This window comes from Polyangium mundeleinium (assembly GCF_028369105.1).
GTDB classification, from domain to species: Bacteria; Myxococcota_A; Polyangia; order Polyangiales; family Polyangiaceae; genus Polyangium; species Polyangium mundeleinium.
In genome coordinates this window covers 12,851,542-12,966,884 of the sequence record NZ_JAQNDO010000001.1, presented here as the reverse complement: position 1 = coordinate 12,966,884, position 115,343 = coordinate 12,851,542, and the positions used below count along the sequence as shown (strand labels likewise).

Here is a 115,343-nt window from a genome sequence, read left to right as displayed (position 1 = left end):
CGAGCGCGCCGGAGAGCACCGCCTTGGCTATGCTCCCGCGGAGGCCTCCCTCGAGGCGCTTCGTGTCCCGGCTTTTCCTATGCAGCATTCGCGAATGTTTCCGGCTTCGCGCCCGACAGGCGGGCACGACGCTCGCATGCGACGCGCGGACGGTCAAGCCACGCGCGGTCGGGGTCGCACGGAGGAAGCGACGGTTCCAACCATGAGCAGCAGCACGCCCATTCGGATCACGGCAGACGTCGAGGTGCTCGACAACGCCACGCTCGTCTCGCTCGCCGGTCCTGCGAGTGAACACTTGAAGTCCGTGGCGAGGACCCTCGGCATCGACGCGAGCCTGCGGGGCAACATCATTCGCCTCGCCGGCGACGCTGACGCAGTCGCGCTCGCCGAGCGATTCCTCGCCGAGGCGGCCCAGCTCCTGCGCGGCGGCGCCGTGCTCGACGCGCAAGATTATGTGCGCGCCGTGCAAGCCCTCCACGACGACCCCGCGCTCACGCTGCGCGAGCTCTTCGAAGACGTCGTGCTCGTGACTGCGCGGCGCAGGCCCGTCACCGCCAAGACGATCGCGCAAAAGCGATACATTCAGGCGATCCGTACGCACGACATGACGTTCGGCATAGGACCGGCCGGTACGGGCAAGACGTACCTCGCCATGGCCATGGCGGTACACGCGCTCCTCGAACGGCGGGTGAAACGCATCATCCTCACGCGGCCCGCCGTCGAAGCGGGCGAGCGGCTCGGGTTTCTGCCGGGCGACCTCGCCGAGAAAGTAAACCCGTACCTCCGTCCGCTCTATGATGCTTTGCACGACATGATGGATGCCGACAAAGCCTCCGGACTCGTCTCGCGCGGGCAGATCGAGGTCGCGCCGCTCGCGTTCATGCGTGGCCGCACGCTGAACGATTCCTTCGTCATCCTCGACGAAGCGCAGAACGCGACGAGTGATCAGATGCGCATGTTCCTGACCCGCCTCGGCTACTCGTCACGCGCGGTCGTCACGGGCGACGTCACGCAGGTCGATCTGCCGCACGGCGCCCGCAGCGGCCTCGCCGAAGCGCGGGAGCTGCTCGCGGGGATCGACGGCATCGCGATATGTCACTTCACCGAGGTCGACGTGGTCCGCCATCCGCTCGTGCAACGCATCATCGTCGCCTACGAGAAACGTGATCAGGAGGTCGCGGCCCGGCGCGCAGAAAAAGAACGCGAGCGGGATCGACGCGACGGACCGGCCGCGGCGCAATCGACCCCGGCGAACCCCGATGCCGCGGACGAACCTCGCGAAAAAGGGGCGGCCTCGTGAGCCTTTTCCTCGACGGGGCAAACGACGCTGCCCGGAGCTCGACGCGATACGGCCGCGACGCGCTGACCACGATGAACCTCATCGAAGCGCGCCTCATGTCGGACGCGCGCCTCTCCGATCGCACCGTCGTCCGGCCGCATCCTTTGCTCGTCACGGTGCGGAGCGACAGGCTCTTCGCGGTGCTCGCGCCCGGCTCGCTCTGGGACCGCGGCCGCGAAGTGCTCCGCCCCTTCGCGCACAAGCTCGCTTCGGGCGAGGCCATGCTCGTCCTCGTCGGCAGCCCCGCCATCAGCGACGTCGCGGGCGCTTTGAACCGCGGCCTCGGCGCGCTCGTCAGCCCCGATCCGAGCGCCGACGAACTCTACGTCGCCATCCACAACGTCTGCGAGCTACTCGAGTCGAAGGCCCGCGCCGAGGCGCGCGGCAAATGGCTGAACCGCTATCGTTACGAGCTCGGCGAGCTCATCGAGATTGCCAAGGCCATCACCACCGAGCGCGAGCTCGACAAACTGCTCTCGCTCATCCTGGAGAAGAGCCGCTTCATCACGGGCGCCGACGCCGGCAGCATCTACGTCGTCGAAGGCGACGACCCGGATCCGCTGCGCCGCACCCTGCGCTTCAAGCTCTCGCAAAACGACTCCGTCCCCTTCGACGCGCGCGAGTTCACGCTGCCCGTGAGCCCCCGATCGATGTCGGGGTACGTCGCGCTCCACAAACGCCCGATCAACATCGCGGACGTCTACGACCTGCCCGCGGTATCGCCGTACGGCTTCGATCGATCGTTCGACGCGAAGATCGGCTATCGCACGAAGTCGATGTTGTGCATGCCGCTGCTCTCGCGCAAAGGCGAGGTCATCGGCGTCATCCAGCTCATCAACAAGAAGCGGGCGGCCGACCGCAAGCTGCTTTCCGAGGAGGACGTCGAAGACCAGGTCGTCCCCTTCGACGCGCGCAGCGAAGAGCTCGTCGGCACGCTCGGATCGCAGGCCGGCATCGCGCTGGAAAACGCGGTCCTTTATACCGAGATCCACCACATGCTCGAAGGTTTCGTGCGCGCCAGCGTCGAGGCCATCGAGCAGCGAGATCCCACGACGAGTGGTCACTCGCGCCGCGTCGCGCTCCTCACGGTGGGGCTCGCGCGCGCGCTCGAGCGCGACAAGGCCGGCCCCTATCGCGGCGTCACGTGGACGAAGGACGATCTGCGCGAGCTCGAGTACGCCTCGCTGCTGCACGATTTCGGCAAGATCGGCGTCCGCGAGCAGGTCCTCGTGAAGGCGAAGAAGCTCTATCCCCACGAGCTCGCCATCATCCGCCATCGCATCGAGATCGCATCGCGCTCGTACGAGGTGGAGATCCTCGAACGCAAGCTCCGGCTCGTGCAACGCGGCGCGCGCGCCGACGAGCTCGCCGCGCTCGATCAGGAGTTATCGGCGCGCAAGGCCGAGCTCGAGGCCGCGTATACGGCCATCGTCGCCGCGAACGAGCCCTCGGTCCTCAAAGGCGGCGATTTCGCGCGCATCGAGGCCATCGCGCGCGAGACGTTCACCGACTTCTCGGGCGACGTCGTGCCGCTCCTGCGCGCCGAAGAAGTCGCGTGTTTGTCGGTGGCGCGTGGGTCCCTCACGCCCGCGGAGATCGAAGAAATCCGCAACCACGTGGTCCACACCTACCAGTTCCTTTCACAGATCCCCTGGGGCAAACAGTTCCGCCGCGTCGCCGTCATCGCCGGCTCGCATCACGAGCGCCTCAACGGCACGGGGTATCCACACCGGCTGCGCGCCGAGGAAATCCCGCTGCAATCCAAGATGATGAGCGTCAGCGACATCTTCGACGCGCTCACCGCGAGCGACCGGCCCTACAAGAAGGCCGTGCCCGTCGACCGCGCGCTCGACATCCTCGGCTTCGAGGTCAAAGACCAGCACGTCGACGCCGACCTCGTGCGCGTCTTCATCGAAGCGAAGGTGTGGACCGTGCTCGAACAGCCCGGCGCGCCGCACTCGGCCCTCGCGGCGTCTTCGCGATAACGCGCGCCGCTAGTCCTTCTTCTTCAGCTCGATTTCGGCCTCGCGCACGACCGACGCATCCCCGCTCGCCACGCGGATGCGCCCGACGATCTTGTCATCTTTGCGCTTGCCCTGGACGATGCCGAACATCGCTTCTTTCGCAACCGCGTCGTCCGGGAAGAACGTCGCGCGCACCTCGTCGCCTTCGACTTTGCCGCTCAGCGCCGCGGCGCCGAGCGCGCCCGAGGTTTTTCCTTTCAGCTCCCCGTCCGGGCCGATGGTGATGGAGAGCGTCCCCGGACCCATCGCCATCTTGCCGTCGTCCTTCGTGCGGACTTTGTCCTTCACTTTGGGCGGCATCTCCACCTCGCCCTTCTTTGCGTCGTAGCGGCCTTCCCACGTCCCCACGAGCCCAGGCGGCTCGGCGGGCGCAGCGGCCGAAGCGCTCGGGCTCGGCGCGGCGGCGCTCGGCGCGACGTCAGCGGTTTTTCCGGACGGAACGGCCGGCGCGGCGGCGATGGATGGGGCGGGCGGCGCTCCCCCCTCGTTCCCGCTTTTTTCACAAGCGACGAGGGAAAGGCAGGCGATCAAGGAGAGGGCCGTGGAAACGCAGTGTCGCATCGGGGATTCGGCGCCCGCGGAGTGGCGCGGGCGCCGAGGTGCTTCGCGCGTCTCCTGCCGCGTGTCAATCTCCGCGGCGCGACGAGAGGATGCGCAGGAGGGCGATGAAGATGTTCAGGAAGTCCAAATAGAGCTGGATCGCGGCGCCCACCGCGTCGTCTTCCCCGGCCTGGAGCAAGCGCGACGTATCGTAGAGGACGTATGCGCCGAAGAGCAGCACGGACACGCTCGCGATGGCGAGGCCGAAGGCCGCGCTACCCAGGAAGATGTTCAGCAGGCCCGCGCCGATGACCACAAAGAGGCCCATCGTGAGCGCGCCGCCGAGGAACGAAAAATCCTTCTTCGTGGTGAGCGCGTACGCCGTGAGTCCACCGAAACCACCCACGGAGAGCAAGAACGCGTCGCGAATAGGCGACGAGGAGAGCGTCTTGCCGATCCCCGCGGCGAGCGTCGCGTAGAAGAGCGACGGCGCGAGGACCACGCCGACCACGGTCGCCATACCAAAAAGCGCGACCACGTTGATGCCCTTCACGTGGCGCACCATCGAAGCGCCGAAGACGGCGCCAAGCATGACGAGCATGCCGATGATGTAGTGCTGCCCGAAGAACGCGACGAGCGGCGGAACGGCCACGCGCGAACCGCCGACGCTGACGAACGCCTGCGAAGCGGAAAGACCTCCGCGGAGGGCCAAAAGCGCGCCGATGGCGGAAAACACGACGCTCGCCGTGAAGAGGCCGTAGACGCGTTTCAGGAAAGCTACGCGGCTCGCGCCACGGGTGAGGCCCTGCGCGCCCCACGGTTGCTCCCTGTAGTCCCACGAGTTCATGCTGTTCACTCCCTGGATGATGTGCGGGTGAAGGACCGGCCTCGGCGAAACGTAGTCATCCGCCGCGATGTCGCAATGTTTCGTCCCGATGGCTGCTTCCCGCGAAGGCCGTCCGCCGCCATTTCCAGCGAGGGGATCGACGTCACGGGTAGATCCGCGTACGTTGCGGACATGGATTTCTTGAAGTCGAACGGGACCAGGTTTGCATTTCTCTTCTTTGTCGGCGCGGCCACCACCGCGCTGTCGGCCGTCGGCTGCGGCGACGACGGCAAGGGCGGCAGCGGAGGCACGGGCGGCACCGGCGGTGACGGGGGCGCGGGCGCGGCCGGCGGAATGGGCGGTATGGGCGGCATGGGCGGCGACGGCGGCATGGGCGGCGCGGGCGGCAACGGCGGCGGCATGCAGGTATGCGCGCCCGGCACGGCTGAGCCCTTGCCCAAGCTAAAGCTCACCGAGCTCGTGACGGGCCTCGACCGCCCCACCTACGTGACGGGCGCGCCGGGCGATACCAGCCGCCTCTTCTTGCTGGAGAAGCCGGGCCGCATCCGCATCGTGAACGGCGGCAATCTCGTGCAGGAGCCCTTCCTCGACATCAGCGCGATCGTCGAGGGGCAGGCCAATGAGCGCGGCTTGCTCGGCCTCGCGTTCCATCCGGACTACGCCCAGAATGGCCGATTCTTCGTCTACTACACGCAGAAGGCGAACCCGAACGGCGCGATCGCCATCGCCGAGTACGCGCGCGGCGCCTCGCCCGACGTGGCGGTCCAGGGTTCGGGCAAGGTGATTCTCACCATCCCGCACCCGGGCTACAGCAACCACAACGGCGGCATGCTCGCGTTCGGGCCCGACGGTTACCTCTACGTGGGCACGGGCGACGGCGGTGGCGGCGGCGATCCGGACGACAACGGGCAGGACATCAACGCCAAGCTCGGCAAGATCCTCCGCATCGATGTCGATAAGTACCCGACGGCGCCGCCGGGAAACCTCCCGGACGGCGACAAAGACATCTGGGACTGGGGCATGCGCAACCCCTGGCGCTTCAGCTTCGATCGATGCACCGGCGATCTCTACATCGCCGACGTCGGCCAGAACGTGGTCGAAGAAATCAACGTCGAGCCGGTGGGTGAAGGCAACAAGAACTATGGCTGGAACACCATGGAAGGCACGTACTGCTACGACCCGGCAGCCAACTGCGACAAGACGGGCCTCACCTTGCCGGTCACGGAGTACCTCCATGCAAGCCCCTTCGGCGACTGCTCGGTGACGGGCGGATACGTCTACCGCGGGGCGAAGATGCCGGGGCTCGTCGGGACGTACCTCTACGCCGACTATTGCTCGAAGCGCTTCTACACGCTCGCGTGGTCGAAGGGCAACGTCATCGCCGAAGGGGAGATCACGGCCGATCTCGAAAGCACGGCGCTGAGCGCGGGCATCACTTCGTTCGGCGAGGACACTGCCGGCGAGCTCTACGTCATCGTGGACAACAGCCAGGGCGGGACACCCGGCAAGCTGTACCGCATCGATCCGGAGTGACATCGACGCGCCCTCCCTCGGGGGGCGCTCCCGCGTCGATACGCGCGCCTCTTCATCTCTCTACATCTCGTCGACATCTCCTCTTCATCTCGATCGTCGCACCATCGCGACTTCGGCGGAGCCGGGCTCCTCGAAAAGAGGACAACGTTGCTCGCGCGCCGGCTTGCTTCGTGAGGGCCGTCGCCGCACGGCCGGAAGGCTGCCTCGGCGCGCCTCCTCTCCTTATATTATAGAGCCGAGAACGAGCCGCGGCGGAGGCCCGAAGTCCCGGGCGCCTGCTCCTCGTCGGTTTCGTGGCGCAACCTGCCGCGGCTTTGCAGCGAACCTCTTGGCATCACAGGCGCCAGGCGCGCCGCTATCGCCGCTCGGGCCTCGGGCGTGGGCACGCGCGCGAGCCGGACCCAAATCGTCACGGACGCGTCGCAAGGCATGCCTCGTCGAACGACGAAGGGATCGAGGTCGACCTCGTGGCTATCCCGGTGCCACCGCCGGGCATGGGCTGCGTAGTGCAGGTGCAGCAATGAGGGGACGTCGGGGCCGGTCTTTAGGGAGAGCCCCTCCCCCAATCCGGGAAGACACGGCAGCACGCACGGCAAAGCCCGGGTCGCAAAGCCAGGATCGACTGGCAGCCCGCGCGCCAAACGAGAGGGCCTGACTGGACAATGCAAGCATCGCGCGGGATTTCGAGCGGTCGGTCGGTCCGGTAAACGTCCGGCGCTACCGGGCGGCGGTGGAGGCAAAACCTGGGAAGCTCGCGCGCGCCGAACCAAAAAATGAACGAAAGGACCTTCCTGCCACTTTATTCGCTTGACCCGCACGTCTCTAAAGGCATAGTCGTAACCATCCGCCGAGCGGGATTCGGCGAGGGAGAAGACATGGCAACCGACGCTTTCGAGCAGCAGATTGTGGAACTTGTGCGGAAGATGCCCGACTCGGCGATTCTCGCACTGGTCAAGGATAAACTCGGCCAGGCTGTTGCCTCCGCTCCGGCGGCGGCTCCGCTCGTGGCTGCGGCTGCGACCCGGGGTCGCGGTCGTCCGGCGCGCGTGCCGCAGGCGCTCGCGGTTGTGCCGGAAGCCCCCGCTCCCGCGAAGCGTGGCCGCGCGGCGGCTCCGGCGGCGCCCGCGAAGCGCAAGCCCGGCCGTCCGAAGAAGACGGCGGCCCTCTCCGCGGAGCGGCAAGAGGTCCTCAATTCGGTGGAGCGCATCGTGAAGGCGTCGAACGGCGTGAGCGCGAGCGACGTGGCCCGCCAGGCCGGCATTCCGCAGACGCGGGCGGCGGCGGCGCTCAAGGAGCTGAAGCTCGCGAAGCGCATCTTCCAGGGTGGTGATCGTCGTTTCGCCCGTTATGCGGCCGACCTCAAGACGGCGGAGCAGGCGAGCCTGAACGCGCGCAAGACGGCGAGCGGCCCCTCGACGGCCGGCGCCCCCGCGAAGAAGGCGGCCCCTGCGGCGAAGGTCACGCGTAAGCGTGGCGCGGCGTCCCCCGCGGCGGCCCCCGCGGCGAAGTGAGTCGCGACTGATCAACAACCTGCCAGCAGGGCGCGAAGCAACTTTATCGACGTCCTGCTAGCAACGTGGCGGCCCGACGCGGAGGCGGTGGAGATTGACTCCCCGCCGTCGATTCGGGCCGCGCGGTCGTTTCGAAGGGTCGATCGGTCGTCCGGACGAAGTCAAAACGACGTCGCCGACATCACGCGCTCTCCGGCTCTGCTCGACCGGAGCGGCTGCCCACGATCGATCGTTATGGCGAACCCGCGGTGACGCCCGAATGACGCGTCGCCCCCCGGAGGCCGCGACGTCCAAAACGTTTTTCGCGCTGGATCGCGCCGCCCGTTCGATTGGTGGTCGGCGGCCAAACCCAGCGCGGCGGGCAAACGTGTGTCGGGCAAAACGCGATCGCTCGCGCAGATGGTATGTCCTTCCGGACCGAGCCCGCTTCCATGCCGCCGCTTGCTCGGACGAACCCGGCCAGCGAGCCCGTGGGATGCGCGCCATGCCGCACTGCGCGGACACGCGCTCGTCGTTATGCACGTCGCCAAAAACGACGCGGGCGTCACGCTTTCGACGCCTTTTTACAGACCCATAACGGTCGAACCTTTCAATTTTGAACGATACACGCCTGCGCGCGTTTCATCTTCAAACGGCGTCGCGTGAGGGACGAGGGGATGCAGGCGCGGGAATCGTGCGACGAACGTTTTTACGGCGGGTTCCACGTCGCGCCGTCGTCGTCGGATACGAGCACGTAGAAGCCGCGCCTCGAAGTACCCGTTACATCGGCGGATACGATGAGCAACGTGCGCTTCCCGAACGAAACGAGCGCGCCGAAGTCGACACGCCCGCGCGCGCCGGTCCCTTCGCCGATGATGCGCGCGCGCTCGTAAAACTTCCCGCCGTCCGTCGACTGCGCGTAGTAGAGGCCCCAGCGCTCACCGGCCTGCGCGCTCATCACAGCGGCCGCGCCCGTCGACGTCGGCACCGCGACGATCTCCCGCTCGTGTTTCTCGATCCACGGCTTAAATACGGGGCGCGGTGGGGTCGTGCACTTGCCTTCCAGATCACACAACAAGAGCGTTATGCTCTGCTTGTCGGCATCCGGCGCCTCGACGACGAACTTCGTGTCGCTACACCCGATAGCCGCGCCGGCGAGCGCCTCGACCGGACGCGGGACCAGCGTGAGCCGATCGGGCGTCACCACGAGGTAGTAGTTCTTGTTCGGATTCTGCTTCGTCGGCGGTTGCGTGATCGCCTGGTACGACATCGAACCGACGTCGCACGCCGAGGACGCGGAGAGCTCGCTCACGAGCGTCGTCGTCGTTTTCACCGCAGCCACGTACTCGGGCTCCCCGATGGGCTCTCCGGGCGCTGGCCACTTGCGTGAGAGCAGCTCCCGTCCCTTCACGGAGAAGAGCCGCGGAGGCCTTCCGACGGGCCCCGTGGCGAAGGTCTCGAGCTTGGGCAACACGACCTCGGCCGGCGCGTCGGTGCCGGGCGGCGTGACATACCGCGCGACGAACTTCTTGGCGGTGGGCTCGACGACGATCGACGCCGTCTCCTTGTCGAGCAGCGCGAGCCGCGGCTTGGGGAGCGGCTGCTTCGGGTCGGGCTTTCGCGCGAGCGGCGGCTGGTCGACCATCGTCGCCGTGCCGAACGAGGGCGCGTCGAGCCCCGCGAAGAAGAACTGGAAGGGCGGCGGCGGGGGCGCCTTCTTGCCGAAGGCCGGGGGCGCCTCCGCGGTCGTCTCCTTCGGGCCGAGGGCGAGCGCGAACATGCCGTCGGTCCCGAAGGCGTAACTCGACCAGGTCTCGCGGTCCGTGCGGAAGGCCTTCCACGTCTTGCCCGCGTCCACGGTCATGAGCGCGATCGCCACGCTGCCAGGGACGCCGCCGGCCAGGATGGCCCGCTTGTCGTCGAGCACGAGCACGTGATCGAAATTCATCGACGGCGGCGCGAGGCTGGCGTCGAGGCCCTTGGCGGTGCCGAGGCCGGTGGAGAGCTGATCGAGCGAGGCAGCCCCACGCGGAGGCGCCGGCGGCGCGATCGGGGCCTCTTCTTTTTTCTTGGAGCAGCTCGGGAGGAGCGACAGCGCGAGCGTGAGCGCGTAGGCCGTCGGGGACCAGGGGCCCATCGTCGTTCGAAACATCTCACTCGACTCGATCGGGATCCATGCAGCAGCGGAAGCCCGTGGAGTAATCGTGGTAGCGGAAGTCGTGCGCGGTGGTCTGGTACGAGCAGCCCTCGCCGTTCAACGACGTGTCCATGTAAAAGCCGCCGCGGAACGTGCCGTCGCGATCCTCGATCCACTCGTGCAGGTTGCCGACCATGTCGAAGACGCCGTACTCGTTCGTGCACTCGGCGCGCATGCCGGTCTCGAAGAGCGAGTCCGGGAGCTGGTTGATGAGCGGCTGGTTCATCCCCTCGGTCCAGCGACGTTCGTCGGGGATGCCAAGGCGCAAGGCCACCTCGACGACAGGGTGCACGCCGCGGATGTCGTCGTTGCAGACGCGGCTCTTGCGCTCGTCGCCGTAGGGGAAGCGGGTGCGGTTCGGGCCGCGGCAGGCACGCTCCCACTCGTCGGCCGCGCAGAGCCGCTTGCCCGAGGCCTGGCAGGCGCGCAGCGCTTGCTCGCCGCTGATGTAGCCTTGCGGGATCACGCCCGGCCGGGACACCGCGCGCACCACCGCTTCATGCCCGTCCACGGGGTAGAACGGCGACCACGCGCGCACCTCGCCGCTCGGGCGACGCTCGACGAGCGAAGCCTCCCAGCGATCGACGCAGACGCGGCCGTCGACGAGCGCCATCTCCATCGGGCAGCGCGCGGTGTTCGCGAGGATGTCGCTGTCGACGTCCTCGGCGAAGGAGCGCCACGCGGCCGCGGCGAGGCGCGTCTCGACCGTGACGACACGCGCCTCGGTGGAACGGACCGCGATGGGCCGCTCGGCAGGCGCGACGGGCGCGGGCGGGTGGGCGGAGACCAACGACGCGACGCGGGAGTTCGCGCTCGGCTCCTTCACGGCGTGGAGCTGCGAGAGCCCGCCCGGGGCAGCACACCCCACGGCCGCGGAGGCGAGGACGGCCATCACGACGAGGCTGGAAAGGTGCCGTGCGGCGCGAGGCGCGCGGAGGCTGGATCGCAAGGGCTGCCCGGAAGGGCTGGGCGATCCCCAGTCTGCGTCGTCCGCCTTTACTGCCACGCGCTTCGAAGATGCCTGCGGACGCGGCGGGACGCAATGGAGAAAATGCCAACGCCCGCGGGCGGGATCGTCTTCCCGCGCTTTCGGCGCTTGACAACGGGCTGGAAGCTTTTTGGAAAGTCGGTCTTTGGAGGTCCAATGGTTGGACCACGGACGGGTTTGTCCGCGAGGGCGCGCTCGGGAGGAGGCGCCCTCGCGGCGACGGGCTCAGGAGATCACTCGTGGATGCCGGTGCCGAGATCGGCCGCGTTCCATCGGAAGTTGTCGAGCAGGACGAGCGAGTCGAGGATGGTGTCGGTCACGTCGAAGATCATGAGCTCGAGCGTGATCTTCTCGCCGGGCACGACGGAGGCGCTGTTGAAGAGCCAATCCGTCCCGCCGCCCACGTTGCTGATCTGCAGGCCGGTGCCCGCGAGCTCGCCCGCGCCCGAGGGGCACGTGTTGCAGCCCTTGGCGACGCACACCTGGAAGAGGCCGTTGTTGACGCTGACGGGGTTGTTTCCCCCGTCCTTCGCGATGTTCTTGTCGAGCGGCAAGCCCATGGCGCCCGACTGGAGCAGCGCGATGAAGAAGTCGTTGTACGACGAGCACTGCCAGCTCTGGTACTCCGAGGAGAAGAACCGGAACTGGTACTCGAACGACTTCGCGTTCGTGGGCACGCGGATGTCGAGCCTCACGTTGACCGAGTCGTTCGCGCCCGAGCCCGCCGCGCAACTGCCGCTGCAGCCCTGCGACGACGGCAGCTTGCCGGCGTTCGCCAGGAGGAACGCGGCCGGCGGGCTGCCGCTGATGCCGTGGCTCGTGCTCGTGCCCGCGTATCCCGCGTCGTCCTGGTCCCGCATGACGCCGCTGGAGAGGCCGGCCATCGTGAGGCCCTTCCGCGGCGTCACGACCGTGCCGTACCCCGTCAGGATGGCGCTCGACTTGTCCGACAAGACCAGCTGCTGCGCCGCGGTCGGCGTGGAGCCATCGGCGAAGACGAGCTTCGTGCCGAGCACGCCCCACTTCTTGAACTGCCCCGCCGGCGGGTTCTCCGGCACGAACTGGCAGAGCTCCATGGCCTTCGCCACGTCCTCGGCCGTGACCGCAGCGAACTTCGCCGTCGAGCTGCAGGGCGGCGCCTCGGTGTCGGGCGTCGTCGGGTCGCAGTCGTTGTCCACGCCATCGCCGGCGAACTCGAAGGCGCCGGGGTTGACGGCCCTCGGGTTCGGGCAGCCGGGGCTCAGGAAGTCGCAGCAGTCGCCGCCGCCGCACGAGCTGTAGCCGTCGCCGTCGTAGTCACCGGTGGAGTCGTCGGCCTCGCCGTTGCAGTCGTCGTCGATGAGGTTCGCGCAGATCTCGTACTTCGGGAGCACCTGGCCGACGCAAGAGCCCCAGCCCGTGCCGTCTTCCTTGCACGTCTGCGTGCCGGCCTTGCACGGCCCGACGCCGAGCGTGCCCTGCAAGCCCTGGTAGCACGACTGCGTCTGGCCAGGCACGCAAGCGCACGGGCCGTCCTGCAGCACGTTCCACTCGCAGCCGTCGTTCGGGTCCTGGTTGCAGTCGGAGAAGCCGGGCTTGCATGCGCTGAGCCCGCAGATGCCGTTGTCGCAGACCGCGACGCCGTTCGGCGGGCCGCCCATGGTCGGTGGGGTCGTCGAGGCATCGATGGTCCACGCGAGCGAGCAGGCGTTGTTGCAGAAGCCGCAGTTGGCCTCGTCCGTCGCGAAGTCGTAGCAGCTCGAACCGCAGCAGCTAAAGCCGGCCTGGCAAGGCTGGGTCGCGGAGCAGCCGGGGATGCAGGTCTTCGAGATGCAGATCGAGCCCGGGAAGCAGTCGGTGTCGACGATGCAGCCCTCGCTGCACAGGTTCTTCATCGGGTCGCAGACCTGCGAGCCGAGGCAATCCCCTTTGTGCGTGCAGCCGACCTGGCACTTCATCGACGTCGGGTTGCAGCGCTGCCCGAGGCCGCAGTCATCGACCAAGGGGTCGCCGCTCGGAATGCACTCGACGCACGTGCCCGTGGCCGGGTCGCAGATCGTGCCGTTGGGATCGTTCGCGCAATCGCCGTCGACCACGCAACCCGTGGGCCCAGCGCCCGTCCCGCCGTCGCCGCCCATCCCGCCGTCGCCGCCCGTACCGCCCATGCCACCGGTGCCGGCTGCACCACCCGTGCCGCCGCTTCCGCCGTCGCTCACGTTCGACGCGCCCGCCGAACCGCCTGCTCCTCCGCCAACCTTCGCGCTGCAACCAGCCGCAGCCGCGTATGCGACGAGCGCAGGGACAAGCAGGGTCGATAGCGAAAGGCGCATGTCGTTCCGCCTCGTACGCTTCATCATTTCGAATACCTCACCGTAAAACCACGAACGGGCCGAGCCCGCACCATCCGAAGCACGAGGCCACGCGCCGCATCCCCCGCAGATCGCGGCGCGTAGCAGATCACTTGTGGACGCCGAACCCGGTGGGCTCGAGGCCCCACCGGAAGTAGTCGAGGAGCACCGTCGAATCGACGTTCGAGTCGCCGGCGTCGGCGATGATGAACTCGATCTCCATGATCTCGCCGGGCAGGACGGGTGCCTCGTTCACGAGCCACACCGTGCCGCCGCCATCCTTGTAATCGCTGTTCCAGCCGCCCATGCCCGTGCCGATGAGCTCGAGCGTGCCCGACGAGCACGCATCCGGCGGCGCGATGGGCGAAGGGAAGCAGACGTCGTAGAACGCGTTGTTGACCGTGATCGTCTTGCCGGTCGAATCCTTCGCGATGTTGCGATCGGCGGGGGGCGGATCCTGGCCCGGACCGGGCGTCCAGTTGCTCTTCAGGAGCGCGAGGAAGAAGTCGTTGAACTGGCCGCAGCTATATTCGGGGTACTCCGCGGTGTAGCTCTTCAGCCGATACGAGAACGACTTCGCGTTCGTCGGCACGCGGATGCGCATCTTGAAGTTGACCGAGTCGAACGCCTTCGTGCAGTCCTCGCCCATGCACGCCGGGCACTCCGCGGGCGAGGGGACCTTGCCGCCGTTCGCCGCGAGGTAGGCGGCCGGGATCGGGCAGACGGTGTTCGCCTTGTAGTTACCCTTCTGGACGTCGGCGTTCGGCCCGTTTTGCGGATGGATGAAGCCCGGGTCGCCCTCGTCGCGCGCCGTGCCCGTCGAGAGCGCGGCCATCGACGCGCCCCTCTTCGGCAGCACGTTGGGGCCGTAGTTCGCGAGTACGCCGACCTGCACGTCCTTCGGCACGACCGCGTTCGTCCCGTCGGCGAGCAGGAGGTGGCTCGAGATCACGCCCCACTTCCTCTGCGGGAGCGGCGGATTCTCCGTCGTGAACTGGCAGAGATCCATCGCCTTCACGAGCTCGAGCGTGCTCGTCGGCGTTTGCAGCGGCGGATCCGTGCAGTCGGCCGCAGCGACGTCGTCCTTCGTCGAAGGATCGCAGTCGTCATCGAAGCCGTTGCCGGGGTACTCGAACGCGCCGGGGTTCACGCTCGCCGGCTTGTCGCACTTGACGTCAGAGTCGCAGCAATCGCCGTTGCCGACCGTCCAGCCATCGCCGTCCTTGTCCTCGGCCATCGGATCGCCGCCCTGGCCGCCGGCACCACCAGCACCACCGGCACCGCCGACGCCACCCACGCCGCCAGCGCCGCCAGCGCCGCCGATCCCACCGGCACCGCCGACGCCACCTTCGCCGCCGGTTCCCCCGACGCCGCCGACGCCGCCGGTTCCCCCAACGCCACCGACGCCACCGGTGCCGCCCGTGCCGCCGCCTGTGCCGCCGATCCCGCCGGTGCCGCCGCCTGTGCCGCCGATCCCGCCGGTCGCACCTGCGCCGCCCGTGCCGCCGGTCGCGCCGGTACCACCCGCGCCACCCGGTGTGTCGTCCGCGCATGACGCGAGGCCGAGGGCGCCCGCGAGCAGGAGCAGCGAGCTGGAAAAGAGAAGGGTACGAGCCATCAGCAAAACCTCCGGGAGCAACGCGCCGGCGCGGCGCCGCCCGAAACCAGCGGTGGTGCGGCCACGTGGAGCACCCGCCGCTCATGTCGGATCCGGAACACGCGCCTGCCGGGAGTGCCGCTCCGAATCAAGCGGGCCGAAGCGACTTCCGGAGTATCGTCTCAGATTTCCGCGTGCGGCTCAACTCGGACGAGGTCCAACGCGAGCTGCAGCCGCCCAAACGAACGGCTGCCATCGTGGGAGAACTCGCGATCCGGGGGAATGACGCAGGGACGGAGGGGGGCGAGGCGCGAGCGCCGAAGGGGCGGCGCGCCCGGGACGATGGTCCGCGCCGGGCGCGCGATGCGGGCGGATCAGTAGCTCGTGACGAGCGCGAAGCAGCCGTCGTACGCCTTGTTGCAGTCGGGCTCGGCGCTGTCCGTGATGCAGTTCGCGAGCTCCTGGAGCGCCGCGCTATTGAAGGGGTTCGTTTCGAGCTGGCAGCCCTGGGTGTCGAAGATCTCGCCGTTGATGCAGAGATCCGTGGCGATCGTCTGGCAGGCGAGGGCCGCGTCGGCCGACGGACAGGCTGCGGAGTACATCTTCCCGACGCAGTCGGCGACCTGCTGGTCGTCGCAGGCGTTCGCGGGCTCGACGCCGATGCCCGAGAGGCAGTCTTCGAGGACGCCCGCCGCGCCCCGCGTGTAGATCTCGAAGCCACGCTTGCAGGTGCCGTAGCCGGGGGGGTCGTACGAGATGGGGTTGCCGTTCGCGTCGACGCCCTGGCAGGACGCCGCGGGGCCTTTCGGCTTGGGCGTGATGTTCATGGCGTCGCAGGCTGCGACGTCGCTGGTGGCGTCGTCCGGGCCGACGCAGGAGCCGCCGCTGCCGCCGTCGCCGCCGCTGCCGCCGCCGCCGCCCACGCCCGCGCCGGCCTCGCCGCCCTGGCCGCCGACGCCGCCGCTGCCGCCGTTGCCGCCGACCCCCGCGCCGCCGTCGCCGCCGCTGCCGCCGGTGGGGGTGTTGTCCGAGACGATGACGCAGCCGCTGGTGAAGGCCGCGACCGCGAGGGAAGTAAGAACAAAGGCAAACGTAGCGCGAGACTGCATGTTCCGAGTCCTCCGAAGGTGGGAGGCGCCGAGGGCCCGGGGACCCTCCGGCGCGGACGATTTCAAGAAGTGAGAGCGTAGTACGAGCGGCCCGACGGATCCTTCAAAACCGACCCGTGCTCCGTACGTCCGTTCAGCGATCGCGGCAGATCCGTTCAGCCGGATCCCTCACGGACGGTGGAGCGCGCAGATTTTCTGCGGATCTGGCTTGCAAGCGTCGTGGGGCTTTGCTAGACACCGCGCTCCGTTTTCCTGGGGGCGATCGCCTATGGCGTTCGTCTCTCCCGAAGCCGTAACGGCGCTTCGGTCGCAGCTCGCCTCCTCGGCCGCCGTGGGACACCCCCCGGTGACGCGAAGAGGGTCTCTCGTCGCAAGACGTCGGGCTGATGATCCGGAACGTACGACGGCAGGGCTCGGTCCGACAGGCGCAAGCTCGTCGACCGGGTTGGCCAACGACCGGGCGCCCTGGGCCGAACCGGCCCCCTGTCTGCGAGGTTTCTCGGATGCTAAGCAAGGCCAGTGCGATGTTTTCGCGGATTTCTCCGCGAAAGGCGCGCATGATTGCGGACCTGGTCCGCGGACGCGATGCAGCGGATGCGATCCAGCTGCTCCAGTTCCGGAGAAGTCGGGCGCGCCGGTGATCAAGAAGGTCATCGAGAGCGCGGTGGCGAACGCCCGCCAGGGTGGCGCCGACGTCGACGCTTTGTTCATCAGCAAGGCCACGGTCGACAAGGGCCCGAACAAGTTCAATCGCCGCTGGCGCCCCCGTGCGATGGGGCGCGCGACGAAAGTCGTGAAGGGCGTCTCTCACATCGTGATCGAGCTCAGCGAGCGCAAGTAAAGGAACACGGCTTCCATGGGACAGAAGACCCATCCGTACGGCTTCCGCGTCGGCGTCATCAAGACGTGGAGTAGCAAATGGTACGAGGACGGTAACGCGTACCAGAAGTGGCTCCACGAGGACATCCGCATCAAGCGGGCGATCAAGCAGTACCTCTACAACGCGAACATCGCGAGCGTGGAGATCGAGCGCGCCGCGAACCGGGCCAAGGTCATCGTCTACACGGCGCGTCCGGGGATGGTGATCGGCAAGGGCGGCAAGGGCATCGAGACGCTGAAGGGCGGCAACGTCGGCACCGCGACCAAGGGTGAGACGGTGTTCCCGGGCGTCGCCTCCTTCACGGACAACGAGGTCTTCATCGACGTCCAGGAGGTCCGGAAGGCGGAGACGAATGCGCAGCTCGTCGCGGAGAACATCGCGACGCAGCTCGAGCGCCGCATCGCGTTCCGCCGCGCCATGAAGAAGGCCGTGGCGACGGCGATGAAGTTCGGCGCGAAGGGCATCCGCGTTCGGTGCGCGGGCCGGCTCGGCGGCAGCGAGATGAGCCGTGTCGAGACGTACCGCGAGGGTCGGGTTCCGCTCCACACGCTGCGCGCCGACATCGAGTTCGGCCTCGCCGAGGCGAGGACGAAGGTCGGCATCATCGGCGTGAAGGTGTGGATCTTCAAGGGTGAAGTTCTCCAGCGCAAATCGCGCCGGATTCAGTAGGACAGACCGATGCTGTCTCCCAAGCGAACGAAGTTCCGCAAGATGCAGAAGGGCCGCATTCGCGGGGTTGCGACCACGGGAAGCGACGTGTCCTTCGGTGATTTCGGTCTGCAGGCGCTCGAGCCCGCGCGCATCACGTCTCGCCAGATCGAGGCTGCGCGTATGGCGATTCAGCGGCACTGCAAACGCGCGGGCAAGCTCTGGATCCGCATCTTCCCGGACCGACCGGTGACGAAGAAGCCGCTCGAGGTCCGCATGGGTGGCGGAAAGGGTGCGCCGGAGGAGTGGGCCGCGGCGGTGCGGCCGGGCCGCGTCATGTACGAGATCTCGGGCGTGCCCGAGGAGATGGCGCGTGAGGCGTTTCGCCTCGCCGGGCACAAGCTCCCGATGGCGTGCAAGTTCATCGCTCGCGGGATCGTGTGAGGTATTCGAGATGAAGGCGAAGGATCTGCGCGAACGCACGACGGAGCACCTGCAGGAGCTCGAGAAGAATCTCGGCCGTGAGGTGTTCGACGCCAAGTTCAAGAACTTCACGAACCGGCTGAACGACACGTCGGCGATCCGCAAGGCGCGCCGCGATTTCGCCCGGGTCAAGACGATCCTCCAGCAGCGTGCCAGCGAGTCGGCAGCGGCGGAAGGGAACAAGTAGAGCCATGGCAACGAACGAGGCGAACGCGACCGCCGCCGGGCAGGCTCAAGCCGAGACGACCGCGAAGCCGCACGGCTTCCGCCGCAAGCTCGTCGGGCGCGTGAAGAGCAACAAGTGCGACAAGACCGTCGTGGTCGAGGTTGTGCGCAACTCGCCGGATCCGGTCTACAAGAAGTACGTCCGGGCTCGCGAGCGCTACAAGGCGCACGACGAGAAGAACGAGTACAAGGTCGGTGACCGCGTGGAGATCCAGGAGCACCGCCCGATCTCGCGCGAGAAGCGCTGGATCGTGACGAAGCTCATTTCCCGCCCGGTGGAGGAGTAGGCCATGATCCAGGTCACGACGCATCTCGAGGTGGCTGACAACTCCGGCGCTCGTGTCGTCAAGTGCATCAAGGTTCTCGGTGGCTCGCGTCGCAAGTACGCGGGGCTCGGCGATGTGATCGTCGTGTCCATCAAAGAAGCCATGCCGGGCACCAAGGTGAAGAAGGGCGATACGGCGCGGGCGGTCGTGGTGCGCACGGCGCGTGAGTATCAGCGTTCGGACGGCAGCTACATCAAGTTCGACACCAACAGCGCGGTGCTCATCAACAAGGAGAAGGAGCCGATCGGGACCCGTATCTTCGGGCCGGTGGCTCGCGAGCTCCGCGCAAAGAAGTTCATGAAGATCATCTCGCTCGCGCCGGAGGTGCTCTGATGCGACGGCTCCGAGTCGGTGACCTCGTGCAGGTCATCAGCGGCAAGGACAAGGGCAAGCAGGGTCGCGTGACGAAGGTCCTCGCGGACGACGACAAGGTCGTCGTCGAGGGGATCAACGTGGTGACGCGTCACCAGCGCCCGACGCCGCGCAACCAGCAAGGCGGCAAGATCACGAAGGAGGCGCCGCTTTATGCCTCCAAAGTGATGCCGGTGGATCCGACGACGGGCAAGCCCACGCGGGTGAAGTCTACGGTCGTCGATGGCAAGAAGCAGCGCACCGCGAAGAGCGGCGCCGTGATCGCGGCAGGCTGAGCCATGGCGGACAAGAAGGAAGAAAAGGGCAAGGGCAAGGGCGAAAAGCCCAAGGACGCCAACTTCTCACGGAGCTTGGGATCCCGTTCAGGCATTGAGGAACGTTCGATGGCCCGTGCAAAAGAATTCGCCAAGCTGAACCGGCCGCCCAAGTTCGCCGTGCGGCACCGGAACCGTTGCAAGGTGTGCGGCCGTTCGCGGGCTTACTACCGCGATTTCGAGCTCTGCCGCATCTGTCTTCGTACGTTCGCGCTCCGAGGCGAGCTGCCGGGCGTGATCAAGGCGAGCTGGTGATGCCATGATGACCGATCCTGTCGCCGACATGCTGACCCGGATCCGGAACGCCGCCCTCGCGCGGCACGATCGGACCGAGGTTCCTGCAAGCAAAATGAAGCAGGCCGTTGCCGAGATCCTCAAGTCCGAGGGGTACATCGCGGACGTGCGGCCGAGCGATGGCAACCCTGCGAAGCTCACGATCGTGCTGAAGTACGGGCGTGATCGCTCGAGCGCGCTCGACGGAATCCGTCGGGTAAGCCGTCCGGGGCGACGCGTGTACGTCAAGCACGACCGCATCCCCCGCGTGCTCTCCGGGCTCGGGATCTCGATCCTGAGCACCTCGCACGGCCTGATGAGCGACCGCGACGCCCGCAAAAACAAGCTCGGAGGCGAGCTCATCTGCGAGGTGTGGTGATGCAGACGGCTACGACGCAAAATGGCGAGGCCTCCAAGACCTCGCGCGTCGGCAAGCGACCGGTGGACGTCCCCAAGGGCGTCACCGTGTCGATGCAGGGGCGCAAGGTCGAGATCAAGGGCGCCAAGGGCCAGCTCGCTCGCGAGCTGCCTTCGACGGTCGACGTGAAGGTCGAGGGCGCGAAGCTGCACGTAACCTCGACGGCCCCCGGGCGTGATGGCTCGCGGCTGCAGGGGCTCGTGCGGGCGCTGCTCGCCAGCATGGTGAAGGGCGCGGCCGACGGCTACGAGCGTGTGCTCGAGCTGAAGGGCACCGGTTACCGTGTCGACCTGAAGGGCACGACGCTCACGTTCGCGCTCGGGTATTCGCACCCGGTCGTGTTCAACGTGCCGAAGGGCCTCACGGCGACGATCCCGGCGGATTCGAAGGGCACGGTCCTCGTTCTGACGGGCGCCGACAAGGAGCTCATCGGGCAGACGGCTGCGACGATCCGCGGCTTCCGCCCGCCGGAGCCCTACGGTGGCAAAGGCGTTCGTTATCGTGGCGAGCGCGTTCGCGAGAAGGCCGGCAAGGCTGGCGGTAAGGGCGGCAAGAAGTAACCGAGCGGGGCGACCTCGTGTCGCCCCTACAGGTACGGGGTTACGACCATGGCTATGAAGATCGTCGGACGGGAGCGCCGCAAGCTCCGTATTCGCAAGAAGGTGAACGGCTCGCCCGCTCGCCCGCGCCTCACCGTCTTCCGCAGCGCGAAGCACATCTACGCGCAGGTGATCGACGACACGACGGGTCAGACCGTCGCGCACGCGTCGACGCTGTCGAAGGACCTGAAGGGCACGCTCGACAACGACAACAAGGTCGACGCGGCCAAGAAGGTCGGGGCGCTCATCGCCAAGATCTGCAAGTCGAAGAAGATCGACCGTGTCGTGTTCGATCGGAACGGCTACCTCTATCACGGGCGCGTGAGCGCCCTCGCTCAAGCCGCGCGGGAGGCGGGGCTCGAGTTCTAGCCCCGAAGGCGCCGGGCCCGCGAGGGCCTCGGGCAAAACGTCTCGGGCGATAGCGAAGACTTCACGGACGACGAAGAAGGCACGGTATGGCGTTCGATCAGGTCGACGAAGAAAAGCTCAAGGAGCGGGTGATCCACATCAACCGCGTCGCCAAGGTCGTGAAGGGCGGGCGGCGCTTCAGCTTCTCGGCGCTCGTTGTTGTGGGCGACGAGTCGGGACATGTGGGCGTCGGCCTGGGCAAGGCCAACGAGGTTCCGGAGGCGATCCGGAAGGGCAACGACCAGGCCCGCAAGAACATCTTCCGCATCCCGCTCGACGGGGCGACGATCCCGCACGACGCGTTCGGGCATGTCGGCGCGGGCAAGGTGCTGTTGAAGCCGGCGAGCCCTGGAACGGGCGTCATCGCGGGCGGCGCGGTGCGCGCGGTCGTCGAGTCCGCGGGCATCCACGACGTTCTCTCGAAGTCGCTCGGCACGAGCAACCCGCACAACGTCGTTCACGCGACGGTGGCGGCGCTCAAGGCGCTGAAGAGCGTGGAGCAGGTCGCGGGCCGGCGCTCGATGCAGGCGGACGACGTGGGTTGGCAGCGCAAGGGTGGCAGCGCGACGGGCGGCGCGACGAACCGTCGTCGCGCGAGCCAGATGCCCCCGGCACGCAACCCGCGTGAGGGGGGTGAAGGAGGTACGCCGTGAAGAGCCATCTCCGCGTGCGGCAGACGGGCAGCTTGACGAACCAAACGGAGCACACGCGCAAGGTTTTGCGGGGCCTCGGCCTCCGCAAGCCGGGCAATGAGGTGCTCGTGGAAAACACGCCCTCGTTCCGTGGCATGGTCAAGAAGGTGCTCCACCTCGTTTCGGTCGAGGAAGTCGACGGCAACGGCGCGCAGGCGTCGAAGTAAGAAGGCGTAGCAGCATGGACATCCTCTCGAAGCTTCAGGCCCCGGAAGGCGCCAACAAGAAGGAGACCCGCGTCGGCCGCGGCGTGGGCTCCGGCCTCGGCAAGACCGCTGGCCGTGGCCAGAAGGGCCAGAAAGCCCGGTCGACGGGCAACATCGGCAAGAAGCACTTCCAGGGCGGCCAGACCCCGATTCAGCGTCGCCTCCCGAAGCGTGGCTTCCGGAACCCGCTCGCGGCGATCGTCGCGAACGTGAACGTCGGCGACCTCGAGATCTTCGAGGCCGGCGCGGACGTGAACCAGGAAGCGCTGGAGGGCAAGCGCCTACTCCAGGGTCGTTACGACCTCATCAAGGTGCTCGGCGACGGCGAGCTCACGAAGAAGCTCACCGTGACGGCGCACCGGTTCTCGAAGAGCGCCATTGCCAAGATCGAGGCGGCGGGCGGCAAGGCGATCGTGCTTGCGCCCGGCAAGGCTTCGGCGCAAGCCTAACGTCCTTTCGGCTCGAGCCCCCCCAAGGCAGCACACCGACGTACCATGGCCACACTCGCGGGAATTGCGAACTTCCACAAGGTCCCGGAGCTCCGGCGCAGGGTGATCTTCACCCTCGTGATGCTGGCCGTGTACCGCATCGGGGTCTTCGTCACGGTCCCCGGCGTCGACCGCGCCGCCATGTCGAAGTACATGGCGAAGCAGTCAGGCGGGCTGCTGAATTTCTTCAACATGTTCTCCGGTGGCGCGCTGGAGAACTTCTCCCTCTTTGCGCTCGGGATCATGCCGTACATCTCGGCATCGATCATCATCCAGTTGATGGGCATGGTCTACAAGCCCATCGACGAGCTGCGCAAAGAGGGAGAGCAGGGGCGCCGCAAGATCGACCAGTACACGCGCTACGGCACGGTCGCGCTGTCGCTCTTCCAGGCGTACGGCAGCGCCAAGCTCGTCGAGGGCTGGTCGGCCTCGGACTCGGGCGCGGGCATCGTCACGCACCCGGGTCTCGGCTTTCAGCTCATGACGATGATCACGCTGACCACGGGAACGGCGTTCCTCATGTGGATCGGCGAGCAGATCACGGAGCGCGGGATCGGCAACGGCATCTCGCTTCTGATCTTCGCGGGCATCGTGACGGGCGTGCCGGGCTGGGTGGGGAGTTATCTCGCGACGAACGCGGGCAACATCCAGCCGCTCACGATCTCGGCGGTGGGTGCGTTCGTCGTGGCGGCGATCGCGGTGATCGCGTTCTTCGAGAACGGGCGCCGGCAGATCCCGATCGTGTACTCGCGTCGGCAGGTGGGGCGGCGCGTGTACGGCGCGCAGAACGCGCACCTGCCGCTCAAGGTGAACACGGCGGGCACGATCCCGCCGATCTTCGCCTCCTCGCTGCTCATGTTCCCCGCGACGCTGGCGAACATGAACGTGCCGGGCGCGGACAAGCTTCAATCGATCATCAGCGGCGGCGGCTGGGTGTTCAACACCGGCTACGCGCTCTTGATCGTGTTCTTCTGCTACTTCTACACGAGCGTCACGTTTCAACCGGTCGACGTGGCGGAGAACCTCAAGAAGCAGCAGGCGAACATCCCCGGGATCCGCCCTGGCAAGCAGACGGCGGACTACATCCAAGGCGTGATGAACCGCATCACGTTTGGCGGGGCGATGTACGTCGCTGCTGTGTGTGTCTTGCCGTCGGTGGTCGGTGACCTCCTACGCGTGCAGATCACGTTTGGCGGGACGTCCTTGATGATTGTTGTGGGTGTTGCGCTGGATACGGTCAACCAGATCGAGGCGCAGCTCATCACGCGCAGCTACGAAGGGCTCACCGGCCCTGGGGCGAGCCGCATTCGTGCGCGGCGCCTCCCCGAGGGATGAGAAGGGGGATCTTCGGATGATCGCGATCTTGGTTGGTCCGCCCGGTTCGGGCAAAGGCACGCAGGCGAAGGTGCTCTGCGGCAAGTTTGGGATCCCGCAGATCTCGACGGGGGACATGCTTCGCGCGGCCAAGGCGGCCGGCACGCTCGATCCTCGTTACCGCGCGATCATGGACGCCGGTGGCCTCGTTCCGGATGAGGCGATGATCGAGCTCATCGACAAGCGCATCGACGACGCGGACTGCAAGAAGGGTTTCTTGCTGGACGGTTTTCCACGGACGGTGCCCCAGGCCGAGGCGCTCGAGCGTCTGCTTGCGGGTCGGAGCCTCACGATCGATGCTGTTTTGCAGCTGGATGTGGCGCGATCTCTCCTGGAGGAGCGCTTGATCCACCGTCGGACCGACAAAAGGTCTGGACAGATCTACCATCTCGTTTATAATCCGCCGCCCCCGGATGCCGAGCTAGAGCATCGGGCGGACGATCGGCAGGAGGCCGTCGGAAAGCGTCTCGATGCGTACGAGGCGATGACGGCGGCGCTCTTGCCCTACTACGAAGCAAAAGGTCTCCTCCGGCGTGTCGACGGTGTCGGCAAACCTGAGGAGGTCACGGCAAGGGTGCTCGGGGCCCTTGGCCGAGCGCAGTCGGAAGAGTCATGAGGCGATCGAACCAAAGCTCGAAACCCGCGAAAGAACCGAAGGGCGACAAGCTCGAGTTCGATGGTGTCGTTCAGGAGGCTCTTCCGAACGCGATGTTTCGAGTGAAGGCCGACAATGGTCTCGGGGTGCTCGCGACCATCAGCGGCCGGATGCGTCAGTACTACATCAAGATTTTGCCCGGCGATCGCGTTACGGTTGAGGTTTCGCCCTATGACCCGACGCGTGGCCGGATCACGTATCGTCACAAGTAGACCAAGAAGCCCAAGTAGCGGAGCGAGGACAGGGAACGGAGCCGCGACATGAAGGTGCGACCGAGCGTCAAGAAAATCTGCGACAAGTGCAAGGTGGTGCGCCGTCGCGGCGTCGTGCGCGTGATCTGCGAGAACCCTCGCCACAAGCAGCGTCAGGGCTGAGCTGGAGCAACCATGGCACGTATTGCTGGCGTCGATCTCCCGCGTCGTAAGCATCTCGCGTATGCGCTTCCGTACCTCTATGGTATCGGCCGTGCGCTCGCGAAGCAGATCTGCGCGAAAGCCAAGATCCCCGAGAACAAGAGGGTGGAGGAGCTGAGCGACGCAGAGGTCAGGACGATCCGCGAGATCCTCGACGCCGAGTACAAGGTGGAGGGCGATCTCCGTCGTGAGGTTCAGCTCAACATCAAGCGGCTGATGGATCTCGGCTGCTACCGCGGTCTTCGGCATCGCCGCGGTCTGCCGGTGAACGGCCAGCGCACGCACACGAATGCGCGTACCCGCAAGGGTCCGCGTAAGGGCATGCTGCAGCGCCGCCCGGCGACGAAGGCGTGACGGGACGTTAGGAAGAGGACGCTATGGCGAGTCCGAAGACAGCGGCCACCAAGGCCAAGCAGAAGAAGAAGGTCAAGAAGAACATCGCGGCTGGGATTGCGCACATCCAGTCGACGTTCAACAACACGGTCGTGACGATCACGGACATCAACGGCAATGCCGTTGCGTGGTCGTCGGCCGGTGCGCGCGGGTTCAAGGGGTCGCGCAAGTCGACGCCCTTCGCTGCGCAGCTCGCTGCCGAAGAGGCGGCGCGGCGGGCGCAGGAGCACGGAATGCGGTCGGTGGCCGTATTCGTGAAGGGCCCTGGCGCCGGGCGCGAGAGCGCGCTCCGGGCGCTTCAGACGGCCGGCTTCAAGGTGACGTTGATCCGCGACGTCACGCCCATTCCGCACAATGGTTGCCGGCCGCCCAAGCGGCGCCGGGTCTGAGGCAGCGCGCGCGGGAGTCCGCTCGAGGTTACGAACATGGCTCGCTACGTTGGTCCTGTCTGCAAGCTCTGCCGCCGCGAAGGCATGAAGCTCTACCTCAAGGGAGAGCGCTGCTACTCGGAGAAGTGTGCCTACACGCGGCGCCCCTACCCGCCCGGCCAGCATGGTCAGGGTCGTATCAAGCTCAGCGAGTACGCCGTCCGGCTCCGCGAGAAGCAAAAGGTGCGTCGCATCTATGGCGTTCTCGAGAGCCAGTTCCACGGTTACTTCCAGGAGGCGAGCCGCCGCAAGGGCCGCACGGGTGAAGAGATGCTGGCGCTCCTTGAGCGTCGCCTCGACAACGTCGTGCACCGGCTCGGCTACGCTGCTTCGCGCTCCGAGGCGCGCCAGCTCGTGCGCCACGGTCACGTGAAGGTGAACGGCAAGCGCCTCGACATCCCGAGCTTCGTGGTTCGGGTGGGCGATCGCGTGGACCTCACCGAAGGCGCGAAGAAGTTCAAGTTCGTGGCGGCCGCTGTGGCCGGCGCGGACAAGCGCCCGATCGCCTCGTGGCTCGATGCCGACCGTGGGTCGTTCTCGGGCGCGGTCAAGTCGACCCCGGTGCGCGAGGACCTCAACGAGCCGGAGATCCGCGAGCAGCTCGTCGTCGAGTACTACTCGCGCTGATTTCCGTTCGCAGGTCGGTGGTTTTGCGGTGAACGTTTCGGAAAGCTGATCGGGGGCGTGCGATGGAGCGCGGCCCCGATCGCTTTTTGATTGCAGGAAAAAAGCGCCAACCGGCGCGACGCGGGCAGGAGACGGCTTCCGCGCACCGAGTGCGGTGACGGCAGCGAGATCTCCGCGCGAACCCCTCGAAGAAAGAGGACGCTGATGACGATGCAAACCAGCGGAAGCATGACGATGATCGCGCGAAACTGGCGCGATTTGATCCGGCCGAAGGGCATCTCGATCGACACCGAGTCGTCGAACAACTTCTACGCGAAGTTCACCTGCGAGCCTCTCGAGCGCGGCTTCGGGATCACGATCGGCAACTCGCTCCGCCGCGTGCTCCTCTCGTCGCTGCAGGGCGCGGCGATCACCGCCGTCCGCATCGAGGGGGCGCTGCACGAGTTCACCACGGTGCCCGACGTCGTCGAGGACGTCAGCGACATCATCCTCAACCTCAAGGAGGTCGTCTTCAAGGCGGCCGCCGCGCGCACCTACACGGTCCGCGTCGACAAAGAGGGCCCGGGGCCGGTGTACGCGCGCGACATCCAGCTCGTCGACGGGCTCAGCGTCCTGAACCCCGACCACCTCATCGCGGTGCTCGACAAGAAGGGCCCGCTCGCGATGGAGCTGACGGTGAACGTCGGCCGCGGCTACGTGCCCGCGGAGCGGAACAAGACGCCGACGATGGCGATCGGGACGATCCCCATCGACGCGCTGTTCTCGCCCATCCGCAAGGTCAACTACACGATCCAGAACGCGCGCGTCGGTCAGGTGACCGATTACGACAAGCTGACGCTCGAGGTCTGGACGAACGGTTCGGTGCTGCCCCAGGACGCGGTCGCGTTCGCTGCGAAGATCCTGAAGGAGCAGCTCTCGATCTGGGTCAACTTCGAGGAGTCGGAGGAGACGAGCTACCAGACGGTGCCGGGCGACGAGGAGCCGCTGAACGAGAACCTCTTCCGCTCGGTCGAGGAGCTCGAGCTCAGCGTGCGCAGCGCCAACTGCCTCCAGAACGCGAACATCACCCTGATCGGCGAGCTCGTGCAGCGGACCGAGCAGGACATGCTCAAGACCAAGAACTTCGGTCGGAAGTCCCTGAAGGAGATCAAAGAGATCCTCGCGAACATGGGGCTTTCGCTCGGTATGAAGATCGACAACTGGCCGCAGCTGCTCGAGCGCTGGAAGGCGCAGCAGGCGCAAGCCTAGAGGGTGCGATATGCGTCATAAGAAGGCGGGGAGGCAGTTTGGTCGGGACACGTCGAGCCGGCGCGCGATGCTGCGCAACTTGACGGCGAACCTGATCACCCACGAGCGCATCGAGACGACGGACGCGAAGGCCAAGGAGCTCCGTCGCGTCGCGGAGCGGCTCATCAGCAAGGCCATGCGCCTCGGCAAGGTCGCCTATACCGCGCAGAGCGAGCTGTCGGCGGCCGACAAGGCACGCCGGCTTCACGCCGAGCGCCTCGTCGCGGCCTACGTACCGCGCTTTGGCGTGAAGGCTGACGGCACCAAGGTCGACGTCGTCGAGAAGGTGATGCTCGACCTCTCGAAGCGCTTCGAGGGCCGGCCCGGTGGTTACACGCGCATCATCAAGCTCGGCAATCGCCGCGGCGACAATGCGCCGATGGTCTACATCGAGTTCATCGATGCGGTGCCGGTGACCGACAAGCAGGCTCCCGAGGAGCCGGCTGCGGCGGTGACCGCCGAGCCTACGTCGGCCGCGTCGGCTTCGTCCGAGTCCGCCTCGACGGCGAGCTCTGGCGAGACCGCGTCGAACGAGTAAAGCGCTCCCACGAAAGACCCGTGGACGACGGATCGGGGAACCGATCGCCGCCGTTCACGGGTTTGGAAGGGAAACACGAACACGGACACCGAAAGGTGCCCGTGTTTTCGTTTGTCTGGAGCGCGCGTGCTCCGCGGCCGACTCAATCCGCGCCGGCGACGGGCGCAGGCGCATCCGCCGCGGGCGGGCCAGGGGGTCCAGACGGTCCAGGCGGCTTGCCTCCCGCTGGCGGCCCCTCTGCGTCGCGACCGGCGTCGGGCTTGCGCCGCGCCAGGAAGATCATCGCGATCAGCGCGAAGAGCCCCACGCCGCCCGCCGCCACGTAGCGATGAAGCGAGCTCTTTTGCGGCTCGATGCGCTCCTGCTCCAGCGACGCGAGCGCCCGCTTTGCGCGCTCGTTGCTCGGATCGAGCTCGATCGCCTTCGTCAGGGGGAACTTGTCCGGCGTGCCTCGCGCGATCAGCGTCACGCCTTCGAGGTACGCGATCTCCGCCTCGACCTTGCGCGCGCCCTCGCCCTTCGGGTCGAGCCGGAGCGCCTTGCGGAGCATCTCCAGCGCCGCCGCCGGTTCCTTCTCTTCGAGCGTCTTCGCGTGCGCCACGTACGCCGGCGCCATCTCCTTGCGACGCTCGAACACGGGCGAACGCGCGAGCACCTTGTCGAACGCGCTCGTCGCCTCGACCCAGCGGCTCGCGGCCGCGTGCGCGGCGCCCTCGTCCATCAGCTTGTAGACCTCGGCGAGCCGCGCGCGGTCGTACATGCCGAAGAGCTCGCGCGCGATGCGGTCCCAGGTGAACTCGCGTGGGGCCTTGTTGCCCGTCTGGTTCAAGTAGGCGTCGCGGAGCTGCCAGATGCCCGGCTCACCGATCGCCGAGATCGCCTCGCGCGCCGCCTCTCGGAGCTGGATCCGGTCGCTGTTGCTGAACGACAGGATCACGCGGACGGCGTCGACGTCGCGCGTGCGACCGTAGGCGCGCAGGATGTCGGCGAGGACCTGCGGATCGGTCACGCCGACGGCCTCGCCGGGGATGGCGCGGCCGAGCAGATCGAGCTGCTTGCTCGCGAAACGCTGGACGATCTTGGCGTCGTGCTGACGGCCCTCGATGAGCGCGGGGACGGCACGGTCGCGCAGCTTTGCGATTTGCCGCTGCAGATCGACGCGCAAGAACTCGCCGAAGTACGAGTACATCTGCAGGAGCTCGCGCGTCGCGGGCGTCGTGCCTGCTGCCGTCAACATGCGCTCCATCGCGAGCAGACGGACGAGATCCCGCCAGGTGTCGCTTTTCGGCTTGGGCGAGGCAAGGACAAACTCGAGCCAGTCGCCCTCGTCCTCCGCGTCCTTGTCGTCCTTGCTTTTCTTGGGCGCCTTCGCGTCCTTGCTGGCTTTCGCGTCCTTGCCGGCCTTGTCGTCCTTGCTGGCCTTCTCGTCTTTGCCGGCTTTGTCCTTCTCCTTGCCCGCCTTCTCCGCCTTCTCCTTGTCGCGCAGCGACTTGCGGCCGGCTTTGCGTGCGTCGTCGAGCAGGCCTTGCGCCTCCTTGCGGTCGAGCCCGGCGCGGAGCTCCTGCACGCGCGCGCGCACCGCGGGCACGACCGAGGGCGTGACCTCCGCAACGGCCACACGTGCCGTCTCCTTCGCCCGCGCGTCGCCCGTCGTGAGACGCTCGAGCACGCGGTCGAGCTCCTGCAGCGCGGCGGCGTCGGGCTCTTGCAGCACGAGCGGCTGGAGCTTGGGCAGCTCTGGCAGGGACGCGGGCGCGGCCGGCGCGGCGGCGGCCGAAGACGACGGTTGCGTGATCTCGCCCGCGGCATGCACGTGCAGCGGCACGAGCGCGAGCGCAGAGACCAGAACGAACGACGAAGCGAGCTTCGAGACGTGATTCACGGTGCCCCCGAGAACGACGGGCGAGCGCGCGGCCCTTCCAGGGCGGATCACTCGACGATGCGGAAGTCCGAAAAATCGCCCTGAAATCCGCGCCAACGAACGTCGACGTGCTCCACGCGCGCCGCGCTCGGTCCCTTCTGGGACCAGGCGATGAGCTCTTTCAGGCCGTCTTCTTCGCCTTCGGCGAGGATTTCGACCCCTCCGTCCGCGCGGTTCTTGACCCAGCCGCAGAGGCCGAGGCGCTTGGCTTCGCGCTGCGTCGAGGCCCGGAAGTAGACGCCCTGAACGCGACCTTTCACGTGCAGATGCACTTGTTTCAGCCCCATCGGACCGCTCGATTCCTAGTCGCACGCAAGGGCCGAGGCAACCTCGTCGGCCCGCGGCGCGGACACCACGCTGGAACGATCCGCCCCTGAAGGAGCGAACCTGTGAGGCGACACGGCCGATTGACAGGGCAGCATCGCTTGATAGAGTCCCCGCCCGCCGAGCCACACGCCCGGCCGCGCCCCTTCGCTGGGGACGCCTCGTCACAGTCCGAAAACCCGCCCTTCCCAGGGGCGGGCATCCACGAGAGCCGGCCCAAGGGCCGACTCGAAGCTCGACCTTCCTACAACCCTACCGACCTCGGGGAACGCGCCGTCGACCGGCCGACGCCCCTCCGTGGAGTTTTCGATCGATGCACCTGCGTGAACTGAAGCAGAAATCGATGGCCGATCTGGTGCAGATGGCCAAGGGCCTCAACATCGAAGGAGCCGCGGGCCTGCGCAAGCAGGAGCTCATCTTCGCGCTCCTCCAGGCCTTGGCCGCGCAAGACCAGCCTGTCTACGGCGAGGGCGTGCTCGAGTGCCTGCCCGACGGTTTCGGCTTCCTGCGGGCGCCCGACTACAACTACCTGCCGGGTCCGGACGACATCTACGTCTCCCCGTCGCAGATCCGGCGCTTCAACCTGCGCACGGGCGACGCGGTGAGCGGCCCGATCCGGCCCCCGAAGGAGCGCGAGGCGTACTTCGCCCTGCTCAAGGTCGACAAGATCAACGGCGTCTCGCCCGAGGTCGCGCGCGACAAGATCCTCTTCGACAACCTCACGCCGCTCTACCCGCAGCAGAAGTTCAACATCGAGAACGGCACGAAGGGCTTCTCGACGCGCATCATCGACATGCTCTGCCCGATCGGGAAGGGCCAGCGATGTCTCATCGTCTCGCCGCCCCGCGCGGGCAAGACGGTGCTGCTCCAGAACATCGCCAACGCGATCAGCACGAACCACCCGGATACGACCCTCATCGTGCTGCTCATCGACGAGCGGCCCGAAGAGGTCACGGACATGCAGCGCAACATCAAGGGCGAGGTGATCAGCTCGACCTTCGATGAGCCGGCGACGCGTCACGTGCAGGTCGCGGAGATGGTCATCGAGAAGGCCAAGCGCCTCGTCGAGCAGAAGCACGACGTGGTCATCCTGCTCGACTCGATCACGCGCCTCGCCCGCGCCTACAACACCGTCGTCCCCCCGAGCGGCAAGATCCTCTCCGGCGGCGTCGACTCGAACGCCCTCCACAAGCCGAAGCGCTTCTTCGGCGCGGCCCGCTCCATCGAGGAGGGCGGCTCGCTCACGATCATCGCCACCGCGCTCGTCGACACGGGCTCGCGTATGGACGAGGTGATCTTCGAGGAGTTCAAGGGCACGGGCAACAGCGAGATCCACCTCGACCGCAAGCTCATGGAGAAGCGGATCTTCCCCTGCCTCGACATCAACAAGAGCGCGACACGCAAGGAAGAACTGCTCCTGCCCGAGTGGATCCTCCAGCGCGTGTGGCTGCTCCGCGGACTCCTGCACCCGCTCAACGTCATCGACTCGATGGAATTCCTGCTCGACAAGGTGAGCCGCACCGAGACGAACCAGGAGTTCCTCGAATCCATGAATCAGTAATCCCGCGCCCGAGGGGCCTCCTCGACCGAGGCCCCTCCCCCTCCCCTCCCCCCCTTCCCTGCCCGTCCCCCGGGCAAACCGCCCGATCCATCGCGAATTTACGGGAGCGCTGTAGCGGCGGCCGGAGGCGTGTTAGCGTCGTATGGTGACCGGTAAGGCGGACCGCCTGCGAGAGCTCACGGCCCGAGTCGAGGAACTCGAGGCCAGCCTCGAACGCTCGGAGAAGACCGTCCGCGCCCTACGCGACGTGGGGCTCGCGCTCGGCTCCACGCTCGACCTCGACCAGCTCCTCGAGCTCATCCTCGGCAAGATCACGGAGCTGCTCGAAGCCGACCGGGCCACGCTCTACCTGCTCGACGAGCAACGAAAGATGCTGCTCTCGCGGGTGATCCTCGGCGGCGAGGTGCGCTCGATCGAGCTGCCCGTGGGCGAAGGCATCGCTGGGCACGTCGCCAAGCACGGCAAGATCGCCCGCGTGAAGGACGCGTACAGGGACAAACGCTTCCAGCGCACGTGGGACGATCTCACGGGCTACCGGACGCGCTCGATCCTCGCCGCGCCCATGCGCAACCACGTGGGCCGCACGATCGGCGTCGTGCAGGTCTTGAACAAGCACGGCGGCAAGGGCGAGTTCTCGCAACACGACGAGGAGCTGCTCTCGGCGCTCGCCACGCAGGCGGCCATCTCCATCGACAACTCGCGCCTGTTCCTCTCGGTCATCCAGAAGAACATGCAGCTCGTCGAGACGAAGGAGCAGCTCGAGCACCGCGTCGCCGATCTGAAGCTGCTCTTCGAGCTCGAAACGGCGATGAGCGGGGCCTCCTCGCTCGAAGAGCTGAGCCGCGCCGTCATCGCCGAGGCCTCGAAGGCGTGCGAGGCGCGCGCCGGCGGCCTGCTCGTCGACGAGGGCGAGGCCGGCGTGTTCCTGTACTTCGTCGACGCGTCGGCGCCCGGCGTGTCGGTGCGCGACGTCGACGTGAAGCGCCTGCCCGTCAAGCGCGGCGAAGGCCTGCTCGGCTGGGCCATGACGCACAACGAGTCGATCCACCTCGGCCCGAAGGATCCTCCCGTCGGTCCGGTCGCCGAGGCCGCGTTCGCGCACATGCATCCTTCGCTCGATCTGGAGATCGAGAGCGCGATCGTCGTGCCGCTCGAAGGCGAAGAGGACACCTCGCTCGGCGCGCTCGGCCTCTACAACGCGAAGAACGCGCTTGGCTTCACGCAGGACGATCGCTCGCTGCTCCGGCTCGTGTCGGCGAACGCGTCGACCGCGGTGCGCCTCTTCCGCTCGCGCACCGAGCGCGAGAAGAGCGAACGTCTCACGGCGATCGGGCGCCTGCTCTCCGGCGTCATGCATGACATGCGCACGCCGCTGACCGTGATCAGCGGCTACGTGCAGCTCATGGCGACCGCGAGCGAGCCCTCGGTGCGCGGCGAGCATGCGCGGCTCATCCTCAAGCAGTTCGACGCCATCAGCGCGATGCAGCGTGAGCTGCTCGAGTTTGCGCGCGGCGAGCGCAGCATCCTCGTTCGCAAGGTCTACCTGACGAAGTTCTTCGGCGACCTGGAGAAGCAGCTCCAGCTCGACCTCGCGGGCAACCGCGTCACGATCGTGATGGAGCTCGACGACCGCGGCACGGCGCGCTTCGACGAGACGAAGATGACGCGCGTCGTGCACAACCTCGTGCGGAACGCGGTCGAGGCGATGGAGCCGCACGGCGGCGGCAAGGTCGTGCTGCGCGCGCTGCGGCAAGGCGCGGACTTCGTGCTGAGCGTGTCGGACACGGGGCGCGGCATCCCGCCCGAGATCCGCGAGCGGCTGTTCCACTCGTTCGTGACGAGCGGAAAACGCGGCGGCACGGGCCTCGGCCTCGCCATCGTGAAGAAGATCGTCGACGAGCACGGGGGCGCCATCGAGGTCGAGTCGTCCGAGCGCGGAACGACGTTCACGATCCGGATCCCGCAAGAGACGCCGATGATGGCGACGATCGCGCCCCCGGCCCCGGCCGCGCCTCCCGCGCCGCCGCAAGCTCCGCCGGCGGCGGGCGCGCGTGCCGACGAGGCGACGGGGCTGCCGCTCGTGCATCCGCCGAACGCCACGCCGGCCTCGGCCGCGACGACGGGGCGCTCGCCGCAAGCACCGGCCGCCGAGGAGACCGACGCGAGCCGATCGACCAAGACGTCACGAGCGAGCCAGCCCGGCGACGATGCGCCGCCGAGCCGACGCAGCGGCCGCACGAGCAACCCCGGTCAGCCGGCGGGACGAACCGGATAGAGCCGCAGAAACTGCGGATCCCTTGCGCTCATCGTCCTGGGGGAAGACACTCCGGACGTGCTCCGTCTGCCCATCGTCGCCACGCACAAACGCGCGCTCGAGACGTGCGTGTACTGCCCGAAGCTCTGCCGCGCTGCGTGCCCCGTCTCGAACGCGGAGGCGAGCGAGACGGTGACGCCCTGGGGCAAGATGAGCCTCGCGTACTTCGTGGGCCGCGGCGACGTGCCGGTCGAGGCAGAGCACACCGCGCCGGCGTGGGCCTGCACGGGCTGCCACGCGTGCCGCGAGAAGTGCGACCACCGGAACGAGCCCGCGACGGTGCTCGTCGAGTCGCGCGCGGACTTTTTTGCACGCGGCGCCGCGCCCAAAGGTGCGTTCGACGTCGTGACGCGGGCGCAAGAACGCGCGGGCGAGACGGCCGCGGCGCTCGATGCGATCGAGGCCGAGGCGCCTCCGCGCGGGCCCGTCGCGGCTGGCGTGCTCGTCGGCTGCTCCTACGCGCGCAAAAACCCTGCCGTGGCGAAGGACGCGCTCGCGGTCGCGGCGAAGCTCGTCGGCGGCCCGGTGCGCGCGATTCGAAGCTGCTGCGGCCTTCCCTCGCTCCACGCGGGCGACCGGGAAGGCTTCCGTGTGGCGGCCGAGCGCCTCGCCGCCGAGGTCTCCGAGGTCCCGCGCCTCCTCGTCGTGGACCCGGGCTGCGCGCGCGCCACGCGGGTCGAGCACGCGCGCGTGGGCGTCACCCTGCCCCGCGAGCCCGAGCTGCTCCTCGACCTCGCGCACGCCGCGCAGGACCGCCTGCGCGTGCTGCCCGAGCTCGCCGAGACGACCGTGCGGTGGCATTCGCCGTGTCAGCTCGGGCGTGGGCTCGGCCGGTACGACGAGCCGCGCGCGCTGCTCGCGAAGATGAGCGGCAAGGAGCCCGCGACGTTCCAGCGCGACCGCGAGCACGGCGAGTGCAGCGGCGCAGGCGGGCTCTTGCCCGTGACCCGGCCGCGGACGAGCGAGGCCATCGCGGATGCGCGCATCGCCGAGCACAAGGCGCGCGGCGGCGGCCTCCTCGTGACGGCGTGCGCGTCGAGCCTGCGGCGCTTCCGGAGCCGCGGCGAAGAGGCCGAGGACCTCGTCAGCCTGCTCGCGCGGGCGCTCGCTCCCTGAGTCCCGCGCGCGCATGACGACCCCGAAAGCTCCTCGCCGCAGGCGGACCGTCTCGAGCAGGCTCCTCGCGAGTTACGTGCTCGTGCTCGCGGCCTTCGCGCTCACCGTGACCTGGAGCTTCCGCGCGCTCCGCGACACGTCCCAAGGCGCGGAGCTCCTGCGCAGCGGATACGCGCCGCTCCTGCTCCGCGTGGGCGAGGCGCTCGCCGCGCAGAACGTGTTCAACGCGCAGCTCAACCACATCACCGCGGCGAAAAATCCCGGCGACGTGCGCGAGTGGATCGAGACCGCGCGCCGCACGCGCCCGCTCACGTTCGCGCACGTGCGCGAAGCCGCGGAGAAAGGGCTCGTCGACGAAGACCCCTCCGTCGCGAAGTTCCAGGAGGAGATCGTCCGCGAGGCCGCGGCCATCGAAAAGCTCCTCGGCGCGGATCCCGAGCGCTTCGGGCAGCTCTTCCAGGCGCTCGCGGTGAGCGACCGTGAGGCCGCGGAGCGGGCGCGCGACGAGCTGCTCAAGCGTGAGGCCGAGGGCGCGCAGCGCCTCCGCGCGATCAAGCTGCGCGTCGAGGAGCGGATGGAGAGCCTCACGGCCGAGGCGAAGCGGCGCGAGGCCCGCTCGATCCAGCTCCTCGTCGGCCTCTTCGTGCTCACGCTCCTCGTCGGCGTCGTCATCTCGCTCTACGCGCGCCGCGTGCTCGCGCCGCTCACGGCCGTCACCGAGCGTGCCAAGGCCGTCGCGCGAGGCGACCTCACGCCACGCGAGGTCATGGCCACGAACGACGAAATCGGCGAGCTCGCGACGACGTTCGAGGGCATGGTCGCCGCCATCCAGCGCGCCCGCAGCGAGCTCGTGAACGCCGAGCGCCTCGCCGCCATCGGCAAGATGGCCGCGCACGTGACGCACGAGATACGCAATCCGCTCTCGTCGATCGGGCTGAACCTGGAGCTGCTCGAAGAGGAGGTCGCCTCGTCCGACAACAAGGAGGCCTCGCAGCTCGTCGTCGCCATCAAGGCCGAGGTGGAGCGGCTCTCGCGCATCGCCGAGCAGTACCTCAGCATCTCGCGCAGGCCTCGTCCGCGGCTCGAACGCGAGCGTGTCGAGGACCTCGCGCGCGAGCTCGTGGCCTTCGTGCGGCCCGAGCTCGACCGCGGCGGCGTGGCAAGCCGTGTCGACGCCGACGACGATCTGCCCGACGCGCGCCTCGACGAGTCGCAGTTCCGCCAGGCGCTCCTCAACCTCATGCGCAACGCGCGCGAGGCCATGGCGAAGGGCGGCGAGCTCATCGTCTCGATCCACAAGGCCGACGACGGCGGCATCGATCTCGCGGTCGACGACACGGGCTCGGGCGTGCCCGAGGAGCTACGCGCGTCGATCTTCGATCCCTTCTTCACCACGAAACAACGCGGCACGGGCCTCGGCCTCGCGGTCACGCGCGACATCGTCGAGGCGCACGGCGGGACGATCCGCTGCCTCGGCCGCGAAGGCGGCGGCACGCGGTTTCTGATTCACCTGCCTGCTGCGGGCGTGTCGACGCCGGATCAGACGGAAGCGCCGTCGTACTCGTCGGAGAACAACCGGTAGGTGTCGGCGTTCGTCACGGCCTTCGCCGGGGCATCGACCGCGACCGCGAGGCACTTGCGCGGGCCGTAGAGGACCTGGCCGCTCGCGTTTTTCTCGTCGTTCGTGGCGCACACGGCGTGCGACAGCTCGTGGACGATCACGCCGGCCCCGCTCATCTTCGTCACGTCGGTCGGGTGGGAGATGTCCTGGCAGCTCGTGAAGAACGCTCCACCGAGGAGGATGTGCGTACGGTCGCGCTCGGCCCCGCCGTTCGGCCAGCCGGGGATGAAACAGCCGTAGTTGTTCGGGTCCTCGCGCAGCTTGACGTGGATGTTGTGGTAGTTGGAGCCCGGCTGATCGTCCAGCTTGTTGCTGACGCCCGCGCCTCGGTAATACAGCTTGAGCGGGCGCGTCGTGACATCACGGAACATCGCCTCGACGTTCCTTCGTACCGCGTCGTAGCGCGTCGTTTCCATCGGGCCAAACCACTTCTCGTAGCGCGCGCGCTCCTTGGCGTCGGCCTTCGCCGCGTTGATGCCCTGGTACATGTCGCCGAGGATCCGCTTGGCCTTCGTGACGGCCGCCTCCGCGCGCCGCGCCGCGTCCGCGGGGCCGTAGTTGAACGACTCGGCGATCTGGACCGTACCGCCCGGCGGTGTGGCGGCGACGGTCTGGGCCAAACCGACGACGAGGCCTCGGAGCTGCACTTCCGTCAGCGAGTCGGCGATCTGCTTGCACGTGGCCATCTGCACGTCCGTCCTCTTCCCGAGGACGCGCTCCGCGAGCAGGTAGATGCGCTCGACGTGCCGGCGCTGCGTGCCGCCGATGTGAAGCCCTCCGATCGACAACGCCTTGCTGAGGCTCGTGCGCGCAGGTCCGGTTGCGAACTGCGTCATCAGCGCGTTCTGGATCGCATCCTTCAGCCCACGCCCCTCCGCAGGAAAGAGCACCATGATCTGCTTCATGGTCTCGTTGATGCGAACGTCGTCGTCCTTGGACATGACAAGCTCCTCTGCAGGGCTTGTCAGATTACAGGATCCTCAAGGCAACGCGCCGCCGCCCCACGGAACGAGCACCAAAAACACGAACGCGACGAGCACCAGCATGAGCACGCTGGTCACGAGGTACGTCGAGCGCGGCGAGCGCGACGTGCTCCATCCATCGCCGTAGAATTTTCCTCGCGAGCGCGTGCGCAGCTTCTTCTGCACGCCTCCGAGCAGGCTCGGCGCCACCGCGCCCGGCGGCGGACGCAGCGCGCGTCGCAAGAGCTCGCGCACCTCGACCTCGTCGAGCGGCGCTTCGTCCTCGTCCTCGTCGCGCTTCTTCGCGTCGCGCTTCTCGTTCGCCGCTGCCGCCTCGTCCTTCGCCTCGGCCTTCTCTTCGGCTTCGAGCCAGCGCTCTGCTTCGGCCGCGAGGCGCTCGGCCTCCTCGTCGCTGACGTCGCCCTCCGCGCCGAGCTGATCCTCGTCCCGATCGTCGGCCGGCGCGCCCGCCTCTGGCTTTCGCTTCGCGTCGCCGCTCATGCCTTCTTCTCGCTCCTCAGCTTGTCGCCGAGCGCCTTCTCGACCAGGCCCCGAAGCTGCGTGCGGGCGCGGAAAATGCGGCTCTTCACCGTGCCTTCCGGCAAGCCCGTCACCTCCGCGATCTCGTCGTAGGACATGTCCTCCACGTCGCGCAGGATCAAGACCTCGCGGAAGTCCGCGTCGACCTGCTCGATCGCGCGCTTCACGATGCGCTCGAGCTGCATGCCCTCCAGAATCTCGTCCGGGCGGTTGATCGCCCCGCTCACCGTGACGCCCTTGCCCGCGTCGCCGTCCACGCGATCGGCGATCTCGTGGACGTCCTCCTGCTCGCCCACGCGGCGCCGCGACAGGTACTTCGCCTTGTTCTTGCAGAGGTTCACGGCGATCCGGAAGATCCACGTGGAGAGCTTCGACTCTCCGCGGAACTGATCGATCGCCTTGAAGACCTGGACGAAGACCTCTTGCGCGAGGTCCTCGGCTTCCTCGCGTCGCCCGATCATCCGGAACACGAGCGCGAACACGCGCCGCTCGTACGCGACGACGAGCTCGTTGAAGGCCGACTCGTCACGCGCCACGAGACGCGCGACGAACCTGGCCTCCTCGGTCTCGTCGTCGCTCGTCACGCCAGGCTGCTCCCTTGGCAGCTACCGTAAACGCCCTCGTACGCGCAGCGCTAGAGTCTGTCTCGCGTACCCGTCGTCTTCCGCGGACCGGACGAGCCCGGCGGCCCGCCTGCGTGCCCCCCGCGGGCTGGTTCCGGCGCATGGATTCGAACCATGATTAGGGGATTCAAAGTCCCCCGTCCTGCCCTTAGACGACGCCGGAGTGAGGCCCCGGAAGTGACCGGAGCGCCAGAGGGGCGGGACGATAGCGCGACTCTTTGCGCTTCGCACGCGCCGCGAAGGTGGTCGTTAGCGTCTCCAGGGAGGGTCGTTCCCGTCGCTGGGAGGGTCGTTACCCTCTCCGGGGAGGGTCGCGACGGTCCCGAGAGAGGGTCGCTACCGTCGCGCGCCCCGTCGTGATCGTTTCTGACCAGGGTCGGTATGGTGGCGCGCCGAGGGCGGAGGGGGCGCCACGGGGGTCGCCTCTGTCTGCCGCACGGTCGCGGCCGTCCTCTGCCCCACCTTCGACACGAGCTCGGAGGCTCCGGCCACGAGCGCGGGAGGGTCCGTACCCGGAGCTTGCCCGGACAGGACCACCGGCGCGATGCCTCGATGCACGAGCGCAATACCCACGGCCGTCACCGCCACGACACACCCGAGCACGAAGGAGAACCCTCCTTGCCCTGCCAGAGACCGTCGGGACCCACCCTTGCGACCGAAGGGCCACGCCCGGACAGGGAGCGAGATGGGCTCCGAGCGGGTCTCGTCCCCCTCCAGAGACCGTACATGCGGTGGGTCCCCCGTCTGCGCGACGGCCCCGCTGAAGGTCAAAGGCGTCTTCGCCTCACCCCGCGCCGACGTGAGCGCGACGTCCGGCAGACGCGCGGGCGTCACGAGGAGCGGGTCGAACGAGACCGAATCGGCGAGCGCATACGCGAGCTCGGGGATCTGCGCGATTTGGGTCCAGCCCTCCATCCCGTCGCGCCAGACCGAGGTTTCGGCCTCGATCTCGCCCCTGGCGAGGGCCATCCAGAGCTCGAACGTGGTCATGGCCCGCAGGCCGGCGCCGTGCTCCACGCACCACTCGGGCATGGGCCGGCCGTTCTCGGTGCTCTCCTCGTCGAGGTCGAGCCGCGCGAGCCTGCGGCGCTTCTTGTGGTTGGCGAACCAGGACTTGGGGTTCGCGCGCTCATAGGGGATCGTCGGGTGGCTCTCGCGCGCGAACGGCGCCGGCTGCGTCTCGGCCTCGTTCGCCGCGGGGGGCGGGAGCATGGACGAGCGCGGCTGGAAGACGGACGGGATGGTGTCTTCCGGGCTCCTGCTTTCGATGGACGACGACGCACACGACGCCTGCATGAGACGCCCCTTCTCGAGCAAACGCTGGCGCCCGCAAGCCCCGCGATGTGGGGCGCGAGACGGACGCTCGGCGTGACTAGGGGGCTCCTACAGGGTTCTCGGGAAGTCGGCCAAGTTTTGCGCGGAGCGGGGCGCTCAGACCCCCTTGATGACCTCGCACCCCATGAACGGCCGCAGCACCTCGGGCACGACCACGGTGCCGTCGGCCTGCTGATACTGCTCCAGGATCGCGATCACCGTCCGGCCGACCGCGAGCGCGGAGCCGTTCTGCGTGTGCAAGAGCCGCGGCTTCGCCTTGGGCTCGGGCCGGTAGCGGATCGCCGCGCGCCGCGCCTGGTAGTCGCCGAAGTTCGAGCAGCTCGAAATCTCGCGATAGAGGCCCTGCCCGGGGAGCCATACTTCGAGGTCGTACGTCTTTTGCGAAGACCCGCCCATGTCGCCCGCGCAGAGGAGCGACACGCGGTAATGGAGCTTCAGCCGCTTGAGGACCTCCTCGGCGTGCCGCGTGAGGGTCTCGTGGTTCTCGGGCGAGGTCTCGGGCGTCGAGAAGCGCACGAGCTCGACCTTGTCGAACTGGTGCTGCCGGATGAGCCCACGCACGTCCTTGCCATGGCTGCCGGCCTCGGCGCGGAAGCAGGGCGTGTACGCGGTGTAGGCGAGCGGCAGTTTGTCCGCTTCGAGGATCTCGTCGGCGTGGAGGTTCGTCACCGGCACCTCCGCCGTCGGGATCAAATAAAGGTCGTACGCGCGCTCGGGGTCGCTCTTGTGCGTCTTGAAGAGGTCGTCGGCGAACTTGGGGAGCTGCCCCGTGCCGAAAAGCGCCGAGTCCTTCACGAGGAAGGGCGGGAGGACCTCGGTATACCCCTGCTCGCGCGTGTGCAGGTCGAGCATGAAGTTGATGAGCGCGCGTTCGAGCCGCGCCGCCGCGCCCCAGAGCACGGTGAAGCGCGAGCCCGAGAGCTTGGCGCCGCGCGCGAAGTCGAGGACGCCGAGGCCCTCGCCGATGTCCCAGTGCGACTTCGGCGTGAACGTGTACGACGGCTTGTCGCCCCAGGTCCGGACGACGACGTTGTCGTTCTCGTCCTTGCGTCGGGGACCGACGGGTCGGGCAGGTTCGGGACGAGGGCGAGCTGCTCCTGGATCTTCGCCTCGACGTCCTTCAGCGCCTGCTCCGCGTCCTTGATCTCCGTGGACAGGCGCTTCAGGGCCTCGCGTTGCTCGGTGAACTCGGCGGACTTCTTGTCCGCCTTGGCCATCTTCTCGTTGGCCTGGTTGCGCGCGGCAGCCTTGGACTCGGAGAGCGCGATGAGCTCGCGCCGTTTCTGGCCGAGCTCGGCGATGGGGGCGAGGGCGGCCGCAGCCGCGGGCGAGCGCCGCGCCAAGGCGGCGCGGACGTCGTCCATGTGATCGACGACGTGGCGGAGGTCCAGCATGGGGCCGGATTTAGCCGAGACCTCCGCCGCTGTCAGCTACTCGCTCTCTAGTTGTACGTCACTTTCGAGAAGGTCAGGCCCTCGCCCGACCGTCCAATCGCGATGGTATCGCCCGGCTTGAACTCGCCGCCGAGCAGCCGCTTGGCGAGCTCGTCCTCGATGTAGCGCTGGATGGCCCGCTTGAGCGGCCGCGCGCCGTATTGCGGATCCCAGCCATGCTCGATGAGGAACGACTTCGCCGCGGGCGCGACCGTCATCGTGATCCCGCGCCGCGCGAGGCGCTTCTCGAACTGCGCGAGCTGGATGTCGACGATCTTCTCCATCTCGCTGTGCTCGAGCCGGCGGAACACGATGATGTCGTCGAGCCGGTTCAAGAACTCCGGCCGGAAGTTCTTGCGCACCTCTTCGAGCACCACGCGCCGCACGAGCTCGGCCTTGTCCCGCGGGTCGAGCCCCTCGCGCTCCTCGATCGCCATCGCCGCGGGCGTGCCGATGTTCGAGGTCAGGATGAGGATCGTGTTCTTGAAGTCGACCGTATGCCCCTGACCATCGGTCAATCGGCCGTCGTCGAGCACCTGCAAGAGCACGTTCCACACGTCCGGGTGCGCCTTCTCGATCTCGTCGAAGAGCACCACCGTGTACGGCCTTCGCCGCACGGGCTCGGTGAGCTGACCGCCCTCTTCGTAGCCGACGTATCCGGGCGGCGCGCCGATGAGCCGCGCGACCGTGTGCCGCTCGCCGTACTCGCTCATGTCGATGCGCACCATCGCCTTCTCGTCGTCGAAGAGGAACTCGGCGAGCGCCCGCGCGAGCTCCGTTTTGCCGACGCCCGTCGGCCCGAGGAACATGAACGATCCGATCGGCCGCTTCTCCTCGCCGAGCCCCGCGCGCGAGCGCCGGATGGCGTTCGCCACCGACACGAGCGCGTGGTCCTGCCCTACGACGCGCTTGCGCAGCTCGTCTTCGAGGCGGAGGAGCTTCTGCATCTCGCTCTCGAGCATCTTCGAGACCGGAATGCCGGTCCATTTCGACACGATGGTCGCGATGTCCTCGTCGGTGACCTCCTCCTTGAGATAACTGCCCTTCTCCTGGAGCTTGGTGAGCGATTCGCGCAGCCCTTCGAGCTTCTTCTCGACCTCGGGGATCTTGCCGTAATGAATCTCGGCCGCCTTGCCGAGGTCGCCGCGGCGCTTCTCGCGCTCCTCGTCGAGGCGGAGCTGTTCGATCGTCTCCTTCGTCTTCTTGATGTCGGTGAGCAGCTCCTTCTCGCGCATCCATTGCGCCCGCATCGCGTCGCGTTTGGACTGGAGCTCGGCGATCTCGCGCTTGAGGTCTTCGAGCCGCGCCTTGCTCGCCTTGTCCGGCTCGCGCTGGAGCGCTTGCTCCTCCATGCCGAGCTTGACGAGCTGCCGCTCGACGTTGTCGATCGGCGTCGGCAGGCTCTCGATTTCCATGCGGATGCGGCTCGCGGCCTCGTCGACGAGGTCGATCGCCTTGTCCGGCAGGAATCGCTCGGTGATGTAGCGGTTCGAGAGCACGGCCGCCGCCACGAGCGCCGCGTCCTGGATGCGGATGCCGTGGTGAATCTCGTACCGCTCCTTGAGCCCGCGCAGGATCGCGATCGTATCCTCGACGCTCGGCTCGCCCACGAGGACGGGCTGGAACCTGCGCTCGAGCGCCGCGTCCTTCTCGATTCGCTTTCGATACTCGTCGAGCGTCGTCGCGCCGATGCAGCGCAGCTCCCCGCGCGCGAGCGCAGGCTTGAGCATGTTCGCCGCATCCATCGCGCCCTCGGCCGCGCCGGCGCCGACGAGCGTGTGCAGCTCGTCGATGAACAGGATGATCCGGCCCTGCGCGCCCTCGATCTCCTTCAGGACGGCCTTCAGGCGGTCCTCGAACTCGCCGCGGAACTTCGAGCCCGCGACCATCGCGGCGAGGTCGAGCGCCGCGAGCCTCTTGTCTTTCAGCGACTCGGGCACGTCGCCGGCCACGATGCGCTGCGCGATGCCCTCGACGATCGCCGTCTTGCCGACGCCCGGCTCGCCGATGAGCACGGGGTTGTTCTTCGAGCGGCGCGAGAGCACCTGGATGGTGCGGCGAATCTCCTCGTCGCGGCCGATCACCGGGTCCATCTTCCCGCGCCGCGCGAGGTCCGTGAGGTCCCGCGTGTACTTGTCGAGCGCCTGGAACTTGCCCTCGGGGTCTCGATCGGTGACGCGCTGATTGCCGCGCACCTGCGTGAGCGCCGCGAGCAGTTTGTCGTGGTTCAGCCCCGCGCGCTCGAGGAGCTGCGACGTGTCCTTGTCGCTCTTCAGCGCGGCGAGCAGGAGGTGCTCGGTGGAGATGAAGTCGTCCTTGAGGCTCTTCATCTCGTCTTCGGCGCGCTGGAGCAGGCCGAGCGAGCGCCGCGACAAGCTCGGCTCGGCGCCGCCGCTGACGCGGGGGTAACTATCGATCTTGGCGTCGAGGGCCTGCAAAACACGCCCCGGGTCGACGCCTGCCTTTTCCAGGAGCGGCGCCCCGATCCCATCCTCCTGAGCGATGATCGCTCGCAAAAGGTGCTCCGGATAGAGCTCCGGGTTTCCGCGACGGCTCGCGAGGTCGACGGCGGTGCGAACCGCTTCCTGGGCCTTGGTCGTCATTCTATCGATCCGCATGGCACGACCGAAACTAAGGCTGGATCCCATCCAAGCAAGGCCCTTGCCAAGTCGCCGAAGCGACCACACGCTCGGGGGTCCTTTTCGGGTTCTTCGCGATCGACATGGACGGTCGCCCTCGGCGAAGATGCGCCCTTATGCGCAAACATCGGCTCTCTTTCCTCGCTTTCACGGCGCTCGCCGTGCCGTCCCTCGCGGTCGCCCTCGCCTCGTGCAGTGGCGGTGACGGAACAGGCAGCGGCGCGTCGTCCTCGGCGTCCACGGGCGGCAGCGGCGGCCAGGGTGGCCAGGGCGGCGGCGGCCAGGGCGGCCAGGGCGGCGACCTCTTCGGCGACAGCGGCACGACCGGATGCACGCCGGGCGAGGCCTGCGGCGACGGCGGCGTCTGTACGGTCGGCGACGTGTGCTGCACGCAGGACAAGGCCTGCGGGACGGCGTGTTGCGGCGGCGCGGAGGTGTGCTCGTTCCAGCAATGCGTGACGCCGGGCGCGACGTGCATCGACGCCACCGAATGCCCGCAGAACTCGTACTGCGAATATGCGCTCGGCGAGCCGGGCATGCCCGGCGGCGGCGGGGGCGGCTCGTGCCAGGGCGGCGTGACGCCGGCGACGGGCAAATGCCTGCCGCAGCCTCCGGAATGCGCGCCCGGCATGGAACCCGGCCCGAACGACCCGATCACCTGCCTCGCGAAATGCGAGTACAAGCCGCCCGTCGGCCAGTTCGATCCCGTGCTCAAGTACACCTGGGGGAACCCCACCGCGCCAAACACGCAGGACAGCGTGATGATGGCGCCCGTGGTGATCCAGCTCGACGACGACACGTGCGACGGCGTCGTGGACGAGCGCGACATCCCGGAGATCGTCTTCTCCACGTTCCAGACGAACAAGTACAACGAGAATGGCACGCTCCACGCCATTTCGATCGTCAATGGCCAGGTCGTCGAGAAGTGGACCGCGAACGCGGGCGCGACGAGCCCGAACCATCCGGGCCGCTCGATCGCCGCGGGCAACATCGACGGCGTGCCGGGCAATGAGATCGTGATCTGCACGATCGACGGCCGCGCGCGCGCCTATTCGGCGACCGGCACCGAGCTGTGGCTCAGCGCGGCCGGGACGTGCTCGATGCCCTCGCTCGCGGACCTCGATCAGGACGGCGACGTCGAGGTCGTCGTGGACTCGCAAATCCTCGACGGGAAGACCGGCGCCACGGTCGCCACGTTCACCCCGGCGAACACCTCGAACGTCGTGGTCTCCGACATGGACGCCGACGGCAAGCTCGACATCGTCGGCGCGCGGCGCATTTACAAGGGCGACGGCACCTTGCTCGTCGACTCCAACCTCGTCGCGAGCTTCCCCGCCGTGGGCGACCTCGACAAGGACGGCATTCCCGAGGTCATCGCCATCTACAACAGCAACCACGAGCTGCGGATCTGGCGCGTCGACCCGAACGAGCCGGGCGGCTTCAAGGTCGTGCGCACGGGCGTCGACATCAACGGCACCCTCAACCCTGCCCTCTGCCCCGCGAACAGCACGGGCTTCACGCAAGGCGGCGGCCCGCCCACGGTGGCGGACTTCAATGGCGACGGCGTGCCCGACGTGGCCATGGCCGGCGGCGTCGGATATGCGGTCTTCGACGGCAAGAAGCTCATGGACCCCGCCGTGCCGAACGCCGAGACGCTGCTCTGGATCCGACAAACGCAGGATTGCTCGTCCGCCTCGACGGGCAGCTCGGTCTTCGATTTCGAGGGCGACGGCAAGGCCGAGGTGGTCTACGCCGACGAGAAGATGATCCACGTCTATTCGGGGACCGACGGCACGGTGCTCTACGAGACGTGCAACACGAACGGGACGCTCTACGAGTATCCGCTGGTCGCGGACGTGGACAGCGACGGGCAGGCCGACATCGTGGTCGTGTCGAACTCGTATTCGAGCTTCACCTGCGCGGACGGCACGAAGACCGCCGGCGTGCGGGTCTTCGGCGATAAGAATGGCAACTGGGTGCGCACGCGAAGGGTGTGGAACCAGCACGGCTATCACGTGACGAACGTGGAGGAGGATGGAACGATCCCCCAGGTGGAGCTGCCGAACTACAAGCAGCCGAAGCTCAACAACTTCCGGCAAAACGTGCAGCCCTCGGGCGAGTTCTCCGCGCCGGACCTCGTCGCCACGGTGTTCCCGGTCTGCGGAAGCCCGACGTACGGGCTCATCGCGCGCGTGCGCAACATCGGCGAGGCGAGCGTGCCGGCGGGCGTGAACATCGGGTTTTACCTGGACGACCCGGCGAGCGGCGGCGTGGCGCTGCCGGGCAGCCCCGTCATGACCACGAAGGTCCTCTATCCGGCCGAAGCCGAGGACGTGAGCCTGCCGCTCCCCATGCCGCCGCCCGGCGTGCTCGACGGGTCGAAGAAGATCTTCGTGATCGTCGATGATCAATCGCCGCCGCACGCATGGCACGAATGCCGGACCGACAACAACGTCGCGCAGGGCAGCGGCGTTTGTGAGGGTGGACCGAACTGACCGGATCACCGGTTTCAGCACGACGACGCGACGCCCGAGGCGACCGGACGAGCTGGACAACTTGGGTCACGCCGGCCTAGAGTCCCGCGCAATGAAGACGAATCATCTCGTTGTTCCGGTTGTCCTCGGCGCGCTGCTGCTCGCTGGCTGCGGGCAGTCCAAGACCGAAAGCAATCAAGACAAACCCGCCGCCGAGGCGAGCGCCAAAAGCGCCGACGCAAACGCAGCGCCCAAGAAAGAGGCCGAGGCGGCCAAGCCCGAGCCGAAGAAGCTCGACAGCGCGGCGCTCGAGGCCGTCGCCGACGCCGTGAAGTTCGAGAAGGGCGCCGTCGCCGACAAGGGCTTCAGCGGCAAGCTGAAGAACACGAGCGAGCAAGGCATCAAGATGCTCGAGTACAAGGCGTTCGCTTACGGCAAGGACGATAAGCTCGTCGAGACGATCAGCGGCAAGTTCCCGAAGGGGCTCGAGGCCGGGAAGGACGCCGATATCACGGTCGGCCCCTTCGACAAGGCCGCGGGGCAAGCCGATGTCACGATCGAGGTGGTCGTGTCGTGGATGAACGTCGAGGGCACCTCGTGGCAGAGGCCCGTCCCGAAGGATCGGGCCAAGGGCGGCCCGAACAACATGCTGAAGAAGTAAAACCCCTCGAAAAACGAAGCCCCCCTCGAGCAATGCTGAGGGGGGCTTTGCGTTGGGGGGTTTGCCCCCGTCAGATATCGAGGTTCTTCACGTTCAGCGCATTCACCTCGATGAAGCGCCGGCGCTCGTCGACTTGCTCTCCCATCAGAATCGCGAAGAGCCGCGCCGCCTCGGCCTCGTCATCGATCTTCACCTGGCGCAGGGTGCGGACGTCCGGGTTCATCGTCGTCTCCCAGAGCTCCTCCGCGTTCATCTCGCCGAGGCCCTTGTAGCGGCCGAGCGTGATGCCCTTCTTGCCGCGCTCCTCGAGGTATTCGATGAGCGCCTCGCTCGTCTCGAGCTTCGCCTCGCTGCCGCCCTTCGACACGGCGGTCCAGGGCGCCGGGCCCGCGGTCTCCACGAGCATGCGCTCGATGTCGAGCGCGTCCTTGTACTCGGGCAGGCCGAGGAGCTGCCAATCGATCACGGCCACGCGGCTCGCCGTGCCCGGCCGCGGCGTCACCGTGATGCGGTACGCGCCGTGCTCCGTGTCGAACGTCGAGACGACCTTGAACGGCATCATGTCGGGATAACGCCGCTCCAGGTACGCCTGGAGCTTCTCCCGCGCCGACGCGACCTTCGCCTCGTCGCGCAGGTCCTCCTGCGCGATGCCCGTCGCGCGAATGAGCGAGGCCACGATACGCGCGTCGCACCGTTTGTCGAGGTTGCCGAGGACAATCTTGAATTGCTTCAGCCGTTTCGCGAGGCTCGGGAGCACCGCGGGCGGCACCGGCGCGCGGCCCTCCGACGACAGGGAGAGCTCCTCGACCGCATTGCTGCCGAGGTACTCGTCGAGCGCCGCCTGGTCCTTGAGGTAGATGTCCTTCTTGCCCTTGCGCGCGCGGTAGAGCGGCGGCTGCGCAATGTAGAGGTGGCCTTGCTCGATGACCTCGCGCATCTGCCGGAAGAAGAACGTGAGCAGCAGCGTGCGAATGTGCGACCCGTCGACGTCGGCGTCGGTCATCAGGATGATCTTGTGGTACTTGAGCTTGGTCAGCTCGATCCCGTCTTCATCCTTGTCCTCACCCTCGCCGCGCGCCATTCGCACGCCGCTGATGCCGCAGCCGAGCGCCGTGATGATCGTGCCGATCTCGGCCGAGCTCAACATGCGGTCGAGGCGCGCGCGCTCGACGTTCAGGATCTTGCCACGGAGCGGGAGGATCGCCTGGAAATGGCGGTCGCGCCCCATCTTGGCGCTGCCGCCGGCGCTGTCGCCCTCGACGATGTAAACCTCGCTCTTCTCCGGGTCCTTCGACTGGCAATCGGCGAGCTTGCCCGAAAGCGAGGTGATGTCGAGCGAGCCCTTGCGGATGACCTCACGCGCCTTGCGCGCAGCTTCCCGCGCCCGCGCGGCGAGCACGGCTTTCTCGATGATCTTCTTCGCGCCCTGCGGATGCTCCTCGAAATATTGGCCGAGCTTGTCGGTGACGGCGCGCTCGACGATGCCCTTCACCTCGCTCGACACGAGCTTCGACTTCGTCTGCGAGTCGAACGAAGGGTCCGGGTGCTTCACGCTGAGCACGCAGGTGAGGCCCTCGCGGATGTCCTCGCCCGCGAGCTCCTGCTTCAGCTCCTTGAACAGGTTTTGCGCCTTGCCGTACTGATTGATCGTCTTCGTCAGCGCCGAGCGCATGCCGGCGAGGTGCGTGCCGCCGTCCTTGTTGTGGACGTTGTTGGTGTAGCAATAGATTTGCTCGGTATACGAGCCGCTCCACTGCATCGCGACCTCGACCGTGATGGGCGGCACGGGCTTCGAGCCGCCGTTGCCCGCCGCCTCGGCCTGTCCCTCGACGACGAACGCGATGACGTCGTCGTGAATCGCCTCTTGCGCCTGGTTCAGGAGCGCGACGAACTCGGCGATGCCGCCCTTGTAGTGGAATACCTCGCTGCGGCCGTTCGGGCGCTGATCTTCGAGGTTGATGACCAGGCCGGCGTTCAAGAACGCGAGCTCGCGCAGGCGATTGGCGAGGATGTTGTAATTGAACTCCGTCACCGAAAAGATCTGCACGTCCGGCTTGAACGACACCTTCGTGCCCGTCCGGTCCGTCTCGCCGAGGGCCTTCAGGGGCTTGCGCGGAACGCCACGCTCATACTCCTGGTACCAGACCTTGCCCTCACGCTTGATCTCGAGCTTCAGCCACTCGGAGACGGCGTTCACCGCCGAAACGCCCACGCCGTGCAGGCCCGCGCTGACCTTGTAACTCGCGTTGTCGAACTTGCCGCCCGCGTGGAGCACGGTCATCACGACCTCGGCCGCACTCACGCCTCTCGCGTGCATGCCGACCGGAATGCCGCGGCCGTTGTCCTCCACGGATATCGATCCGTCGAAGTGCACCGTCACGTGAATGTCGGTGCAGTGCCCCGCGAGATGCTCGTCGACCGCGTTGTCCACGGCCTCCCATACGAGGTGGTGCAGCCCCGAGCCGTCGTGCACGTCACCGATGTACATTCCCGGGCGCTTACGCACGGCCTCGAGGCCTTCGAGCGCCGTGATGCTGTTGGCGTCGTAAGCCTGGCCCGCGGTCGTCTTCGATTCGGTTTGCTGGATGCTCGTCGGTTCGGTCGTCATCGGTCTCGTGCTTTCGGCTCCCGAGCGTCTGGCCGATCGGTTCGTTCCGACCCGCACGTTCGCGCGGGTCGAGAGGTTCCTCGGGCCGAGCGCGGACGCCATCTGGTCACGCGCGCGGGGGCCGTTTGGAGTCGCGGAAATCTAGCCTTTTTGTGCCTCTTGGGCAAGCGTAGCGGGGCCCTTTTCGTGAGGAAATCACGCCCGATTGGTGCCCGTTTCTCGCGCTCGCTCCCGAGGCGCTCCGAAGCGGCCGAAGGTCAGCCCGCGCCCTCGTCGAGCTCGCCCCGAAACACCCGGAAGTCACATCGTCCCTCGGCCGGTATGTCTTCGGCGCGGATGAGCTCGGGGCGCGTGGTCGTCAGGAAAATCTGACCCCGATGGAGCGCAAGGAATGAAAAGAGCGCGCCCGTGCGCTCCGGGTCGAGTTCGCTCGAAACGTCGTCGAGCAAGAGCAAGGGCTCGATGCCCCGCTCTTTGGCGATCGTCGCCGTCTCGGCCGCCTTCAGCGCGAGCGTGAGCGCGCGATGTTGCCCCTGCGACGCGACGATCCGCGCCGGATGCCCATCCAGCCTCAGCTCGAGCTCGTCGCGATGCGGGCCAAACCCCGCCGACGCGCGGAATGCATCCCGCTTTCGGCCCCGCAAAAGCTCGGCGCGCGCGGTCTCCACGTCGGCCGAGCCTCCCGGCGCGTATCGCGCTTCGAGTCGCAGGTCCGGCGCGGCGATCTGCGCGAACGCGCCCGCGAGCTCGACCACGAGCGCCTCGGCCGCCGCCGCGCGCGCCCGCGTGAGGGCCGCCCCATGCTCGGCGCAGAGCTCCTCGAACGCGTCGAGCTCGCGTGTATCACTCGAAGGTATGTCCGCGCCGCGCCGCAAAAGCTCGTGCCGTGCTTTGAGCGCATGCGCATACCGCGCGCGCGCGTCGGCGCTCTCGGGTCGCGTGAAGAGCGCGAGCCGGTCGAGCAGCGTGCGCCGGCCCTGCGCGGGCCCGCTCGACAGCGTGAGCTCCTCGGGATGAAACACGACGACGGGCGAGCGCGTCGCGTACTCGACGAGCGCGCGTGGCCGATTGCCATCGATGTGCACGGCGACGCGTTTGCCCTGCACCGCGGCCGTCTGCTCACGCGCGAGCGCCGGCAGCGCGCCGCCGCGCTCGACGAAGCGCGCCTTCACGCTCGCGGCCTGCTCACCGTGCCGCACGAGCTCGCCCACGCGCGAGGTCCGAAAGCTCTTCGAAGTCGCCGCGAAGTAAATCGCCTCGAGCACGCTCGTCTTGCCGTGCCCGTTGTTGCCCCACACGACGTTGAGCCGCGGCGCGGGCTCCATGTCCACCCGCGAGAGGACGCGCAGGCCGCGTACGCTGAGCCGTTCGAGCTCCAGGCGATTCATGGGACTTCGTGCACCCCCGGGTGATGGGCTCTGGCCCCTCTCACGGAGGGAGAGGGGTCGGGGGTGAGGGTGTGTTTCAGATCCGCATCGGCATGATGACCGAAACGTAACTCTCCGCCGCCGACTCCGTCGCGGGACGGATGACCGCCGGGTCGAGCTCGCCCGACACGCCGAGGACGACCTCGTCGTCGTTGATGCCCGCGAGCACGTCGAGGAAGTACTTCGCGTTGAAGCCGATCGTCACCTCGCCGCCCTCGTAGTCGATCGGCACCTCGTCGAAGCCGTTGCCGCTCTCGGGGCTCTCGCTCGTGATGCGCAGCGCGCGCTGCGTGACCGTGAGCTTCACGCCGCCCGTGCGGTCGCTCGCGGCGAGCGAGACGGCGCGCAGGGCCTCGGCGAGCGGACCGCGCGGCGCGCGGATGCTCCGGTCGCTCACGTTCGGGATGACCTGCTGGTAGGGCGGGAACTGCGCGTCGACGAGCTTCACCGAGAAGGTCATGCCACCGACGCCGAAGAACGCGTTCGGCCCGCTCTGCGTGATGTGCACCGTGGGCGTCTCCTTGTCGACGCCGCTCGTGAGCCGACGCAGCTCGTGGATGGCCTTCAGCGGGATGAGCATCGTCGCCGTCGCGCTCGTGCCCTCCAGCGTGACCTCCATCTTGGACAGCCGGTGACCGTCCGTCGTGACCATGCGGACGCGGTGGCCGGCCCACTCGAAGAGCGCGCTGTTCACGTGCGCGCGCGTCTCGTCGGTCGAGATGCTGAAGTGCGTGCGCTCGATGAGCCGCGAGAGGAGCTCGACCGGCAGCTCGAGCGAGGGCGCGTCGGGCGCGGCCTTCGGCAGGGCGGGGAACTCGCTGCCGGGCATGCCGTGCAGCGTGTAGCGGCGCGGCGAGCCGACGGCCTTGATGACGGTCTGCGCGCCCTCGCGCGCGGTCACCTGGATGGGCCCGTCGGGCATGGCCTTCACGCGGTCGAGCAGGTCCTTCGCCGGAACGGCCACGGAGCCTGCGCTCACGATTTCGGCCGCCGTCTGACCACTCACCGCGAGGTAGAGGTCGGTCGCGGCGACGCGCAGCGCGTTGCCGTCGGCGGCGAGCAGCACGTTGGCGAGCACCGGCATGGCGCTCTTCTTGTCGGCGACGCCCTGGCAGCGGTCGACGAGGCGCAGCAGATCTTTCTTCGCGATGACGAGGTCCATGGCCCTTCAACTCCGCCGCGGCCCAAGGCAGCGGGTCGGTCCCTCTTAGCAGGGTTATCGGCGGGGCGAAGGTCGAAAAGAGGACCGAGGCAAACGTGACCATGCTCACGCGTTACCCTCCGATCTAGGGAGGATCTATAGATCTAGATCAGGTCGTCATCGTAGGGCCTGTGGACGATGGGGAGAACTCTGGATCGGTTCATGATTTCGGTAACTTACGGAGCCACCCCCCTGTGGAAAGTTCGGGGGCATCTCGGGGTCGGGTCGGGGAGATCTTTACGGGTGGGCGGCCTCGCCCGGTCCTGTCCCCAAGCCTGACCCTGGGATCACCGGAAGTTATCCCCAGGTTGCCCCCGCTCGGGTGTATGCGCCGTGGCCTCGCCCGACAGACGGCGCGCAGATCGAACACGGACGCGCGCGCCGCGTTCGGCGTGAGCGTCCGTCGTGGGAACGAAAACGCGATCGCCGAGCGATTTTGCAGTGGCCCCCCGCTTCGGAATGGCCGAACGTAGGGCTCTCGCGATGAGCGAACTCCGCTGCCGCCACTGCGGCATCCGGCACGACGAACGACTCGTGATCTGTCCGGCGACGGGGCTCGCCATCGGGCCAGGTTCGAGTCTGCCGCCGCGCCAGGCGATGCACACGCCGCGTTCGTTCATCCCGCCCGCGCCGAGCATCCCGCGGCCCATGGGCATCCCATCGCCCCGCGTGCCCGTCGCCACGCCCGCCGCGCCCGCTCGCCCGGCACCTCCCGGCGCCGCCCCGAGCCGCAACGACGGTCCCCCCTCGCAAGGCGCGCGCAGGAGCGAGCGGCGCGACTTCGTGGGGCACGTCATCGGCGACAAGTACCGCGTGAAGGCGCTGCTCGGCGAGGGCGGCATGGGCGCGGTGTACGAGGCCGAGCACCTGGCCATCGGCCGCATCGTCGCGGTGAAGGTGCTGCACCCGAAACACGCGCAGCAGTCCGACTCGGTCGCGCGGCTGCGGCACGAAGCGCGCATCGCCGGCTCGATCGGGCACCCGAACATCTGCGAGATTCACGACCTCGGCCGCCTCGAAGACGGCACGCCCTACCTCGTGATGGAGCGGCTCGTCGGCGAGACGCTCGACCAGCGCATCAAGCGCGACGGCGCGCTGCTCGAGCGTGACGTCGCGGACGTGATGCACCAGGTCCTCTCCGCGCTCATGGCCGCGCATGCAAAAGGCATCATCCATCGCGACCTCAAGCCCGAGAACGTGTTTCTCGTCCGCAGGGCCGGCACGCCGCCCATCGCCAAGCTCCTCGACTTCGGCATCTCCAAGACGATCCACGAGGACACGTCCACCGAGCTCACGATGCCCGGCATCGTCATGGGCACGCCGTACTACATGGCGCCCGAGCAGGCGCGCGGCGACCGCGGGCTCGACCACCGCGTCGACCTGTGGGCCGCGGGCGTGATCCTCTACGAGTCGCTCACGGGCCGCCGCCCGTTCGTCGCGCGAAACTACAACGCGCTGCTCGTGCAGATTCTGACCTCGAAGCACCGCGCGGTCGCCGAGGTGCGTCCGGGCGTGACGCGCGGGCTCGAGCGTGTCGTCGACAAGGCGCTCGCGAAGATGCGCGAGGACCGCTACCAGAACGCCGGCGAGTTCCAGGACGGCATGCGACGCGCGCTCGAGCCCGAGGCGCCGCCGCCCTCGCGCCGCGCGCCGCTGCCGCCCGCGAAGATGTCGTTCTCCGAGGACGAGGACGACGAGACGAGGGTGCTCTCGTTCTCGCGCAAGGACCTCGGCCTGCCCATGGCGCCGCCGCGCTCGTCGCGCCAGAGCGTCGGGAACGCAGGCCCGCCGTCGAGCCGCATGGTCCCGCCTTCGACCGTCACCGCGCCGCACCAAGGCGCTCCTGCGCCCCACGCGAGCGCGCCCCACGCGAGCGCGCCGCACGTCCCGGCGCCGCTGCCGCCACCCTTGCCGCCGCCGGCGCCGCTGCCGCCACCGGCGCCCCCTCCCGCGCAGCAAGCATCCCAAGCGTCGAGCTCCTCGGGGGGCCCGCCGCCGACCATGCCGGCGGGGCAGCTCGCCAGCATGGGCGTGGGCAGCGGTCGTCAAGCGTGGCTGCCGCCTCCGCCTGCGCCGCTGCCGCCTCCCTCGGCGCCTGCGCCGGTGCCCATCCCGGTCCACGCTGCGGCTCCCTTGCCGCCGCCTCCGCCGCGCCCCGTCCCGCCCGCTCGTCCCGTGACCGACGCCGACGACGAGGAACGCACGCTCGTCGACCCGCCTTCGTTCAACGACGACCGGCCCTCGGGGTCCGACGACCGGCCGACGCTCGTGCGCCCGTTCCCGGCGCCGCCCGTGCCCGGGAAGGGGTCGTGAGCCTCGAAGGTCGCGTCGGATGAGCCGAGCCCCACGCCTCTCGCGGATCGTCGGCAAGGGCCTCATCAAGGCCTACGGCCCCACCGTGGCCTTGCGCGGCGTCAGCCTCACGATCGAACTCGGCAAGCTGCTCGTCATCGAGGGCGCGAACGGCTCGGGCAAGTCCACGCTGCTCGGCATCCTCGGCACCGTGATCAAGCCGACGGCGGGCACGGTCGTGTACGAGCCGCTCGGGGACGACCTGCTCGCCGTGCGCGCCGAAATCGGCTGGGTCTCGCACGAGACGATGGCGTATCCGGACCTATCGGGACGGAAGAACGTCGAGCTCGCGGCGCGGCTCGTGGGGCTCGACGCGGACGAGGCGTGGAAGCGGGCGGTGACGCGGTTCGAGCTCGGGCCGTTCGCCGAGCGGCCGGTGCGAACGTACTCGCGTGGGCAGCGGCAACGTATCGCGCTCGCGCGGGCGCTCACGCACGAGCCTTCGCTGGTTCTGCTCGACGAACCGACGACCGGCCTCGACAAGGCGGGTGTCTCGCGCCTGCTCGCGGTGGTGGACGAGGAGGTCGCGCGTGGCGCGGCCGTGGTCGTCGTCTCGCACGAGCCGGAGCTCTTCCGCGAGCGAGCCGGCGCGCGCCTCGTGCTCGATCGGGGTCGCGTGGTCGAACCAGTTACCGGTTGAGAACCTGTCGAAAAAAAGACGCAATGGGTCGTCGCCGCGAATGCGCGGTGACGATGAACGCGAATACGAATTCGCGCGAAACCCGCGAACGTCCCTAGTGTGTCGAATTTCCGTCGGCCGGTATTTTGTTTTCTTTTTTGATTTGATTCGATAAGGATCGATCGCAGCGTGTTCGATCCAGAAAATGTATTGAACCGGGGGAGCACGGGGGCGCGCTTCGTTGCGGTCTTGGCCGCGCTCTGCTTTCTCGGAATCACGACGGGCGCCGGGGCGCAGACGAAAACGTCCGCCTCGGACGCGGCGCCGATCGAGATCACGGGAACGGTGCTCGCCCTCGAAGAGGAAGGCGAGGAGCTGATCCTGGACCTCGGCGGCAACCAAGGAGCGACGGAGGGGGGGACGGTCGAAATCTGGCGCCCGCTGAAGCTCAAACACCCCGTGACCGGCAAGGTGATCTCCGATCGATTCCGGATCGGAACCCTGGAGCTCGGGCAAGTGCGGCCCTCGATGTCGATCGCCAAGGCGACCGGCACGCTCACGCGGACCCCCGAAAAGGGCGACCTCGTGATCCTGCGCAAAGCCCCGCCCACGGCCCCCACGAAGCCCGACGCCGGAGGCGCGGCCCAAGCGCCGGATAAGCCCGCCGGCGAAGGCGATGCGGCGAGCGCCGATCCCGAGGCCATCGTGATCGCCACGATGTTCGACAAGCTCAAGGGCGCCGACCTCGTGACGCGCATCAAAGCCTACGAGGATTACGTCCGGGAGAAGCCGAACGGCCGGTATGCGCGCGTGCTCTACGAAGAAGCCGCGTCGCTGCGCCGGCTGCTCGAAGCCGAGGGCAAACCCGGCGCGAAATCCGCACCCGCGAAAGGCCAGACCACGCGGACCGAGCCTTCGCTCGTGAGCTTCAAGCCCCCGAAGGCGGCCGTCGAAGGCAGCCCGCTCGAGCTCGCGGTGGAGCTCGACGACCTGGCCACGGGCGCAATCCTGCACGTGCGGACGCGAGGAAAACAGACGTACACACCGCTCGTCATGGCGAGCGCTGGCCTCGGATACTGGGCCGCGACCGTGCCCGGCGACCGGCTCGTGTCCTCGGAGATCGAGTATTTCATCGAGGCGACGATGGAGAGCGGCGACGCGAAGGCCGTCGTCGGCATGCCCGGTTCGCCCGAGCGGATCCAGATCCAGGACGCGCCCAAGATCGCGAAACCGGAAAAACGTATCGCGTCGGCGATGTTGCTCACGGACTTCGCCGACTACAACGGGCTCAAGGGCAACGATCGGGTCTGGCAGACCGAAGGCACGTTCGGGCTCCGGTACGGCGACACGGGCGTGCGCGCGCTGCGCACGGGGTTCGGCGTCTACCGCGGCGTCGGCGGATCGCTGAACGACCTCGACACGCTGGGGCTCTCGGGCCGGCCCGTGGGGCTGACCTACGGCTACCTCGAAACGGAGGTCGGCTTCCACCGGCTGTTCGGCGTGATCGGCAGGGTGGCGATCGGGCTGCTCGACGACGGCATCTCGGGCGGCGGGCAGATCCTCTTCCGCATCGGCAACGACCGCGAGACGAACCTGGTCCTCGGCGGCGAGCTGCTCGGCGGCGTGGGTCTGCGCGGCTTCACCCAGCTCGAACTGAACACCTTCAAGCGGGTGCCCATCCTGGTCCGGACCGAGGTGACGAACCAGCCGGCCGGATCGAGGACGTTCCAGCCCCCGACCGAGAACGGGCAGCCGACGTTGTCGACCGAGGAAGGCGAGGTCGGCGCGCGCGGGATCGTGCAGGTGGGCTACCGGCTCACGCCCGGGCTGGTCGTCGCGGCGCGGGTGTCGTTCCAGGGCCGAACCATCAACCATGCAGGGCCGGGCTTCGGCGGAGCCGTGGGGTACGAATGGTGACGCGAACCTTCGCGAAGACCCTGGCCGTGTTCAGCACGGCCGCGTTGTCCCTGTCGCTCGCGCCGCCTGACGCCGCGGCCCAAAAAGCCGCGGACGCTCTGGCCGGCGAGGCGCCGAAACCCACGGCGCCGCGCATCCATCATGCGCCGATCGCCAGCGCGGAGCCGGGCACGAAGCTCGTGCTGGAGGCGTCGTTCGAGCATGCGGAGCTCCTCCGGCACGTGCTCGTCGTCTACCAGACGGCGCTCGGCGAGATGAAGGCCGTGCCGTTCCAACGAGGCGGCGAACGAGGCTACACCGCCGTCATCCCGGGCGAGGCGATGAAGGCGCCGGGCATCGGCTACACGATCGAGGTCGAGCAAACGAACGGGACACGCGTCTCGGCGTTCGCCTCCCGGAAGCACCTCCATCCGGTCAGCGTGATCGAGGACCGGACCGACGCGCAAGAGCGCGCAGCGCTGAGTCGGCTCGGCGGGCGTCGCTCGGTCGTCGGGGTGTCGGGCGAGTACGTGGGCTTCGGCAACACGACGGGCACGACGCCGATCCCCTGCGCGGCGGGTCAGCCGACCTGCCAGGCGGGCGAAGAGGTGCTGCCTTCGGTCGACGAGCGGTACTACCGGGTGGAGGCCAGCTACACGTACCGGCCCCTGCGCACGGTGTCGGAGTTCGGCTTCCGGCTGGGCCTCGTGCGCGGGTGGTCGCTCGTGTCGCTCTCGGAGTTCAACGAGGAGCGGTACAAGGTCGGCCTGAACTTCGGCGCGGCCCGGATCCGCTTCCGTCTGCTCGACCTCTGGCACGTGGAGACGGAGCTCCTGACGAGCGTCACGGAGATCGGCTTCTCGGTCGGCTTCGGGGCGTCGACGTTGATCGGCGACCCGTACGGCTCGAAGCTCATCCTCGGGTTCGAGTCGATCGGCCTCGGCGACAGCGCGCCGTTCGGGAATCGGTTCTACAGCCGGCTCGACCTGGTCGCAGGTGACCGCGTGCTGGTGTCGCCGATCGTCGAGGTGACGGACATGCCAAACGCAGAATCGTACGGCGTGCGCCTGCTCGGCGAGGTGGGCATCGCGCTCGGGCGTGGGTTCTCGGTGCAGCTTCGCGGCGGCTACCAGGCGCGAAGGTCGACCTCGGGAGGACCCGGGTTCGGCGGCAGCGTGCTCTACGCGTTCTGAGTCTGGTCCTGGAGGGCGAGCGTCGAGAGCACCAGCTTCGCCGACGCCCTCGTCTCCTCGGCCGTCGGCTCGGCCCGGGGGAACACGACCAACCCCGGGACGATCTTCAACTCCACGAGCTCCTCCGCATTCGTCCCGGTGGACGCGTCCGCCACCGCCGGCGGCTGGAGCACGAGCAGCGGCGCCGGCAGGTCCGGGGCCATCGTGCGCATCGCGTGCAACGTGACCGCGACATCGTGGAGCACGCCCAGCCGATCCGAAGCCACGAGCAGGAGGTGATCGGGTCGCAGCACGCGCGCGAGGTCCAGGTTGACGAGCCCCGACCCGAGCGGCGACAGCAACGCCCCCGCCGTCTCGATGACCAGCACCTCCGCGCACGCATGCGCGTCGACCCACTCGGTCACGCGCCTCAGGTCGATGCCCATCCCCAAGCGACGCGCGGCAAGGTGCGGCGAGACCGGATCCGGCAGCGCGTAGGGCGGGGGATGTTTCACGTGAAACGTGCTGAACGCCGCGAGCGCGGAGGCATCGGTGGCCGTCGCGGATGAGGGCTCGGCCGGGACGCCGGACTCGATGGGCTTGAGGCCGGCGACCGAGACGCGGGCCGAGGCGAGGGCCGAGACGAGGGCGACACCCGCGTGGGTCTTGCCGACCCCGGTGCCGGTTCCGATGACGACGATGCGGCTCATGGCTTCCAACCCTCCGCGAAGGCAGCGACGATCCGAGAGAGGTCCGCGTCGGTGAGGCCCGCATGGGCGGTGACGCGAAGGCGCGAGGTGCCCGCCGGCACGGTCGGGGGGCGAATGGCCTGAACGAGGATTCCGCGCTCGCGGAGGCGGAGGGAGATCCGAACAGCCTCCTCGGGAGGACCCACGAAGCAGGGGAGGATGGGTCCATGCGAGGGGAGGAGCGCGTCCCCGACGATGGAGGTGAGGTCGGCGCGCAAGCGGTCGGTGACCCGGTCGAGCCGAGCCCGCGCTTCGTCATCGGCCGCGACGCGGAGGACCCGATGCCGAATGGCCGCGGCGAGCGCAGGGCTGATGCCCGTTGAAAACACGAAGCTGCGCGCGCGGTTCCAGAGCCAGGTGCGAAGGACCATCGACCCGGCCACGAACGCACCCTGAAGCCCGAGCGCCTTCCCGAGCGCCCCCACGAGGACATCCGGCCGAACACCCACCCGCGCCGCAAGGCCGCGACCTTCGGGCCCGAGGGCCCCGACCGCGTGGGCCTCGTCCACGATGAGCGCCGCATCCCATCGGTCACACGCAGCCCGAAGCCGGACGAGGTCGGGCGAATCGCCATCCATGCTGAAGTACGACTCGGTCACGAGCCACCGTCGCTGCGCCCCCTGCGCCTGCTCGAGCGCAGCCTCGGCGGCAGCCACGTCCCGATGAGGAACGACGACGACCTTGGCCCCCGAGAGGCGGCAGCCATCAATGATGGAGGCGTGGTTCAACGCATCCGAGACGATGACGTCCCCCGGCCGCGTGAGGGCCGAGAGGGTGCCAACGTTCGCCGCATACCCGGACGAGAAGAGGAGCGCGGCCTCCACGCCGAGCCAGGTGGCGATCGCCTGCTCGGCGAGCGCATGCTCGGCATGATGCCCGCTGACGAGGCGTGAAGCCCCAGCGCCGGAGGGCGCCTCCGCGGGTGCAGGCCAGGGGTCGGTGCCGTAGCCGAGATAGTCGTTCGAGCAGAGGACGAGGCATCCCGCGGGCGGAGGCGCGCTCGGCTTGCGGAGCAGTCCTGCTTGTTCGAGCGCCGTGATCTCCGCCGCGAGATGGCGAAGGGCGCCGCGTTCGGTCATCGATCGTCCTCGTCGGGGGCATCGGCGCCGGGTTCGAGGGCGCCGAGGGCAGCATCCACACGTTCGAGCATGCGACCGAACGCAATGCGGGTGCGGGCCACCTGGTCGGTATGCCGAGCGCGCTCCTCTTCGAGGTCGTGGGCGAGGGCGAGCGCGGCGAGGAGGAGGGCCTGGGGGTTGACCATGCGGCCGGGTCCAGCGACCTGGGTGAGCTTCTCCTCCACCATGAGGGTGAGGCGGTGGAGCTCGTCGTCGGACGCGGAGGTGACGACCCGGTATGTCTGACCGCTGATGCGGAGCTGGACCTGACGGCCACCCATGGCGGGGGGACGGTACCATGCGGGGGGCCGGGATGCGAGGCGGGGAGGGAGTTCGGCGGGGGTGGGCCACCCGGAGGGGCACTCGGGGGTGTTCTGATTGGATTTGGGCGGGTGGGGTGTTTTGCAGGGTGGCGCCCGAACGTCTCGCTCGGGTGGGTGCGTCCGGTAGCGGGGTGGCCCCTGGCACTGAACCGCCTCGCGAGGACTGACCGTGGGCGTACCTCGCTCGGTTCTCTTTCGTGCCCCTCCGGGTGGCCCACCCCCGCCGAACTTCCTCCTGCGTCGATCTTAGGGGATAGGGAGGAGGGGGGTGGGGGGATGTTTCACGTGAAACGTGGGGGGTTGCTTGACGGGGTGGGGGAGGGTGGGCGATGGGAAGAAGATGGAAAGCAGGCGGGCGTGCTTGCGAGGGTCTGGGTTGGGTCGGGCGGGACGGCGGGCGCTCGTGGGCGGGGCCGTGCTGGTCGGGTGCCTGGCGGTCGGGGCGGAGGCGCAGGCCGAGCCGCAAGGGACGGTCGGGTTGACGATCGGCGCCGCAGGGCGAGGGCTCGATCGAAAGATCTGGGACCAGACGGTCTTCCACCTGGGGCTGCGGGGGGACGTGTTGTTCGGTCGGAGCAAGGTGACCGACTTCGGCGTGGGTCCCTATGCCGAGGTGATGACGCACGCCTTCGACGAAGTGCAGTTCGGCGCCGGGGTGTCGACGCTGTTCCCCGTGCTGCAAGCGTTGCCCCTCGTGGTCTCGGTGGGCGGGTACGGGCGATACGCCCCGATGCAGGGGCTCGAGCCGGGGGTAGCGGGAGCGCTGTTCTGGGGGAGCCGCAGCTACAACTTCCACGCCTCGTACGTCATGGCCTTCGGGCTGCTCGCGCAGTTCCGGTACGGGCTCGGTCCTTCGCGGGAGACCTCGATCGTGATCGGCGCGCAGCTCGACCTGGTGGCGTTGAGCTTACCGTTCCAGCTCCTCTTCAACGCGATTCGCGGAGGGTCGCGGGATACGAGACCCGTGCGGTGACGGGTCCGGCGGGATGTTTCACGTGAAACGTTGGGGGCGCTTGGCCCTGGGTGGGTGAGGGCGGCTCAGGGGGGGGTGCAGAACGGGTTCACCCCCACGCAGACTCGGCAGTCGACCGCGTTGTCGACGCCGGGTCGGCAGACGCCGGTCGGACCGTCATCCGTGATGCTGCAATCCCGTCCGGGCTGGAGAGGGTCGTCGGCCTCGCCCGGGAAGGAGACGAGGCAGCCGCGGCAGACGTCGACCGGCCACTGAAACTCGCCGGTGGCGATCTCTTCACCACCGAGCGTATGACCACGCACGATGACCCTCGCGAGGACCTCTACAGGGCCTGCATTCGCGCCACCCACAACCGTCGCCGAGGTGCCCGAGTCGACCAGCACGACATGCGCAATGCCGTACCCCGGCTCGGCGCCAGTCGCCGGGTCGGCGAACCCGCTGGCCGCCGCGGAGAAGGCGGCCAGCTCGTTTCCCGCCGAATCGAAGGTGTGCACATCGGCGCTCTCGAAGATGACGCGGGAGGTCTCCGTGCGAAGCGTGGCGGCATTGCCGCGCCGGACCATCTGGTTGCCGACGAGCAGCGCCGCGCTGTACTCGCTGCTGAACGCGACGTCGAGGGTGCCGCGGAAGATGACCGGGGCCGAAGCCTCGGCCGTGACCTCGCAGGTCTCCTCGGGGAACTTCAGGACCCCCCGGACGAAGAGGCTGCTCTCGTTCTCCGCACAACCAGCGCCAAGCGATGCGCCGAGCGCCAGAAGCGCGGTCAAACTGCCGACATGCCTTCGCTGGATCTTCATGGTGGAGGAGCCTCCCTCGACGCCTGAGGTCAACCGTCAGTGTATCGGGAAAGGCGCCAAGCCGGCAAAGATCCGCAGGGTTCAGACGGAAGCGCTCTGCATCCCCGCATGAAGGAGGCGCCCCAGCGCGTCGAGCGAGAGGAGCTCGATGCGAGGTCGTCCAAGGCCTTCGAGGAGGACGACACGAATGCCCGCCACGGTGCGCTTCTTGTCGAGCGCGGCAAGGCGAAGGCCCTCGTCGATGGGCTCACGGGAAAGGTCGGTGGGCAAGCCGAGGTCAACGAGGAGGCGCTCGATGCGCGCCGCCGCCTCAGGGTCGGTGACGCCGAGGGCGCGACCGACACGCAGGATGGCGACCATGCCGAGCGAGACGGCCTCGCCATGGGTGAGGCGGGTGTAAGCGCCGGCCGCCTCGAGCCCATGCCCGATGGTGTGGCCGAAGTTGAGAAGGACCCGATCGCCGGACTCCCGCTCGTCGCGGGAGACGATCTCCGTCTTCACCCGGACCGCGCCGAGGACCATCTCCCGAACGAGGTCGAGGTCACGGGCAAGGACACGCGTGCGCTCCCGGCCGACGAGCTCGAAGAGGGAGAGGTCGGCGATGGCCGCCGCCTTGACGACCTCGGCCAGGCCGGAGACGTAGGCCCGGGGGGACTCGCTCTGCACGCGCGCCGGGTCGATGAGCACGGCCGAGGGCTGGTGGAAGGTGCCAACGGCATTCTTGGCGACCCCGAGGTCGACGCCGGTCTTCCCACCCACGGCGGCATCAACCATCGAGAGCAAGGTCGTGGGCATCGCGACCCACCGGACGCCACGAAGCAAAAGGGACGCGGCAAACCCGGCGACATCGGAGACGACCCCCCCGCCGAGGGCAACGACGAGGCACTCCCGGTCCGCACCCGACTCGACGAGGGCCGCGAGGATACGCTCGACCGCCGGGAGCTGCTTGTGGGGCTCACCGGGCGGAAGGACGACGGTGGCCGGGACGCGGAGGCCCACGGTGCGGAGAGCATCGAGGACCGGTTCGAGCGCGAGCGGCGCGACGTTCTCATCCGTGACGACGAAGACGGCGGAAGGCGCAAGGGTACGCGCGACCTCGGCGAGGGTGCGCGGGGCGTCGTGGGTGAGGCGGACCGGGTAGGACCGAGCGCCGAGCGGGACGACGAGGGTAGGGTCGAGCCAGGCACGCAGGACAGCATCGGCGACATCGTCCGGGGAGCGATCATCGGTGCGAAGGTGAGCATGGGCCTCGGCGTAGACGGGCCCGCGGGAGGCGAGGAGGCCGCGGAGGCGCTGGAGGCGGTCGGGGGCTTCGTCGAGGAGGGGTCGACCGGGCGCCGCCGTGCGCGCAGCGAGGGTGTCGGGTCGCGCCGTGAGGGTGACGATGTGCGCGTGGGCAAGGGCAAACGCGCGAAGCTCCGGGTCGAGGAGGGTGCCGCCGCCGAGCGCGATGACGCGAGGCTCGGGAGACGCGAGGAGTCGACGAAGGGTGTCGGCCTCGAGGGCGCGGAAGGCTGGCTCGCCGCCAGGTTCAGCAAAGAGGGCCGGTACGGAGCGGCCGGTGGTCTGCGTGATGACGGCGTCGAGGTCGAGGAAGGGGACAGCCGCCTGTGCCGCGACGAGGGGGCCAATGGTGGACTTGCCAGACCCCATGAGTCCGGAGAGGAGGAGGGGACGCTGGGGGCGAGGCTGGGGAATGGGGAGCGCAGGCATGGGGGTTACGATTCGATGGGGGAGAGGATTTGTCTAGGTGGAGTGAGCGCGGAGGGGGCGCCGGGCGGCGGGAGGTCGGGGGGGCTGGGGGCCCCACCCGAACTCGCGAGCCACGCCGGACGGATTGGGAGGGTGTCGAGGTTTGGGCAAGACCCGGGAGGGGATGGATGTCGCCCACCGGCTAGGTCACGTGGGTGAGGGTTGGGGTGTGGGGTTTCGAGAGGTAGGGCGTGGCTCGCTCAGACAACGGGTCCCCCCCCCAGCCCCCCCGACCTCCCGCCGCCCGACACCCCCTCCGCTCCGGTCCAGCACAGGACCATGCCTCCGCGGTTGGGGTGGGGTTGGACATGCGCAGAGATGGTGGAGGGCGAGCTTGGAGGTTGGTCTGCGAGGCGCAGAGATGGTGGAGGGCAAGCTTGGAGGTTGGTCTGCGGGGCGCAGAGATGGGCGAGGGTGACCTCGGGTACATGTCTGCGGGGCGCAGAGATGGTGGAGGGCAAGCTTGGAGGTGGGTCTGCGGGGCGCAGAGATGGTGGAGGGCAAGCTTGGAGGTGGGTCTGCGGGGCGCAGAGATGGGCGAGGGCAAGCTTGGAGGCTGGTCTGCGGGGCGCAGAGATGGGCGAGGGTGACCTCGGGTACATGTCTGCGGGGCGCAGAGATGGGCGAGGGCAAGCTCGAGGTCGGGTCAGGCCGGATGTTTCACGTGAAACGTCCTGGTCAGTACGCCGCGAGCTGCGCGCGGTAGGTCTCCACGTTGCGCCGAAGCTCCCCCAGGCTGTCGCCTCCAAACTTCTCCAGGACGGCGTCCGCCAGGGTGATGGCGACCATGGCCTCGCCGACGACGGAGGCGGCGGAGACGGCGCAGATGTCGCTGCGCTCGTGCGCGGCGTCGAACGGTTCCTTGGTGTGGACGTCGACGGAGGGGAGGGCTCGTCGGAGGGTGGCGATGGGCTTCATGGCGGCGCGGCAGATCAGGGGCATGCCGTTGGTGATGCCTCCTTCGAGGCCGCCGGCGCGGTTGGTGGGTCGGTCGAAGTGGTGGGCCGGGTCGTAGGTGATGGGGTCGTGGACCTGCGAGCCACGGAGGGTGGCGGCCGTGAAGCCGAGGCCAAGCTCGACGCCCTTGATGGCGTGGATGCTCATGAGGGCCTGGGCGAGGCGGCCGTCGAGCTTGCGGTCCCACTGGACGTGGCTGCCAAGGCCCGGCGGGAGTCCGGTGGCGATGACCTCGAAGACGCCGCCGAGGGTGTCGCCGGCGTGCGAGGCTTCGTGGATGGCCGTGCGCATGGCGGGCTCGGCGTCGGGGTCGACGCAGGCGAGGTCGGAGGCGCGGGCGCGGGCGCGGAGCTCGGAGAAGGGGAGGTCGGGGAGGGTGGCCGTGACCGAGCCGATGGAGACGACGTGGGCGAAGATGTCGATCTCGAGGAGGGCGAGGAGCTTGCGGCAGATGCCACCGACGGCGACGCGGGAGGCGGTCTCGCGGGCGCTGGCCCGTTCGAGGATGTCACGGAGGTCCTTGCGGTCGTACTTGAGGCCGCCCGCGAGGTCGGCGTGGCCGGGGCGGGGGCGGGTGAGGGGTTCGGGGGGCGCGGGGAAGGGGTCCGGGCCCATGCGGCCGGCCCAGTTGGCGTGGTCGCGGTTGTCGATGCGGAGGGCGATGGGGCCGCCCAGGGTCTCGCCACCCCGGACGCCGCCGACGAGCTGGGCCTGGTCCGTTTCGATTTTCATGCGCCCGCCACGGCCATACCCGCGTTGACGTCGTGCGAGGTCGTGATCGACGTCCTGGGAGAGGAGGGGCATCCCGGCCGGGATGCCTTCGACGATGGCCACCAGCGAAGGGCCGTGAGATTCACCCGCTGTCATCCAACGAAGTCGCGCCATGCCCCCACGCTAGTACAGGAAGGCAGGTCCCAAAAGGATCGGGCGAAAGTTCGAATTCAGGAACGGTATGGACGTCTCGGTTTGCGCTAGGATGCGCCCACCGCGCGATGTCGAAAGCAACGAACCAGATTCCCGGGGAATGGTCGCGCCTCGAGATGAGCGAGCGCGCCGGCGCCGTGCGCTTCTCCGTGCACGTGCGCCCGCGCTCGTCTCGCTGTTCGATCCTCGGGGTGCGCGAAGGAGCGCTCGACGTCGCGTTGACCGCGCCACCCGCCGAAGGAGCCGCAAACGAGGAGCTGCGCAAGCTCCTTTCACGCGTGCTCGAGGTGCGCCGCGCGGACGTGAACATTCTCGTGGGCACGAGCAGCCGCAGCAAGCTCTTGGAGATCAACGGGACGAGCTCGACCACGGTGCGCGAGCTCTTCAGCAAGGCGAAGCGATGAGCGGCACGCTCGCGTTCGAGAAGTGGGAAGGGCTCGGCAACGATTTTGTCGTCCTTGATGCAAGCTCGGAAGATGCGATCACGCCGGAGCAAGCACGCGCGCTCTGCGACAGGCACCGAGGCATCGGCGGCGACGGCGTGCTGCTCGTGATCGGCGGCGCGACGCCGCGCATGGTCGTGCTGAACGCCGACGGGTCGCGGCCGGAGATGTGCGGGAACGGGCTCCGGTGCGTGGCCGCGTTCCTCGCCGACCGAACGGGCGCCGAGGGGCTGTCGATGGTGATCGCCACGGACGCAGGGGACAAGCCGTGCGCCATCGAGCGAAGGCGCGAGGGTCTTTACGACGTGACCGTGGACATGGGTCACGCGAAGATGGGGCCGAGGCTCGACGTGGAGGCGGAAGGGCGGAAGCACGGGTTCACGACCGTCGATGTGGGCAATCCACACGCGATCACGTTCGAGCCATACGCCGAGGATGAAATCGACCGGGTGGGGCCGACGGTGGCGACAGCGCCGGCGGGAGGGATCAACGTGGAGTTCTGCCGGATGCTCGGGGAAGGGGCGCGGCCGCGGATCGCCGTGACGGTCTGGGAGCGCGGCGTGGGGCGGACGCTCGCCTGCGGGACGGGCGCGTGCGCCGTGGCGGCGGCGGCGTGTGAGCAAGGTCGGGCCCCGCGGGGCGCGCCGATCGAGGTGTTTCTGCCGGGCGGGCCGCTCGAGATCACGGTGGACGAAGCGCGGGCGCTGCGGATGAAAGGGCCGGCGCGGCGGGTGTTCCGTGGGACGTGGGAAACGAGCTTCGGGCTTGGCCCGGGCCACACGAGTCCTCCATCGTGGGCCGGGACCACGCCATGATGAACTCCATGCCCCCGATCCCCGCGTCCCGCCGCCGGCCGCTCGATCGGGGCGGCGCGCCCGCGCTGACCGTGCTCTGCATCGCGCAAGACGCCGCCATACGCGAGCTCGTCCCGCGCGTGCTGCGCTTCGACAAGGTGCTGGTGACGGCCGACTTCTCCGAGGCGTTCATGATGGCGACGGCCGAGATGCCGGACATCGCCTTCGTGGAGCTCGGGATCGGCGACGGCGCAGGCCTGAGCCTGGTGCACCACCTGAAGGCGCTCGTGGCGGACATCACCGTGGTGACGCTGGCGACGAAGAAGAACCTCGACGCCGCCGCGAGCGCACTCTCGCTCGGCGCGTCGGGTCTGCTCTTGATGCCGCTCTCGGGCGACGATGTCCTGAGCTCGGTCTGGGGGATCAAGCAACGGCTGGTCGAGCGCGCCGAGCGAGATCGATTGGAGCGCGCCGCCGCCGTGAGCGCACGCGCGACGGGATGGATCGCCCGCATCGCCGAGATCGCCGAAGCGGCGGACCGGACGAGCGCCGCGCGTGAGCTCGTGGAGATCCTCGTCGAGGTGACGGGCGCGAAGGGCGCCGCCGTGTATCTCGCGGGGGACACGCCGCAAGAGCTCGTGCTCGGCGCCGCGAGCCCCGGACTCGACAGCGCGCCCAAGGCCGGCACCGAAAAACACATCCTCGACACGTTCGCCACGCCGCGCCGGCTGCTCGCCGTGCCGCTCGGCTCGCGCAACGTCGCGGCGGGGTATGTGCTGCTCGATGAGGACAAGCCACGTGTCCCCGCACCGGCCGGCGCCGACCCGCCGATCGATGGGATCATCCGGCTGCTCGCGAACGTCGCCGCGACCGCGATCGCCATGCTCGGCGAGCGCGAGCGCGCGGCCCGCGGGGGCGCGGCCATCAAGGACCCGACGTCGAGCGCGTACTCGTTCGCCTATTACGTCGACGTGGCCGGTCGGGAGATCGGGCGCGCGCGCCGGTACAACCGGCGGTTCGCGATCGTGACCATGGTGTACGAGCCGATCCCCGGGCAGCCGGCGCTCTCCCCGCCCGAGTACGCCGACCGGCTGCTCGCCACGATCCACGACACGGATGTGCTCGCCCGCGTCGACGAGAACGAGTTCCACCTGCTGCTGCCCGAGACGAGTGGCCTCGGCGCGCACTCGGTCCGGCGTCGCATCGCGCGGCTCGGGAGCGGGGAGAAGTCGGCCACGAGCCGCGCGCTGCTCGTCGGCGCCGCGGCGTTCCCGACCGACGGGCAAGACCTCGGCAAGCTGCTCCGGGTCGCGCGCTTGCGTGCCGAGGCGAGCAAGACGTCGGTGGTGCACAGGCTCGATCCGGAGTCGAGCACGGTGCCGGACCTGCTCGAAATGCTGATCTGGGAGACGGTGAACGCGGCGCCCGCGCGGCAGACGTCGGCGGTGCGGCCGATCGAGCTGGCCGCGGCCGAAGCGCAGTCGCTCGCGCAGGCGGTGGTGGCCGACGCGCAGCGCGGCGGCGCGGCGACGATCGTGGTCGCGCACCACACGGACCTTTGCCTCGGCGCGGCCGTGCGCTCGGCGCTGGGGCACGACGCCGACAAGATCACGCTGCACGCGCTCGACCTGCGGAGCGTGCCGGGCTGCGAGCGGATCGAGGCGCTGGCGATCATCGCCGAACACGGGGCCTACGCGCTCGTGGCGCGCAACGACGACGGCTTGCTCCGGGGTGCGCACGCGGCCGATCCGCTGCTCGCCGACGTGCTGGCCGAGCGCCTCGGCCGGGCCGCGGGCGTCCGGGTGATTGGATAGGATAAGGGAGGGCCATGTCGCGACGCGTACTCCTCGTGGACTCCGATGTCGACGCGCTCGGCGCGCTCGCCTCCGCGCTGCGGGCCATGGGCCTCGCGGTGGCGAACGCGAACAGCGCGGAGAGCGCGCTCGAGCAGGCCTACCAGAGCCGCCCCGACGTGGTGCTCGTGCCGCGTGCCCCCGAGCGCGGCGGCAACGTGCGCGAGGTCTTCAAGGAGAGGCCCGAGTTCGCCGACATCCCGGTGCTCTTCCTCGTCGACAAGATGGTCGACGTCGACCTCGTGCAGGATGAGGTGATGCGGGTCGACGTCGACCAGATCGTCTCGCGCATCACGGAGGTGTCGCGGCGCGTGTCGCGTCCGCCGCTGCCGCAGGACATCCGCGGCGACCTGGAGCAGGTGCCGCTCGTGGACATGCTGCAGCTCCTGGCGATGAACCGCCGGACGGGGTCGCTGAGCATCACCACGGCGCGGGGCCCGGGTGAGGTGAAGCTCGCCGAGGGGCAGATCGTCGACGCGAGCTTCAGCCGTCGGACGGGGGAACGCGCGCTCTACCGGCTGCTCGCCGAGCGCCGCGGCCGTTTCGCCTTCTCGCCGGGCGACCCGCCGACCCAGCGCCGCATCCAGGCCTCCACGAACATGCTGCTGATGGAGGCGATGCGGCAGGTCGACGAGCTCAACGAGCGTCGCGCGAGCCTCTCGCCCGAGGGCGAGGTGTTTGCGCTCTCGGACCTGGCGAGCCTCTCGGGGCTGCTCGACGGCCCGGAGTCGATGCCGGACCCGGAGTCGATGCGGGGTCGGATCTTCGAGCTCTTGCAGATGCCGCGCAGCATCGACGAGCTGCTCGACGAGATCGACGGTCCGGACCTCGAAATCCTGGACGCGCTCGGGCAGCTCAAGAAGAGCGGCAAGGTCAAGACGATCCCGCTCGCCACGCTGACGACGCCGCTGGCGACGCCGGAGCAGATCCCGGTGCTGCGCTCGCTGGCGACGCGGCTCGTGCGCCCCGGCTTCTCGGTGCCGCCGCGGCTGCTCTTGGCGACGAGCCCGCAACGGCTGGGGGTGCTCGCGTACTCGATGCGTCGGATCACGGACGTGGTGATGGCGCCGGAGCCGACGTCGCGGGCGCCGCTGACGCGCTCGCTCGGGACGCTGCGTCTCGGCGAGGGCGTGGAGGTCGCGGTGATCGGGCTGCCGACGGACGAGACGATGGCGCCGACGTGGGCGCTCTCCTTGCCGGGGACGGCGGCGGTGGTGCGGGTGGGCGAAGCGGAACGAGCGGCGCTCGAAGCGCATTGCGAGGCGGGGGAGGTGATGCTGCTCGAAGCGGATAAGCTGATCGGGCAGTTCGACGCGACGATCCCGGCGGAGCTGGCGGCGCTCTTGCGGGCAGCGCTGGAGGCGGCGGCGGGGGCGGGGTAACGCGGCTCAGGGCATACAAAGCCGAACCGTCGACCCATAAAGCCCCGCCCCTCCATCCACCATCACGCGATACACATGCTCGTTCGTCCCCGCTGGGCACGAGCATCCCCCGGTCCACGGATTGCCCACGCGGCACGTCGGCTCCACGTCGTCCACCTGGAATGCGCCTCCGAACGTTCGCAGCGGCGCCTCCTTGTTGCCGCAAAGCACCACCACCGACCCTCCCTCCGCGCCGTTGCACGGCAGCCGGATGATCGAGCGCAGCCCGATGGCCTCGTCGAATCCCGCGGGGCACACGCAGGCCCCGCCGGCCATTGGGTTTCCCACGCGGCAACGCGCGGTCGAGCCGCACCATCCGTCGAGATCGTCGACCTGGTACGCTCCGCCGAAATCGCTGTCCGGCGATAACGTGGGCGTCACGCAGAGCTGCAACGTCGTCGCCGATCGCATCGGCACGCCGGGGCAGTCGCTTTGCACCAGAAGCGGCAGCGCGGACGCCGGGCTCGGGCAGCCGCATGCGCCCGTCTGCGCGTTTGCCGTGCCGCACCCCGGGCACTCCGGCGGGAAGGTTTCGAACGCGCCGTAGAGGTTCAGGCAATCGGCGGGGTTTTCCACGAGCGTGCCATTGCAGTCGTAGGCGCAGGTCCCGTTCAGGCAGACGCCGCCCGCCCCGCAGGCGTTGTTGCACGCGCCGCAATGCGACGCGTTGTCCTCGAGGTGGACGCATTTGCCATTGCACGTGGTCTCGGTCGAGAAACAACCGTGCCCGCCTTCGTTCGAGCCTCCGCTGCCGCCGCCGGCGCTTCCTCCCCCGCCGCCGCCCTCGTCGCCGCTCCCACCGCTCGCACAAGCCGTGAGCAGGAGCGCAAACACAAGATTCGAGGCGGAGTGGAAAATTCGCAGCGTCGACACGGACCGATCGTATCACAATCGCGCTTGTAGCGACTCCCTGGAGTCTTGTAACTTCAAGCGCATGCGACAGGCATTCGCGCCTTTGCTATGCGCGCTCGTGGGCCTCGCGAGTTGCGTGGGCATGATCGGGGACTCGGGCGACGAGAGGGCCGCCGCCGCGGCGTTCGCGCCCGCCGAGCCGACGCTGCATCGCCTCACGCGGCCGCAGATCCAGAACGCCTGGCTCGATCTCTTCGGCAAACCGCTCACGATGCCCGCGGATTTGCCGGTCGACGACGTGCTCTACGGCTTCTCGTCGATCTCCGCCGCCCGCAGCACCATCGCCCCCGTCGACGCCGAGAAATACGAGAACGCGACGTACGCGCTGCTCGATCAAATCTTCGCCGATCCGGCCCGGCGCGACGCGCTCGTCGGTTGCCCCGTGACGGCCGTGGGCGAGCCGTGCGTCAAGGACTTCGTCGCCTCGTTCACCACGCGTGCCTGGCGCAGGCCCGTCTCCGAGGAGGAGGTCACGTCGTTGCACGTGCTCTCGGCGAAGGTCGCGACCGACCTCGAAGACGAGGCGCAGGGCCTCAAGTTCGCGCTCGCCGCGGTCTTGCTCTCGCCGCATTTCTTGTTCCGCGTCGAGGTCGGCGAGCCGGGCGACGAGGGGTATCGCTACACGGGCTGGGAGATGGCGAGCCGCCTCTCGTTCCTGCTGCTCGACGCGCCCCCCGACGATACGCTTCGCGAGGCCGCACGGCGCGGTGAGCTCGCGACGGCCGAGGGCGTGCAGGCCCAGGCATCGCGATTGCTCGACGATCCCCGCGCGCGCGTCACGCTCACGCGGTTTTTCCGCGACTTCATGAACATCGGCAAGCTCGACGCGCTCGACAAGCAGCCGGACAAATTCCCCCAGCTCTCGGCCACGCTCGGGCCCTCGATGCGCATCGAGATGGAGCGCATGTTCGAGAACAACGTCTTCGAAAAAGAGGGCGATTTCCGGGACATGTTCACGACACGCGACACGTACGTCAACGAGGACCTGGCGCGCGTGTATGGCATCGAGGGCATCACGGGGCCGGAATGGACGCCCGTCACGTTGCCCGACGACGGCCGGCGCGCAGGCATTCTGACGACGCCGGGGTTCCTCGCGCTGAACGCGCACAAGACGCAGACGTCGCCGACCCACCGCGGGCGCTTCGTCCGGCTCAACATGTTCTGCCAGGACATCCCGCCACCCCCGCCCGGAATCAACACCACGCTGCCCGAGGCCGAGCCGGGCAAGCCCACCACGCTGCGGCAGCGGCTCGACGAGCACCGGACGAATCCGGAATGCGCAGGCTGCCACGAGCAGATGGATCCGATCGGCTTCGCCTTCGAGAAGTACGACGCGATCGGCGTGTACCGCGAGACCGACGAGAATGGCCTGACGGTCGATTCGACCACGGTGGTCGACGGCCATCCCGTCGCCGGGCCGATCGACATGGCGGAGCTCGCCGCCTCGCTCCCGGAAGTCGGCGCCTGCATCGCGCGGCGGTTTTACGAGCACGCCGGCGCGCACCTCGCCGGCAAGGGGGACAAGAACAGCGTCGAGGAGCTCGTCGCCGATTTCGTGGCGAGCGATTACCGGTTCAAGGACCTCGTCCTCGGCCTCGTGACCAACGACGGATATCGCTACGCCAGCAAGCCCTCGCAGGAGGTGAAGCCGTGAGCGCACGCAAAATCGAACGTCCCTCCCGTCGCCTGTTCCTGCGCGGACTGCTCGGCGGCGCCGCCGTCGCTGTGGGCCTGCCGATCTTCGAGATGATGCTGAACGGGAACGGCGACGCCTTCGCCGACGGTGAAGACATCCCGACCCGCTTCGGCCTCTGGTTCTTCGGCAATGGCGTCCACCTGCCCACGTGGACCCCGCCCACCGTGGGGCCCGATTGGACCGTGCCCGAGGACTTCGGCCTCGCCCCGCTGCTGCCGTACAAGGAATATGTCAGCGTGATCAGCGGGCTCTCGGTGATGACGCCGCGGCACCCGCATCATTCGGGGATGTCCGCCGTTTGCTCGGGCGGGCCGCACCTCAAGATCGACGACGTGCGCGACACGATCGTGTCGACGATGAAGTACCCGAGCATCGATCAGGTCGCCGCGCAATACTTCCAGTCCCTCGCGCCGAACCCGTACAAATCGCTCGAAGTCGCCGTGACGCGTTTCCGCGGCACCGACGAGGGCACGTCGTTCCAGCACCTCTCGCACAACGGCAGCAAGAGCGGTGAGACGAACGTCAATCCGTCGGAGGAATCGCCGCACGCGTTCTTCGATCGCCTGTTCAACAAGGGCGCGGGCTCGCCGCAAGTGGACCGCGCGCGCGGGAGCGTGCTCGACGCCGTGAGCGGGCAGATCAAGACGCTCCAGGGGCGGCTCGGCGCGAAGGACAAACAGCGGCTCGAACAGCACCTCACGAGCATCTCGGAGATCGAGTCCCGGCTGAACCTGCCCATTGGCGAGTGCAACAAGCCCGACGATCCGGGCGTGTTCCCCGATCTCGCCTCGAACGAACAGATCGCCGAGAAAAACAAGGCCGTGAGCGATCTCGTGGCCCTCGCCCTCTCCTGCGGGCTCACGCGATCGTTTTCGATCCAGTACTCGACCTGCGGTTCGGGCGCGGTCTTCTGGATGGTCGGCGCGACCGACGGGCAGCATTACATGAACCACACCGAGCCCGCGCCCTACACGAAACAAAAGGACGCCGTGCGGTTCACCATGGGCCAGCTCGCCTATTTCCTCGATCGGCTGAAGAACACGCCCGACGCGACCGGCAACCTGCTCGACCACAGCTCGATTTTCGTCTGCACCGAGCACACCGAAGGCTGGACCCACGCGCAGGACGATCTGCCCATGCTCCTCTGTGGCAAGGGCGGCGGCCGATTGCGTGGCAACGTCCACTACCGTCAGGAGGGCGGGAGTGCGAGCCGCGCGCTCATGACCGCGCTCCGGGGAGCCGGCCTGCCGCTCACGGAGTTCGGTTACGAGGAAGCGCACACGAAGGAGCGGATCGCGGAGCTCGAGACGGCGTGATCCTGACGCGGCGCTTCCGCGCAGCGCGCTAAATCCCTGGAAAGTCGCCACGATCGCCGCATCGCGTCGTTCGCGGAACTGGATCCACGTGCCGTTCCTTCTGCTATGGTCGCGCGCGCCATCGCGGCGCCGAAGCGTCGACCAAGTCGGGAGGAGACATCGTGCTCATCGGAGTTCCGAAGGAGATCAAGACCAGGGAGTATCGCGTCGGGATGACCCCGGCGGGCGTTCGCGCCTTCGTGGGCCGCGGACACAAGGTGCTCGTCCAGCAAGGGGCCGGCGAAGGCAGCGGCATCAAGGACGAGGCCTACGTGCGCGCAGGCGCGACGATGGTCCCGACCGCCGCCGACGCCTGGGGCGCCGAGATGGTCGTGAAGGTGAAGGAGCCGCTCGCCGCCGAGTACGGCTTCTTCCGGAAAGACCTCATCGTCTACACGTACCTGCACCTCGCGGCCGAGCCCGAGCTCACGAAGAAGCTCGCCGAGACGGGTGTCGCGGGCGTGGCGTACGAGACGATCGAGCTCGCCGATGGCTCGCTGCCGTTGCTCCGGCCGATGAGCGAGGTGGCCGGCCGCATGTCCGCGCAGGTCGGCGCGGCGTGCTTGCAGAAGGAGCGCGGCGGCAAGGGCGTCCTGCTCGGCGGCGTGCCCGGCACGCGGCGCGGGCGCGTGGTGATCCTCGGCGGCGGCGTCGTCGGCAAGAACGCCGCGACGATCGCGGTCGGCATGGGTGCGCAGGTGACCGTGCTCGACGTGCGCGGCCAGACGATGGAGTACCTCGAGGACGTGTTCGGCGGGGCGATCGAGACGCTCTACTCGAACGCGGACAACATCGAGGCGTGCGTGCAGCGCGCGGACCTCGTGATCGGCGCGGTGCTCGTGACGGGCGCGAAGGCGCCGAAGCTCGTGACCGAGAAGCTCATCTCCGAGATGGAGAAGGGCAGCGTGGTGGTCGACGTGGCCGTGGATCAGGGCGGCTGCATCGAGACGTGCCGGCCGACGACGCACGACAACCCCACCTACGAGGTGCACGGCGTCGTGCACTACTGCGTGGCGAACATGCCGGGCGCCGTGAGCCACACGAGCACGTGGGCGCTGACGAACACGACGCTGCAGTACGGCCTTGCGATCGCGGACAAGGGTGTGGCGGCGGCGGCGCGCGCGGATCGCGCGGTCTTGCTCGGCGTGAACACGTTCGGCGGCGCGGTGACGTACGGGCCGGTCGCGCAGGCGCACAACCTCGAGTACGTGCCGGTCGAGCGGGCGCTCGGCTGAGCTGAACTGAAAGGGAGAGCCGTGGGATCGCAGCGCAAGAAGATCGCCATCATCGGGGGAGACGGGATCGGGCCGAGCGTCACGCACGAGGCGAAGCTCCTGCTCGAGATCTACCGAGACAAGGCGGGCTTGCCGCTCGATCTCTGGGAGCTCGACCTGGGCGCCGATCGCTACCTGCGCGACGGCGTGACGTTTCCGAAGGAGATCCAGATCGCGGTGCAACGCGAGTGCGCCGCGGTCCTGCTCGGCGCGCTGGGAGACCCGCGCGTGCCTGGCCTGGAGCACGCGCGGGACATCCTCTTCGGGATGCGCTTCGGCTTCGACCTCTACGCGAACGTGCGGCCCGTGAAGGCGCTCTCCGATCGCCTGGTGCCGCTCAAGGGTCGAGGCGCGAAGGACGTGGACATGGTGGTGTTCCGCGAGAACACCGAGGGCGTCTACGTCGGCATGGGCGGGCAGTTCAAGCGAGGCACGCCCGACGAGGTCGCGATCAACGAGGACCTCAACACGCGCAAGGGCGTCGAGCGGATCGTGCGCGCGGCGTTCGACTTTGCGAAGCGCACGGGCAAGAAGCGCGTGTGCATGGCGGACAAGTCGAACGCGATGCGGCACGCGCACGAGCTCTGGCTGCGCGTGTTCGACGAGGTGCGGCGCGAGTACCCGGAGATCGAGTCGCGGCACCTTTACGTGGACGCGCTCTGCCTGCTCATGATCCAGGACCCGTCGCAGTTCGAGGTGCTGGTGATGAACAACCTCTTCGGCGACATCGTGACGGACCTCGGCGCAGCGCTGCAAGGCGGCCTCGGGATGGCGGCGAGCGCGAACGTGCACGCGTCCGACCCGACGCGTGTGGCGATGTTCGAGCCAGTGCACGGCTCGGCGCCGCCGCTCGCGGGCAAGGACATCGCGAACCCGTTCGCGGCGCTGCTGACGGTGGGCATGATGCTCACGCACCTCGGATGGCCGGACGAGGAGAAGCGAATCGAGCGAGCGGTGTCGGAGGCGATCGAGGAGAAGGCGTGCACCGTGGACGTGGGCGGCACGCTGGGCACACGCGCCGCGGCGGCGTGGGTGCGGGAGCGGGTGGCGAAGGAGCTGTAGGGCCGGATGAGCGGTCGCGGGCCGGGATTCGTGGTGCTGTATCGGTGGAGGCTTCACCCGGGGAGGGAGGAAGCGTTCATCGAGGCCTGGTCGCGGATCACGGCGCACTATCTGGAGAAGGGCTCGCTCGGGTCGCGGCTGCACCGCGGATCGGACGGGCTCTTCTACGGATACGCGCAATGGCCGAGCGACGCGGCGAGGCAGCAGGCGTTCGCCGAGGCGGGAGATCCGGCCGACGCGGAGCAGATGCGGAGCGCGGTGGCGGAGCGGTTTCCGGAGATCCGGCTGGAGTCGGTCTCGGACTATCTGGTGCTGCCGGGGGCGGGCGAGACGGGGTGAGGGTCGGGCGCGACGGCGGATCCCTGGGCAGGGGTCCATCGATGCGGTAAGAACGTGCCATGGGGCACCCGGCGGAGAAGCTGCATCCGGCGACGTACGCGGACCTCGAAGCGGTCCCGCCGCATCAGGTCGCCGAGCTGATCCAGGGCACGCTGTACGTGTTTCCCCGGCCTGCGCCGAGGCATGCGTCGGCGCACTCGTCGCTCGGGATGCAGCTTGGTCCCCCGTTCCGGTTCGGTGAGGGTGGTCCCGGCGGCTGGTGGATCCTCAACGAACCCGAGCTGCACCTCGGCGGCGACACCCTCGTCCCGGACCTCGCCGGCTGGCGCGTCGAGCGGATGCCCGAACTGCCCGAGACCCCGTACTTCCCCCTCGCGCCCGACTGGGTCTGCGAGGTGGCAAGCCCCTCCACGGCGGCGATCGACCGGGCGAAGAAGATGCCGGTGTACGCTCGGGAAGGCGTCCAGCACCTCTGGATCGTGGACCCGATCGAGCGCCTGCTCGAAGTATTCGCCCTCACCCCCGAGGGCTGGCTCCTGCGCGGTGTGCACCACGACGACGCCAAGGTCCGCGCCGTGCCCTTCGATGCGATCGAGCTTGATCTTTCCAAGCTTTGGAACAAGCCCGCGCCGCCGGCTGGCTCGTCGACGTAGCGCTTCAGCCCTCGCCGCTCTCCTCCTCTTCCTCGTCGCCTTCCGCCATGGCTTCGTCGACCGTCTTCCAGAGGTCGGCGAGCTCGAGTTCGAGCGGTTCACAGCCGGGCACGGCCACGCGTTCGGTCGAGGCTTGCATCGCGATCGTGTATCGCCCGTCCGCGCCGAGCTCCAGGACCTCGATGAGCCGCGCCTCGGGGTCGACGAGCCAGTACCAGCGCACGCCGAAGCGCGCGTAATCGCCGAGCTTCTCGGCGCGATCTCGCCGCACGTCGCGCGCGCGCCGGGAGATCACTTCCACGACGATGAGCGGGGGGATGCGCGAGAGCGAGGCCTGCCAGCTCATCTTGGTGCGCGGCGCGTACACCGTCACGTCAGGCTTGCGGCCGCGGCGCGCGGACACGCCCAGCTTGTGGTCCGAGCCAAAGACGCGCCCACCGCGCTCCTTGGCCCAGGTCATGAGTGCGTAGGACACCCAGCTCACGATGAGCTCGTGCAGATTCGTCGGCACCTCTTCCTCCACCAGTACGCCGTCGACGAGCTCGCCCGGCTCGTCGTCATCCATGTCGGCCCACTGCTCGAGCGTCATCGGTTCCGGCTGAAGCACGTCTGCCATCGCGATCGCCATCATGCGACGCAGCATACCTCGGCGCGTAAGATACGGCTCCACAAACCCAACTTCGCCAGGAGCGCCGAACGGTTGCGCAAAATCGACCGCCGATCGCGATCCAGCCCCCCCGCAGGCGTCGCCACAAATTGGAGCTGCCGCGCCGACCCGTGATACGGCCCGAACCGATGGGCGCGCAAGCTACCGCGTTGGACCGAACTGAAGGCGGCCGTCCCGAGGCCATGGGCGTCATCACGCTCGAGGGCATCGCTCCGCCCTCCACGCCCGAGCGGCGGGCCGAGGCGCCCAAGGACGCTCGGCCCGCGTCGTCCCCCGAGCGCCTCGGCGGCGTCCGGGCCGATTTCGTGGCCACCCTCGGCCGTCGGGTCGTCGAGCTCCGTACCGCTGTCGCCAAGCTCGCCGAAGAGCCAGCTTCCCCGGCGCGACGCGACGATCTGCGCCGCCGCGTGCATGCCCTCGCCGCCGCCGCGAGGCTGCTCCGCTTCAACAAGCTCGCCGAGGAGCTGAAGTCCGGGGAGGCCCTCGTCGACCGTGTCGCCGAGCGCGGCAAGCTCACGGACGACGAGTGGAAGGCGCTGCGAAGCCTGCTCGATCGGCTGCCCGAGCTCGCGTGGGGCGAGGCCTCGCTCGTCACGCCCGAGCGTGAGCCCGCGCCGCGATCGGCGAGCAGCGGCCCGCGCACCTTGCCCTCGGCGGAGAGGTCCGCCGACAAGCCCGTGAGCGCGGCCGCGCCGGGGATTCCGCAGACCGTCTTGTTCGTCGGCCCCGAGCGGCTCGCCGAGGCCCTCGCGAAGGATCACGCCGAGGGGGCTGCTTCGTTCTTCGAGGTCGAGCGCACCGAGGACCTCGTGGCCGCGCCCGATCTCGCGCGCGCGCTCGCGCCGGACGTCGTCGTGATCGACGCGGACAAGCCCGGCGCGCGGGAGCTCGTCGCCTCCTTGCTCGCCGATCCGCTCATCGAGGGGGTGCCGATCCTCCTCTTCGGCCGCTTCTCCCGGCCCGACGACGCTGCGCTCTACGCGGCGCTCGGCGTCGCGCGCACCTTGCCCAAGCCCGTCTCGCCGGACGCCCTGCGGAAGGCCTGCGCCGAGGTGGCCGCGAGTTACGTGCGTCGCGAGATCGCCCGCGCGCCGATCGGTGAGGTCACGCTGGACGATCTCGGCGCGCGCCTCGCCGAGGAGCTGCGTCGTGGCCTCTGCGACGCGGCCGACGCGCGCGCCCGTGGCACGCGGATCGAGCTCGGCGAGGGCAGCCAGGTGCTCGCCGCGCTCTGGGGCGCGGTCGCGCGGATCCGGGACCTCGTCACCATCGAGTCGCAAGGCAAGGTGCGGTTTTCGCCGAGCGGGCCGGAGGGCGCGCTCCCGTTCGCGCCGTGGCTCGGTGGCCCCGAGCAGTCGGGCAAGGCGACGCGCGTGCGGGCGCTCGGCGAGGCCCGCGGCGCGCGCGTGCCCACGCTCGATCGCCTCCGCGTGGTCGTGGCCGACGACGACGCCGCCGTCACCTGGTTCCTCGCCGGCGTCCTGCGCGCCGCGGGCGCCACCGTGTACGAGGCCCACGACGGCGAGCGCGCCTTCGAGCTCGCGTGCGAGGTCGCGCCCGACCTCGTCGTCAGCGACATCGTCATGCCCGGCCTCGACGGTTTTGCCCTTTGCCGCGCGCTCAAGCGTGACTTCGCGCTCCGCGACGTCCCCGTCGTGCTCCTCTCCTGGAAAGAGGACCTCCTCCAGCGCGTGCGCGAGCTCGGCGCCGGCGCGGACGGCTACCTCCGCAAGGAGGCGAGCGCTTCGGCGATCGTCCAGCGCCTCTGCGAGATCCTGCGCCCCCGCCTGCGCGTCGCCGAGCGCCTCGCGCAAGGCGGCGAGGTTCGCGGCCGCGTCGACGGCCTCACGCCCCGCACCCTGCTCGCGCTCGCCTGTGCGCACCGGCCCGCCTCCACGCTCACCGTGCGGGATGCGCTCTACCTCTACGAAGTCGAGATCCGCGAAGGCCGCCCCGTGCGGGCCACGCGCACCACGGCCGACGGCTCCTTCGAGCGTGGCCCCGGTGTGCTCGCGCGCCTCCTCGGCCTCGGCGCCGGCCGCTTCGTCGTCGCGCCCGTCGACGACGACGCCGCGCGTGTCTCCGGTGCGCGTCCCGACCTCGAAGGCTCGCTCGCCGAGCAGCTCGTCGCGCCGATCGCCTCGGCCCGCGCCGCGCAACGCCTGCTCTCGGGCGCCTCGCTCATGACCGTCGAGCGTGTCGAGATCGACCTCGACCTCCTCGGCCCCGCCGAGCACGCGACCCCCGAGCCCTTGCGCTCGCTCCTGCGCTCGATCGCGGCCGGCGCCTCGCCCCGCGCGCTCGTCGCGAACGGCAAGGCTGCCGCGCACCTCGTCGAGGACGTCCTTTGCGACGCGGCGGCCCATGGCGCGATCACCGCCGTCGTCGGCGAGGCCGGCGCGGATCTGCTCACGCCTGCCGTGCACCGCGAGTCCGAGCGGCTCCGCGGCGTGCGCCGTCCGCCGCCGCCGGCGCTCATCCCGGCGCTCGCCGACATCCTGCCCGAGCCTGCGCCGAGCACGCCGGAGCCGATCTCCGCGATCATCGACCGCTCGGCCACGCCCGGCCCGGTCCTCGCCCGCGAGGAGGTCTCGCCGGCCCCGTCGATCCTTTCGCTCCAGCCGGACGAGGTCCTCTCGGTCGAGGTCGGCTCGGTCCTCGACCTCGCGCACATGCCCACCGAGGAGCCGACGCTCGACGTACTGCGGCAGTTGATTGCGGTGAAGCAGCCCTCGCCCACGCCGGGCCCGGTCGCCCCGCGCAAGGTCGAGCGCCTGTCCGTGCCTGTGCTCACGCCCGCGCCCGTGGCCGTGGCCGCCCCGGCGCCGCTCTTCGCGCCAGCGGTCATCACCGCGCCCGCCGCCGCGCCCGCGCCCGCGCCCATGGCTGCGCCCGCCGCCGCGCCCGCCGCCGCGCCCGCGCCGCGTGCTTCGACCCTCCCGTCGGCGCGGCCCATTCCGACGTCGCTCGGCACCCTCGTCCCCCCGCCGGTCGAGGATCTCCCGCCGCCTCCGCGTTCCGCGTTGCCTTCGGCCCACGCGCCCGGCGCTCGCACCCTCGATCCCGACGTCGAGAGCCGCCCGAGCCGCTTCCGCCGCAACGAAAAGGTCAGCCGCGACGGGGCGCCGCCCTCTCGCCGCGAGGGCAGCTCGCGCACCCGCGTCAGCGCCTGGATCCTCTTCGCCGTCGCCGGCACCGTCTTCGCCGTTGGCAGCCGCCTCGCGCACCAGCGCGTCGCCCCGGCGCCCGCGCCCGCGGCGCTCCCGACCGTCACCGCGGAAGGCCTGCCCGCGGCCGCACCCGCGCCCGAGCCCACGCCCGAGCCTGCCGCGGCCGCGACGACCCCCCGCGACCGGCGCGAGGGCGACACCGCCGACTTCCCCGTCATGCCCCAGGATCTCCCTCTCCGCGCCGAGGACAAGGTCCCCGCGGGCCAGGGTCTCCTCGAGGTCGTGGCCGGGCCGAGTGATTCGATTTTCGTCGACGGCCAGCTCATCGGGACCGGGCCGATCGTCCAGTCGAAGCTCGCCCCCAAGAAGGACCCGTACGAGATCCGCGTCCGCCTCCGCGGCGAGGAGCGCGTCCGGTTCGCCCTCGTCAAGGAAGGACGCTTGACGCGCCTGCGCATCGCGCCCCCCTGGTCGCGGTAAGGCTCCGCTTCCAGCACGGCAACTCGCTCGCGAAGCCGCTCCGTACCTTACGCCTCGCCTCCGCGACCGTCGCGAAGCCACCTCGTCGCCGCCTCGACGGCATCGCGACCGTCGTGAAGCGACCTCGTCGCCGCTTCGACGGCATCCCGACCCCCGCGAAGCGATCCCCTCGCCCTCTCGACGGCATCCCGGCCCTCGAACACCTCCCCCGTAGCTCCACCGACGCCGTCGCGGCGCCCGCGGCGGGCGCACGCGCGTCACGAGGCACCTTCGCGGCGGTCGCGAAGCCCCTTCTTGGTGACCTCGCTCCTACGTCTTCCCCCCACAAGCCCGCTTGACGCGCCTCCGCATCGCGCCACCCTGGTCGCGTTGACGCCTTCCGCCCCGATCGTCCTCTCGTCCCTCCTCGCCGTCGCCCTCGGCGTGAGCGCCTGTAGCTCCGGCAAACGCCAGGAGCAGGGGACCCCCGCGCCCACCACCAGCGCCGCCGCCCTGCAGCCGCCTGCGCCCGCCCGCATCGTCGCCGACCTCGTCGACCAGCTCCCCGGCTGCGACCTCGAACATCGCGGCCTGCTCCTCGACACCGGCACCGATGCCATGGTCGGCCGCTTCGCCTGGACCGGCGTCGCCCCGAGGGGCATCGATCCCATCGAGCACGACGCTTCCACCTGGATGCGCATCTCGAACCGCACCCTGCGCGTCACCTTCGTCCTGCCGGAAGCGAGCCCCATCTTCGTCGCCGCTCGCTCCATGGGCCTCGGCGCCCGCGCCGCCACCGTCTCCCTCGACGACCAGCCCCTCGGCACCCTCAACTTCCAGCGCAGCCAGATCCGCATCGCCACCACCGGGGCCACCTCGCTCCCCGTCGACCCCGGCCCCCACACCCTCACCTTCCGCTTCATGGGCCGCGCCAAGAGCGGCGATCCCCTCGTCGACCTCGACTGGATCCGCATCGGCGTCCCCGACGAGAGCACCGCCACCTACGGCCCGCCCACCCTCCGGGACGTCATCCTCCGCGAGGCCGCGCTCTCCGGCGTTCCGCACCGCTCGATCGCCCTCCGCGGCCCCGGCGCCGTCCGCTGCACCCTCCGCCTCCCGCCCGGCGCTCGCCTCCGCACCTCCGTCGGCGTCCTCGGCCCCGGTGAGGCCGACGCCCGCGTGCGCCTCCTTCGGGACGGCCAGAAGCCCGTCGACGTCCTCACCCAGCACCTCACCGGCGGCGACAAGGCGACCTGGACCGACGTCGACCTCCCGCTCGACCCCCAGGGCGGCCCCCTCGCCACGCTGGAGCTCCGCGCCGAGGGCACGCCCCAGGGCGCCCGTGTCCTTTTCGGCGATCCGGTCCTCGTCCTGCCTGCGGCGCCTCCGCCGGCCACCGCCAAGGCCCGCGCCGTCGTCGTCGTCGTCATGAACGGCCTCGACCGCGACAGCCTCCCGCCGTGGCACGCGGGCCCCACGCCGCTGCTCCCGACCCTCTCCGAGCTCGCGCTCACGGCGACCACCTTCCATCGCCACCGCGCCCCGACCACCTTCCCGGGCAGCGTCGTTGGCTCCCTGCTGACGGCCATGCCGCCGCGGGCGCATACCCTCACCGATTTCGGCGCGCGCATGCCGGCCTCGAACACCACGCTCGGCGCCGTCGCCCACGACGCCAGCATTCGCGCGGCCATGTTCACCGGCGTCCCGGCCACCTTCAAATCCTTCGGGTTCGGCGAGGGCTGGGAGCATTTCGCCGAATATCCCCCCTACGGCAACGACCCGGCGACCGCGCCCCTCGACGCCGCCGCCACCTGGCTCACCGACGTCCTCCGCCAATCGCCCGAGGCGCGCCTCCTCCTCGTCGTGCACGCCCGCGGCGGACATCCGCCCTGGGACGTCTCGCCGAAGGAGCAAGCGCAGCTCCCGCCGAGCTCCTACACCGGCGTCATCGAGCCACGCCGCGGGGCGCAGCAGCTCGCGACCTTGCGGAAAAAGAAGGACAAGAAGGACGCCCTCTCCGCGCAGGACCAGGAGCGGATCCGCGCCCTCGAAGGCGCCGCCATGGCCGCGCAGGACCGCGCCCTCGGTGGCCTCGTGACCGCTCTCAAGACCGCTGGCGTCTGGGAGAGCACCGTCTTCGTCGTCACGGGCGACGTCGCGGCCGGCGCCGGCGCGCTTTACGCCGAGGGCGACGGCCTCGCCGAGCCCCACCTCTCCCTGCCGCTCTACGTTCGCTTCCCGGACGCCCGGTACGGCGGCGCCCACGTCAACCTCCCCACCGAGATGTGGGACCTCAGCCAGACGACGCTCTCCGCGCTCGGCATCTCCTTCTCCCGCCCGGGCCTCGGCCGCGACCTCTCCGCCGTCGCCTCGGGCCTCGAAGACTCCTCCTTCGAGCCGCAGATCGCCACGCTCGACGACCGCTTCTCGGCCCGCTGGGGCGAGCTCATCATGACGGGCCGCTACGACGCCGCGCCGTTCCTTTGCGACCTCGAGCTCGACCCGACCTGCGCCTTCAACCGCCGCGAAACCCTTCCGCTCGCGGCGCAGGCGCTCTTCCGCCGGATCATGGCGCGCGATCAGGCGACCCGCGCGGGCCTGCAGAGGCGGGAGCCGGCGACGATCGACCCGGACACGGCGGCGGCGCTGCGCGTGTGGGGGACGATCGAGTGATGGAGGTAAGGTCGCGGAGTCGTGGCCGACGTTCTGATTGACGGTGAAGCCAAGACCGCCCATGATGCCCCAAGCTATGGCGCGTCCGATCGAGCCGACTCCGCCCCTTTCCGGCGAGGATGCCGAGGAGCTCCTCGCGTCTCTGGAAGAGGTGGCCTCCCCGGAGGAGGTCGAAAAGCGGCTGGAAGCGGCGAAGCGCTATCTTGCGGACGTTAAGCGTCCGAAGGTTCTTTCGCGTCGCCCCCCAAAGGAGCCGTCGGCTCGCTAAGCCAAGACGGGGGGCGCGGCGCGTGGACATCGAGCCGCATGCTCGTGTTGGGTCGTTCCCGGTACTCCTTGGCGCGGTTCCTGAGGAAACCGAGCCGTTCGTAGAACGGCACGGACGCCTCGTACGCATCGACCGTTAGCAGGCGACAACCGACGCGCTCGGATGATTCGAGCGCCATGGCCCAGGCGAATCGGACGAGCGATTCTCCGCAGCCGCGATGGGTAGCGCGAAAACTCGTGCTTACGCCGAGACGCGCGATCTTTAGAGCTGGGATCACGGGGTGGTCGTGGTGACCGAGCGCGAGGAGCTTTCGCTCCTTCGTCTCCAGGGTGACGGAGTCGGTCATCAGCGAGACGAAGCCGACGAGACAGCCCTCGTAGTATGCGACGTACGTGCGAACGATGTGCCGAACCTGAAGGCGCATTGCCTCGACGAGCAGGAACTCGTCGAGATCGCTATCGCCGCAGGAAAACCCTTGCGCGTCATCAATGACCGCTTCGTCCAGCAGCCGGATTTCGAGCCGGTTCGGATCGAGCGACGGGCGTGCCGGAGAGACGCTGTTCATACGAGGATGACCGTGCCGTCAGGGTTGGCTCACGGAAAAAACGTTCAGGAAGAACGTCCGTCGGGATCCCTCTTAGCAGGGTTATCGCCTCTGCGAAGGTCGAAAAGATGAGCTGATCAAACGTGACCAACCTTGCCGAACTTGTGGCACACAGGTGAGTGTTCCGAATCTGGACCTGGCGTGTCTCATCGCTGTCCCCCCATGACATTTCACGCCGCACCACCCCGCTTCCCGCTTCCGCTCCCCGCCCTCCGCGTGTAAAGCACCGTTCTGAAGGGGCCCGACGGAGGATCGGTTGAGGTTCGTTTTGTCTCGATGGTCACACGCCATCGCCCTAGCTGCGGGCCTCCTCGCCGCGCGGCCCGCGTTTGCCCAGCCGCAAGCCCCCAAGGCGCCGGCCGGCCAGGCCAACGTCACCCTTCCGACGGTCGTCGAGCACGTCGACGCCGTCTATCCCCCGGACAAGCTCGCGCAGGGCGTCGACACCACCGTCGAGGTCCTCGTGACCGTCGAGCGCAACGGCACCGTCGGCGACGCACAGATCGCCGTCTCCGGCGGGGAAGCCTTCGACGCCGCGGCCCTCGCCGCCGTTCGTCGCTGGCGGTTCAGCCCCGCCACACGCGACGGCGTCCCCATCCGCGCCCGCATTCGTGTCCCCTTCCATTTCGCGCCCGAGCCGCATCCGCCCGTCCCCGTCCCGCCCGGCGCGCCGACCGACACTCCGCCCACGGACGCGGGCCCGGCCCCTTCGCCCGGCCCGCCCGCGCCCCCGGGCAAACCGCCCGCGGACAAGCCGCCCCCGGACAAGCACACGCATTCGCACGGCGAGCAACCTGCCGAGCTCGACTCGGGCCTCGCTTTGCCGCACGCCGTCGCCGAGCCGGGCAAGCCCATCGAGATTCACGTGCAGGGCCGGCCGAACCCTCCGCGCCGCGGCGCCTCCGACTTTCGCCTCGGCCGCGCCGTCCTCGACAGCGCCCCGCGGCCGACCACCGCCGACCTCATCAAGTCCGCGCCCGGCTTTCACGTCATGCGCCCCGAAGGCGACGCCGTCGCCCAGCGCGTGTCTCTCCGCGGCTTCGACGCCGATCATGGCCAGGACATCCAGTTCACCGTCGGCGGCACGATTCCCCTCAATCAGCCCTCCCACATTCACGGGCAGGGGTATGCCGACCTCAACGTTCTGATCCCCGAGACCGTGCGCAGCTTGCGCGTCCTCGAGGGCGTCTACGATCCACACCAGGGGGATTTCGCCGTCGCGGGCAGCGTCGATTTCGACCTCGGCGTCGAGGAGCGCGGCGTCCGGGCCACCGCGTCGTACGGCTCCTTCGACACGAAGCGCCTCGTCGCCATCTTCGCGCCCGCCGGCCAATCCGAGGAGACGTTTGGCGCGGCCGTCGTGCGTACGACGGACGGTTTTGGTGATGGCGTGCGCGGCAGCATCACGGGCGGTTTTACGGGGCAATACCGTTTCGAGCTGCCGGGCGACCTCTCCGCCCTCGTCCACCTCTCCTCGTATGGGGCTCGCTCCACCGTCGCGGGTGTCCTCCGCCGGGACGACATCGACCGCCGGGTCGTCGATTTCTACGGCGCCTACCCCGACACCTCCGCCCGCTCGCAATCCGCCGCCGCCACGCGCACGCAGGCGAGCTTTTCCCTCCAGCGTACCGGCGACGACGGCTCCGAGGCCTCCTTTGGCCTGTGGGGCGCGTATGCCACCTACCGCAGTCGCCTCAATTTCACCGGCTACACCCAGCGCTCGCGCCTCCGGCCCACCTGGGCCGGCCGCGGCGACCTCATCGAGCAATCGAACGACGACGGCGGCTTCGGCGCCCGCGCCTCGTATCGCACCCGCCGGTACGAGGCGGCTTCCTGGCTCAAGGCCCAGCTCACGCTCGGCGCGGACGCCGAGGCCCATTCCATCGACCAGGCGCAGAACCTCCTCGAAGCCCCGCAAAACGAGACCTGGGATCGCCGCGTCGACACCACCGTCCGCTCGCTCCGCATTGGCGCCTTCGCCGACGCCCTGTTCACGTTTTCCCGCTGGGCGCGCTTGCGCGGCGGCCTCCGCGCCGACCTCATCTCCTTCGACATCGACGACCGCCTCGGCAACCAGGTCCCCGCCTTCCGCGAAGAAACCCATTTCATCGGGTATCGTCGCACCGCCGCCGGCATCGCCTGGGGCCCGCGCGCCACGCTCGAAGTCGATCCCTTGCCCTCGTTGCGCCTCTTCGCTGCTTATGGCCGCGGGTATCGCTCGCCGCAGGCCCGGCAGCTCGAAGAGGGCGAGCAGGCGCCCTTCGCCACGGTGCATAGCTACGAGGCCGGCGCGCGGTATCAATACGAACCCGCCCGCATTTCGGCCACCCTCGTCGCGTACGAGACCCGCCTCTCCTACGACCTCGCCTTCGACGCGGAGGAAGGCCGGCTGGAGCGGATCGGCCCGACCACCCGCCGCGGCCTCGTCGCCTACCTCCAGGCCAATCCGCTGACCGGCTTTAATGCCTCGATCAGCGCCACGTTCGTCCGGGCCACCCTCGATTCCCCGCCGCCGCCGACCCCGGAAAACCCCACGCCGCCCTATGTCGAGGGCCAATCGCTCCCCTACGTTCCGCCCGTCGTCGTGCGGACCGACGTCTCCTATCGCCGCGCCCTGGGCACGCTCCGCGGCAAACCCCTCGTCGCCCGCGCCGGGTACGGCGCCACGTTCTTGTCGCCGCGCCCGCTGCCGTATGCCCAGGAGGCCCGCACCGTCTTCGTCGTCGACGCTTCGCTCGGCTTGCGCCGCGATTTCGTGGAGATCGGCGTCGACGCCACGAACCTCTTCAACGTGCGTTATGCGGACACCGAGTACGTCTTCGTCTCCGATTGGCGGACGAGCGACATCCCCTCGCATCTGCCCGCGCGCCACATTTCCGCCGGGTCGCCGCTCACGATCCTCGGCAATTTGACCTTTTACCTTTGAGCCTTCGATCCGCCATGCGATGTCTTCTGCGCTCGTTGTTCCCGTTTGTCCTCGTCCTCGCCGGCTGCGGCAGCAGCACCGGCCAGCCCGACGTTTCGTTCCCGGCGCTCTTTACCTCGCCCGCGACGAAGGAATTCGTCGTAGACGACGTGACCGTCACGCTGGACGAGGCGCGCGTGGCCTTTGGGCCGGCCTATTTTTGCGCCAGCGCCTCGGGCTCGGCCACGCTTTGCGACGCGGCGGTCGGGGAGATCCGGCGCATCACGGCAATTGATGCCCTCGCGGAAGGGGAGACGCCGCTCGGCACGTACGCGGGGTTCGCGGGGGACGTGCGCAGCGCCTCGTACGATTACGGGATTCACTGGTTCTTGCCGGAGCAAGAGGCCACGGCTTCGCCCGAGGCGCCGGGCGGGCATTCGGCGCGCGTGCGGGGCGTGGCGAGCCGCGCCGGCACGTCCGTCCGGTTCGAGGCGGACATCGACGTGACGCCGCTCTTTCAGGGCCAGCGCGCCGTGCCAACCACGAAGGTCGAGGGTACGGTCACCGAGGCGACCTCGCGGATCGAGGTCCAGTTCGACGTCGCATCCTGGTTTTCCGCCGTGGATTTTGGCGCGGCGATCGACGCCGGCGTCGATCCGTTCGTGATCGGACCGGGCGCGCAAGACTACAACGGCGTGGTGAACCGCATGGTCTCGACCCACCCCCCGTCGTTCGTGTTCGTGGAGGGCGAGGCGCCGGCCGCGCCCTAGCCGCCTGCTCCTTTGTTGCCCGCGCGCGTCCCGCGCGATCGCCCCGGGTGCGCACCTCCGTGCCACCCGCCACGATCGACTGCGCCGGCCGCGCGCGGTCGCGGCTCGTCGTTTCGAGCCTGCCAGCGCGCGGCACGAGCGGGGCACGAGCCTCCGCGGCGTGTGCCCCGCGCGCGGCGCAGGCTCGGCTCGTTGCCTCGTTTTGCTCGTGCTTTCGCTCGGGTCGCGGCCTTCCGTCGGGGCGCGCTCGGGGGATGTTCGCCGTCCGTCCCTCGCTTTTCTTGCAGCCCTCCGGGGCCTTGGCATGCCACGCGCAAGGAGCCGCGAGCACGAAGGGCGGCGCCTCGGCGAGGCGCGGCACGCCGAGAAGGAACGGATTGAGGAGCTCGACATGAAGGCGACCGACCTACTCAAGCAGCATCACCGCGAAGTCGAAGAGTTGTTCCGCGAGATCGAGGGCGCCGAGGACGAGGACGAGCGTGCCTCGCTCCGCGAGGAGCTCGCCAACGCGCTCGCGGCGCACACGGCGATCGAGGAGGAGATCTTCTATCCGGCGGCGATGGAGGCGCTCGGCCCGAGCGGTCGCATCCGCGAGGCCTTCGAGGAGCACGCGGTGGCGGATTTCGCGCTCTATCGGCTGATGTCGGTCAGCGTGGGCGACGAGACGTTCTCGGCCAAGCTCGGCGCGCTCAAAGACATCGTGATGAACCACGTCGAGGAGGAGGAGAGCGAGCTCCTGCCCCAGGCAGAGGGGGAAATGGAGCGTGAGCAGCTCGAGCACCTCGGGGAGCGGCTCTCGGTGCGGTTCTCGGAGCGCGTCGCGGAGGGGCACCGCCCGATTCTGGAGCGCAGCCTGGGGATCGCGGCGCGGCAGGTGGCCGCGCAGGCGCCCGGGGCAAAGAAGGCTTCGGCGCCGCGCAAGCGCGCGCCGGCGAAGCGCCAGGCGATGCCGAAGCGGGCGGCGGGCGCGGCGAAGCGTGGCGCGGCGCAGCGGGGTGCGGCGCAGCGGGGCGCGGCGAAGGCGGCGCCGGCGAAGCGGGGCGCGGCGGCCGCGCAGAAGCGGAACGCGGGCGCCGTGGCGGGCGGGGCGGCGCGGACGCAAGCGCGCAAGAGCGCGGCGTCGCAGAAGGCGCCGGCGGCGCGGGGGCAGGGGGCGTCGCGGACGCAGTCGCAGTCGCAGCGCGGCAGTGCGGGCGCGCCTGCGGCGCAGAGGGGCGCGCAGAGGGGCGCGCAGAGGGGCGCGCAGAGCGGGGGCGCGCGTGGGGCGCAGAAGGGGATGGCGCGCGGCGGGAACACGCGGGGCCAGGCGGCGCCGGCGCCGCGCAAGCAGCGGGCGCGGGGCTGAGTTTCGCGGCCCTCGCGGGTGGCGGGTTCGGGGGGGCCCGCCGGCCGCGAGCGTCGAGGCCAATCGTGGGTGACGGGTTCGGGGGGACCCGTCACCCACGATTGCATTGTGAACCCGCACCTATGACATGCCGCGCCAAGGGCGCGCAGAACTTTTCGCAGATCTTTGATTGAATAAAAGCAACGGAACGCATTCGGCCGATCGCGTGTCCAAGACGGCCGTTTTCGCTTGACAGGAGCGCTTCATTTCATGTTTTTGGGGGATTCACCCTTGTTCTTCAGGGAGGTCCCATGGCCAGGATTTCTTATTGCATTGCGGCAAGCGCTCTTCTCCTCCTCGCCCCGAGCGCTGCATTCGCGCAGGGCGACCCGGCGGCGCCGCCCGCGCCCGAGGGGCAGCCGGCTGCTGCACCCGAGGCGGCCCCTGCCGCGCCTGCGCAGGCTGCGCCGGCGAAGGCCGAGCCCAAGGAAGAAGATACGAAGGACAAACCCGCGCCGAACTCGGTCTATGCCGAGGGCCTCGGGGCTGGGCTCTGGTACTCGATCAATTATGAGCGCCGCGTCATCGACGACCTCGGCGTGCGCGTCGGGTTCAGCTACATCTCGATCGGGGCGACGGTCTCGTCGGGGTCCTCTTCGGCGAGCGCGAGCGCGAGCCTTTTGACCTTCCCCATCACGGCGAGCTACCTCGGCGTTCGCAGCGGCAAGCACGCGCTCGAGCTCGGCGGTGGGGTCTCAGTCACGTATGCGACGGCGCAGGCGTCGAACAGCTTCGGTTCGAGCGCGTCGGGCTCGGGCATCGGCGCGTATGGCAATCTCATGGTCGGGTATCGCTTGCACCCGGTGGACGGCGCTGGTTTTCAGTTCCGCGTCGGCGCGATGGCGCTCGTGGGCCCGGGGTTCAACGTCTTCGGCGACGATCCGGATCCGGGCGCCGTCGGCGTCCTGCCGTTCGGGTACATCAGCTTCGGCGCTGGTTTCTAGGCCGAATCCCGCGGCAAGAGCAGCAGATTGAACGGCGCTTCGCCCATGGCCACGCGGGCCGCGTACTCGTACGAATCGTCCGTCGCGGCGATGTGCTGCGCGGCCGCGTGAATGTCCCGGAAGCACCGCTCCAGCACCGTACCCGCATAAATCGCGCTCGACCCGCCCGCCCGAAACGCGAACGACGTGACGTCCGCCGCGACCTCCGTCGTATACGTCGTCGCGGCCCGCACCGCGGCCCAATCCTCGGGGGAAAGCGGCGCCCCCGCCTCGGCTTTTTGCATCGACAGCTCCATCACCTCGCGCGCGAGCGCCCGCGCCGCGTCGAGGGCCGCGCGCTTTCGGCCGAGCTCCACCCGGAAGCTCGATTGTGCCGCCAGCGTCTCGCTGTTCCAGGCCTTGATCCGGCGCGGCGCGACGATCGCGATCTCTTCGAGCGCGCGCCTTGCCACGCCGAGCGCGAAGCCGATGTGCCCGGGCGCCGTGAGCGCGATGAACGGCAGCTCGAAATAGGCCTGCCCGCGCTTCCGCGCCGCGCCGGGATACGAACACGTGAACGACTCGTCCACGAACACCGCCTCCATGCGGTAATGGTTGCTCCCGCTCCCGCGCAGGAACGCCGTGTTCCACGTGTCCTCGATCGTCACGCGCGACACGGGCACCGCGACCTGCACGAACGACGGCGGCCCGGCCTGCCCCGGCGCCTCGATCATCGCGGCCGTGTACACCCAGCTCGCGTGCCGGATCCCGCTCCCGAAACCCCAGCGCCCCGTCACCTCGAACCCGCCGCGCACCCGCTGCGCCTTCCCCATCGGCACCTGCAGCCCGGCCGACGTCGGCATTCCACCGGCGAAGATCTCCCGCGTCGCCGCTTCCGGTAGGTACGCGCCCATCATTCCGTTCATGATCGCCCCGATCATCAGGGCCCAGCCTGCGGACGGGTCCGCGTGCGCCATCGCCTCGTACACCACGAACTGCGTCCGCCCGTCCGCGCCGAGCCCGCCGACCTCTTTCGGCGCCGCCAGCGCGAACAGCCCCTCCGCCTTCATCACGTCCACCACGGCCGGGTGCAGCGTCGCGCCCTCGTTCGACGCGTCCGCGTGGGCCTCCGCGATCGGGCGCACGCGGGCGACGGACGCGAGCAGGCGGGCTTCGAGGACGTTCTCGGTTCCTTTGATCATGACGGTTCCCTCCGGGGACCGGGGTTCCTCTCCGGTCGTGCCCATGTAGACAGCGGCAACATCCTGAAGTTTCCACCGTCAACATGGAATGTTGCGATCGTCAACATGCGCCGCGGACGTGGTAGGCTCCCGAGGTGCCTCGACGTCCGCCGCCTCGCCCGTACCACCATGGGGATCTGCCTCGCGCGCTTCGGGAGGCCGCGCTCGCGCTCATCGAGGAGCATGGGCCGATGGGGTTCACGCTTCGCGAGCTCGCGCGTCGGGTCGGCGTTTCGCATGCGGCGCCGTACCGGCATTTTGCGGACAAGCGGGCGCTGCTCACGGCGCTCGCGGCCGAGGGGGCGCATCGCCTCGCGGACGCGGTCGACGCGGCGCTCACGGCGGCGGGCCCGGACCTCCGCGCGCGTTTCCTCGCGGCCGCGCATGCGTACGTGCGCTTCGCGATGGAGCACCCCGGGTATTTCCAGGCGATGTTCTCCGCCGACGCCGATCCGAACGACCCTGCGTTCGTGAACGGCCGCGAGCGCAGCCTCGGCCTCCTCTATCGCTACATCGCGGAGGCCCAGGCGGCGGGGTATTTCGGCGAAGGCGAGGCGCTCTCCTACGTGATCCCCGTCTTTGCAATGCACCAGGGCCTCGCGGTGCTCGCCATGTCCGGCGCATTCGCTCCGTTCGGCGTGTCCGACGTACGCGCCGCATCGGACCTCGCGCACGGGCGCTTGCTCGACGGGCTCACGCGCGCCCGAGGCGAAGGGTAAGCTCCGCACGAAAGCGTGCGGGGCGAGCCCTTGCGATCTTCCGCGATCACGCCGTGCCGTGCCATCCTGGCGTGGCATGGTGCGCACGAGGATCCTTCTGTCATCGATGGTGGTGGGCCTCATCTCTGCGGCGAGCGCGTGCTGGCTCGGCGACTACCAGCCGCCCACGGGCCACGCGGGCGGCGGCGGCTCGGCGCAAGGCCATGGGGTCCGCTGCGGCGACGACACCTGCGGCTCCTCCGAGGTCTGCTGCGTCGAGCAGGGCAGCGCCCCCACCACTGCGTGCACGGCCGCGGACGCCTGCATCTCCCTCGCGATCCCGTGCGATGGTCCCGACGACTGCGCGCACCTCGGCGGCGTCTGTTGCGGCCTGTGGGACGAGGTCGCCTTCAAGTACACGGCTGTCGAGTGCTCGGACGCGTGCAGCAGCAGCGATCGCGTCCCGATCTGTCGCCTCGAACACGACGACGTCGATTGCCCCACGGGCCGCCATTGCAAAGAAGAGCGCCTTTTCGGCCCTGGATTCGGCTACTGCGCCCCTTAGCAGCCTGTGGACTTATCCCGAAGGAGGCTCGACAGGAACTGGCGTCGATGGTAGTTTGTCCGCGTCATGTCGATGGGGCGAACACGTGAGAAGCAGGCGTCGCTCTGGGTGGCGGCGCCTTCGCTGCCGCGGTCGCCGGGGCACCGGTTCTACGAGAAGCTGAACGAGCTTCTTCGCGAGAACGGGTTTGACCGGGCCATGGAGGCGGCGTGCGCGAAGTATTTCGAGGCCGACGGGACGGCGGGGAGGCCATCGATCCCGCCTGGGCTTTACTTCCGGATGCTGCTGGTCGGCTACTTCGAGGGGATCGAGTCCGAGCGTGGGCTCGAGTGGCGCTGCTCGGACTCGCTGTCGCTGCGGGAATACCTCGGGCTGTTGCCCGGCGAAACGGTGCCCGACCATTCGACGCTTTCCAAGATGCGCAAGCGCCTCGGCAGTGAGGTTTTCGAGGGGATGTTCGCCTTCGTGCTCGGGGTCGTGAATCGCTCCGGGCTCCTCCATGGCAAAGTCATGGGCGTGGACTCGACGTATCTCCGCGCGGACGCCTCGATGAAGGCGATCGTGCGGCGCGAGACGGGCGAGGTGTACGCGGACTACATCAAGCGGCTGGCGAAGGAGGAAGGCATCGAGAATCCGACCATGGAGGATGCTCGGCGACTCGACCGCAAGCGCAAGGGAAAGAAGACGTCGAATACCGACTGGAAAAGCCCCACCGACGAAGATGCCCGCATCGCAAAGCTCAAGGATGGCCGCACGCGATTGGCCTACAAGACCGAGCATGTCGTCGACATGAGCACGGGCGTCGTGGTCGCCGCGGAGGTCTATTCAGCGAACGAGGCCGACCCAGCGACGATGGCGCAAAGCCTCGAGCAGGCGCGCACGAATGTCGAGCAGGCCAAGAGCAGCGAGGAGCGCGATTCGGACGACGATCCGCCTCCGGAGGGCGGCAGCAGCGACGCGGAGCCCGAGCGCACCGTGATCGAGGTCGTGGCGGACAAGGGGTATCACAAGGCCGAGCTGCTTCTATCGTTGAAGGTGTCCGGCTATCGCACGTACGTCCCGGAGAGGATCCAGTCCGTCCGCAGATGGGTGGACAAGGGCTGGGATATGCAGCAAACGTTTTACGGGAACCGAAACCGCGTGCGTCGTCCGAAGGGGCGCGCTCTTCAACGCAAACGTGGAGAGCTCATCGAACGAACATTCGCCCACGCATGCGAGACGGGCGGAATGAGGAGGGTGCGAGTGAGAGGCCGGGAGAACGTGAGAAAACGCTACCTGGCGCATATCGCCGCGCTCAATTTGGGGCTCGTGCTACGTCAAATACTCGGCGCAGGGACCCCGCGGGCCCTGGCCGCGGCCCGGAAGGGCTCCGCCCTTGCAGTTTTGGTGATATGGGCAGCCATGGTGGCCCTGGTACGGGGCACGCCGAGGCGGTTGGCACGATTTTCCCGGGCCACGTGGCGCGGGATGTACCCGCATCAAATGCAAGATGTTGGGGTCGCGATCGGGGGCGCGTAGATCCACGGGCTGTTAGCATCCGTCCGGTATCCCCGCCCCCTGACATTCCGGCCACGCCCGTATGGAAACGGCCGTTCTCAGCGCGCCCACGTCCCTCGGCAAACGCCGCGGGCCCCAGGCCCTCCCCCGATGGCCTCCCCCTTGCAAAGCGCCGGGGTACACACCAAGGAACTTCGATGCGCATCTCTACGCAGCTTCTCGCCGTGGGCACCGTCCTCCTTTCGACCCTCCACGCGAGCCTGGCCCAAGCGCAGTATTATCCGCCTCCGCAGCCCTACCCCTATCAACAGCCTTACCCGTACGGGCAGCCCGCTCCTTATCAACAGCCCTACCCGTACCAGCAGCCCTACCCTTATCAACAGCCCTACCCGTACCAGCAGCCGAACCCCTACCAGCAGCCCTATCCGGCGTACGGCTCACCGAACTACATCGATGCCGGGTCCAATTCCCGCAAGCCCAAGCACCAGCTCACCCTGCGCGTCTCCCCCGGCGCGAGCTTTCATTTCATCCCCGGAAGCTCGGCCAAGCCCGCCTTCGCCCTCGACGCTGGACTCGGCTTTCGCGCAGGCGTCGCCTCCTACACGTCCGTCTGGACCGAGGCTGGCTACTCCTACGACACCCTGGGCCCTGGGCATATGGTGGCCGTCGGCGTCGGCCCCCTCTTCGGGACGAACCAGACCTCCATCGGCATCCTCGAAAAACTCGTCATTGGCGACGTCGCTGGCGGCTTCGCTGTCGGCCCCCGCTCGAGCCTCGTCCTCATGCTTTACAACGGCAGCCTCGCGGCCGAGGTCGCCCATCAATGGATCTACAGCAACGTCGCAGACGCCGGCCACAACGAGCTCCGCCTTCAGGTCTCCGTCGACCCCATCAGCTTCCTGACGCGGTTCCTGGGCCGTTAGCCCCCTTCTGCCTCCTCCCCGAACGGATCGAGGTTCGGGCAGGTGCCCGCCTGGGCCGCTCCTTCAGCCCCAGGCACAAACCGCCTCCGCAAAACCCCTGACGCGCACCTTCCTGCGCTCCCCCCTTGCTCTCGGACCTTTTTCCTGAGAAGCCTTCCGCCGCGCGGCCTCCGGATCCCTTGCCTCTCTCTGTGCCGCCCCCCAAGGTGACGACCATGGCAGACAGCTTCGGTGCTAAGAGCACCCTTTCGGTTTCGGGCAAGTCCTACACGATCTACCGCCTTCGGGCCCTCGCGAGTGACGCCGACCTCGCGCGCCTCCCGGTCTCCCTGCGCATCCTCCTCGAGAACCTTCTTCGTCACGAGGATGGTCGCGTCGTCCGCAAGGAGCACGTCGAGGCCGTGCTCCGCTGGGATGCCAAGGCTGCGCCTTCCCAGGAGATCTCCTTCCACCCGGCGCGTGTTCTCCTGCAGGACTTCACGGGCGTTCCCGCCGTCGTCGACCTCGCTGCCATGCGCGAGGCCTTCGCGGGCATGGGCGGCGATCCCAACCGCATCAACCCGCTCTCCCCGGCCGATCTCGTCATCGACCATTCGGTCGAGGTGAACTACTTCGGCACCCGCGACTCGCTCGTTCGCAACGCCGAGCTCGAGTACCAGCGCAACGAAGAGCGGTACGTCTTCCTCCGCTGGGGCCAGCAGGCCTTCGAGAACTTCCGCGTCGTTCCGCCGGACACCGGCATCTGCCACCAGGTCAACCTCGAGTACCTCGCCCGCGCCGTCATGACCGACGCCGAGGGCTGCGCCTTCCCCGACACCCTCGTCGGCACCGACTCGCACACCACCATGATCAACGGCCTCGGCGTCGTTGGCTGGGGCGTGGGCGGCATCGAGGCCGAGGCCGCGCTCCTCGGCCAGCCCGTCACCATGCTCGTCCCCGAGGTCGTCGGCTTCAAGCTCACGGGCAGCCTGCGCGAGGGCGCCACGGCGACCGACCTCGTCCTCACGGTCACCGAGATGCTTCGCAAGAAGAAGGTCGTCGGCAAGTTCGTCGAGTTCTACGGCCCGGGCCTCGCGTCGCTCTCGCTCCCGGATCGCGCGACGATCGCGAACATGGCGCCCGAGTACGGCGCCACGATCGGCTTCTTCCCGATCGACGGCGAGACGATCTCGTTCCTGCGCTTCACGGGCCGCTCCGAGGAGCAGGTCGCGCTCGTCGAGGCCTACTGCAAGGAGCAGGGCATCTTCCGCACCGACGGCATGCCCGATCCGATCTTCAGCGACACGCTCGAGCTCGACCTCGGCGCCGTCGAGCCCTCGATCGCCGGCCCCAAGCGCCCGCAGGATCGCATTCGCCTCGCGGCCGCGCGCACCGGGTATCGCAAGAGCTTGCACTCGATGATCGAGAAGAGCTTCGGCGACATCGACGCGGCGACCGTCGCGAAGTGGTGCGACGAGCCGAGCGCCGACAAGCCCGCGGACGACGCCATCGCGGCGCGCATGCTCGTCCGCGACAAGGTCTTGAAGCCCGTCGCCATCGAGGAGGGCGACACCTCGTACAACCTCCGCCACGGCTCGGTCGTCATCGCGGCGATCACCTCGTGCACGAACACGTCGAACCCGGCGGTCATGCTCGCGGCGGGCATCCTCGCGAAGAAGGCCGTCGAGCGTGGCCTTACCGCCAAGCCGTGGGTGAAGACCTCGTGCGCGCCCGGCTCGCAGGTCGTCGCCGATTATTACGAGGCGTCCGGCTTGCTCCCGTACCTCGAGGCGCTCGGCTTCCACCTCGTCGGCTACGGCTGCACCACCTGCATCGGCAACTCCGGCGCGCTCCCCGACACGATCGTCGATGCCATCAAGAAGGGCGACCTCGTCGCGGCGAGCGTGCTCAGCGGCAACCGCAACTTCGAGGGCCGCATCAACCCGAGCGTGCGCATGAACTTCCTCATGTCGCCGCCCCTCGTCGTCGCCTACGCGCTCCGCGGCGACATGGACTGGGATCCGTACTCCGAGCCGATTGGCAAGGATCGCAACGGCACGCCCGTCTACCTCCGCGACATCTGGCCGACCGCGGCCGAGGTCCGCGAGACGATCCGCTCGGCCGTGAAGAGCGAGCAGTTCAAGACCCGGTACGACAATGCCCTCGTCGGCGACGTCGCCTGGCAGAAGCTCAACGTCCCCGCGGGCAAGACCTTCTCCTGGGATGACAAGTCCACCTACGTCCGCAAGCCGCCGTTCTTCGAGAACCTCGGCAAGCAGCCGCAGCCGGTCACGGACATCGTGGGCGCGCGCGTGCTCGCGCTCCTCGGCGACAGCGTCACGACGGACCACATCTCGCCGGCGGGCAACATCGCGAAGACGAGCCCTGCGGCGCGGTACCTCGTGGAGCACGGCGTCCAGCCGGCCGACTTCAACTCGTACGGCGCGCGTCGTGGCAACCACGAGGTGATGATGCGAGGCACCTTCGCCAACATCCGCATCAAGAACGCGCTGCTCGGCGGCGAGGAAGGCCCGAACACGCTCCACCTCCCGGCGGGCACGAAGCTCAGCATCTACGACGCGGCGATGAAGTATGCCGAGGAGAAGGTGCCGCTCGTGGTCCTCGCGGGCGTCGAGTATGGCACGGGCTCGTCGCGTGACTGGGCGGCGAAGGGCACGAAGCTGCTCGGCGTGCGCGCGGTCATCGCGAAGAGCTTCGAGCGCATCCACCGCTCGAACCTCGTCGGCATGGGCGTGCTCCCGCTCGAGTTCGCCGCGGGCGAGGACGCGCAGACCCTCGGCCTCGATGGCCGCGAGACCTTCGACATCAAGGGCATCGCCGAGGGGGTCACGCCCTTCAAGAAGCTCGAGGTCGTGGCGAAGAAGGCGGACGGCACCACGAAGACGTTCACGGCGACGGCCCGCATCGATACGCCGAACGAGGCGGATTACTACCTGAACGGCGGCATTCTCCAGTACGTGCTGCGGCAGATGGCGAAGTAACATGGCCGCATGACGAACCGGTCCTCGCGTGTCTCGCTCCTCGTGTTCCTCGCGCTCGCGATGAGCGCCTGCGGCGAGGAGGACCCGCGTTACGAGCTGCATGCCGTGACGCATGGCGAGGGCCGGTTCGTGGCGGTCGGTTACGAGGAGATCGATCGCGCCGACAACCTGCCCTTGCTCATGAGCTCCGCGGACGGCCGTTCGTGGACGCGGCACGACGCTTCGCTTCCCAGGCAAGAGCTCCACGACGTCGCGTTCGGCAATGGCGTCTTCGTCGTTGTGGGTGGCAATCACTCGCCCACGGCGACCGGCCCGTCGAGTCCGGTCGCGCTCTCCTCGGAGGACGGCGTCACGTGGACGGGCATCGATCTCCCCACGCCTGAGCCGCTCACTCACGTTGCGTTCGGCGATGGCCTTTTCGTGATCATCGACCACGGCGGCCAGACGTTCGTCTCGACGGACGGCAAGAGCTTCGCGCCGTCAGGCACGATCCCGGATGGAGTCCTCCACCAGATCACCTTCGGCGCGGGCCAGTTCGCCTTCTGGAGCTTCGATCCGCGCGTGTACGTCTCGCCCGACGCGCAAGCCTTCACCGAGCATCCTCTCGACATTCACGGCGTGAACTGCCTGCATTTCATCGACGGCCAGTTCCAGGGCGTCGGTTACATCGGGGGCCTGGAAGACAACCCGTTCATCGACAAGTACGTCGTCACGTCCGCCATGGGGGAGGCCTGGGCCACGAGGCGCGGGAGTTTTCCGTGCAATGGTTTGGCCGAGTCGAACGGCGTCCTCGTGGCGGGATCGGGCCTTCAGCTCTATCGATCGGTCGATGGCCAGCCGTTCACGCCCACGCATACGGCCGAGGAGCAGCACGGCCGGACCGACGTGGCGGCGGGGGACGGCGTCTTCGTGGCGGTCGGGGTCGACGAAATCGACACGAGCTCGGATGGTCGAACCTGGACGGTGACGCTGCTGCCGCTCCCCTGAATCGCGCGGTCTATTTGAACTGCGCCGTCCCCTTGTACGTCTCGCCGTCTTTCCATTTCGCCACCGTCTCCTCGACGGTTTGTCCGTCCGCCCCGGTGATCCGCAGCGTCACGGATGGCGAGCCGACGCCCTTGGCGGCCGTAAAATAGTTATCGTCCGAGCGCGTCATCTCGACCCACTCTTGGATCTGGTTGTAGACGGCATTCGGCGCGGAGAGCACGGCGGCGTCGCGGCCGAACGTGAGCGAACAGCTCCCGCGGGCGTTTGCGTCGTAATACACGGCCTCGCCCTTCGAGGTCTTCCCCTCGGGCTTGGGCGGCTCGGCGGGCTTGGCCTCGGCGGCGGGCGCAGGCGGCGGAGCAGCGGGCTCGGCGGGCGCCGGGGCGGGCTCCGGGGCGGGGGCGGCCTCGGGCGCGGCGGCCACGGGGGCCGGCGTGAAGGGCGTGGCCTGCGCCGCGGGCGGCGGCGGGGCCGGGGGCGGCGCGGGCGGCGGCGCGGACGCACAGGCGGCGAAGAGCACGGCCGTGGTGGCCAGGGCGAACGAGCTGGAAAGAGGGCGCATGGCGCGCCGCAACATTCCATTTCCAGAGACGCGTCAAGTGTGATGTGTGGTGCAGCGCGCGGAACCCTGGCGGCGGCGAGGTGTCCTGCAAGGGATGAGGGTTCACGCTCATGCGCTGCGCGGTTGGATCGTGGGTCGGCGGCTCGGGAAACCCCAATGGATCGCGGGGCAGGTGACCACAGTTGTGTGGCTCGCGAGGGGCACGTTCTTCCTCGTGGCGGCCGCGACGGTGGTCGCGGGTACCGCAGTCATCGAGGGACGGCCAGGGCTCATGCCCCCCGTGCAGATCGAGCCCCTGCCGTTTTTCGGGGCGCACACGTGTATCTACCCGAGTGACGTGGAAGAACCGCCGGCGCCCCCGCCCGAAGAGGAGCCGCCCTGCTCGCGAAAGGGCAAACGCTCGGACGCGCGCTGAGGGCCCGTTACAGCGCCCGCTCGGGCAAACCGAGCGCAATGCGGCGGAGCAGATCCAGCACGGCATACGCCGCCGCGATCTGCACCTCCTCGCGTTCGCCCTGAAAAACCTTGTTCCGCACGACCGTGCCGCCCGGATGCGCGACGGCCCAGTACACGAGGCCCACGGGTTTCTCGGCCGTGCCGCCTGTCGGGCCCGCGATGCCCGTCACCGACAGGCCCACGTCCGTCTCGCAGGTGCGGCGCACACCCTCGGCCATCTCCGCCGCCACCTCGGCCGACACCGCGCCGTGGCCCCGCAGCGTATCCTCCGAGACCCCGAGCAGCCGCGTCTTCGCGCTGTTCGCGTACACCACCGCGCCGCCCACGAGGTAATCGCTCGCCGGATATCGCGTCAGCATGTGCGCGATGAGCCCGCCCGTGCACGACTCTGCCAGCGCCAGCCGATAGCCGCGGCTGCGCACCGCGCGGCCCACCATCTCGGTGAACGCCTCGTCGCCCTCGCCGTACACCACGTCGCCGAGCCGCGCCTTCACCTCGGTCGAGGCCCGCAGCGCGAGGTCCCGCGCGACTTCGCGATTGGCGCCCCGCGCGTGCACCTTCACGTCGACCTCGGGGAAATGCACCCGATAGCCGAGCGTCACGCCCGTGTGCGTGCCCTCGATGCCCGCGAGCGCCTGTCCGACGAGGCTCTCGCCGAGCCCGTACGTCCGCAGGCGCACCTGGAACGTGTTGTTCGGTGCCGAGGGCCGGATTCGCGGCAAGACCTGGTCCGTGAACATGCGCTTCATCTCGCGCGGCACACCCGGCAGGAAGAAGAGCGGCGTGTCCCCGATCGGGATCGAAAACCCCGGCGCCGAGCCCACGCTGTTCGGCAGCACGTCCGCGCCCGCCGGCAGATCGGCCTGCTTCTCGTGGCCCGCGTTCATCGTCTTGCCGCGCGACTCCACGCGTCGCCGGATCGCGAGCAGCGCGCTCTCGTCCCGCACGAGCGTCACACCCGCGGCGCTCGCGGCGGCCGCCGCCGTCAGATCGTCCGTGGTCGGGCCGAGCCCTCCCGTCACGACGACGAGCCGATGCGCCTTTGCGAGCGTGCGCAGCGTCGCGACGATCTGGTCGATGTCGTCGGGGATCGCGTCGATCACATCCACGGTGAAGCCCGCGGCCGTCAGCTCCGCGGAGATCCACGCCGCGTTCGTGTTGACGATTTCGCCTCGGGTGAGCTCGGTACCGATCGAGAGAATCGCGGCGGTCATTTTGGGGGCATGCACTCTATCCCATCGCGCGCCCTTGACGAGGGCCTCGATGGCGAAAGGAGCACGATTCAGCGCGGAAGGGCGCCGCCCTCGGCCGCCGCCGCGAACGGATACGCACACCGGAAGCCGACCTCGGCCGAGCGCGTGCTCGCCGCGATCTCCAGGCGATTCCAGCTTCGCAGCGCGCTCGCCGCGCCGTCGCCGAACGACCCGCCCCGCGCCTCGGCGAGCGCCGGGCCCTCGGCCGCGCCCGCTTTGGGCGTCGCCCACTCGGCCACGTTGCCGGCGAGATCGTGCGCGCCCTCGGGCGAAGCGCCGTCCGGATGCGAGCCCGCGACCTCCGGCCCCGTCGCGCCTTCGCCACAAGGCCCGCGCGCGAGCCCCCACGCCGCCCGCCGACAAACCGCGCCGGTGTCGCCCCAAGCATACCGTCGGCCTTTGGCTCCCGCGGCCGCAAAGGCGAGCTCTTCCGGCGTTGGAAGCGAGCCGCCGGCCCACGCGCAAAACGTACGCGCCTCGGACAACCGCACTCCAGCAAGCGCACGACCGGGCTCGCCTGAAAGCGCAACGGGCGGGCAAACGGACGCGGCCACGCAGGCGGCATAACGTGCCTCCGTGACCTCGTAGGCGTCGAGAGCGAAGGCCTCCATCGGCACGGCGCGCGGCGTGACCTGACCTTGCGCCTCCCAATCACTCGGCCCGATCCGCAAGAGGCCGGCCGCGATGCCCACGGCGCGCGGCGTGGCCACGCACCCGGCCTCCGTCACGACGAGCCCCGCCGCGCATCGTTCCGGTTTGCCCACGCAACGATCCCCCGCGAGGGTTTGTCCTTCCCCACAACAACGCGCCCCCAGCGGCGTCATCCCGGGCGCGCACCGGGCCGGCGGCGCAGCGCGATCCCGCGCCACGAGCACCACGGCGACGGCGAGCCCGATCGAAAGGGTGAAGAGGCCGATCGTCCGGACAATCGGCCTCGCCCCGCGCGCCTCAGGCCGAGCCACCCTCGCCGCGGGCCTCCCCTCGGGGTCGTCGTGTACCTTCCCGATCGCGCCTGCGCTGCTCGGCGCGCGCGGCCTTCACCTCGTCGAGGCGCGCTTCGATCCGCGCGAGCGCGTCGAGCAGCGCGGCCTTGAGCCGACCGTACGTCTTCGGACCGATATCGCCCTTTTGATGCGCCTTCTCCAGCGCGACGAACTCGCCGAGCAGCGCCTCGCGTGCTTCGAGCAGATCGTCCTTCGCCTCGTCGGGCACCGCGCCCTCGGCGCGCTGGCGGATCGTGTACGCCGCGGCGAGCCCGGCCGCCGAGAGCGCGAAGAACAGCGCGAACCACCGCGTGTTTCCGGGCACGGGCAGCCCCGTGATGGTGATGTCGAGCGCGTTGATGCCGCGCTCGCCTTGCATCGCCTGGCGCATCGTCACCATCACCTTGCGTCCGTCGCGCCCCGCCTGGCGTTGCGCCTCGGGGAAGCCGGCGACCTGGAGGCCCATGGTCTTGTTCGCCTCGGAGAAGATGCGCACTTCGCCGACGCGCGGCGGCAGCTCGACGCGGAACGTTTGTCGATCCTTGCCGTCGAGCGGGACCTGGTAGCTGAACGAGGCCTCGTGCCGACCAGGCGCGATCGTGCCCGAGAGCCACGGCCCCTTCGTGGGCTCGTCGATGAACCGCACGTCGGTCATGCCGTCGGGGATGCGGAAGGCTTGATAGCCCTCGGGCAGGCCGACCTGCGCGGCGCCTTTGCCCGGCACCCACGCGACCTTGCCGATGTTGAAGACGTTGAAGAGCTGCTCGACCGAGAGCACGCCCTCGCGCAGCGACACGAACACGAACGCCTGCGCGCCGACGAGCGCGCCTTCGACGTTGTCGGTCGCTTCGTAAGCGTGCAAAACGACGCGCTTGCCCGCCTTGTCGGAGAGCGCGAACGCGTCCGTCGCGTACGTGCCGAGGCCACGCATCGTGGTGACGCGGTAACTCGTGCCTGCGCCGACCGGCAGCCCGTCGAGCCGCGCCGTGCCTTCCGCGTCGGTCGTGATCTCACGACGCTCGCGCTTGTCGCCTTGCGCCACGCTGCTCTTGAGGATGCCGAGGATCGCGGTCGCGTTCGGGATCGGGCGGTCGTCGGCGTCGCGGATCGTGAAGACCATCGTGCCCGGTGGGAGCGTTTGATCCTCGACCGCGGTGTCGGGCGGCGCCTCGAAAAAGCCGCTGTTTCCGCCGCGGCGCGGCGCATCCCCGTGCGGGTTCGCCCCGTGCGGCGATTCGCCGGCGTGTGGATCGGCCTCCGCGCCTTCGTCGACGCTCGGATGCCCCGGCGGGAGCTCGCCGACGTCGGGATGTCCGGCGGGAAGCGGCCCGGCCGTCTTGCCGCCGTCCCCCGCGCCCGCATCCCCGGGCCCCGCGTCGGGCTTGTCCGCGCTGGGCTTGTCCTTCTCGGCCTTCGCGTCCGGCTTTTTCGGGGCCTCGTCGGCCTTCTTCGCCGCCGCGGGCTTGTCCTCGCCCGCGGCGGTCGCCACGTGCGGCAGCGAGATCGCGGCGGCGGCGACGGTGAGGGCCGCGCCGAGGATCCCGAGGCGGGTTCGTCGGTTCGAGTTCACGACGCTTCCGCCTCCTCGTCGGCCTTCTTCGCCTCGCGGGTCTCCTCCGCGGGCTCGGGTGCGGCCATGCGCGCGCCGCATTTCTTGCAGAACAAAGCGTCCTCGTCGTTCTCCGTGCCGCACGCATCACACGCGCGCTGCGCGGCGGCCTCGTCGCTCGTCGCCTTCGCGGGCGTCTTCGCCTTCTTCTTTTTCTTGGGCTTCTTCGAGGCCTCGTCGGCCTCTTCCTTCGCCGCCGCCGGCTCCGGCGCGGCCTTGGCCTCTGCCTTCGGCGCCGGGGCCTCCGCGGCCTCGTCCGCTTCGTCGTCCTCGTCCGTCTCTTCCTTCTCGTCGTCGAGCAGGCCGAGCTGCTTCAGGCGCCGCTGCACGAGCACCTCGGCCCGCTCACGGCCCGGCGCCGCGCTCTGGTCGAGGGCTTGCAGCAGGCGCTTGGCTTCGGCGCGGTATTTCGTGACGAGGACGCGATAGTCCTCCTCGCTGATCTTGCCGACGCTGCGCTCGAATTCGAGGTCCTTGAGCGCGCGGATCACGGCGCGCTTCTGCTCCTCCTCGGCGCGAGGCGGAGCGCCGATCGCGTAGGCGTCGGCGCCGGAGAGCGGCGTCTCGCCGAGCAGCGTGCGCAGGCTCGCCCAGAAGCTCGCGATCACCGTCACGAGGACGCCGGCCGCGAGGACCAGGATGGCCGTGGGCACGTCGACGAACATGCCCCCGAGGAGCGCGAGGATGGCCGTCACGGCCGGAACGCCGACCTTCACGGCATCCGCGATCTTGCGCTCGAGCTCCTGGTCGACGTTCGGGGGCTCCGCTTCGGCGCGCGAAGCTGCGCCCCCGAGCCCGCGGTCGCCGTTCGGGGGCTCCGCTCCGGCACGCGGAGCTACGCCCCCGAGCCCCCGGTCCCGCTTGTCCACGGCGCGTTTGTCCGTGCTGGTCTCGGAGCTCATTCGTCGTCGAGGTCCTTCAGCTCCTGATCGAGCCTGTCGTCGTAGGCGTCACGCTTGTCGTTTTTGGTCGTGGCCTTCGTCCCCGCGGGCCCTGCCGCCGCGGCGGCGAGCCCACGTCGCTGCCAGCGTCGCAGGACGACGAACACGAGCCCGGCCCCGGCCACGATCGCCGTGAGGGGCACGACCCAAAGCGCGCGGCTCGCGCCCTGGTTGCGCGGCACGGCGAGCGATTTGGGCCCGTACATCGAGACGTAGACGTCCTGCGCCTGCTCGACCGTCTTGCCCTCGGCGAGCAGCTCGCGCAGCGCGGTGCGGCGCTGGTGCGCGATGTCGCACGGGCAGGTGCCGAGCGTCTCGCGCGGGCAGCCGCAGGTGCAGATGAGGCTCCAGAAGAGCTGGCGCTCGGTCTCGTTCTGGATCGACACGGTCCCCGTGCCGCCCGTGTGCTGTCCGTGCGCGAGGTGCGGATCGAACGTCAGCCACGCGGCGGCGAGGCTGGCCGCGGTGAGCAGCGCGAGGTGGAGCGGTGTTCGTCGGGTCGTCATTCGGAGTTACTTGGCGGGAGCGAGGGCAGCGCCAGGCAGGGGCGCAGGGGAGGGCGCTTCGATCGCCGGCGCAGGCGGGGCACGCGGGGACGCCGTCCCGCCGTAGGCGAGCGAGGGGCCGGCCGCGAGGAGCAGGGCGAAGATGACGGACGTCGCGACCGAGGCCGCGGCGCGGATGTAGCCGAACGCGCCCGCCTCCTCCAGCGCGACCTCGGGCCACATCGATACGATCGCGCCGAGGATCAGGATGCCCACGCCGATCCAGATGAAGTTCACGAGCGGGTTCACGTGGAACTGGAACGAGGCGACCTTCGTCGTCGGGTTGACCATTCCTACGATCACGTAGAGATCGTCGCGGATGGTCATGTGCTTGGCGACCTCGGTCGAGGGCTGATCGGCGCCGGTCTTGTAGATGAATTTTGCCGGCGTGACGCGGCCGATGGACTTGCCCTGACGGACCACGTCGAGGTCCGTGAAGATCATGCGCTTCTCGTTGTCGACCTCCATGCGCGGGCCGACGTACGTCATGGAGTAGTAGTCGACCTGGGCCGTCTCGCCTGGCGACATGCTGAGCTCCTTGTCGACGCCCCACGCGCGGCCGGTGAAGCCGAGGAACATCAGCGCGATGCCCACGTGCACGACGTAGCCGCCGTAGCGGCGGCGCGACTTCGCCACGAGGTTGAAGAGCGAGGTGAAGAGGCCCTCGTCGCTCTTGCTCCGCTGCCGCGCCGCGACGCCGCGGTAGAACTCCTGCACGACGACGGTGATGTTGAACGCGACGAGCATCACCGTGACGAACGGGAGCTTGCCCGAGAGCCACGCGAGCGCGCGGCCGAGCGCGCCCTCGTAGATCGGCGCGGCGTCATAGAACGCCGGGTAGTTCACGCGCTTGCCGATCAAGAGGTGGATCGTGGCGACGACGAGCATCACCGCGACGGGCCAGCGGAAGCTCTTCAGGAAGAGCTCCGGGCTCGTCTTGCGCCAGCCGAGCAGCGGCGCCGCGCCCATGGCGAAGAAGATCACGAGCGCGAGGGGCGGGATCCAGGTGTTGTAGAACGTCGGCCCGAGCGTCGACTCCTGGTTGAGCAGCCATTCGCTGATGCGCGGCCACGTCGTCGCCGTCGCGATGAACACCGTCAGGCTCAGGAAGCCCCAGTTGTTCAGAACGAACGCCGCCTCGCGCGAGAGCACGGACTCGAAGGCGCCCTCGCTCCGCAGCCTCGGCAAACGCCAGACGATGAGCGTGATGCTCACCGCGGCGATCACGCCCATGTAATAGACGAAGAAGATGCCGATGCCGGACTGGGCGAAGGAGTGCACGCTCGAGATCAGGCCGGAGCGCGTGAGGAACGTGCCGAAGATCGTGAGGAAGAACGTCGCGCAGATGAGGAAGACGTTCCAGACCTTCAGCATCCCGCGCCGCTCCTGGATCATCGTCGAGTGCACGTAGGCGCTCGCCGTGAGCCACGGCAAAAACGCCGCGTTCTCCACGGGATCCCAGGCCCAGTAGCCGCCCCAGCCGAGCTCCTCGTAGGCCCAGAGCATGCCGAGCGCATTGCCGATCGAGAGGAAGAGCCAGGCGAAGAGCATCCACTTGCGCGTGGCCACGATCCACTCGTTGTCGAGCCTTCCTGTGGCGAGCGCCGCGATCGCGAACGCGAAGGGGATCGCCGAGCTCGTGAACCCGATGTAGAGGCTCGGCGGGTGGATGATCATGTAGAAGTTGCGGAGCTGGTAGTTCAGCCCGCTGCCATCCACCGGCGCGCCACCCGCGCTCGTCGTGAAGGGGTTCGCCGCGAAAATCATGAGGATCGCGAAGAAGCCGATGATGGTCATCAGCGTCGCGATCACGAAGGGCTGCAGCTCGAGGTACTTGCGCCGGAGCCACGCCACGCAGCCCGCGGAGAAAACCGACGTGAGGAAGAGCCACCAGAGAAGGGAGCCGTCTTGGCCGCCCCAGAGCGCCGCGACGAGGTACGGCGTGGTCATCGAGCGGTCGCTGTACCGAGCGACGTAGCTGATGCGGAAATCGTGGCTCACGAAGGCGAACGCGAGCACCAGGACCGAGAGGCCAACGAGGGACACGGTGCCGTACGCGCCCAGCCGAGCTGCCTGGAGCAGGCGTGGCCTGCCGGTGCTCGAGGCGAGCGCGACGGCGAACGTGTACGCCGCGGCGATCAGGATCGCGTAAAGAACGCCGGTTCCGAACTCGGGGAGCGATTGCCAGATCGACATGGCGGGGGGCAGAGCTTAGGCCGGCCACGGAGCCGGGGCCACGTCATACGCGCCCTATTTCCCGAGGACGCTTCGTCGCCGCTCTTCGGACGCGACGCGAGACGACGCGCGGCGGCAAATACGCGTCCCCTCGTCCGACGGGAGCGAACACGATTATACTCTTCCACATGAGCGCCACGCCCGACTTCCGATCCGACGACCTCATCTACGACTGGAACGAGATCGGCCGAAAAGGGCGCTTGATCCCCCGGGACGTCACGTTCTTCGACGAGACGCTGCGCGACGGTCTGCAGAACCCCTCGGTCGCGGATCCGAACATCGAGCAGAAGCTCAAGCTGATTCACCTGATGTCCAAGATCGGCATCCACGTCGCGGACATCGGCCTGCCCGGTAGCTCGAAGCGCGCCTTCGACGACGTCCTGCGCATGTGCCGCGAGATCACGGACAACCGCCTGCCGCTCGGCGTGGCGTGTGCAGGTCGCACCGTGGTCTCCGACATCACGCCGATGATCGAGATCTCCCAGCGCGCGGGGATCCCCGTGGAAGTCTACTGTTTCATCGGATCGAGCCCGATCCGCCAGCTCGCCGAGGACTGGGACCTCGACACGATCGTCAAGCGCAGCGCCGAGGCGATCGACGTGGCGGTGAAGGCAGGCCTGCCCGTCGCCTACGTGACGGAAGACACGACGCGCTCGCGGCCAGACATGCTGGCGACGTTGTTCAAGATGGCGATCGACCACGGCGCATCGAGGCTGTGCCTCTGCGACACCGTGGGTCACGCGACGCCGGACGGCGTGCGCAACCTGATCTCGTTCACGAAGGCGATCATCGCGGGCCATGGCGCGGACGGAAAGGTCCGCATCGACTGGCACGGGCACAACGATCGGGGGCTCGCGCTGGAGAACGCGCTGTGGGCGCTGGAGTTCGGGGCGGATCGGGTGCACGGGACGGCGCTCGGGATCGGCGAGCGCGTGGGGAACGCGGCGATGGAGCTGATCCTGCTCAACCTGAAGCTCCTCGGGCTCCTGGAGCACCAGGACCTCACGCACATGCTGGAGTACTGCAACACGGCGGCGGAGGCGGTGGGCTGGCAGATCCCGATCAACTACCCGCTCGTCGGCCGCGACGCGTTCCGCACGGCGACGGGCGTGCACGCAGCGGCGATCATCAAGGCGCAAGGCAAGGGCGACGCGTGGCTCGCAGACCGGATCTACTCGGGCGTGCCGGCGGGCATGTTCGGACGGAAGCAGGAGATCTGCGTGGGGTACATGTCGGGCGCCTCCAACGTGAATTTCTGGTTGCGGCAGCGGAGGATCGAGCCGTCGAAGGAGCTCGTGGAGGCGATCCTGAAGAAGGCCAAAGGGTCGAGCCACATCCTCTCGGACGAGGAGATCTTGGCGGTCGTCGATGAGGTGAACGCGCGGTAGGGGGTCGATCGACCTTCTGGAACCGGTTGCGGACGGGGTGGAGGGGGTCGATCGACCTGTTCGAGCCGGTCGCGGACGGGGTGGAGGGGGTCGATCGACCTGTTCGAGCCGGTCGCGGACGGGGTGGAGGGGGTCGATCGACCTGTTCGAGCCGGTCGCGGACGGGGTGGAGGGGGTCGATCGACCTGTTCGAGCCGGTCGCGGACGGGGTGGAGGGGGTCGATCGACCTGGGTGACCAGGTTGGAGGTCATCGGAACGAGACCGACATCGGTCGCACGGGAGTTCGCATCCTCGATCCCTGGGCAGAGGACTGACCACACGCGCGCGGGATCGGCCTTTGACGACCGGCCCTTGCCGCTGGTCCCCTCGCGCCATGCGCGCTAGCACCGAACAACGTGAGCACCCCGCCCCCCGCTCCGAAGCCGTCGCGATACGCGCGGCTCGTCGCGCTGCTCGCGACGCTCGTGAGCCTGCTCTACGTGGCGGGTCTCTTCGATACGCGGCTCTCGCCGTTCGACCTCGCCATGCAGGCGCCCGCGCTTCCCGCGGTGCTCACCGCGCGCGACGCCGATGTGCGCGTGGCCATCGTCGACGAGCACGATCGCCCGCTGCCCGGGGCCGTCGTGCGGCTGTTCTCGATCCAGGGCGGGACCACGTACTTCGCAGGTGAAGCGCGCGCAGGGGAGGACGGCGTCGCTTCGCTCGAAGGCATGCCGCGTGGAGAAACGTGGCTCCTCGCGTATGCCGAGGGGCGCGCGCGGGGGTCGGTCCGGGTCGTGCTCGGCGCCGGGGAGCGCGTCGTGAGGCTCGTGCTCCAGCCGGCCGCGGCGATCGATGTCGTTGTCGTCGACGAGGCCGAGAAGCCGTTCCCCAGCGCGAAGATCACCGTCACGGGCGGCGATCCGCTCCCGTTCGTGGCCATGACCGGCGCCGATGGACGCGCGCGGGTCGATCGGCTGGGGCAAGGGCCGTTTTCGGTGCGCGCGACGGCGCGCGGGTACGACGATGTCGTGCGGACGGGGGTTTTGCCGGGGCCGGTTCCCGTGCGGATCAAGCTCGAACGGCTCGGCGCGTTCGAGGTGTCGGTCGTGGAGGCCGACGGAACGCCCGCGCCCTACGCGCGCGTGCTCTGCGGGGGCGCGGGGCTCTGGCCGGCGCGCAGCACGGTCGCCGATGCGAACGGGGTCGCGCGGATCGTGGGGCTCCGGCGCGGCGGGTACGATCTGAAGGCCGAGCTCGGTGAACGCGTGAGCGCGACGGAGCTCGGGGTCGAGCTCGAACGCGCCGTGACGAAGCCCGTGAAGCTCGTGCTCGGCGCAGGCCGAAGGATCACGGTGAAGGTGACCGACGGCGAGTCCGAGGACGCGCCGCCCGTGAAGGAAGCGAGCGTCGTGCTCGCCGAGGAAGGCCTGAGCCCCTTCCCGATCCACGGTCGCACGGACGCAAAAGGTGTGGTCGTGCTCGGCCCGATCGCGCTCGGCTACGCGACCGTCAGCGCGCGCGCCCCGGGCTTCGTGCCGCGGAGCGCGGTGCCCGTCGACGACGACGCGACCGAGGTGCGTGTTTCGCTCCTGCGCGGCGGCGCGCTCGTCGGCGAGGTCGTCGATGATCGAGGTTTTCCCGTCGGCGGCGCGACGATCGAGGTCGTCGGCGTGGACATCGAGGGCATGCCGATCGACGAGACGAGCGCGATGGCCGAGTTCCGCGACGATCACTTCGACCTCGCGCTCCCCGGCCCGCTCCCGCTCCTGCCCATCGGCGAGCTCGGCGTGATGCCCGGCCCCATCCCCGATCTGCCGCGCGCCGGGGCCTTCGCTGCCACGTCGCTCGGCGGCGGGGATCCGTGGGTCACGCGCGCGGACGGCGAGTTCCGCGCCGAGCCCATCCCGCCCGGCCGCGTGCACGCGATCGTTCGGCACCCCGACTACGTCGAGGCCGAGAGCGAGACCGTCACCATCGTCTCCGGCGGCGAGGCCCGCGTGAAGGTCGTGCTGCATCAAGGCGGCTCGCTCGAAGGCCGCGTCGTTGATGCGGATCATCGCCCCGTCTCCGGCGCGCGCATCGAGATCGCCGCGGCCGCCGGCACGCTCGAGCGCGTCACCTACACCGATGACAGCGGCAGCTTCGCGTTCGCCGCCGTCCCGGACGAGGTGTTGATCAGCGTCGCGCGCCCCGAGACGCCGAGCGACGTCGCGGCGCGGCTCATCGTCGAGATCCCGGATCACGAGCGCAAGGAGGTCGAGATCGTCCTGCCGCGCCAGCGCGACGCCGTCGTCGTGCACGTCACCGACGATCGTGGCTACCCGCTCGATCGTGTCGAGGTGCGCGCTGTCTCCCTCGACCCGACCGTTCCGCTGCGCCGCACGTTCTTCACGGACGACGATGGCGATGTGGAGATCCCCGACGCCGCGGGTTTGCCGCTGCGCTTCGTGCTGACGCGGCCGAGCAAGGCGCCGCGCGTCGAGGAGGTCGAGATCGCGCCGGCGAAGCTCACGTACGAGCTCGCCGAGGGCATCACGGGGCGCGGCGAGGTCACGGGGAGGGACGGACGCGAGCGCATCGAGGGTGCCGAGGTCGTGGTCTACACGGACGCGGGCGTGCGTCGCGCGCGCAGCGACGCCGAGGGCGCGTTCGAGGTGAAGGACCTCGCGCCGGGCCGCGTGCGGATCGTCGCGTCGCATCCGGACTGGGCGATGAACGAGAAGATCGCCACGGTCGCGCCCGCGCCGAGCCGCGAGGTGGATCTCGGCGCGGTGGATCTCGCCGAGGCGGGCGAGGTCGAGGGCACGGTGATCGATCCGAACGACGAACCGGTTGCGGGCGCACGCGTGGCGGCGGGGCTCGTGCCCACGTACTTGCCACTCGGCCCGCTCCCGCGTGGTGTCGTCACCACGGATCGCGAGGGCCACTTCAAGATCGTCGGCGTGCCCGAGGGGGATGCGACGATCGAGGCGTATTCGTCGGACCTGGGACGTGCGTCGACGGCGGTAAAAGTTCGCGCGGGTCGGAGCACGTCACGCGTGGACATCACGCTGCCGGGCGAGGGGAGCGCGAAGGGCGAGCCGAAGGGCGCGGGCAGCATCGCGCTGACGCTTGGCGAGCGGACCGAGCGCGGGGCGAAGGTGATCGTGGTCGTGATGGTGCCGCCGAACGGCGAGGCTGAGCTCGCAGGGGTGGAGCCGGGGGATCGGCTGATCAAGGTGAACGATCGGGAGGTGCGGACGATCGAGGATGCGCGGAGGCGCATTTCGGGGCCGCTCGCGGAGGATGTGGTGCTGACGCTCGCGCCGGACGGGGAGGGGGAGAAGCCGCGGAGGCTCAGGGTGCGGCGGGAGCGGGTGCGGCGGTAGCTCCGCGCGGTCACGGGGAGTATGCTCTTCGGCGCTCCTTCGATTTGTCCCGCGACCGGCTGAGGTCTGAGCGGCGCTTCTCCGGCTTCTCCACGAGCGTGCGCCCGCTACGGCGCGGGTTGGCCTCGCTGTAGGTGGTGGTCTCGATCCGCGGTGGGACGTAGGTCGGCGGGAGAGCGGCCTGCCAGCGGTAGTCATCGTCGTCGACGGGTTGGCCAAGGACGAGCTCCACCTTGTCGTCGAGCTCCATCCTGTCCACGGACTTCTTCGGCACTTCGGCCGGGAGCTTGGGATCGAACTGCAGGAGCAAGCTCTCCCCCTGCGCCGTCGACGGGATGGACCGGAACCCGCACGTCTTGTGACTGATCCCCATGGCCTCGAGGATGGAGGCCTGGCCGTGCTCGTCGATGCCTTTGAAGCCATCACCGAAGTACCACACGAGCACGTCGCGAACGTATTTACTGCGCGTCGCATCCCGCACCGACTCGTCCACCTTCGGAAACTTCATCACGGCCTGGAGCTTCTTGCCGAGCCGCTTCCAGTGTCCGTGCCGGAAGGCGGTCAGTGCTTTGGCCTGCTCGACCTGCTTCGCGAGGACATTCGGATCGACGCCGGGCGTGTACGGCTTGCTCGAGCACGCGCGGATGACTTGCGTGTCCATCGATGGATACAGGATCTCCGCGACGTACGGCACGTCTTTCCAGCCGGCCGCCTTGGCGTGGATGTGCCCCTCGCTCTTCTCGGCCGTCAGATCGAGCCACGCCGCGTGTTTCAGGCCGTACTGGAGGACCACGTCGGGTCGCGTTGCGCCTTGCGCGACCTGCAACGCCTTCGTGTATCCAGATGGCGGATCGCCCAGGTAAAACAGCGTCGCCAGGGATTCGATGACGTAGCCGAACGCCGCTGCGAGCATGTCGACCTTCCCTGTGGCCAACACTCTTTCCCAGAGCTCGACCCATCGCGCCATGTGCCCATCGCGCACGCTCTCGTCGTAGTCCGGGAGCAGGGGTTGGGAAATGACGTAGAAGTAGGCGTTCTCGACGGCCTTTCGGACGGCTTCGGTGAACGCGAGC

The 115,343-nt window shown here is 68.9% G+C and carries 98 protein-coding genes, 1 tRNA gene and 2 pseudogenes (2 of these 101 only partly in view); 63 read left to right on the top strand and 38 right to left on the bottom strand.

Annotated features, from left to right (window positions below; translation table 11 throughout):
* Positions 1-88, bottom strand: partial view of a porin gene (locus POL67_RS51385; protein WP_271930180.1) — the 5' portion only. 1,772 nt of this gene lie to the left of the window's left edge; the window shows 88 of its 1,860 coding nt (coding positions 1-88); it begins with the start codon at positions 86-88; its stop codon lies beyond the left edge, outside the window.
* A 114-nt stretch (positions 89-202) separates the two neighbouring features.
* Between POL67_RS51385 and POL67_RS51380 the strand changes: the two genes are divergently transcribed.
* Both POL67_RS51380 and POL67_RS51375 read left to right on the top strand, forming a co-directional pair.
* Entirely contained in the window at positions 203-1,300 is a 1,098-nt protein-coding gene (locus POL67_RS51380; protein WP_271930177.1) for a PhoH family protein, read from the top strand.
* Positions 1,297-3,324 carry an HD family phosphohydrolase gene (locus POL67_RS51375; protein WP_271930174.1) on the top strand — a complete coding sequence of 676 codons (2,028 nt, stop codon included), beginning with the start codon at positions 1,297-1,299 and terminating at the stop codon, positions 3,322-3,324. The genes POL67_RS51380 and POL67_RS51375 overlap by 4 nt, the downstream gene beginning before the upstream one ends.
* 9 nt (positions 3,325-3,333) lie before the next feature.
* On the opposite strand, the gene POL67_RS51370 is transcribed toward POL67_RS51375, so the two are convergent.
* Positions 3,334-3,924 (bottom strand): hypothetical protein, encoded by a 591-nt coding sequence (locus POL67_RS51370; protein ID WP_271930170.1) that lies wholly within the window; start codon positions 3,922-3,924, stop codon positions 3,334-3,336.
* Between the two features lie 64 nt (positions 3,925-3,988).
* The gene (locus POL67_RS51365) at positions 3,989-4,750 is read right to left on the bottom strand and encodes a Bax inhibitor-1/YccA family protein (RefSeq protein ID WP_271930168.1); all 762 of its coding nucleotides are present in this window, start codon (positions 4,748-4,750) and stop codon (positions 3,989-3,991) included.
* A gap of 171 nt (positions 4,751-4,921) precedes the next feature.
* On the opposite strand from POL67_RS51365, the gene POL67_RS51360 reads away from it, so the two are divergent.
* Positions 4,922-6,283, top strand: a complete 1,362-nt coding sequence (locus POL67_RS51360; RefSeq protein WP_271930166.1) for a PQQ-dependent sugar dehydrogenase — start codon at positions 4,922-4,924, stop codon at positions 6,281-6,283.
* Positions 6,284-7,158: 875 nt separating this feature from the next.
* The gene (locus tag POL67_RS51355; RefSeq protein ID WP_271930164.1) at positions 7,159-7,794 is read left to right on the top strand and encodes a hypothetical protein; all 636 of its coding nucleotides are present in this window, start codon (positions 7,159-7,161) and stop codon (positions 7,792-7,794) included.
* A gap of 688 nt (positions 7,795-8,482) precedes the next feature.
* Here the strand turns inward: POL67_RS51355 and POL67_RS51350 are convergent.
* The 5 genes from POL67_RS51350 to POL67_RS51330 form a co-directional block, all read right to left on the bottom strand.
* A complete protein-coding gene (locus POL67_RS51350) occupies positions 8,483-9,925 on the bottom strand; it encodes a sialidase family protein (RefSeq protein ID WP_271930162.1) in 1,443 nt (480 codons plus the stop codon).
* A 1-nt stretch (position 9,926) separates the two neighbouring features.
* Positions 9,927-10,862: an SUMF1/EgtB/PvdO family nonheme iron enzyme gene (locus POL67_RS51345; protein ID WP_271930160.1), complete on the bottom strand. Its 936-nt coding sequence runs from the start codon at positions 10,860-10,862 to the stop codon at positions 9,927-9,929.
* 329 nt (positions 10,863-11,191) lie between these two features.
* Positions 11,192-13,267, bottom strand: a complete 2,076-nt coding sequence (locus tag POL67_RS51340; RefSeq protein ID WP_271930157.1) for a choice-of-anchor L domain-containing protein — start codon at positions 13,265-13,267, stop codon at positions 11,192-11,194.
* A gap of 127 nt (positions 13,268-13,394) precedes the next feature.
* Complete coding sequence (locus POL67_RS51335) at positions 13,395-14,903, bottom strand: choice-of-anchor L domain-containing protein (RefSeq protein WP_271930154.1); 1,509 nt, start codon at positions 14,901-14,903, stop codon at positions 13,395-13,397.
* 353 nt (positions 14,904-15,256) lie between these two features.
* Positions 15,257-15,991: a hypothetical protein gene (locus POL67_RS51330; protein ID WP_271930150.1), complete on the bottom strand. Its 735-nt coding sequence runs from the start codon at positions 15,989-15,991 to the stop codon at positions 15,257-15,259.
* Between the two features lie 503 nt (positions 15,992-16,494).
* Between POL67_RS51330 and rplV the strand changes: the two are divergent.
* From rplV to rplQ, 23 genes and pseudogenes are all read left to right on the top strand, one after another.
* Positions 16,495-16,832, top strand: a pseudogene (gene rplV, locus POL67_RS51325) (50S ribosomal protein L22).
* Positions 16,833-16,847: 15 nt separating this feature from the next.
* Entirely contained in the window at positions 16,848-17,540 is a 693-nt protein-coding gene (rpsC, locus tag POL67_RS51320) for a 30S ribosomal protein S3 (RefSeq protein WP_136935251.1), read from the top strand.
* Between the two features lie 9 nt (positions 17,541-17,549).
* Positions 17,550-17,963, top strand: a complete 414-nt coding sequence (gene rplP / locus POL67_RS51315) for a 50S ribosomal protein L16 (RefSeq protein WP_136935252.1) — start codon at positions 17,550-17,552, stop codon at positions 17,961-17,963.
* A 10-nt stretch (positions 17,964-17,973) separates the two neighbouring features.
* A complete protein-coding gene (rpmC, locus tag POL67_RS51310; protein WP_271930145.1) occupies positions 17,974-18,189 on the top strand; it encodes a 50S ribosomal protein L29 in 216 nt (71 codons plus the stop codon).
* A 4-nt stretch (positions 18,190-18,193) separates the two neighbouring features.
* On the top strand, positions 18,194-18,514 hold the full coding sequence (gene rpsQ, locus POL67_RS51305; RefSeq protein WP_271930142.1) for a 30S ribosomal protein S17: 321 nt from the start codon (positions 18,194-18,196) through the stop codon (positions 18,512-18,514).
* A gap of 3 nt (positions 18,515-18,517) precedes the next feature.
* Positions 18,518-18,886, top strand: a complete 369-nt coding sequence (gene rplN, locus POL67_RS51300) for a 50S ribosomal protein L14 (RefSeq protein ID WP_271930139.1) — start codon at positions 18,518-18,520, stop codon at positions 18,884-18,886.
* Positions 18,886-19,200, top strand: a complete 315-nt coding sequence (rplX, locus tag POL67_RS51295; RefSeq protein ID WP_271930136.1) for a 50S ribosomal protein L24 — start codon at positions 18,886-18,888, stop codon at positions 19,198-19,200. Before rplN ends, rplX begins: the two co-directional genes overlap by 1 nt.
* A gap of 3 nt (positions 19,201-19,203) precedes the next feature.
* Complete coding sequence (locus POL67_RS54595) at positions 19,204-19,494, top strand: type Z 30S ribosomal protein S14 (protein ID WP_506333371.1); 291 nt, start codon at positions 19,204-19,206, stop codon at positions 19,492-19,494.
* A gap of 4 nt (positions 19,495-19,498) precedes the next feature.
* Positions 19,499-19,891, top strand: coding sequence for a 30S ribosomal protein S8 (gene rpsH, locus POL67_RS51285; RefSeq protein WP_271930133.1), 393 nt, complete (start codon positions 19,499-19,501; stop codon positions 19,889-19,891).
* The gene (gene rplF, locus POL67_RS51280) at positions 19,891-20,490 is read left to right on the top strand and encodes a 50S ribosomal protein L6 (RefSeq protein ID WP_271930130.1); all 600 of its coding nucleotides are present in this window, start codon (positions 19,891-19,893) and stop codon (positions 20,488-20,490) included. The genes rpsH and rplF overlap by 1 nt, the downstream gene beginning before the upstream one ends.
* 48 nt (positions 20,491-20,538) lie before the next feature.
* The gene (gene rplR, locus POL67_RS51275; protein ID WP_136935260.1) at positions 20,539-20,898 is read left to right on the top strand and encodes a 50S ribosomal protein L18; all 360 of its coding nucleotides are present in this window, start codon (positions 20,539-20,541) and stop codon (positions 20,896-20,898) included.
* Between the two features lie 86 nt (positions 20,899-20,984).
* Positions 20,985-21,590 carry a 30S ribosomal protein S5 gene (rpsE, locus tag POL67_RS51270; RefSeq protein ID WP_308789588.1) on the top strand — a complete coding sequence of 202 codons (606 nt, stop codon included), beginning with the start codon at positions 20,985-20,987 and terminating at the stop codon, positions 21,588-21,590.
* Positions 21,587-21,796 (top strand): 50S ribosomal protein L30, encoded by a 210-nt coding sequence (gene rpmD / locus POL67_RS51265; RefSeq protein ID WP_373372392.1) that lies wholly within the window; start codon positions 21,587-21,589, stop codon positions 21,794-21,796. Before rpsE ends, rpmD begins: the two co-directional genes overlap by 4 nt.
* Before the next feature lie 14 nt (positions 21,797-21,810).
* On the top strand, positions 21,811-22,284 hold the full coding sequence (gene rplO / locus POL67_RS51260) for a 50S ribosomal protein L15 (RefSeq protein ID WP_271930126.1): 474 nt from the start codon (positions 21,811-21,813) through the stop codon (positions 22,282-22,284).
* 45 nt (positions 22,285-22,329) lie between these two features.
* Positions 22,330-23,658: a preprotein translocase subunit SecY gene (gene secY / locus POL67_RS51255; protein WP_136935264.1), complete on the top strand. Its 1,329-nt coding sequence runs from the start codon at positions 22,330-22,332 to the stop codon at positions 23,656-23,658.
* Between the two features lie 16 nt (positions 23,659-23,674).
* The gene (locus POL67_RS51250; RefSeq protein WP_271930121.1) at positions 23,675-24,313 is read left to right on the top strand and encodes an adenylate kinase; all 639 of its coding nucleotides are present in this window, start codon (positions 23,675-23,677) and stop codon (positions 24,311-24,313) included.
* Positions 24,310-24,564, top strand: a complete 255-nt coding sequence (infA, locus tag POL67_RS51245; RefSeq protein ID WP_136921418.1) for a translation initiation factor IF-1 — start codon at positions 24,310-24,312, stop codon at positions 24,562-24,564. The genes POL67_RS51250 and infA overlap by 4 nt, the downstream gene beginning before the upstream one ends.
* Before the next feature lie 48 nt (positions 24,565-24,612).
* A complete protein-coding gene (gene rpmJ, locus POL67_RS51240) occupies positions 24,613-24,726 on the top strand; it encodes a 50S ribosomal protein L36 (RefSeq protein WP_136935266.1) in 114 nt (37 codons plus the stop codon).
* 12 nt (positions 24,727-24,738) lie between these two features.
* Complete coding sequence (gene rpsM, locus POL67_RS51235) at positions 24,739-25,119, top strand: 30S ribosomal protein S13 (protein WP_136935267.1); 381 nt, start codon at positions 24,739-24,741, stop codon at positions 25,117-25,119.
* A gap of 23 nt (positions 25,120-25,142) precedes the next feature.
* Complete coding sequence (gene rpsK, locus POL67_RS51230; RefSeq protein WP_136935268.1) at positions 25,143-25,547, top strand: 30S ribosomal protein S11; 405 nt, start codon at positions 25,143-25,145, stop codon at positions 25,545-25,547.
* A 36-nt stretch (positions 25,548-25,583) separates the two neighbouring features.
* On the top strand, positions 25,584-26,213 hold the full coding sequence (gene rpsD / locus POL67_RS51225) for a 30S ribosomal protein S4 (protein ID WP_271930114.1): 630 nt from the start codon (positions 25,584-25,586) through the stop codon (positions 26,211-26,213).
* A gap of 210 nt (positions 26,214-26,423) precedes the next feature.
* Positions 26,424-27,461 (top strand): DNA-directed RNA polymerase subunit alpha, encoded by a 1,038-nt coding sequence (locus tag POL67_RS51220; RefSeq protein ID WP_373372440.1) that lies wholly within the window; start codon positions 26,424-26,426, stop codon positions 27,459-27,461.
* Between the two features lie 10 nt (positions 27,462-27,471).
* Positions 27,472-28,038, top strand: coding sequence for a 50S ribosomal protein L17 (gene rplQ / locus POL67_RS51215; protein ID WP_271930111.1), 567 nt, complete (start codon positions 27,472-27,474; stop codon positions 28,036-28,038).
* A 142-nt stretch (positions 28,039-28,180) separates the two neighbouring features.
* Here the strand turns inward: rplQ and POL67_RS51210 are convergent, their stop codons facing one another.
* Entirely contained in the window at positions 28,181-29,920 is a 1,740-nt protein-coding gene (locus POL67_RS51210) for a tetratricopeptide repeat protein (RefSeq protein WP_271930109.1), read from the bottom strand.
* Positions 29,921-29,967: 47 nt separating this feature from the next.
* A complete protein-coding gene (locus POL67_RS51205; protein WP_271930106.1) occupies positions 29,968-30,246 on the bottom strand; it encodes an acylphosphatase in 279 nt (92 codons plus the stop codon).
* Between the two features lie 350 nt (positions 30,247-30,596).
* On the opposite strand from POL67_RS51205, the gene rho reads away from it, so the two are divergent.
* From rho to POL67_RS51185, 4 genes are all read left to right on the top strand, one after another.
* Positions 30,597-31,844, top strand: a complete 1,248-nt coding sequence (rho, locus tag POL67_RS51200) for a transcription termination factor Rho (protein WP_136935274.1) — start codon at positions 30,597-30,599, stop codon at positions 31,842-31,844.
* Positions 31,845-31,986: 142 nt separating this feature from the next.
* Positions 31,987-34,119 carry a GAF domain-containing protein gene (locus POL67_RS51195; RefSeq protein WP_271930100.1) on the top strand — a complete coding sequence of 711 codons (2,133 nt, stop codon included), beginning with the start codon at positions 31,987-31,989 and terminating at the stop codon, positions 34,117-34,119.
* A gap of 57 nt (positions 34,120-34,176) precedes the next feature.
* Positions 34,177-35,274 (top strand): (Fe-S)-binding protein, encoded by a 1,098-nt coding sequence (locus tag POL67_RS51190; protein WP_271930097.1) that lies wholly within the window; start codon positions 34,177-34,179, stop codon positions 35,272-35,274.
* Between the two features lie 13 nt (positions 35,275-35,287).
* Positions 35,288-36,856, top strand: coding sequence for a sensor histidine kinase (locus tag POL67_RS51185; protein ID WP_271930094.1), 1,569 nt, complete (start codon positions 35,288-35,290; stop codon positions 36,854-36,856).
* Here POL67_RS51185 and POL67_RS51180 read toward each other — a convergent pair.
* The 7 genes and pseudogenes from POL67_RS51180 to clpB all read right to left on the bottom strand — a co-directional run bounded on the left by POL67_RS51180 (position 36,814) and on the right by clpB (position 44,391).
* Complete coding sequence (locus POL67_RS51180) at positions 36,814-37,836, bottom strand: M35 family metallo-endopeptidase (protein WP_271930091.1); 1,023 nt, start codon at positions 37,834-37,836, stop codon at positions 36,814-36,816. The two genes, POL67_RS51185 and POL67_RS51180, sit on opposite strands and share 43 nt — an antisense overlap.
* 39 nt (positions 37,837-37,875) lie before the next feature.
* Positions 37,876-38,358: a hypothetical protein gene (locus POL67_RS51175; protein ID WP_271930088.1), complete on the bottom strand. Its 483-nt coding sequence runs from the start codon at positions 38,356-38,358 to the stop codon at positions 37,876-37,878.
* Positions 38,355-38,981, bottom strand: coding sequence for a sigma-70 family RNA polymerase sigma factor (locus tag POL67_RS51170; RefSeq protein WP_271930086.1), 627 nt, complete (start codon positions 38,979-38,981; stop codon positions 38,355-38,357). The genes POL67_RS51175 and POL67_RS51170 overlap by 4 nt, the downstream gene beginning before the upstream one ends.
* Before the next feature lie 128 nt (positions 38,982-39,109).
* Positions 39,110-39,183: transfer RNA gene (locus POL67_RS51165), tRNA-Gln, on the bottom strand.
* Between the two features lie 173 nt (positions 39,184-39,356).
* Entirely contained in the window at positions 39,357-40,316 is a 960-nt protein-coding gene (locus tag POL67_RS51160) for a DUF4339 domain-containing protein (RefSeq protein WP_271930084.1), read from the bottom strand.
* Between the two features lie 135 nt (positions 40,317-40,451).
* Positions 40,452-41,749, bottom strand: a pseudogene (gene serS, locus POL67_RS51155) (serine--tRNA ligase).
* A 47-nt stretch (positions 41,750-41,796) separates the two neighbouring features.
* Positions 41,797-44,391 (bottom strand): ATP-dependent chaperone ClpB, encoded by a 2,595-nt coding sequence (gene clpB, locus POL67_RS51150; protein WP_276076186.1) that lies wholly within the window; start codon positions 44,389-44,391, stop codon positions 41,797-41,799.
* Positions 44,392-44,543: 152 nt separating this feature from the next.
* Between clpB and POL67_RS51145 the strand changes: the two genes are divergently transcribed.
* Positions 44,544-46,922, top strand: a complete 2,379-nt coding sequence (locus tag POL67_RS51145) for an FG-GAP repeat domain-containing protein (RefSeq protein ID WP_271930080.1) — start codon at positions 44,544-44,546, stop codon at positions 46,920-46,922.
* A 91-nt stretch (positions 46,923-47,013) separates the two neighbouring features.
* On the top strand, positions 47,014-47,562 hold the full coding sequence (locus tag POL67_RS51140; RefSeq protein WP_271930078.1) for a hypothetical protein: 549 nt from the start codon (positions 47,014-47,016) through the stop codon (positions 47,560-47,562).
* Between the two features lie 70 nt (positions 47,563-47,632).
* On the opposite strand, the gene gyrB is transcribed toward POL67_RS51140, so the two are convergent.
* From gyrB to dnaN, 3 genes are all read right to left on the bottom strand, one after another.
* Complete coding sequence (gene gyrB, locus POL67_RS51135; RefSeq protein WP_271930075.1) at positions 47,633-50,170, bottom strand: DNA topoisomerase (ATP-hydrolyzing) subunit B; 2,538 nt, start codon at positions 50,168-50,170, stop codon at positions 47,633-47,635.
* Between the two features lie 257 nt (positions 50,171-50,427).
* Positions 50,428-51,558 carry a DNA replication/repair protein RecF gene (recF, locus tag POL67_RS51130; protein ID WP_271930072.1) on the bottom strand — a complete coding sequence of 377 codons (1,131 nt, stop codon included), beginning with the start codon at positions 51,556-51,558 and terminating at the stop codon, positions 50,428-50,430.
* Positions 51,559-51,634: 76 nt separating this feature from the next.
* Entirely contained in the window at positions 51,635-52,759 is a 1,125-nt protein-coding gene (dnaN, locus tag POL67_RS51125; protein WP_271930070.1) for a DNA polymerase III subunit beta, read from the bottom strand.
* Positions 52,760-53,281: 522 nt separating this feature from the next.
* On the opposite strand from dnaN, the gene POL67_RS51120 reads away from it, so the two are divergent.
* The 4 genes from POL67_RS51120 (at position 53,282) to POL67_RS51105 (ending at position 58,858) form a co-directional block, all read left to right on the top strand.
* Positions 53,282-55,111 carry a serine/threonine-protein kinase gene (locus POL67_RS51120; RefSeq protein WP_271930067.1) on the top strand — a complete coding sequence of 610 codons (1,830 nt, stop codon included), beginning with the start codon at positions 53,282-53,284 and terminating at the stop codon, positions 55,109-55,111.
* A gap of 19 nt (positions 55,112-55,130) precedes the next feature.
* Positions 55,131-55,790 (top strand): ATP-binding cassette domain-containing protein, encoded by a 660-nt coding sequence (locus POL67_RS51115; RefSeq protein ID WP_271930064.1) that lies wholly within the window; start codon positions 55,131-55,133, stop codon positions 55,788-55,790.
* A gap of 168 nt (positions 55,791-55,958) precedes the next feature.
* On the top strand, positions 55,959-57,686 hold the full coding sequence (locus POL67_RS51110; protein ID WP_271930061.1) for a hypothetical protein: 1,728 nt from the start codon (positions 55,959-55,961) through the stop codon (positions 57,684-57,686).
* Positions 57,680-58,858, top strand: coding sequence for a hypothetical protein (locus tag POL67_RS51105; RefSeq protein ID WP_271930059.1), 1,179 nt, complete (start codon positions 57,680-57,682; stop codon positions 58,856-58,858). The genes POL67_RS51110 and POL67_RS51105 overlap by 7 nt, the downstream gene beginning before the upstream one ends.
* Here POL67_RS51105 and bioD read toward each other — a convergent pair.
* The 3 genes from bioD to zapA are packed head-to-tail and all read right to left on the bottom strand — an operon-like array spanning position 58,846 to position 60,985.
* Positions 58,846-59,547: an ATP-dependent dethiobiotin synthetase BioD gene (gene bioD / locus POL67_RS51100; protein ID WP_271930057.1), complete on the bottom strand. Its 702-nt coding sequence runs from the start codon at positions 59,545-59,547 to the stop codon at positions 58,846-58,848. The genes POL67_RS51105 and bioD overlap by 13 nt on opposite strands.
* Positions 59,544-60,665, bottom strand: coding sequence for an aminotransferase class I/II-fold pyridoxal phosphate-dependent enzyme (locus POL67_RS51095; RefSeq protein WP_271930055.1), 1,122 nt, complete (start codon positions 60,663-60,665; stop codon positions 59,544-59,546). Before POL67_RS51095 ends, bioD begins: the two co-directional genes overlap by 4 nt.
* Positions 60,662-60,985, bottom strand: coding sequence for a cell division protein ZapA (gene zapA, locus POL67_RS51090; protein ID WP_271930036.1), 324 nt, complete (start codon positions 60,983-60,985; stop codon positions 60,662-60,664). Before zapA ends, POL67_RS51095 begins: the two co-directional genes overlap by 4 nt.
* A 418-nt stretch (positions 60,986-61,403) precedes the next feature.
* On the opposite strand from zapA, the gene POL67_RS51085 reads away from it, so the two are divergent.
* Complete coding sequence (locus POL67_RS51085; RefSeq protein WP_271930033.1) at positions 61,404-62,000, top strand: hypothetical protein; 597 nt, start codon at positions 61,404-61,406, stop codon at positions 61,998-62,000.
* A gap of 65 nt (positions 62,001-62,065) precedes the next feature.
* Here POL67_RS51085 and POL67_RS51080 read toward each other — a convergent pair whose 3' ends face one another.
* The 3 genes from POL67_RS51080 to aroC all read right to left on the bottom strand — a co-directional run bounded on the left by POL67_RS51080 (position 62,066) and on the right by aroC (position 66,391).
* A complete protein-coding gene (locus POL67_RS51080) occupies positions 62,066-62,797 on the bottom strand; it encodes a hypothetical protein (protein WP_271930030.1) in 732 nt (243 codons plus the stop codon).
* A gap of 81 nt (positions 62,798-62,878) precedes the next feature.
* On the bottom strand, positions 62,879-64,450 hold the full coding sequence (aroB, locus tag POL67_RS51075) for a 3-dehydroquinate synthase (RefSeq protein WP_271930028.1): 1,572 nt from the start codon (positions 64,448-64,450) through the stop codon (positions 62,879-62,881).
* Between the two features lie 777 nt (positions 64,451-65,227).
* The gene (aroC, locus tag POL67_RS51070; RefSeq protein ID WP_271930026.1) at positions 65,228-66,391 is read right to left on the bottom strand and encodes a chorismate synthase; all 1,164 of its coding nucleotides are present in this window, start codon (positions 66,389-66,391) and stop codon (positions 65,228-65,230) included.
* Between the two features lie 107 nt (positions 66,392-66,498).
* On the opposite strand from aroC, the gene POL67_RS51065 reads away from it, so the two are divergent.
* From POL67_RS51065 to POL67_RS51050, 4 genes are read left to right on the top strand one after another with little or no spacing between them, the layout of a single operon-like run.
* Positions 66,499-66,834, top strand: a complete 336-nt coding sequence (locus tag POL67_RS51065; RefSeq protein ID WP_271930025.1) for a DUF167 domain-containing protein — start codon at positions 66,499-66,501, stop codon at positions 66,832-66,834.
* A complete protein-coding gene (gene dapF, locus POL67_RS51060) occupies positions 66,831-67,688 on the top strand; it encodes a diaminopimelate epimerase (protein ID WP_271930023.1) in 858 nt (285 codons plus the stop codon). Before POL67_RS51065 ends, dapF begins: the two co-directional genes overlap by 4 nt.
* The gene (locus POL67_RS51055) at positions 67,685-69,481 is read left to right on the top strand and encodes a diguanylate cyclase domain-containing protein (protein WP_271930020.1); all 1,797 of its coding nucleotides are present in this window, start codon (positions 67,685-67,687) and stop codon (positions 69,479-69,481) included. Before dapF ends, POL67_RS51055 begins: the two co-directional genes overlap by 4 nt.
* A gap of 14 nt (positions 69,482-69,495) precedes the next feature.
* Positions 69,496-70,902, top strand: coding sequence for a DUF4388 domain-containing protein (locus tag POL67_RS51050; protein ID WP_271930017.1), 1,407 nt, complete (start codon positions 69,496-69,498; stop codon positions 70,900-70,902).
* 6 nt (positions 70,903-70,908) lie between these two features.
* On the opposite strand, the gene POL67_RS51045 is transcribed toward POL67_RS51050, so the two are convergent.
* Entirely contained in the window at positions 70,909-71,814 is a 906-nt protein-coding gene (locus tag POL67_RS51045; RefSeq protein WP_271930014.1) for a hypothetical protein, read from the bottom strand.
* Between the two features lie 61 nt (positions 71,815-71,875).
* Here POL67_RS51045 and POL67_RS51040 point away from each other — a divergent pair, with 61 nt between their 5' ends.
* From POL67_RS51040 to POL67_RS51015, 6 genes are all read left to right on the top strand, one after another.
* Positions 71,876-73,507 (top strand): DUF1592 domain-containing protein, encoded by a 1,632-nt coding sequence (locus POL67_RS51040; protein ID WP_271930012.1) that lies wholly within the window; start codon positions 71,876-71,878, stop codon positions 73,505-73,507.
* Positions 73,504-74,865 (top strand): DUF1552 domain-containing protein, encoded by a 1,362-nt coding sequence (locus POL67_RS51035; RefSeq protein ID WP_271930010.1) that lies wholly within the window; start codon positions 73,504-73,506, stop codon positions 74,863-74,865. Before POL67_RS51040 ends, POL67_RS51035 begins: the two co-directional genes overlap by 4 nt.
* 161 nt (positions 74,866-75,026) lie before the next feature.
* Positions 75,027-76,139, top strand: a complete 1,113-nt coding sequence (gene ald / locus POL67_RS51030) for an alanine dehydrogenase (protein WP_271930008.1) — start codon at positions 75,027-75,029, stop codon at positions 76,137-76,139.
* A 21-nt stretch (positions 76,140-76,160) separates the two neighbouring features.
* Positions 76,161-77,240 carry an isocitrate/isopropylmalate dehydrogenase family protein gene (locus POL67_RS51025; protein WP_271930006.1) on the top strand — a complete coding sequence of 360 codons (1,080 nt, stop codon included), beginning with the start codon at positions 76,161-76,163 and terminating at the stop codon, positions 77,238-77,240.
* A 6-nt stretch (positions 77,241-77,246) separates the two neighbouring features.
* Complete coding sequence (locus POL67_RS51020) at positions 77,247-77,579, top strand: putative quinol monooxygenase (protein WP_271930003.1); 333 nt, start codon at positions 77,247-77,249, stop codon at positions 77,577-77,579.
* A 59-nt stretch (positions 77,580-77,638) separates the two neighbouring features.
* Positions 77,639-78,232 carry a Uma2 family endonuclease gene (locus POL67_RS51015; RefSeq protein ID WP_271929999.1) on the top strand — a complete coding sequence of 198 codons (594 nt, stop codon included), beginning with the start codon at positions 77,639-77,641 and terminating at the stop codon, positions 78,230-78,232.
* Positions 78,233-78,236: 4 nt separating this feature from the next.
* Here POL67_RS51015 and POL67_RS51010 read toward each other — a convergent pair whose 3' ends face one another.
* Positions 78,237-78,863 (bottom strand): Uma2 family endonuclease, encoded by a 627-nt coding sequence (locus POL67_RS51010; RefSeq protein ID WP_271929996.1) that lies wholly within the window; start codon positions 78,861-78,863, stop codon positions 78,237-78,239.
* Between the two features lie 185 nt (positions 78,864-79,048).
* Here POL67_RS51010 and POL67_RS51005 point away from each other — a divergent pair, with 185 nt between their 5' ends.
* Both POL67_RS51005 and POL67_RS51000 read left to right on the top strand, forming a co-directional pair.
* Positions 79,049-82,549: a response regulator gene (locus tag POL67_RS51005; protein ID WP_271929993.1), complete on the top strand. Its 3,501-nt coding sequence runs from the start codon at positions 79,049-79,051 to the stop codon at positions 82,547-82,549.
* 369 nt (positions 82,550-82,918) lie between these two features.
* Positions 82,919-85,201 carry a sulfatase-like hydrolase/transferase gene (locus POL67_RS51000; RefSeq protein WP_271929991.1) on the top strand — a complete coding sequence of 761 codons (2,283 nt, stop codon included), beginning with the start codon at positions 82,919-82,921 and terminating at the stop codon, positions 85,199-85,201.
* 212 nt (positions 85,202-85,413) lie between these two features.
* Here POL67_RS51000 and POL67_RS50995 read toward each other — a convergent pair whose 3' ends face one another.
* Entirely contained in the window at positions 85,414-86,034 is a 621-nt protein-coding gene (locus POL67_RS50995; RefSeq protein ID WP_271929989.1) for a GNAT family N-acetyltransferase, read from the bottom strand.
* A 307-nt stretch (positions 86,035-86,341) separates the two neighbouring features.
* Here POL67_RS50995 and POL67_RS50990 point away from each other — a divergent pair, with 307 nt between their 5' ends.
* From POL67_RS50990 to POL67_RS50975, 4 genes are all read left to right on the top strand, one after another.
* Positions 86,342-88,999, top strand: coding sequence for a TonB-dependent receptor domain-containing protein (locus POL67_RS50990; RefSeq protein ID WP_271929986.1), 2,658 nt, complete (start codon positions 86,342-86,344; stop codon positions 88,997-88,999).
* Between the two features lie 14 nt (positions 89,000-89,013).
* A complete protein-coding gene (locus POL67_RS50985) occupies positions 89,014-89,748 on the top strand; it encodes a hypothetical protein (protein WP_271929984.1) in 735 nt (244 codons plus the stop codon).
* 391 nt (positions 89,749-90,139) lie between these two features.
* Positions 90,140-91,093, top strand: a complete 954-nt coding sequence (locus POL67_RS50980; RefSeq protein WP_271929982.1) for a hemerythrin domain-containing protein — start codon at positions 90,140-90,142, stop codon at positions 91,091-91,093.
* Between the two features lie 290 nt (positions 91,094-91,383).
* Positions 91,384-92,076: a hypothetical protein gene (locus POL67_RS50975; RefSeq protein WP_271929980.1), complete on the top strand. Its 693-nt coding sequence runs from the start codon at positions 91,384-91,386 to the stop codon at positions 92,074-92,076.
* On the opposite strand, the gene POL67_RS50970 is transcribed toward POL67_RS50975, so the two are convergent.
* Positions 92,073-93,257 (bottom strand): acyl-CoA dehydrogenase family protein, encoded by a 1,185-nt coding sequence (locus tag POL67_RS50970; protein ID WP_271929978.1) that lies wholly within the window; start codon positions 93,255-93,257, stop codon positions 92,073-92,075. The genes POL67_RS50975 and POL67_RS50970 overlap by 4 nt on opposite strands.
* A gap of 134 nt (positions 93,258-93,391) precedes the next feature.
* Here POL67_RS50970 and POL67_RS50965 point away from each other — a divergent pair, with 134 nt between their 5' ends.
* The 6 genes from POL67_RS50965 to POL67_RS50940 all read left to right on the top strand — a co-directional run bounded on the left by POL67_RS50965 (position 93,392) and on the right by POL67_RS50940 (position 100,947).
* A complete protein-coding gene (locus POL67_RS50965) occupies positions 93,392-94,015 on the top strand; it encodes a TetR/AcrR family transcriptional regulator (protein WP_271929976.1) in 624 nt (207 codons plus the stop codon).
* Positions 94,016-94,121: 106 nt separating this feature from the next.
* Entirely contained in the window at positions 94,122-94,559 is a 438-nt protein-coding gene (locus tag POL67_RS50960; protein WP_271929974.1) for a hypothetical protein, read from the top strand.
* A 72-nt stretch (positions 94,560-94,631) separates the two neighbouring features.
* The gene (locus POL67_RS50955; RefSeq protein ID WP_271915888.1) at positions 94,632-96,077 is read left to right on the top strand and encodes a transposase; all 1,446 of its coding nucleotides are present in this window, start codon (positions 94,632-94,634) and stop codon (positions 96,075-96,077) included.
* A 176-nt stretch (positions 96,078-96,253) separates the two neighbouring features.
* Entirely contained in the window at positions 96,254-96,979 is a 726-nt protein-coding gene (locus tag POL67_RS50950; protein ID WP_271929971.1) for a hypothetical protein, read from the top strand.
* Between the two features lie 215 nt (positions 96,980-97,194).
* Positions 97,195-99,960 (top strand): aconitate hydratase AcnA, encoded by a 2,766-nt coding sequence (gene acnA / locus POL67_RS50945; RefSeq protein WP_271929968.1) that lies wholly within the window; start codon positions 97,195-97,197, stop codon positions 99,958-99,960.
* Positions 99,961-99,969: 9 nt separating this feature from the next.
* Positions 99,970-100,947 (top strand): beta propeller repeat protein, encoded by a 978-nt coding sequence (locus POL67_RS50940; protein ID WP_271929966.1) that lies wholly within the window; start codon positions 99,970-99,972, stop codon positions 100,945-100,947.
* Between the two features lie 10 nt (positions 100,948-100,957).
* Here POL67_RS50940 and POL67_RS50935 read toward each other — a convergent pair whose 3' ends face one another.
* Positions 100,958-101,509, bottom strand: coding sequence for an expansin family protein (locus tag POL67_RS50935; RefSeq protein WP_271929964.1), 552 nt, complete (start codon positions 101,507-101,509; stop codon positions 100,958-100,960).
* A 94-nt stretch (positions 101,510-101,603) separates the two neighbouring features.
* Here POL67_RS50935 and POL67_RS50930 point away from each other — a divergent pair, with 94 nt between their 5' ends.
* The gene (locus POL67_RS50930; RefSeq protein ID WP_271929961.1) at positions 101,604-101,924 is read left to right on the top strand and encodes a hypothetical protein; all 321 of its coding nucleotides are present in this window, start codon (positions 101,604-101,606) and stop codon (positions 101,922-101,924) included.
* A 7-nt stretch (positions 101,925-101,931) separates the two neighbouring features.
* On the opposite strand, the gene POL67_RS50925 is transcribed toward POL67_RS50930, so the two are convergent.
* The 6 genes from POL67_RS50925 to POL67_RS50900 all read right to left on the bottom strand — a co-directional run bounded on the left by POL67_RS50925 (position 101,932) and on the right by POL67_RS50900 (position 109,492).
* Positions 101,932-103,179 carry a CinA family nicotinamide mononucleotide deamidase-related protein gene (locus POL67_RS50925; RefSeq protein ID WP_271929958.1) on the bottom strand — a complete coding sequence of 416 codons (1,248 nt, stop codon included), beginning with the start codon at positions 103,177-103,179 and terminating at the stop codon, positions 101,932-101,934.
* Between the two features lie 68 nt (positions 103,180-103,247).
* Positions 103,248-104,180 carry a formylglycine-generating enzyme family protein gene (locus POL67_RS50920; protein WP_271929956.1) on the bottom strand — a complete coding sequence of 311 codons (933 nt, stop codon included), beginning with the start codon at positions 104,178-104,180 and terminating at the stop codon, positions 103,248-103,250.
* Positions 104,167-105,771, bottom strand: a complete 1,605-nt coding sequence (locus POL67_RS50915) for a carboxypeptidase-like regulatory domain-containing protein (RefSeq protein WP_271929954.1) — start codon at positions 105,769-105,771, stop codon at positions 104,167-104,169. The genes POL67_RS50920 and POL67_RS50915 overlap by 14 nt, the downstream gene beginning before the upstream one ends.
* Entirely contained in the window at positions 105,768-106,712 is a 945-nt protein-coding gene (locus tag POL67_RS50910) for a zinc ribbon domain-containing protein (RefSeq protein WP_271929951.1), read from the bottom strand. Before POL67_RS50910 ends, POL67_RS50915 begins: the two co-directional genes overlap by 4 nt.
* Positions 106,709-107,257, bottom strand: a complete 549-nt coding sequence (locus POL67_RS50905; RefSeq protein ID WP_271929949.1) for a cytochrome c-type biogenesis protein — start codon at positions 107,255-107,257, stop codon at positions 106,709-106,711. Before POL67_RS50905 ends, POL67_RS50910 begins: the two co-directional genes overlap by 4 nt.
* A gap of 6 nt (positions 107,258-107,263) precedes the next feature.
* Positions 107,264-109,492 (bottom strand): heme lyase CcmF/NrfE family subunit, encoded by a 2,229-nt coding sequence (locus tag POL67_RS50900; protein ID WP_271929946.1) that lies wholly within the window; start codon positions 109,490-109,492, stop codon positions 107,264-107,266.
* 167 nt (positions 109,493-109,659) lie between these two features.
* On the opposite strand from POL67_RS50900, the gene POL67_RS50895 reads away from it, so the two are divergent.
* Both POL67_RS50895 and POL67_RS50890 read left to right on the top strand, forming a co-directional pair.
* Entirely contained in the window at positions 109,660-110,919 is a 1,260-nt protein-coding gene (locus tag POL67_RS50895; RefSeq protein WP_271929943.1) for a LeuA family protein, read from the top strand.
* A 396-nt stretch (positions 110,920-111,315) separates the two neighbouring features.
* Positions 111,316-114,270 (top strand): carboxypeptidase regulatory-like domain-containing protein, encoded by a 2,955-nt coding sequence (locus POL67_RS50890; RefSeq protein WP_271929940.1) that lies wholly within the window; start codon positions 111,316-111,318, stop codon positions 114,268-114,270.
* Between the two features lie 10 nt (positions 114,271-114,280).
* Here the strand turns inward: POL67_RS50890 and POL67_RS50885 are convergent, their stop codons facing one another.
* Positions 114,281-115,343, bottom strand: the 3' portion of a protein-coding gene (locus POL67_RS50885) for a hypothetical protein (RefSeq protein ID WP_271929937.1). Its footprint extends 116 nt past the window's final position; the window shows 1,063 of its 1,179 coding nt (coding positions 117-1,179); its start codon lies beyond the right edge, outside the window; the stop codon is at positions 114,281-114,283.

Coding starts and splice junctions, on each gene's coding strand:
- POL67_RS51380 (WP_271930177.1), top strand. CDS start 203: ATGAGCAGCAGCACGCCCATTCGGATCACGGCAGACGTCGAGGTGCTC.
- POL67_RS51370 (WP_271930170.1), bottom strand. CDS start 3,924: ATGCGACACTGCGTTTCCACGGCCCTCTCCTTGATCGCCTGCCTTTCC.
- POL67_RS51365 (WP_271930168.1), bottom strand. CDS start 4,750: ATGAACTCGTGGGACTACAGGGAGCAACCGTGGGGCGCGCAGGGCCTC.
- POL67_RS51360 (WP_271930166.1), top strand. CDS start 4,922: ATGGATTTCTTGAAGTCGAACGGGACCAGGTTTGCATTTCTCTTCTTT.
- POL67_RS51355 (WP_271930164.1), top strand. CDS start 7,159: ATGGCAACCGACGCTTTCGAGCAGCAGATTGTGGAACTTGTGCGGAAG.
- POL67_RS51350 (WP_271930162.1), bottom strand. CDS start 9,925: ATGTTTCGAACGACGATGGGCCCCTGGTCCCCGACGGCCTACGCGCTC.
- POL67_RS51345 (WP_271930160.1), bottom strand. CDS start 10,862: ATGGCCGTCCTCGCCTCCGCGGCCGTGGGGTGTGCTGCCCCGGGCGGG.
- POL67_RS51340 (WP_271930157.1), bottom strand. CDS start 13,267: ATGCGCCTTTCGCTATCGACCCTGCTTGTCCCTGCGCTCGTCGCATAC.
- POL67_RS51335 (WP_271930154.1), bottom strand. CDS start 14,903: ATGGCTCGTACCCTTCTCTTTTCCAGCTCGCTGCTCCTGCTCGCGGGC.
- POL67_RS51330 (WP_271930150.1), bottom strand. CDS start 15,991: ATGCAGTCTCGCGCTACGTTTGCCTTTGTTCTTACTTCCCTCGCGGTC.
- rpsC (WP_136935251.1), top strand. CDS start 16,848: ATGGGACAGAAGACCCATCCGTACGGCTTCCGCGTCGGCGTCATCAAG.
- rplP (WP_136935252.1), top strand. CDS start 17,550: ATGCTGTCTCCCAAGCGAACGAAGTTCCGCAAGATGCAGAAGGGCCGC.
- rpmC (WP_271930145.1), top strand. CDS start 17,974: ATGAAGGCGAAGGATCTGCGCGAACGCACGACGGAGCACCTGCAGGAG.
- rpsQ (WP_271930142.1), top strand. CDS start 18,194: ATGGCAACGAACGAGGCGAACGCGACCGCCGCCGGGCAGGCTCAAGCC.
- rplN (WP_271930139.1), top strand. CDS start 18,518: ATGATCCAGGTCACGACGCATCTCGAGGTGGCTGACAACTCCGGCGCT.
- rplX (WP_271930136.1), top strand. CDS start 18,886: ATGCGACGGCTCCGAGTCGGTGACCTCGTGCAGGTCATCAGCGGCAAG.
- POL67_RS54595 (WP_506333371.1), top strand. CDS start 19,204: ATGGCGGACAAGAAGGAAGAAAAGGGCAAGGGCAAGGGCGAAAAGCCC.
- rpsH (WP_271930133.1), top strand. CDS start 19,499: ATGATGACCGATCCTGTCGCCGACATGCTGACCCGGATCCGGAACGCC.
- rplF (WP_271930130.1), top strand. CDS start 19,891: ATGCAGACGGCTACGACGCAAAATGGCGAGGCCTCCAAGACCTCGCGC.
- rplR (WP_136935260.1), top strand. CDS start 20,539: ATGGCTATGAAGATCGTCGGACGGGAGCGCCGCAAGCTCCGTATTCGC.
- rpsE (WP_308789588.1), top strand. CDS start 20,985: ATGGCGTTCGATCAGGTCGACGAAGAAAAGCTCAAGGAGCGGGTGATC.
- rplO (WP_271930126.1), top strand. CDS start 21,811: ATGGACATCCTCTCGAAGCTTCAGGCCCCGGAAGGCGCCAACAAGAAG.
- secY (WP_136935264.1), top strand. CDS start 22,330: ATGGCCACACTCGCGGGAATTGCGAACTTCCACAAGGTCCCGGAGCTC.
- POL67_RS51250 (WP_271930121.1), top strand. CDS start 23,675: ATGATCGCGATCTTGGTTGGTCCGCCCGGTTCGGGCAAAGGCACGCAG.
- infA (WP_136921418.1), top strand. CDS start 24,310: ATGAGGCGATCGAACCAAAGCTCGAAACCCGCGAAAGAACCGAAGGGC.
- rpmJ (WP_136935266.1), top strand. CDS start 24,613: ATGAAGGTGCGACCGAGCGTCAAGAAAATCTGCGACAAGTGCAAGGTG.
- rpsM (WP_136935267.1), top strand. CDS start 24,739: ATGGCACGTATTGCTGGCGTCGATCTCCCGCGTCGTAAGCATCTCGCG.
- rpsK (WP_136935268.1), top strand. CDS start 25,143: ATGGCGAGTCCGAAGACAGCGGCCACCAAGGCCAAGCAGAAGAAGAAG.
- rpsD (WP_271930114.1), top strand. CDS start 25,584: ATGGCTCGCTACGTTGGTCCTGTCTGCAAGCTCTGCCGCCGCGAAGGC.
- POL67_RS51220 (WP_373372440.1), top strand. CDS start 26,424: ATGCAAACCAGCGGAAGCATGACGATGATCGCGCGAAACTGGCGCGAT.
- rplQ (WP_271930111.1), top strand. CDS start 27,472: ATGCGTCATAAGAAGGCGGGGAGGCAGTTTGGTCGGGACACGTCGAGC.
- POL67_RS51205 (WP_271930106.1), bottom strand. CDS start 30,246: ATGGGGCTGAAACAAGTGCATCTGCACGTGAAAGGTCGCGTTCAGGGC.
- rho (WP_136935274.1), top strand. CDS start 30,597: ATGCACCTGCGTGAACTGAAGCAGAAATCGATGGCCGATCTGGTGCAG.
- POL67_RS51195 (WP_271930100.1), top strand. CDS start 31,987: ATGGTGACCGGTAAGGCGGACCGCCTGCGAGAGCTCACGGCCCGAGTC.
- POL67_RS51185 (WP_271930094.1), top strand. CDS start 35,288: ATGACGACCCCGAAAGCTCCTCGCCGCAGGCGGACCGTCTCGAGCAGG.
- POL67_RS51180 (WP_271930091.1), bottom strand. CDS start 37,836: ATGTCCAAGGACGACGACGTTCGCATCAACGAGACCATGAAGCAGATC.
- POL67_RS51175 (WP_271930088.1), bottom strand. CDS start 38,358: ATGAGCGGCGACGCGAAGCGAAAGCCAGAGGCGGGCGCGCCGGCCGAC.
- POL67_RS51160 (WP_271930084.1), bottom strand. CDS start 40,316: ATGCAGGCGTCGTGTGCGTCGTCGTCCATCGAAAGCAGGAGCCCGGAA.
- clpB (WP_276076186.1), bottom strand. CDS start 44,391: ATGACGACCAAGGCCCAGGAAGCGGTTCGCACCGCCGTCGACCTCGCG.
- POL67_RS51145 (WP_271930080.1), top strand. CDS start 44,544: ATGCGCAAACATCGGCTCTCTTTCCTCGCTTTCACGGCGCTCGCCGTG.
- POL67_RS51140 (WP_271930078.1), top strand. CDS start 47,014: ATGAAGACGAATCATCTCGTTGTTCCGGTTGTCCTCGGCGCGCTGCTG.
- gyrB (WP_271930075.1), bottom strand. CDS start 50,170: ATGACGACCGAACCGACGAGCATCCAGCAAACCGAATCGAAGACGACC.
- recF (WP_271930072.1), bottom strand. CDS start 51,558: ATGAATCGCCTGGAGCTCGAACGGCTCAGCGTACGCGGCCTGCGCGTC.
- dnaN (WP_271930070.1), bottom strand. CDS start 52,759: ATGGACCTCGTCATCGCGAAGAAAGATCTGCTGCGCCTCGTCGACCGC.
- POL67_RS51120 (WP_271930067.1), top strand. CDS start 53,282: ATGAGCGAACTCCGCTGCCGCCACTGCGGCATCCGGCACGACGAACGA.
- POL67_RS51115 (WP_271930064.1), top strand. CDS start 55,131: ATGAGCCGAGCCCCACGCCTCTCGCGGATCGTCGGCAAGGGCCTCATC.
- POL67_RS51105 (WP_271930059.1), top strand. CDS start 57,680: ATGGTGACGCGAACCTTCGCGAAGACCCTGGCCGTGTTCAGCACGGCC.
- bioD (WP_271930057.1), bottom strand. CDS start 59,547: ATGAGCCGCATCGTCGTCATCGGAACCGGCACCGGGGTCGGCAAGACC.
- POL67_RS51095 (WP_271930055.1), bottom strand. CDS start 60,665: ATGACCGAACGCGGCGCCCTTCGCCATCTCGCGGCGGAGATCACGGCG.
- zapA (WP_271930036.1), bottom strand. CDS start 60,985: ATGGGTGGCCGTCAGGTCCAGCTCCGCATCAGCGGTCAGACATACCGG.
- POL67_RS51080 (WP_271930030.1), bottom strand. CDS start 62,797: ATGAAGATCCAGCGAAGGCATGTCGGCAGTTTGACCGCGCTTCTGGCG.
- aroB (WP_271930028.1), bottom strand. CDS start 64,450: ATGGGGTCTGGCAAGTCCACCATTGGCCCCCTCGTCGCGGCACAGGCG.
- aroC (WP_271930026.1), bottom strand. CDS start 66,391: ATGGCGCGACTTCGTTGGATGACAGCGGGTGAATCTCACGGCCCTTCG.
- POL67_RS51065 (WP_271930025.1), top strand. CDS start 66,499: ATGTCGAAAGCAACGAACCAGATTCCCGGGGAATGGTCGCGCCTCGAG.
- dapF (WP_271930023.1), top strand. CDS start 66,831: ATGAGCGGCACGCTCGCGTTCGAGAAGTGGGAAGGGCTCGGCAACGAT.
- POL67_RS51055 (WP_271930020.1), top strand. CDS start 67,685: ATGATGAACTCCATGCCCCCGATCCCCGCGTCCCGCCGCCGGCCGCTC.
- POL67_RS51050 (WP_271930017.1), top strand. CDS start 69,496: ATGTCGCGACGCGTACTCCTCGTGGACTCCGATGTCGACGCGCTCGGC.
- POL67_RS51040 (WP_271930012.1), top strand. CDS start 71,876: ATGCGACAGGCATTCGCGCCTTTGCTATGCGCGCTCGTGGGCCTCGCG.
- POL67_RS51020 (WP_271930003.1), top strand. CDS start 77,247: ATGAGCGGTCGCGGGCCGGGATTCGTGGTGCTGTATCGGTGGAGGCTT.
- POL67_RS51015 (WP_271929999.1), top strand. CDS start 77,639: ATGGGGCACCCGGCGGAGAAGCTGCATCCGGCGACGTACGCGGACCTC.
- POL67_RS51010 (WP_271929996.1), bottom strand. CDS start 78,863: ATGATGGCGATCGCGATGGCAGACGTGCTTCAGCCGGAACCGATGACG.
- POL67_RS50995 (WP_271929989.1), bottom strand. CDS start 86,034: ATGAACAGCGTCTCTCCGGCACGCCCGTCGCTCGATCCGAACCGGCTC.
- POL67_RS50985 (WP_271929984.1), top strand. CDS start 89,014: ATGCGATGTCTTCTGCGCTCGTTGTTCCCGTTTGTCCTCGTCCTCGCC.
- POL67_RS50980 (WP_271929982.1), top strand. CDS start 90,140: ATGAAGGCGACCGACCTACTCAAGCAGCATCACCGCGAAGTCGAAGAG.
- POL67_RS50975 (WP_271929980.1), top strand. CDS start 91,384: ATGGCCAGGATTTCTTATTGCATTGCGGCAAGCGCTCTTCTCCTCCTC.
- POL67_RS50970 (WP_271929978.1), bottom strand. CDS start 93,257: ATGATCAAAGGAACCGAGAACGTCCTCGAAGCCCGCCTGCTCGCGTCC.
- POL67_RS50960 (WP_271929974.1), top strand. CDS start 94,122: ATGGTGGTGGGCCTCATCTCTGCGGCGAGCGCGTGCTGGCTCGGCGAC.
- POL67_RS50955 (WP_271915888.1), top strand. CDS start 94,632: ATGGGGCGAACACGTGAGAAGCAGGCGTCGCTCTGGGTGGCGGCGCCT.
- POL67_RS50950 (WP_271929971.1), top strand. CDS start 96,254: ATGCGCATCTCTACGCAGCTTCTCGCCGTGGGCACCGTCCTCCTTTCG.
- acnA (WP_271929968.1), top strand. CDS start 97,195: ATGGCAGACAGCTTCGGTGCTAAGAGCACCCTTTCGGTTTCGGGCAAG.
- POL67_RS50940 (WP_271929966.1), top strand. CDS start 99,970: ATGACGAACCGGTCCTCGCGTGTCTCGCTCCTCGTGTTCCTCGCGCTC.
- POL67_RS50935 (WP_271929964.1), bottom strand. CDS start 101,509: ATGCGCCCTCTTTCCAGCTCGTTCGCCCTGGCCACCACGGCCGTGCTC.
- POL67_RS50930 (WP_271929961.1), top strand. CDS start 101,604: ATGAGGGTTCACGCTCATGCGCTGCGCGGTTGGATCGTGGGTCGGCGG.
- POL67_RS50925 (WP_271929958.1), bottom strand. CDS start 103,179: ATGACCGCCGCGATTCTCTCGATCGGTACCGAGCTCACCCGAGGCGAA.
- POL67_RS50910 (WP_271929951.1), bottom strand. CDS start 106,712: ATGAGCTCCGAGACCAGCACGGACAAACGCGCCGTGGACAAGCGGGAC.
- POL67_RS50905 (WP_271929949.1), bottom strand. CDS start 107,257: ATGACGACCCGACGAACACCGCTCCACCTCGCGCTGCTCACCGCGGCC.
- POL67_RS50900 (WP_271929946.1), bottom strand. CDS start 109,492: ATGTCGATCTGGCAATCGCTCCCCGAGTTCGGAACCGGCGTTCTTTAC.
- POL67_RS50895 (WP_271929943.1), top strand. CDS start 109,660: ATGAGCGCCACGCCCGACTTCCGATCCGACGACCTCATCTACGACTGG.